Annotated in this window: 86 protein-coding genes, 3 tRNA genes, 20 pseudogenes and 2 riboswitches (2 of these 111 cut by a window edge); of the genes and pseudogenes, 40 read left to right on the top strand and 69 right to left on the bottom strand. The window is 74.0% G+C overall.

Going from position 1 to position 115343, the window contains the following annotated elements:
* The 4 genes from REH70_RS15430 to REH70_RS15445 all read left to right on the top strand — a co-directional run.
* Nucleotides 1-280 carry the 3' portion of a histidine kinase gene (locus REH70_RS15430; protein WP_310748610.1) on the top strand. Its footprint begins 1034 nt before the window's first position, so the window shows 280 of its 1314 coding nt (coding positions 1035-1314); its start codon lies beyond the left edge, outside the window; it ends in the stop codon at nucleotides 278-280.
* Nucleotides 228-860 (top strand): response regulator transcription factor, encoded by a 633-nt coding sequence (locus REH70_RS15435; protein WP_310754346.1) that lies wholly within the window; start codon nucleotides 228-230, stop codon nucleotides 858-860. The genes REH70_RS15430 and REH70_RS15435 overlap by 53 nt, the downstream gene beginning before the upstream one ends.
* A gap of 83 nt (nucleotides 861-943) precedes the next feature.
* Nucleotides 944-1426, top strand: coding sequence for a siderophore-interacting protein (locus REH70_RS15440; protein WP_310748612.1), 483 nt, complete (start codon nucleotides 944-946; stop codon nucleotides 1424-1426).
* Nucleotides 1423-1833 carry a siderophore-interacting protein gene (locus REH70_RS15445; protein ID WP_310748614.1) on the top strand — a complete coding sequence of 137 codons (411 nt, stop codon included), beginning with the start codon at nucleotides 1423-1425 and terminating at the stop codon, nucleotides 1831-1833. Before REH70_RS15440 ends, REH70_RS15445 begins: the two co-directional genes overlap by 4 nt.
* Nucleotides 1834-1934: 101 nt before the next feature.
* On the opposite strand, the gene REH70_RS15450 is transcribed toward REH70_RS15445, so the two are convergent.
* The 6 genes from REH70_RS15450 to REH70_RS15475 form a co-directional block, all read right to left on the bottom strand.
* On the bottom strand, nucleotides 1935-3017 hold the full coding sequence (locus REH70_RS15450) for a YihY/virulence factor BrkB family protein (RefSeq protein ID WP_310748616.1): 1083 nt from the start codon (nucleotides 3015-3017) through the stop codon (nucleotides 1935-1937).
* 100 nt (nucleotides 3018-3117) lie between these two features.
* The gene (locus tag REH70_RS15455; RefSeq protein ID WP_310748618.1) at nucleotides 3118-3879 is read right to left on the bottom strand and encodes a DUF3618 domain-containing protein; all 762 of its coding nucleotides are present in this window, start codon (nucleotides 3877-3879) and stop codon (nucleotides 3118-3120) included.
* Nucleotides 3876-4346, bottom strand: coding sequence for a phage holin family protein (locus REH70_RS15460; protein ID WP_310748620.1), 471 nt, complete (start codon nucleotides 4344-4346; stop codon nucleotides 3876-3878). The genes REH70_RS15455 and REH70_RS15460 overlap by 4 nt, the downstream gene beginning before the upstream one ends.
* Nucleotides 4343-4912: a hypothetical protein gene (locus REH70_RS15465; protein ID WP_310748622.1), complete on the bottom strand. Its 570-nt coding sequence runs from the start codon at nucleotides 4910-4912 to the stop codon at nucleotides 4343-4345. The genes REH70_RS15460 and REH70_RS15465 overlap by 4 nt, the downstream gene beginning before the upstream one ends.
* Nucleotides 4852-5247, bottom strand: coding sequence for a hypothetical protein (locus REH70_RS15470; protein WP_310748624.1), 396 nt, complete (start codon nucleotides 5245-5247; stop codon nucleotides 4852-4854). The genes REH70_RS15465 and REH70_RS15470 overlap by 61 nt, the downstream gene beginning before the upstream one ends.
* 96 nt (nucleotides 5248-5343) lie before the next feature.
* Nucleotides 5344-5586 carry an acyl carrier protein gene (locus tag REH70_RS15475; protein ID WP_310748626.1) on the bottom strand — a complete coding sequence of 81 codons (243 nt, stop codon included), beginning with the start codon at nucleotides 5584-5586 and terminating at the stop codon, nucleotides 5344-5346.
* Between the two features lie 506 nt (nucleotides 5587-6092).
* On the opposite strand from REH70_RS15475, the gene REH70_RS15480 reads away from it, so the two are divergent.
* The 5 genes from REH70_RS15480 (at nucleotide 6093) to REH70_RS15500 (ending at nucleotide 11052) form a co-directional block, all read left to right on the top strand.
* Nucleotides 6093-7088: an ABC transporter substrate-binding protein gene (locus tag REH70_RS15480; protein WP_310748628.1), complete on the top strand. Its 996-nt coding sequence runs from the start codon at nucleotides 6093-6095 to the stop codon at nucleotides 7086-7088.
* 101 nt (nucleotides 7089-7189) lie between these two features.
* Entirely contained in the window at nucleotides 7190-8173 is a 984-nt protein-coding gene (locus REH70_RS15485) for an iron chelate uptake ABC transporter family permease subunit (protein WP_310748630.1), read from the top strand.
* Nucleotides 8166-9209, top strand: a complete 1044-nt coding sequence (locus REH70_RS15490; RefSeq protein WP_396134550.1) for an iron chelate uptake ABC transporter family permease subunit — start codon at nucleotides 8166-8168, stop codon at nucleotides 9207-9209. The genes REH70_RS15485 and REH70_RS15490 overlap by 8 nt, the downstream gene beginning before the upstream one ends.
* A complete protein-coding gene (locus REH70_RS15495) occupies nucleotides 9206-9961 on the top strand; it encodes an ATP-binding cassette domain-containing protein (RefSeq protein ID WP_310748632.1) in 756 nt (251 codons plus the stop codon). The genes REH70_RS15490 and REH70_RS15495 overlap by 4 nt, the downstream gene beginning before the upstream one ends.
* Before the next feature lie 134 nt (nucleotides 9962-10095).
* Nucleotides 10096-11052 carry an acyltransferase family protein gene (locus REH70_RS15500; protein ID WP_310748634.1) on the top strand — a complete coding sequence of 319 codons (957 nt, stop codon included), beginning with the start codon at nucleotides 10096-10098 and terminating at the stop codon, nucleotides 11050-11052.
* A 66-nt stretch (nucleotides 11053-11118) separates the two neighbouring features.
* On the opposite strand, the gene REH70_RS15505 is transcribed toward REH70_RS15500, so the two are convergent.
* The 23 genes and pseudogenes from REH70_RS15505 to REH70_RS15610 all read right to left on the bottom strand — a co-directional run.
* Nucleotides 11119-11192, bottom strand: a tRNA-Leu gene (locus tag REH70_RS15505).
* A 175-nt stretch (nucleotides 11193-11367) separates the two neighbouring features.
* Complete coding sequence (locus REH70_RS15510; protein ID WP_310748636.1) at nucleotides 11368-12870, bottom strand: NAD(P)/FAD-dependent oxidoreductase; 1503 nt, start codon at nucleotides 12868-12870, stop codon at nucleotides 11368-11370.
* Nucleotides 12871-12954: 84 nt separating this feature from the next.
* Nucleotides 12955-13914, bottom strand: coding sequence for a Ppx/GppA phosphatase family protein (locus REH70_RS15515; protein WP_310748638.1), 960 nt, complete (start codon nucleotides 13912-13914; stop codon nucleotides 12955-12957).
* A gap of 84 nt (nucleotides 13915-13998) precedes the next feature.
* The gene (locus REH70_RS15520) at nucleotides 13999-14517 is read right to left on the bottom strand and encodes a DUF501 domain-containing protein (RefSeq protein WP_310748640.1); all 519 of its coding nucleotides are present in this window, start codon (nucleotides 14515-14517) and stop codon (nucleotides 13999-14001) included.
* Nucleotides 14518-14582: 65 nt separating this feature from the next.
* Nucleotides 14583-14804 (bottom strand): hypothetical protein, encoded by a 222-nt coding sequence (locus REH70_RS15525; protein ID WP_310748642.1) that lies wholly within the window; start codon nucleotides 14802-14804, stop codon nucleotides 14583-14585.
* Nucleotides 14805-14881: 77 nt separating this feature from the next.
* Nucleotides 14882-15331, bottom strand: a pseudogene (locus REH70_RS15530) (hypothetical protein); the annotation flags it as partial.
* Nucleotides 15332-15537: 206 nt separating this feature from the next.
* Complete coding sequence (gene eno / locus REH70_RS15535) at nucleotides 15538-16818, bottom strand: phosphopyruvate hydratase (protein ID WP_310748644.1); 1281 nt, start codon at nucleotides 16816-16818, stop codon at nucleotides 15538-15540.
* A complete protein-coding gene (locus tag REH70_RS20800; RefSeq protein WP_396134763.1) occupies nucleotides 16797-17243 on the bottom strand; it encodes a GGDEF domain-containing protein in 447 nt (148 codons plus the stop codon). Before REH70_RS20800 ends, eno begins: the two co-directional genes overlap by 22 nt.
* A 74-nt stretch (nucleotides 17244-17317) precedes the next feature.
* A pseudogene (locus REH70_RS20805) lies at nucleotides 17318-17422 on the bottom strand (diguanylate cyclase domain-containing protein); the annotation flags it as partial.
* Nucleotides 17419-18570, bottom strand: coding sequence for a histidine kinase N-terminal 7TM domain-containing protein (locus REH70_RS15545; protein WP_310748647.1), 1152 nt, complete (start codon nucleotides 18568-18570; stop codon nucleotides 17419-17421). The pseudogene REH70_RS20805 and the gene REH70_RS15545, both read right to left, overlap by 4 nt.
* Nucleotides 18571-18657: 87 nt before the next feature.
* Nucleotides 18658-19587 carry a MazG family protein gene (locus REH70_RS15550; RefSeq protein ID WP_310748649.1) on the bottom strand — a complete coding sequence of 310 codons (930 nt, stop codon included), beginning with the start codon at nucleotides 19585-19587 and terminating at the stop codon, nucleotides 18658-18660.
* Nucleotides 19584-20105: a hypothetical protein gene (locus REH70_RS15555; protein ID WP_310748651.1), complete on the bottom strand. Its 522-nt coding sequence runs from the start codon at nucleotides 20103-20105 to the stop codon at nucleotides 19584-19586. The genes REH70_RS15550 and REH70_RS15555 overlap by 4 nt, the downstream gene beginning before the upstream one ends.
* An 87-nt stretch (nucleotides 20106-20192) precedes the next feature.
* A complete protein-coding gene (mfd, locus tag REH70_RS15560; RefSeq protein ID WP_310748653.1) occupies nucleotides 20193-23909 on the bottom strand; it encodes a transcription-repair coupling factor in 3717 nt (1238 codons plus the stop codon).
* Between the two features lie 194 nt (nucleotides 23910-24103).
* Nucleotides 24104-24550 (bottom strand): adenylyltransferase/cytidyltransferase family protein, encoded by a 447-nt coding sequence (locus REH70_RS15565; protein ID WP_310748655.1) that lies wholly within the window; start codon nucleotides 24548-24550, stop codon nucleotides 24104-24106.
* 177 nt (nucleotides 24551-24727) lie between these two features.
* The gene (locus REH70_RS15570) at nucleotides 24728-26134 is read right to left on the bottom strand and encodes a polysaccharide biosynthesis tyrosine autokinase (protein ID WP_310748657.1); all 1407 of its coding nucleotides are present in this window, start codon (nucleotides 26132-26134) and stop codon (nucleotides 24728-24730) included.
* Between the two features lie 63 nt (nucleotides 26135-26197).
* Entirely contained in the window at nucleotides 26198-26557 is a 360-nt protein-coding gene (locus REH70_RS15575) for a hypothetical protein (protein ID WP_310748659.1), read from the bottom strand.
* Nucleotides 26542-27522 (bottom strand): hypothetical protein, encoded by a 981-nt coding sequence (locus tag REH70_RS15580; RefSeq protein WP_310748661.1) that lies wholly within the window; start codon nucleotides 27520-27522, stop codon nucleotides 26542-26544. The genes REH70_RS15575 and REH70_RS15580 overlap by 16 nt, the downstream gene beginning before the upstream one ends.
* A gap of 242 nt (nucleotides 27523-27764) precedes the next feature.
* Entirely contained in the window at nucleotides 27765-33014 is a 5250-nt protein-coding gene (locus REH70_RS15585; protein ID WP_310748663.1) for a PKD domain-containing protein, read from the bottom strand.
* A gap of 1225 nt (nucleotides 33015-34239) precedes the next feature.
* Nucleotides 34240-34557, bottom strand: a complete 318-nt coding sequence (locus REH70_RS15590; RefSeq protein WP_310748665.1) for a hypothetical protein — start codon at nucleotides 34555-34557, stop codon at nucleotides 34240-34242.
* Nucleotides 34527-35147: a glycosyltransferase gene (locus REH70_RS15595; protein WP_310748667.1), complete on the bottom strand. Its 621-nt coding sequence runs from the start codon at nucleotides 35145-35147 to the stop codon at nucleotides 34527-34529. Before REH70_RS15595 ends, REH70_RS15590 begins: the two co-directional genes overlap by 31 nt.
* Before the next feature lie 82 nt (nucleotides 35148-35229).
* Nucleotides 35230-36354, bottom strand: a complete 1125-nt coding sequence (locus tag REH70_RS15600) for a glycosyltransferase (RefSeq protein WP_310748669.1) — start codon at nucleotides 36352-36354, stop codon at nucleotides 35230-35232.
* A 68-nt stretch (nucleotides 36355-36422) separates the two neighbouring features.
* A complete protein-coding gene (locus REH70_RS15605) occupies nucleotides 36423-37229 on the bottom strand; it encodes a CDP-alcohol phosphatidyltransferase family protein (protein ID WP_310748671.1) in 807 nt (268 codons plus the stop codon).
* A gap of 58 nt (nucleotides 37230-37287) precedes the next feature.
* Nucleotides 37288-38435 (bottom strand): annotated as a pseudogene (locus REH70_RS15610) (DUF1972 domain-containing protein); the annotation flags it as partial.
* Nucleotides 38436-38675: 240 nt separating this feature from the next.
* Nucleotides 38676-38750: riboswitch (cyclic di-GMP riboswitch) on the top strand.
* Between the two features lie 308 nt (nucleotides 38751-39058).
* On the opposite strand from REH70_RS15610, the gene REH70_RS15615 reads away from it, so the two are divergent.
* Entirely contained in the window at nucleotides 39059-40162 is a 1104-nt protein-coding gene (locus tag REH70_RS15615) for a PKD domain-containing protein (RefSeq protein ID WP_310748673.1), read from the top strand.
* Between the two features lie 204 nt (nucleotides 40163-40366).
* On the opposite strand, the gene REH70_RS15620 is transcribed toward REH70_RS15615, so the two are convergent.
* A complete protein-coding gene (locus REH70_RS15620) occupies nucleotides 40367-40546 on the bottom strand; it encodes a hypothetical protein (RefSeq protein WP_310748675.1) in 180 nt (59 codons plus the stop codon).
* A gap of 54 nt (nucleotides 40547-40600) precedes the next feature.
* Here REH70_RS15620 and REH70_RS15625 point away from each other — a divergent pair, with 54 nt between their 5' ends.
* The 6 genes and pseudogenes from REH70_RS15625 to REH70_RS15650 all read left to right on the top strand — a co-directional run.
* Complete coding sequence (locus tag REH70_RS15625) at nucleotides 40601-40876, top strand: hypothetical protein (protein ID WP_310748677.1); 276 nt, start codon at nucleotides 40601-40603, stop codon at nucleotides 40874-40876.
* Between the two features lie 446 nt (nucleotides 40877-41322).
* Nucleotides 41323-41628 (top strand): annotated as a pseudogene (locus REH70_RS15630) (polysaccharide pyruvyl transferase family protein); the annotation flags it as partial.
* 104 nt (nucleotides 41629-41732) lie between these two features.
* Nucleotides 41733-42191 (top strand): polysaccharide pyruvyl transferase family protein, encoded by a 459-nt coding sequence (locus REH70_RS15635; RefSeq protein ID WP_310748679.1) that lies wholly within the window; start codon nucleotides 41733-41735, stop codon nucleotides 42189-42191.
* Nucleotides 42191-43411 carry a Coenzyme F420 hydrogenase/dehydrogenase, beta subunit C-terminal domain gene (locus REH70_RS15640; RefSeq protein ID WP_310748681.1) on the top strand — a complete coding sequence of 407 codons (1221 nt, stop codon included), beginning with the start codon at nucleotides 42191-42193 and terminating at the stop codon, nucleotides 43409-43411. The genes REH70_RS15635 and REH70_RS15640 overlap by 1 nt, the downstream gene beginning before the upstream one ends.
* Nucleotides 43408-44880: a lipopolysaccharide biosynthesis protein gene (locus tag REH70_RS15645; protein ID WP_310748683.1), complete on the top strand. Its 1473-nt coding sequence runs from the start codon at nucleotides 43408-43410 to the stop codon at nucleotides 44878-44880. Before REH70_RS15640 ends, REH70_RS15645 begins: the two co-directional genes overlap by 4 nt.
* Nucleotides 44881-44943: 63 nt before the next feature.
* Nucleotides 44944-45792 (top strand): annotated as a pseudogene (locus tag REH70_RS15650) (glycosyltransferase family 2 protein); the annotation flags it as partial.
* A 10-nt stretch (nucleotides 45793-45802) separates the two neighbouring features.
* On the opposite strand, the gene REH70_RS15655 reads toward REH70_RS15650, so the two are convergent.
* On the bottom strand, nucleotides 45803-46702 hold the full coding sequence (locus tag REH70_RS15655) for a glycosyltransferase (RefSeq protein ID WP_310748685.1): 900 nt from the start codon (nucleotides 46700-46702) through the stop codon (nucleotides 45803-45805).
* A 305-nt stretch (nucleotides 46703-47007) separates the two neighbouring features.
* On the opposite strand from REH70_RS15655, the gene REH70_RS15660 reads away from it, so the two are divergent.
* From REH70_RS15660 to REH70_RS15670, 3 genes are all read left to right on the top strand, one after another.
* The gene (locus tag REH70_RS15660; protein WP_310748687.1) at nucleotides 47008-48372 is read left to right on the top strand and encodes a right-handed parallel beta-helix repeat-containing protein; all 1365 of its coding nucleotides are present in this window, start codon (nucleotides 47008-47010) and stop codon (nucleotides 48370-48372) included.
* 1235 nt (nucleotides 48373-49607) lie between these two features.
* A riboswitch (cyclic di-GMP riboswitch) is annotated at nucleotides 49608-49682 on the top strand.
* A gap of 15 nt (nucleotides 49683-49697) precedes the next feature.
* Nucleotides 49698-50099, top strand: a complete 402-nt coding sequence (locus tag REH70_RS15665) for a DUF4214 domain-containing protein (protein ID WP_310748689.1) — start codon at nucleotides 49698-49700, stop codon at nucleotides 50097-50099.
* A gap of 44 nt (nucleotides 50100-50143) precedes the next feature.
* On the top strand, nucleotides 50144-51412 hold the full coding sequence (locus tag REH70_RS15670) for a DUF4214 domain-containing protein (protein WP_310748691.1): 1269 nt from the start codon (nucleotides 50144-50146) through the stop codon (nucleotides 51410-51412).
* Between the two features lie 183 nt (nucleotides 51413-51595).
* On the opposite strand, the gene REH70_RS15675 is transcribed toward REH70_RS15670, so the two are convergent.
* The 6 genes and pseudogenes from REH70_RS15675 to REH70_RS15700 all read right to left on the bottom strand — a co-directional run bounded on the left by REH70_RS15675 (nucleotide 51596) and on the right by REH70_RS15700 (nucleotide 57796).
* Nucleotides 51596-53131: a sugar transferase gene (locus tag REH70_RS15675; RefSeq protein WP_310748693.1), complete on the bottom strand. Its 1536-nt coding sequence runs from the start codon at nucleotides 53129-53131 to the stop codon at nucleotides 51596-51598.
* 136 nt (nucleotides 53132-53267) lie between these two features.
* Nucleotides 53268-53889, bottom strand: a pseudogene (gene pth / locus REH70_RS15680) (aminoacyl-tRNA hydrolase).
* Between the two features lie 214 nt (nucleotides 53890-54103).
* Complete coding sequence (locus REH70_RS15685) at nucleotides 54104-54727, bottom strand: 50S ribosomal protein L25/general stress protein Ctc (RefSeq protein WP_310748695.1); 624 nt, start codon at nucleotides 54725-54727, stop codon at nucleotides 54104-54106.
* A 227-nt stretch (nucleotides 54728-54954) separates the two neighbouring features.
* The gene (locus REH70_RS15690; RefSeq protein WP_310748697.1) at nucleotides 54955-55950 is read right to left on the bottom strand and encodes a ribose-phosphate diphosphokinase; all 996 of its coding nucleotides are present in this window, start codon (nucleotides 55948-55950) and stop codon (nucleotides 54955-54957) included.
* The gene (gene glmU / locus REH70_RS15695; RefSeq protein ID WP_310748699.1) at nucleotides 55947-57617 is read right to left on the bottom strand and encodes a bifunctional UDP-N-acetylglucosamine diphosphorylase/glucosamine-1-phosphate N-acetyltransferase GlmU; all 1671 of its coding nucleotides are present in this window, start codon (nucleotides 57615-57617) and stop codon (nucleotides 55947-55949) included. The genes REH70_RS15690 and glmU overlap by 4 nt, the downstream gene beginning before the upstream one ends.
* A gap of 107 nt (nucleotides 57618-57724) precedes the next feature.
* Nucleotides 57725-57796 (bottom strand) — tRNA-Gln (locus tag REH70_RS15700).
* Between the two features lie 107 nt (nucleotides 57797-57903).
* Here REH70_RS15700 and REH70_RS15705 point away from each other — a divergent pair.
* Nucleotides 57904-58541, top strand: a pseudogene (locus REH70_RS15705) (TetR/AcrR family transcriptional regulator).
* Between the two features lie 9 nt (nucleotides 58542-58550).
* Nucleotides 58551-59057, top strand: a pseudogene (locus REH70_RS15710) (MarR family winged helix-turn-helix transcriptional regulator).
* 6 nt (nucleotides 59058-59063) lie between these two features.
* Here the strand turns inward: REH70_RS15710 and REH70_RS15715 are convergent.
* The 9 genes and pseudogenes from REH70_RS15715 to REH70_RS15755 all read right to left on the bottom strand — a co-directional run bounded on the left by REH70_RS15715 (nucleotide 59064) and on the right by REH70_RS15755 (nucleotide 69580).
* Nucleotides 59064-60910: pseudogene (locus REH70_RS15715) on the bottom strand (ABC-F family ATP-binding cassette domain-containing protein).
* 76 nt (nucleotides 60911-60986) lie between these two features.
* Complete coding sequence (locus tag REH70_RS15720; protein ID WP_310748701.1) at nucleotides 60987-62006, bottom strand: 4-(cytidine 5'-diphospho)-2-C-methyl-D-erythritol kinase; 1020 nt, start codon at nucleotides 62004-62006, stop codon at nucleotides 60987-60989.
* A gap of 19 nt (nucleotides 62007-62025) precedes the next feature.
* Nucleotides 62026-62901, bottom strand: a complete 876-nt coding sequence (rsmA, locus tag REH70_RS15725; protein ID WP_310748703.1) for a 16S rRNA (adenine(1518)-N(6)/adenine(1519)-N(6))-dimethyltransferase RsmA — start codon at nucleotides 62899-62901, stop codon at nucleotides 62026-62028.
* Nucleotides 62902-62976: 75 nt separating this feature from the next.
* Complete coding sequence (locus tag REH70_RS15730; protein ID WP_310748705.1) at nucleotides 62977-64284, bottom strand: ubiquitin-like domain-containing protein; 1308 nt, start codon at nucleotides 64282-64284, stop codon at nucleotides 62977-62979.
* A 251-nt stretch (nucleotides 64285-64535) separates the two neighbouring features.
* On the bottom strand, nucleotides 64536-65894 hold the full coding sequence (locus REH70_RS15735; protein ID WP_310748707.1) for a ubiquitin-like domain-containing protein: 1359 nt from the start codon (nucleotides 65892-65894) through the stop codon (nucleotides 64536-64538).
* 218 nt (nucleotides 65895-66112) lie between these two features.
* On the bottom strand, nucleotides 66113-67027 hold the full coding sequence (locus REH70_RS15740) for a TatD family hydrolase (protein ID WP_310748709.1): 915 nt from the start codon (nucleotides 67025-67027) through the stop codon (nucleotides 66113-66115).
* Nucleotides 67028-67082: 55 nt separating this feature from the next.
* A pseudogene (gene metG, locus REH70_RS15745) lies at nucleotides 67083-68716 on the bottom strand (methionine--tRNA ligase).
* Nucleotides 68717-68739: 23 nt separating this feature from the next.
* Entirely contained in the window at nucleotides 68740-68970 is a 231-nt protein-coding gene (locus REH70_RS15750; protein ID WP_310748711.1) for a hypothetical protein, read from the bottom strand.
* The gene (locus tag REH70_RS15755; RefSeq protein WP_310754350.1) at nucleotides 68909-69580 is read right to left on the bottom strand and encodes a PQQ-dependent sugar dehydrogenase; all 672 of its coding nucleotides are present in this window, start codon (nucleotides 69578-69580) and stop codon (nucleotides 68909-68911) included. Before REH70_RS15755 ends, REH70_RS15750 begins: the two co-directional genes overlap by 62 nt.
* A gap of 552 nt (nucleotides 69581-70132) precedes the next feature.
* Here REH70_RS15755 and REH70_RS15760 point away from each other — a divergent pair.
* Nucleotides 70133-70738, top strand: a complete 606-nt coding sequence (locus tag REH70_RS15760) for an isochorismatase family protein (RefSeq protein WP_310748713.1) — start codon at nucleotides 70133-70135, stop codon at nucleotides 70736-70738.
* A gap of 62 nt (nucleotides 70739-70800) precedes the next feature.
* Here the strand turns inward: REH70_RS15760 and rsmI are convergent, their stop codons facing one another.
* Nucleotides 70801-71715, bottom strand: a complete 915-nt coding sequence (gene rsmI, locus REH70_RS15765; RefSeq protein WP_310748715.1) for a 16S rRNA (cytidine(1402)-2'-O)-methyltransferase — start codon at nucleotides 71713-71715, stop codon at nucleotides 70801-70803.
* A 40-nt stretch (nucleotides 71716-71755) separates the two neighbouring features.
* Here rsmI and REH70_RS15770 point away from each other — a divergent pair, with 40 nt between their 5' ends.
* Entirely contained in the window at nucleotides 71756-72982 is a 1227-nt protein-coding gene (locus REH70_RS15770) for a phospholipid carrier-dependent glycosyltransferase (protein WP_310748717.1), read from the top strand.
* Nucleotides 72979-73614: a hypothetical protein gene (locus REH70_RS15775; RefSeq protein ID WP_310748719.1), complete on the top strand. Its 636-nt coding sequence runs from the start codon at nucleotides 72979-72981 to the stop codon at nucleotides 73612-73614. The genes REH70_RS15770 and REH70_RS15775 overlap by 4 nt, the downstream gene beginning before the upstream one ends.
* A gap of 9 nt (nucleotides 73615-73623) precedes the next feature.
* On the opposite strand, the gene REH70_RS15780 is transcribed toward REH70_RS15775, so the two are convergent.
* The 5 genes and pseudogenes from REH70_RS15780 to glp all read right to left on the bottom strand — a co-directional run bounded on the left by REH70_RS15780 (nucleotide 73624) and on the right by glp (nucleotide 78753).
* On the bottom strand, nucleotides 73624-75102 hold the full coding sequence (locus REH70_RS15780) for a family 20 glycosylhydrolase (RefSeq protein ID WP_310748721.1): 1479 nt from the start codon (nucleotides 75100-75102) through the stop codon (nucleotides 73624-73626).
* Between the two features lie 212 nt (nucleotides 75103-75314).
* A tRNA-Ala gene (locus tag REH70_RS15785) sits at nucleotides 75315-75387 on the bottom strand.
* Nucleotides 75388-75467: 80 nt separating this feature from the next.
* The gene (locus REH70_RS15790; RefSeq protein ID WP_310748723.1) at nucleotides 75468-76736 is read right to left on the bottom strand and encodes a hypothetical protein; all 1269 of its coding nucleotides are present in this window, start codon (nucleotides 76734-76736) and stop codon (nucleotides 75468-75470) included.
* A gap of 155 nt (nucleotides 76737-76891) precedes the next feature.
* Nucleotides 76892-77511: pseudogene (locus tag REH70_RS15795) on the bottom strand (GNAT family N-acetyltransferase).
* Nucleotides 77512-77514: 3 nt separating this feature from the next.
* On the bottom strand, nucleotides 77515-78753 hold the full coding sequence (gene glp, locus REH70_RS15800; RefSeq protein WP_310748725.1) for a gephyrin-like molybdotransferase Glp: 1239 nt from the start codon (nucleotides 78751-78753) through the stop codon (nucleotides 77515-77517).
* Nucleotides 78754-78970: 217 nt separating this feature from the next.
* Here glp and REH70_RS15805 point away from each other — a divergent pair.
* Nucleotides 78971-79646, top strand: a pseudogene (locus tag REH70_RS15805) (5-formyltetrahydrofolate cyclo-ligase).
* Here the strand turns inward: REH70_RS15805 and REH70_RS15810 are convergent.
* On the bottom strand, nucleotides 79624-81462 hold the full coding sequence (locus REH70_RS15810) for a penicillin acylase family protein (RefSeq protein ID WP_310748727.1): 1839 nt from the start codon (nucleotides 81460-81462) through the stop codon (nucleotides 79624-79626). The pseudogene REH70_RS15805 and the gene REH70_RS15810 sit on opposite strands and share 23 nt — an antisense overlap.
* Before the next feature lie 187 nt (nucleotides 81463-81649).
* Nucleotides 81650-82261: pseudogene (locus REH70_RS15815) on the bottom strand (penicillin acylase family protein); the annotation flags it as partial.
* A gap of 81 nt (nucleotides 82262-82342) precedes the next feature.
* Between REH70_RS15815 and REH70_RS15820 the strand changes: the two are divergent.
* Nucleotides 82343-82597: pseudogene (locus tag REH70_RS15820) on the top strand (FmdB family zinc ribbon protein); the annotation flags it as partial.
* A gap of 14 nt (nucleotides 82598-82611) precedes the next feature.
* On the opposite strand, the gene REH70_RS15825 reads toward REH70_RS15820, so the two are convergent.
* A complete protein-coding gene (locus REH70_RS15825; RefSeq protein ID WP_310754472.1) occupies nucleotides 82612-82848 on the bottom strand; it encodes a hypothetical protein in 237 nt (78 codons plus the stop codon).
* A 332-nt stretch (nucleotides 82849-83180) separates the two neighbouring features.
* On the opposite strand from REH70_RS15825, the gene REH70_RS15830 reads away from it, so the two are divergent.
* Nucleotides 83181-83819 (top strand): SAF domain-containing protein, encoded by a 639-nt coding sequence (locus tag REH70_RS15830; RefSeq protein WP_310748729.1) that lies wholly within the window; start codon nucleotides 83181-83183, stop codon nucleotides 83817-83819.
* Between the two features lie 33 nt (nucleotides 83820-83852).
* Here the strand turns inward: REH70_RS15830 and REH70_RS15835 are convergent, their stop codons facing one another.
* The 4 genes from REH70_RS15835 to REH70_RS15850 are packed head-to-tail and all read right to left on the bottom strand — an operon-like array spanning nucleotide 83853 to nucleotide 88126.
* Nucleotides 83853-84071, bottom strand: coding sequence for a hypothetical protein (locus REH70_RS15835; protein WP_310748731.1), 219 nt, complete (start codon nucleotides 84069-84071; stop codon nucleotides 83853-83855).
* Entirely contained in the window at nucleotides 84068-84571 is a 504-nt protein-coding gene (locus tag REH70_RS15840) for a hypothetical protein (protein ID WP_310748733.1), read from the bottom strand. The genes REH70_RS15835 and REH70_RS15840 overlap by 4 nt, the downstream gene beginning before the upstream one ends.
* Before the next feature lie 4 nt (nucleotides 84572-84575).
* Nucleotides 84576-85367: a hypothetical protein gene (locus REH70_RS15845; RefSeq protein ID WP_310748735.1), complete on the bottom strand. Its 792-nt coding sequence runs from the start codon at nucleotides 85365-85367 to the stop codon at nucleotides 84576-84578.
* Nucleotides 85364-88126, bottom strand: a complete 2763-nt coding sequence (locus tag REH70_RS15850; protein WP_310748737.1) for a hypothetical protein — start codon at nucleotides 88124-88126, stop codon at nucleotides 85364-85366. The genes REH70_RS15845 and REH70_RS15850 overlap by 4 nt, the downstream gene beginning before the upstream one ends.
* Before the next feature lie 1322 nt (nucleotides 88127-89448).
* Between REH70_RS15850 and REH70_RS15855 the strand changes: the two genes are divergently transcribed.
* Entirely contained in the window at nucleotides 89449-90834 is a 1386-nt protein-coding gene (locus REH70_RS15855; protein WP_310748739.1) for a UTP--glucose-1-phosphate uridylyltransferase, read from the top strand.
* Nucleotides 90835-90964: 130 nt separating this feature from the next.
* Here REH70_RS15855 and REH70_RS20810 read toward each other — a convergent pair.
* Together REH70_RS20810 and REH70_RS15860 are read right to left on the bottom strand one after the other, a co-directional pair.
* Nucleotides 90965-91168, bottom strand: a pseudogene (locus REH70_RS20810) (Hpt domain-containing protein); the annotation flags it as partial.
* 182 nt (nucleotides 91169-91350) lie between these two features.
* Nucleotides 91351-93873 (bottom strand): annotated as a pseudogene (locus REH70_RS15860) (response regulator); the annotation flags it as partial.
* A 166-nt stretch (nucleotides 93874-94039) separates the two neighbouring features.
* Here REH70_RS15860 and REH70_RS15865 point away from each other — a divergent pair.
* Together REH70_RS15865 and REH70_RS15870 are read left to right on the top strand one after the other, a co-directional pair.
* Nucleotides 94040-94825 carry a Cpe/LpqF family protein gene (locus REH70_RS15865; RefSeq protein WP_310748743.1) on the top strand — a complete coding sequence of 262 codons (786 nt, stop codon included), beginning with the start codon at nucleotides 94040-94042 and terminating at the stop codon, nucleotides 94823-94825.
* A complete protein-coding gene (locus tag REH70_RS15870; protein ID WP_310748746.1) occupies nucleotides 94768-95547 on the top strand; it encodes a serine hydrolase in 780 nt (259 codons plus the stop codon). Before REH70_RS15865 ends, REH70_RS15870 begins: the two co-directional genes overlap by 58 nt.
* Nucleotides 95548-95583: 36 nt before the next feature.
* Here the strand turns inward: REH70_RS15870 and REH70_RS15875 are convergent, their stop codons facing one another.
* Nucleotides 95584-95967 (bottom strand): ATP-binding protein, encoded by a 384-nt coding sequence (locus REH70_RS15875; RefSeq protein ID WP_310748748.1) that lies wholly within the window; start codon nucleotides 95965-95967, stop codon nucleotides 95584-95586.
* 208 nt (nucleotides 95968-96175) lie between these two features.
* Here REH70_RS15875 and REH70_RS15880 point away from each other — a divergent pair, with 208 nt between their 5' ends.
* From REH70_RS15880 to rlmC, 3 genes are all read left to right on the top strand, one after another.
* Nucleotides 96176-96586: a TIGR03618 family F420-dependent PPOX class oxidoreductase gene (locus REH70_RS15880; RefSeq protein WP_310748750.1), complete on the top strand. Its 411-nt coding sequence runs from the start codon at nucleotides 96176-96178 to the stop codon at nucleotides 96584-96586.
* A 128-nt stretch (nucleotides 96587-96714) separates the two neighbouring features.
* Nucleotides 96715-97905 carry a hypothetical protein gene (locus tag REH70_RS15885; RefSeq protein ID WP_310748753.1) on the top strand — a complete coding sequence of 397 codons (1191 nt, stop codon included), beginning with the start codon at nucleotides 96715-96717 and terminating at the stop codon, nucleotides 97903-97905.
* Nucleotides 97906-97996: 91 nt separating this feature from the next.
* Nucleotides 97997-99127: a 23S rRNA (uracil(747)-C(5))-methyltransferase RlmC gene (gene rlmC / locus REH70_RS15890; protein WP_310748755.1), complete on the top strand. Its 1131-nt coding sequence runs from the start codon at nucleotides 97997-97999 to the stop codon at nucleotides 99125-99127.
* Here rlmC and REH70_RS15895 read toward each other — a convergent pair.
* The 7 genes and pseudogenes from REH70_RS15895 to REH70_RS15920 form a co-directional block, all read right to left on the bottom strand.
* A complete protein-coding gene (locus REH70_RS15895) occupies nucleotides 99115-100095 on the bottom strand; it encodes a glycosyltransferase (protein ID WP_310748757.1) in 981 nt (326 codons plus the stop codon). The two genes, rlmC and REH70_RS15895, sit on opposite strands and share 13 nt — an antisense overlap.
* An 88-nt stretch (nucleotides 100096-100183) precedes the next feature.
* A complete protein-coding gene (locus tag REH70_RS15900; RefSeq protein WP_310754352.1) occupies nucleotides 100184-100930 on the bottom strand; it encodes a PhzF family phenazine biosynthesis protein in 747 nt (248 codons plus the stop codon).
* Nucleotides 100864-101058: pseudogene (locus tag REH70_RS20815) on the bottom strand (PhzF family phenazine biosynthesis protein); the annotation flags it as partial. The gene REH70_RS15900 and the pseudogene REH70_RS20815, both read right to left, overlap by 67 nt.
* A gap of 34 nt (nucleotides 101059-101092) precedes the next feature.
* The gene (locus REH70_RS15905; RefSeq protein ID WP_310748759.1) at nucleotides 101093-102976 is read right to left on the bottom strand and encodes an ABC transporter ATP-binding protein; all 1884 of its coding nucleotides are present in this window, start codon (nucleotides 102974-102976) and stop codon (nucleotides 101093-101095) included.
* Entirely contained in the window at nucleotides 102969-103184 is a 216-nt protein-coding gene (locus tag REH70_RS15910) for an AsnC family protein (protein WP_310754353.1), read from the bottom strand. Before REH70_RS15910 ends, REH70_RS15905 begins: the two co-directional genes overlap by 8 nt.
* Before the next feature lie 107 nt (nucleotides 103185-103291).
* On the bottom strand, nucleotides 103292-104476 hold the full coding sequence (locus tag REH70_RS15915) for a hypothetical protein (protein WP_310748761.1): 1185 nt from the start codon (nucleotides 104474-104476) through the stop codon (nucleotides 103292-103294).
* Nucleotides 104477-104618: 142 nt separating this feature from the next.
* Complete coding sequence (locus tag REH70_RS15920; protein ID WP_310748763.1) at nucleotides 104619-106511, bottom strand: alkaline phosphatase; 1893 nt, start codon at nucleotides 106509-106511, stop codon at nucleotides 104619-104621.
* 211 nt (nucleotides 106512-106722) lie between these two features.
* Here REH70_RS15920 and REH70_RS15925 point away from each other — a divergent pair, with 211 nt between their 5' ends.
* The 7 genes and pseudogenes from REH70_RS15925 to REH70_RS20820 form a co-directional block, all read left to right on the top strand.
* The gene (locus tag REH70_RS15925) at nucleotides 106723-107583 is read left to right on the top strand and encodes an aldo/keto reductase (protein ID WP_310748765.1); all 861 of its coding nucleotides are present in this window, start codon (nucleotides 106723-106725) and stop codon (nucleotides 107581-107583) included.
* 1 nt (nucleotide 107584) lies between these two features.
* Nucleotides 107585-108518: pseudogene (locus REH70_RS15930) on the top strand (aldo/keto reductase family oxidoreductase).
* Nucleotides 108519-109469: 951 nt separating this feature from the next.
* A complete protein-coding gene (locus tag REH70_RS15935) occupies nucleotides 109470-110312 on the top strand; it encodes a DUF4097 family beta strand repeat-containing protein (RefSeq protein ID WP_310748767.1) in 843 nt (280 codons plus the stop codon).
* Nucleotides 110313-110339: 27 nt separating this feature from the next.
* Nucleotides 110340-111149: an ATP-binding cassette domain-containing protein gene (locus tag REH70_RS15940; protein WP_310748770.1), complete on the top strand. Its 810-nt coding sequence runs from the start codon at nucleotides 110340-110342 to the stop codon at nucleotides 111147-111149.
* Nucleotides 111150-111205: 56 nt separating this feature from the next.
* A pseudogene (locus tag REH70_RS15945) lies at nucleotides 111206-111553 on the top strand (ABC transporter permease); the annotation flags it as partial.
* Nucleotides 111554-111681: 128 nt separating this feature from the next.
* Complete coding sequence (locus REH70_RS15950; RefSeq protein ID WP_310754354.1) at nucleotides 111682-111969, top strand: ABC transporter permease; 288 nt, start codon at nucleotides 111682-111684, stop codon at nucleotides 111967-111969.
* Nucleotides 111970-112567: 598 nt separating this feature from the next.
* Nucleotides 112568-115343, top strand: a pseudogene (locus REH70_RS20820) (Pls/PosA family non-ribosomal peptide synthetase); it runs 1420 nt beyond the window's last position.

The following is a 115343-nucleotide window of genomic DNA, read 5'->3' on the forward strand; positions in this document are numbered from 1 at the left end:
ACGCACGACGGCGGGTGGCGCGTCCACGCGACCCTGCACTGGGAGGGAGGCGCACCGTGACCGATCCCACCGCCGCACCGGACGGCCGCGGACCACACGACCCCGCACCCCGCGACCCCGCACCCCGCGCCCCCGGAGCCCCCGAGCACGGCGCCCCCGACTCCGGCCCGGGCACCTCCGCACCGCCGATCCGCGTGCTGCTGGTCGACGACCAGGCGCTGCTGCGGATGGGGTTCCGGCTCGTGCTCGAGGGCGAGGAGGACCTCGTCGTCGTGGGTGAGGCGGGCGACGGCGAGGCCGCCGTCCGGCAGGCGCTCGCGCTGCGGCCGGACGTCGTGCTCATGGACGTCCGCATGCCCGGGACCAACGGCATCGTGGCGACCGAGCGCCTGGTCGCCGCGCTGCCGCAGTGCCGCGTCGTCATCCTCACCACCTTCGACCTCGACGAGTACGCCTTCGCCGCCCTGCGCGCGGGCGCGAGCGGATTCCTGCTCAAGGACGCGCGCCCGGCAGAGCTGGTGGCGGCGATCCGCACGGTGGCGAACGGGGACGCCGTCGTGTCCGCGCGCGTCACCCGGCGCATGCTCGAGATGTTCGCGGGCCACCTGCCGGCCGACGGCGCGTCGCCAGCCGAGCCGGGCGCGCTCGACGCGCGGCTGCGGTCGCTCACGCCGCGCGAGCTCGAGGTGCTCGAGGCGATCGCCGAGGGTCTGTCCAACGGCGAGATCGCCGCACGCCTCGTGCTGTCGGAGGCGACGGTCAAGACCCATGTCGGCCGCATCCTGGCCAAGCTCGGGCTACGGGACCGCGTCCAGGCGGTCGTGCTCGCATACACGACCGGTCTCGTCCGGCCCGGCTGAGTCGCCCGCGGGACGGCCGAGGGCGCGGCGCTCCGGGCGGGTTAGGGTCGCCTCACCCGCACGCCGCCCGATCGAGGAGACCCATGGCCGAGCGTTCCGCCCGCCGCCCGCGCGCCGCGATGATCGCGACCGTCCTGCGCACCGAGCGCATCGCCCCGGCCATGGTCCGGGTCGTCCTGGGTGGGCCGGGGCTGGCCGGCTACCGACCGTCCCCGTGCGCCGACTCCTACGTCAAGGCGGTGTTCCCGCCGTCGAGCGCGCCCACGGACCTGCCGCTCGACGCCGAGGGGCGCGTGGACCTCGAGGCGCTGAGCGCGGTGCTGCCGGCGGACGAGCCGGTCCGGCTGCGCACCTACACGGTCCGTGCCTGGGACGAGGCGGCCCGCGAGCTGACCCTCGACTTCGTCGTGCACGGGGACGCCGGCCTGGCCGGGCCCTGGGCCGCGGCGGCCCGCCCGGGCGACACCCTCCCGCTCCTCGGTCCCGGCGGCGACTACTCCCCGCCGACGACGCCGCCTGGCACCTGCTGGTCGCGGACGAGAGCGCGCTGCCCGCGGTCGCCGTGACGCTCGAGCGGCTGCCCGCCGGCGCGCGCGCGATCGCCCTCGTGGAGGTCGACGGACCGGCCGACGAGGTGCCGCTCGCGGCACCCGGTCGCGCCGCCGCGGACTCCGCGCCCGGCGTGGAGGTCCGGTGGGTGCACCGCGCGGGCCGACCGGTCGGTCAGGCGCTGGTCGAGGCGACGCGTGCGCTCCGGTGGCCCGACGGCGTGCCGCACGCGTTCGTCCACGGCGAGGCCGGGTTCGTCAAGGAGCTGCGCGCCCACCTGCGCACCGAGCGCGGGATGCCGCGCGAGCACCTGTCGATCTCGGGGTACTGGCGGCTGGGCACCGACGACGAGGGGTGGCGCGCCCGCAAGCGGGACTGGCTGCGGGAGATCGAGGAGCGCGAGCTGGCCGCCGGCCTGCGCTGAGGCCTGCCCTGCCCCCGCGGCGGGCCGGACGCACGGACGCCGCCGCACCCGGACGGGTGCGGCGGCGTCGGCGTGGGCAGGGGGCCTGCCAGGGCCGGGGGTCAGCGGCTCTTCGAGCCGTCGTCCTTCCCGTCCCCCTGGTGCTGCCCGGCGGACAGCCGCAGCTCGCGGCCACGCTGGACGTCCTCCTGGTGCTTCTCCTCGTTCTTCTCGATCTTGCTCGTGTCGCGCGGCGGCAGCTGGAGGGTCTCCTCCGCCTCGATGCCCGCCTGCAGCTGGCGCCCACGCTCGAGCTCGGCGTCCAGCTCCGCGCCGAACAGCAGCGCGTTGTTCATGATCCACAGCCACAGCAGAAAGATGATCACGCCGGCCAGCGCACCGTACGTCGCGCTGTAGCTGCTGAAGTTCGCGACGTAGAAGCCGAAGCCGAGCGACGCGAGGACGGCGACGATGATCGCGACGAACGCGCCCACGCTCATCCAGCGGAACTTCGGCTGCTGCACGTTCGGCGTGCCGTAGTACAGGATCGCGATGACCAGCGCGACGAGGGCAGCCAGGACCGGCCACTTGGCGATGCTCCACACGGTCAGGGCGGCGTCGCCCAGGCCGACGGCGTTCCCGATCGCCTCGGCGAGCGGACCGCTGACGACGAGCGCGAGCGCCACCACCGCGATGATCACCACGGCGATGAGCGTGATGAGGAGCATGATCGGGCGCAGCTTCCAGAACGGGCGCCCCTCCTCGACCTCGTACATGCGGTTCATGGCCCGGCTGAACGCGGTCACGAACCCCGAGGCGGACCACAGCGCACCGAGGAGGCCGGTGACGAGCCCGAGGCCCGCCGCCGGCGCGGTGGCGAGGCCCGCGATGGTCTCCTCGATCGTGTCGGTGATCTCGACGCCGAGGTCGCCGGCGACCCCGAGCAGCGCGTCGGTGGTCTCCTGCGGGTCACCGACGAGCCCGACCAGCGAGACGACGGCCAGCAGACCGGGGAACAGCGCGAGCACGCCGTAGTAGGTGAGTGCGGCGGCGAGATCGGTGCACTGGTCCTTGCCGAACTCGCGCAGCGTCTTGCGCAGGATGTACTTCCACGACGGCTTGGTCAGGTCCGAGAGCTCGTCGGGCTTGCGGGAGTCGTCGGGGTGCGGCGCATCGGCCTTGTGCTCGTCGGTCTTGCCGGCCATCGGGTCTCCTGCGTCGTGGTGGTCGGGGTGGCCGGTCGCGCCGGCACGGTGAGACGGCCGCGGACCCGGGACGTGTCCCGGGCCCGCGGCGATGCGTGGATCAGCCCTGCTGGTCGGACTTGACGCGCTGCGCGGCGTCCGTGGCGTCGCCGCGGACCTCCTGCGCCGCGTCCGTGCCCTCCTGCTTGACCGTCTGGGCAGCCTCGGTGGCCGTCTCCTTGACGGACTGCACGGCCTCCATGGCTGGCTCGCGCAGCTCCTGGGCGATGCCCTGGGCCTTGTCCTTCGCCATGTCGCCGAGCGGCTGCGCCTTCTCCTTGACGGCGTGGGCGGCGTCCCGCTCGCGCTTGCTCGACGGCAGCAGCGCGGCCCCGATGAGCCCCAGGCCGAACGCCACGAGACCGGCGGCGAGCGGGTTGCCCTCGGCCTGGCGGCGGACGGCGGCCGGCGCGCCGGCGGCAGCGTCACCGGCCGAGTGCGCCCGGTCCGTCGCCGAGTGCAGCGCACCCTGCAGCGACGAGCCCGCTGCGGACGCCTTGTCCTGCAGGGCGCCGCCGCCCGACGACGACGCATCGTGCGCGGAGCCCGCGAGGGACGACGCCCGGTCCTGCACGGCATGCCCGGCGGAGGACGCCCGGTCCTGCACGGCGTGACCGGCGGAGACCGCCGAGTCCTTGGCATCCGACACAGTGCCCATGACCTTCTCCTTCACGCTCTCGACGACACCCTTGGCCTTGTCGACCTGACGGTGGGCGATGTTGCTGGGGCTGACCTTGTCGGTCAGCGCGTCGACGTCACTGCTCAGCTCGGCGCGCGTGCGCTCGATCTCCTGGCGGATCTGCTCCGGGTCGTTGCTGCTCATCGTGCTGCCTCCTGGTTGCCGTGCAGTGCGTCGGGGATCTTCTTGACGGTGTCGGTGGTCTTGGGCATGCCCTTGACCGCCTCCATCTCCTTCTTGCCACGCAAGGCCAGGACCGCCGCGACGATGCCCCACAGGACCGCGATGACGAGGAACCCGAGCGCGGGGGCCTCCCACCAGTCCCCGAGCGCCCACGCCGCCGCGAGGGACAGGAACAGCACGGTCAGATGACCGGTGTACCCCGCGCCGGCGAACATCCCGACGCCCTTGCTCGCCTGCTTCGCGGACTGGGTGGCCTCGGCCTTGGCGAGCGCGACCTCCTGGCGCATGAGCGTCGAGAGGTCACTGGTCACCTCGGAGAAGAGCTGCCCGATCGACGGGGAGTCTCCGCTCCCCGAGCCCGTCGCCGAGCCCGCGGAGGTGCCCATGGCGGTGGCGCCGCCGGTGCCGTATGGGTCGGAGGTCGTCATGCCGTGCCCCCGAGCCCACCGGTCGTGCGCGGCACGTCCGGGGTGCCGAGGCCCGACGTCCCGGTGCCGTACGCCGACGTGGTGGGCGCCGCGTAGGTGTCCGTCGTCGGGGCGGTGTAGGTGTCCGTGGTCGGCGTCGCGTACGTACCGGTGGTGTAGCCGGCCGAGCCGGAGCCGGCGGTCACCTGGGCCGTGGAGTCGGCGTCGTCGGACGCGTCGTCCTTCAGGCTGCGCGCGAGGCGCCCGACGACGAGGCCCGCACCGGCCGCGATGGCCAGGAACGTGCCGGGATTGCGGCGCGCGTAGTGGGTGACCTCCGACAGCAGGTCCGCGGGCTCCTTGCTCTCGAACCACGTGGCCACGGAGTCGACGACGCCGGCGGCCTGGTTCGCGAGGTTGGACGCCACGCCCGGCTGCTCGGACGAGCTCGCCATCGTGGTGAGCTCACCGCTGACCGCGCGGATCGCGTCCGCGAGAGCGGACTTCTGCGTGCCGACCTGGGACGTCAGCTGGCTGCGGGTCTGGTCGAGGACGTCCTTGGCCTGGCGGCGGGCCTCGTCGGCCACGTGCGCGGCCTCCTCCTTGGCGGTGCCGGCGACCCGGCTGCCCGCCTCGGTGGCGGTCTGCTTGACGTTCTGCGCCTCACCGGCGACCTGGTCCTTGACCTCGCCGGCCTTCTCCTTGGCCTGGCCGGCCTTCTCCTTGGCAGCCCCTTGGCGCCGGAGTCCTGACCGGAGTCGTCGTCGGCGACGTGCGCACCCTGGTAGGTCGTCGTCCCGAGCGTGCCGGTGTCGTAGGCACCCGACCCGGCCGGGTACGACGGCGGCATGGTGGTGTCGTCGCCGGTCGTCGGGACGGTCCCCGGAGGGCGGGTGGACGGGTTGTCGTAGCTCTCGGTCATGTTCTTGCCTCTCGTGGAGTGCTGGTCTGCTGGCAGCTGTCGCGGGGCGCGCCGTGGCACGCGGGGAGGACGGGTGCGGCGGGCGGCCGCGGCGGCTCAGGTGAGAGCCGGCCCCGAGTCCCCCGACCCGGACAGCTCACGCAGGAACTCGTGGCACCGCTGCGCCCGCTCGGAGTCCTGTGCCATCACCTGCTCGAAGAAGGTCGCGATGTCCTCACGTCCGGCGTTGCGTGCGTCGCGGACGTACTGGCCGTAGTCGTGGCCCGCCTTGAGCGAGTGGTACTGCAGGGAGATCAGGTCGAAGCTGACGTCGTCGAATCCGGTCTCACCGGTTGCCATCGCAGACACCTTCCTGTTCGGGTGGCCTCTCCGCGCCGTGTGCGGGAGGGGTGCTGCCACGACCGGTCGGACGGACCTCGAGGACGCCCGGACGCTCGGATCGACGCCTGCCCCGTGCCCAGCGGCAGCAGACTCCCTCGCTCGTCCCGGACGCCGGACGGAGGTCCGGACCGGCAGGCCGCGGCTCGACCTGTTTTCAGCATATGGACCCGCAGAGGTCCCGCAACCGGAGAGAAACCGCAGGTCGGAGCCGGTGGACCGGTCCACCTCGCGACCCGGCTCCCACCGCGCGCAGCGGGCGCCGGTGTAGTACACGGCAGCCGGGCGGGGCGACGCGGCACCTCGGTGGTTCGACACCGGACGACAGGTGAGGCTAACCTCAGAACGCGTCGATAAGGGAAGCCTTACCTATACCGGGATGCGGTGCGGACCGGTCGGGCCCGCTCGTCGAGCACGCGATGGCCAGCACACGGTGGTGTGCACACACCCAATGAAGAGGTACGACCATGCCCCTCCCCCGCCCCCTCGCGGCGCTCGCGCTCGTCGCCGGCTCCGCACTGGTCCTGACGGGATGCGCGGCCCAGACCGCGCCCGCCGCCGCGGAGGCCCCGGCCACCCCCGAGGTCACCACGGTCGAGGTGGTGGACAACCGGGGCACGCAGACGGTGTCCCTGCCGCCGCGCTCGGTCGTCGCCACCGACAACCGCACGTTCGAGACGCTCGCCGACTGGGGCGTCGAGCTCGAGGCCGCGGCGGTCGCGCTCATGCCGGACTCGAACCCGTACACGGACGACGAGTCGATCGTCGACCTCGGGACGCACCGCGAGCCGGACCTCGAGGCCGTCGTCGCCGCGGACCCGGACCTGATCATCAATGGTCAGCGGTTCGCCGACTTCTACGACGACTTCGCGTCGCTCGCGCCCGAGGCGACGATCCTCGAGCTCGACCCGCGCGACGGCGAGCCGTTCGACGCCGAGCTGCGCCGCCAGGTCACGGTCCTCGGCGAGGTCTTCGGCAAGCAGGCGGAGGCGCAGCAGCTCGTCGCCGACTTCGACGCGGCCGTCGACCGGGCGGTCGCCGCGTACGACGCCACGGACACCGTCATGGCCGTGACCACGTCCGGCGGTGAGATCGGCTACATCGCCCCGACCGTCGGCCGTACCCTCGGCCCGGTGTTCGACATCCTCGGGCTGACCCCCGCACTCGCCGTCGACGACGCCACCGACGACCACCAGGGCGACGACATCTCGGTCGAGGCGGTCGCCGACTCGAACCCCGACTGGATACTGGTGATGGACCGCGACGCGGCGATCAGCGCGGGCGACCCCGAGTTCACCCCGGCGGCCGACATCCTGGAGAGCTCCCAGGCGCTGCAGGGGGTCACCGCGGTGCGGCAGGGGAATATCGTCTACATGCCGGCCGACACCTACACGAACGAGAGCATCCAGACGTACACCGAGTTCCTCAACACCTTCGCGGACGCGCTCGAAGGGACGAGCTGAGGCATGCCCGCACGGGCAGGGGGCGTCGGGAGGGACCGGCCGTTCGCGGCCGGTCGCTCCGGCGTGCCGTCGACGGGTCGACGACCCGCCGCGACCGGCTCATGACCACGACCGTCGACGCCGCGACCGGGCCGAAGGGCCGACTGCTCGACCCGAAGCTCGTGGTCGGCGTGCTGGTGGTCGGGGCGCTCGTGGTGGCGTCCCTGCTCACCGGCGTCTACGACGTCTTCGGGGCCGACGACGGCGCCGACATGTTCGCGATCACCCGCGTGCCGCGCACGATCGCGCTCGTCCTCGCCGGCGCCGCGATGTCCATGTCGGGGCTCGTCATGCAGCTGCTCACGCAGAACCGGTTCGTCGAGCCCACCACCACCGGCACCACCGAGTGGGCCGGGCTCGGCCTGCTGGCGGTGATGATCCTCGTCCCCGGCGCGAGCATCCTCGCGCGCATGACCGGCGCGATCGTCGCCGCCTTCGTCGGCACGATGGTCTTCTTCCTGTTCCTGCGGCGCGTCTCGCTGCGCTCGTCCCTCATCGTCCCGATCGTCGGCATCATGCTCGGCGCCGTCGTCGGGTCCGTCTCGACGTTCGTCGCGCTCCAGACCGACATGCTCCAGAGCCTCGGGGTGTGGTTCGCGGGCAGCTTCACGTCGGTCCTACGCGGCCAGTACGAGGTCCTGTGGATCGTCGCCCTCGTCGGGATCGCCGTATTCTTCGTCGCCGACCGCTTCACCGTGGCCGGGCTCGGTGAGGAGGTGTCGACGAACGTCGGCCTGAACTACGGCCGCATCGTCCTGCTGGGCAGCGCCCTCATCGCCATCGCGACCGGCGTGGTCACGGTGGTGGTCGGGAACCTCCCCTTCCTCGGGCTCATCGTCCCCAACATCGTCTCGATGGTCCGCGGCGACGACCTGCGCAGCAACCTGCCCTGGGTGTGCCTCCTCGGCATCGCCGTCGTCACCGTGTGCGACCTCGTGGGGCGGACGATCATCATGCCGTTCGAGGTCCCGGTGTCCCTGATCCTCGGCGTCGTCGGCGCCGCCGTCTTCATCACCCTCCTCCTCAGGCAGCGTCGCCGTGGCTGAGGCGACCGCCGTCCGACCGCGCACGCCGTCCCCGGAGCGCAGCTCCGCACCGCTGCCCACGACGCGCGCGCACCGCCGCTACCGGGTCGTCCTGACGGCGTTGGTCGTGCTCGCCGCGGCGTTCACGGTCGGGTTCCTGACGCTGGACAACCCGATGCCGGTCGGTTCGGCAGGCTTCTGGCGGATCGCCGAGCTCCGCGCGACCACGATCGTCGTCATGGCCGTCGTCGCCTTCTGCCAGGCGATCGCCACCGTCAGCTTCCAGACGGTCACGAACAACCGCATCATCACGCCGTCGATCATGGGCTTCGAGTCGCTCTACGTCGCGGTGCAGACGTCCGCCGTGTACTTCCTCGGGGTCGCGGGCCTGGTGTCCCTGCAGGGCGTGCCGCAGTTCGTCCTGCAGGTGGCGCTCATGGTGGGGCTCTCGGTGCTGCTGTACGGCTGGCTGCTCTCCGGGCGGTACGCGAACCTGCAGGTCATGCTGCTCATCGGCATCGTCGTCGGTGGCGGTCTGGGGTCGTTGTCGTCGTTCATGCGCCGGCTGCTCTCCCCCAGCGAGTTCGACGTCCTGACCGCGCGGATGTTCGGCTCGGTGGCGAACGCCGAGGCCGGCTACCTCCCCGTCGCGATCCCGCTGTGCCTCGTGGCCGGCGGGGTGCTGTGGGCACGCGCCGGCCGGCTCAACGTCATGGCCCTGGGACGCGACGCGACGGTGAGCCTCGGGCTGGACCACCGCGCCGAGCTCATGCGCGTCCTGCTCCTCGTCTCGGTCCTCATGGCCGTCTCGACCGCGCTCGTCGGACCGATGACGTTCCTCGGGTTCCTCGTCGCGACGCTCGCCTACCAGCTCGCCGACACCTACGACCACCGCCACGTGTTCCCCGTCGCCGTGCTCACCGGCTACGTCGTGCTCTCGGGGGCGTACTTCGTCATGAAGAACGTCTTCTACGCGCAGGGCGTCGTCTCGATCATCATCGAGCTGGTGGGCGGCACCGTCTTCCTCGTCGTCATCCTCCGGAAGGGCCGGCTGTGATCACCCTGACCGACGTCCGCAAGGACTACAGCAGCGAGGTGACGATCGGCCCGGTCGACCTCCGGATCCCGGCGGGCGGGATCACCGCGCTGGTCGGCCCGAACGGCGCAGGCAAGTCGACGCTGCTCACCATGATCGGCCGCCTGCTGGGGATCGACGCCGGCACCATCGAGGTCGCCGGGTACGACGTCGCCCGGACCGCGTCGAAGGACCTGGCGAAGGTCGTGTCCATCCTGCGGCAGGAGAACCACTTCATCACCCGGCTCACCGTGCGCCAGCTCGTGGCGTTCGGCCGGTTCCCGTACTCCAAGGGCCGCCTGACGCGCGAGGACGAGAAGCTCGTCAGCGCGGCGATCGACTTCCTCGACCTCGGCGGGCTGGAGGGGCGCTACCTCGACGAGCTCTCGGGCGGGCAGCGCCAGCGGGCGTACGTCGCCATGGTCCTCACCCAGGACACCGAGTTCGTGCTGCTCGACGAGCCCCTCAACAACCTCGACATGAAGCATTCGGTGCAGATGATGAAGCACCTGCACCGCGCTGCGGCAGAGCTGGGACGGACGATCGTCATCGTCCTGCACGACATCAACTTCGCCGGCCGCTACGCGGACCACATCTGCGCCGTCAAGGACGGGCGCGTGGTCGAGTTCGGCTCCTCCGCCGAGATCATGACCAGCGCGGTGCTCACCCGGGTGTTCGACACCCCCGTGACGGTCATCGACGGACCGGACGGGCCGCTCGCCGTTTACTACTGACGGTCCGGCGTCGGCGCACCGCATCAGCCGTGCGCCGCAGTCCCGCGAACGCGGTAAGGAGTTCACCCTCGGCCGCTACCCCGCGCCGGGAGCCGACGCGTAACGTCACCGCCGTGACGAGCCGCGAGAGATGGATGGACCTCCTTCGTGGCGGCGCCATCCTCCTGGTCCTCCTGTGGCATGCGCCCGCGATCCCGGCCCTCTATGGCTACACCGTGCCCGACTGGGTCCTCGCCGCGAACGATGCGCTCCTGCCGTTCCGCATGCCCGCTCTCATGTTCCTGTCCGGCCTGCTGCTGCCCCGCTCGCTCGCTAAGCCGTTGCGGGACTACCTGACCGGCAAGGTGTCCTTGCTCGTGTGGCCCTACCTGCTGTTCGCCGGCCTGCACATGGCTCTGTACGGGCCGACCGGCCCGGTATGGCATCCCTACACCTGGATCGCCACCGGCTACCTGTGGTTTTTGTTCAACATCGCCTGCTACTACTTCGCGGCTCCCATGCTGCGGTGGCTCCCCGCGTGGGTCGTACCGATCCTCGCCTTCGCGGCCGCGGTTCCGACGGACGGCCGGACGCAGCGGTTTTTCTACTTCGCCGGGTTCTTCTTCGCGGGTGCACTCGTCGCGCGTCACCACGGCGTGCTCGAGGCGGCCCTGCGCCGCAGGTGGCTCGTCGTCATCTGTGGTGTGGCCGCCGTCGTGCTCGGCGCCGTGTCCGCCGTCCGGGACGTCGAGCACCAGGCGGCGTGGGCACCGCTCAGCCTCGCTGGGATCGTCGTCGCCATCGCGGCCGCGCAGCGGCTGCAGGACGCCGCGTGGACACGCCCTGTGCAGTCGGTCGGTCGAGCGTCGATCGTCTACTACACGTCCCACTTCCCGGTCATGATCGTGTCCCTGGCGGTGTGCGAGGCGGTCGGCATCGACGACATCGGAGCATTCGCCTGGATCGGTCTCGCGGCGGCCGTCGCGATCGGCGCCCTCCTGGCGCACCATCGGACGAGGCGTCCGGTGGTGTGGCTGTACGAAGCGCCCTTCCTGCCGAGGCGGCGCACGCCGGGACCCGTGCGGGTCCACGCACCCGCAGCAGCCTCGTAGCGCCGCCCCGGACCCCACGTACGCCCACACCTTCTCGGTGACGGCGTCGGCGCACCGCCGGACGGGTGCCCCCGACAGGGTTCGAACCTGCACTGTGCCGGGTTTAAGCCGGCTGCCTCTGCCGATTGGGCTACGGGGGCCTGCCGCGCACGGCAGGCGACCATCCTGCCAGCGGTCAGGCCGGCGGGTGTCCCGGCGTCGCACGGCTCGGCGCACGCAGTGGGAGCCGGACGGTACAGCGAAGGCCCCGCCGGACCGGCGGGGCCTTCGTCGCAGTGTGGGTGTGTGGGTGGGTGCGCGGGTCCGCGCCCCGCCTCACTTGTCCCAGTTGCTGGCGTCCTTCGACGCCGCCTTGCCCTCCTCGACGCGGACGTCCGGGGCGGTGGACTGGTCCTTGGCCGAGTCGGGGGCGACGCCGGCCTGCTCGGGCTTCGCCTTGGGCGGCACGCTCGCGGCGCGGAACTCCGCGCGCGGGTCGTGCAGCGAGCCCAGCGCGACGACCTCGCGGCGGAACAGCAGCGACCCGGTCCACCCGGCCGCGATGCGGACCTTGCGGTTCAGCGTCGGCATGGCCATGACGTGGTAGCTGCGGTGCAGCACCCACGCGAGGAAGCCGCGGACCTTGATCCGGCCGAACATCTGCGCGACGCCCTTGTACATGCCGAGCGAGGCGACCGCACCGATGTTCTTGTGCTTGTACTCGGTGGGCGCCGAGCTGCGGAGCACCTTGGCGAGGTTGTCGCCGATGTGGTTGCCCTCGCGCAGCGCGTGCTGGGCGTTGGGCGGGCAGAACTTGCCGGGGTTGATGAGGTCCGGGACGGCGGCGCAGTCACCGGCGGCCCAGGCGTCGGGGACGATGGTGCCGTCCTCGTTCGCGATCTGCAGCGTCGGCAGGCAGATGACGCGCCCCATCTTGTCCAGCGGCAGGTCGGAGTTCTTCAGCACCGGGTTCGCCTTGACGCCCGCGGTCCAGACGATCGTGTCCGAGTCGAACTCGGTCTTGTCGGAGAGCACGACGTGCCCGCCCTCGCACGAGTTGAGGAACGTCGACAGGTGCACCTCGATGTTGCGCTTGCGCAGCTGCTCGAGCGTGTAGCCACCGAGCTCCTCGCTCACCTCGGGGAGGATGCGCGGCGAGCCCTCGACGAGGACGAAGCGCAGGTCCTGGGGGGCGATCGAGTCGTAGTAGCCGACGGCGGCGCGGGCCATGTCCTCCAGCTCGCCGAGCGCCTCGACGCCGGCGAAGCCGCCCCCGACGAAGGTGAACGTGAGCAGCCGCTTGCGCACCTCGGGGTCCCACGTCGACGCGGCCACGTCGATGCGGTTGAGCACGTGGTTGCGGACGGCGACGGCCTCCTCCACGTTCTTGAAGCCGATGGCCTCCTCGGCGAGCCCCGGGATGGGCAGCGTCCGCGCGACCGAGCCGAGCCCGACGATGAGGTGGTCGTAGGTGATCCAGTACGGGTCGCCCTCCTCGGGCGTGATCTGCACCGTCCGGTCGGAGTGCTTGATCTCCGCCACGTGGCCCTGGAGCACGTCGATGCCCTTGAGCGCACGACGGTGCGGGGCGACGACGTTGCGGGGGTCGATCGACCCGGCCGCCGTCTCGGGGAGGAACGGCGCGTACGTCATGTACGGGCGCGGGTCCACGACGACGATCGCCGCCTCCTGCTTGCCCAGGCGCTTGCGCAGCCGACGCGCGGAGTACAGCCCGACCGTGCCACCACCGAGGATGACGATGCGCGGGACCTTGCGGGGGCGGGGGCCCGTCACGCTCTTCGAGGCAGCGTCACCCTGGGTCGAGACAGTCGTGGTCATGGTGCAAAAGTAGCGCGATCGCCAGGGACCTTCGACTCGGTGCCGACGCGTGGCCGGTGATGCCTGACACACCTCCGACCGCGGTCAGCGGCGCGCCGGCTCCGCCGCGCTCAGCGCGATGCCGTCGAGGATGTCGTGCTCGGACGCGACGACGTCCACCAGGCGCCCGCCGGCGGCCGCGACGTCGTCCCGCACCCGCGCGACGACGTCGGCCCACACCAGGGCACCGGCGCCGATCACGTCCACGCGGCCCGGGTGCATGAAGGGCAGCGCGGCACGCTCCGCGCGGCTCCGCCCGAGCAGATCGGCGCACGCGGCGAGCACCGCGTCGACCCCGAGGACGGCCCCGTGGATGCGTGCGGGGTCGTAGCCGGGCAGCCCGAGCCCGTGCGCGGTGACCGTGGTGACCGAGCCCGCGACACCCACCAGGGTCGCGGTGCGCCCGAGCGGCACGACCTGGGCCGCGGCGTCGAGCGCCGCGGCGACGTCGGCGCGCGCGGCGGCGACCTGGTCGGCGGACGGCGGGTCGTCGTGCAGGTGCCGCTCGGTGAGGCGCACGCAGCCGACGTCCATCGAGAGCATCGCGTCCGGCGTCGTCGTGCCCAGGACGAGCTCGGTGGAGCCGCCGCCGATGTCGACCACCAGGAAGGGACCCGGGTGACGGCCGGCGAGGACGCTCGTGGCGCCGCGGAAGGACAGCGACGCCTCCTCGTCCCCCGCGACCACCTCCGGCTCGACCCCGAGGATGCCGCGCACGCCGTCGACGAAGTCGGCCCGGTTCTCGGCGTCGCGCGACGCCGACGTCGCCACGAAGCGGACCGCCTCGACGCCGAGCCGCTCGCACGTCTGGGCGTACGCCCGGGTGGCGGCCAGCGTGCGCTCGAGGGCCTCCGGGGCGAGACGCCCGGTCCGGTCGACCCCCTGGCCGAGCCGGACGACCTCCATGCGGCGCTCGAGGTCCGTCAGGGTGCCGTCGGGGCCGACGTCCGCGACGAGGAGGCGGATGGAGTTGGTCCCGCAGTCGATGGCAGCCACGCGTGTCATGGGCGCAAGCCTGCCATCAGAGCGCGCACGACGACGCGGCGGGCACCGGCCGGTCAGCCGCCGTCGGCAGCCGTCAGCGGCCGGTCAGCAGCTGCAGCGGTCGGGGCGCCAGGTGTCGCGGATGAGCGCGAGCGCCTCGTCGCCGAGCGGGTTGACGCCGGGCCCCGCGGCGAGCGCATGACCGACGAGCACGTGCAGGCACTTGACCCGGGTCGGCATGCCGCCGGCGGAGATGCCGGCGATCTCCTCCACGTGCCCCAGCTCCTCACGGCGGGCGAGGTAGTGCTCGTGGGCCCGGGCGTAGGCGGCGGCCAGCTCGGGCTCCTCGGCGAGGCGTGCCGTCCACTCCTTCATGAGGCCGCCGGCCTCGAGCGTGCTGACCGCCGCGACGGCGCCGGGGGCGGTGAGGTAGTAGGTCGTCGGGAACGGGGTGCCGTCGTCCAGGCGCGGCGCGGTGCGCCCCACCAGCGGGCGCCCGCACACGCAGCGCGCGGCGATGCCGACGACCCCGCGCGGCACCCGGCCGAGCTGCTCGGTGAGCGTGTCGAGGTCGCGCTGCACGACGGTCTCGCCGGTCGCGTACGGCTGGGGGAGGTCGGTCACGGGCGTCCGTCCGTCTCGGTCCGCCGGCGACGGCGGGTGCGGGGCATGCGGGGATGACTGCGCCGCTAGGGCGCGACGGGAGCCGGGTCCACCGGTGCGGGGTCGACCGGTGCCGGATCGACCGGTGCCGCGTCCGGGTCGACCACGTCGGCGTCGCCGGCCATGCGGACCGACTCCCAGATGGTCGTGTACCAGGGGGTCGTCGTGCCCTCCGGCACGAGCGCCGGCCCCGACCCCGCTTCGGGGACGGCGGGGGCGGTCGGGTCCGGCACGATCTCGGGGTCCACGACCCGGTAGGACGTCTCCCCGGCGCCACGAACGCGAGTCGCTCCCGCGCCTGCGCGGCGACGTAGGCGGGGTCGTCCCAGCGTTCCAGATCGGCGCTCAGGTCCTCGGTGCGCTGCTGCGCGGCGGCGACCTCGGCGGCGAGCTGCCGGTTCTCCGCCTGCTGCGCGAGGTACGCCCGCACGGTGGGGAACAGCAGGACGAAGGCGAGCAGGAGGACCGAGAACAGCACCATCGCCCGCACCGTGAACATGCGCGGCAGCCGGGTCACCGGCTGCGGCACGCCCTGGGCGACACCGCGGACGGGCGCACCGGCCGAGGCACGCGAGGCGGGCCCGGTCGAGGCGACCCGGCCGCCGGACCGTGCCGTCGACCCGCGAGCCGACCGGCCCGGCCGGGCGCCGGACGCACCGCGTCCGGCCGTCGGTCGGGCCGTACGCCGCGGGGTCGGGACGCTGCGGGACGGGGTCGAGGCCGTCGACGTCTGCCGGGCACCAGGGTGCGGCGAGGTCGGACGGCGGGGGGACATGGGGTCGATTCTGCCCTCCCGCCGGCCGATCGTCCCGCAGCGCCACCCCGTCGACGTGTCCCAGCCTGTGCCGTTGGGCCGACCCGTGCAGTCCGGCCGACCCGGGCAGTCCGGCCGGCCCGGGCAGTCCGGCCGACCCGGGCGCACCGGAGCCCGGCGACCCGTCGTGGGGTCACCGGGCTCCGGAGCGCGGCGCGAGCGGTCGCTCAGGCGCCGTGGCGCGGGAACGCGCTGCGGCCGGCGTAGCGGCCGGCGTCGTCCAGCTCCTCCTCGATGCGCAGGAGCTGGTTGTACTTGTTGATGCGCTCGCCGCGCGCCGGGGCACCGGTCTTGATCTGACCGGCGTTCGTGGCGACGGACAGGTCCGCGATCGTGACGTCCTCGGTCTCGCCGGAGCGGTGCGACACCATCGCGGTGAAGCCGTTGCGCTGGGCGAGGGTGACGGCGTCGAGCGTCTCGGTGAGCGTGCCGATCTGGTTGAGCTTGACCAGCAGCGAGTTCGCCGACTTGAGCTCGATGCCCTTGGCGAGGCGGGTCGGGTTGGTGACGAACAGGTCGTCGCCGACGATCTGCACGCGGCCGCCGATGGTGCCCACGAGCTGGCTCCAGCTGTCCCACTCGTCCTCGGACAGCGGGTCCTCGATGGAGATCAGCGGGTAGTCGGCCACGAGCTGCTGGTAGTACGCGATCATCTCGTCCGGCGTGGTCGCCTTGCCCTCGAACTGGTAGGCGCCGTCGGAGAAGAACTCCGTCGCGGCGACGTCGAGCGCGAGGCCGACGTCCTGGCCGGGCGTGAAGCCGGCCTTCTCGATCGCGACGAGGATGAGGTCGAGCGCGGCGCGGTTGCTCGCCAGGTTCGGCGCGAAGCCGCCCTCGTCGCCGAGGCCGGTGGCCAGGCCCTCGGACTTGAGCACCGACTTCAGGGAGTGGTAGATCTCCGCGCCGGTGCGCAGCGCCTCGCGGAACGTCGTCGCCCCGATCGGCGCGACCATGAACTCCTGGATGTCGACGTTGGAGTCGGCGTGCGACCCACCGTTGAGGATGTTCATCATCGGCACCGGCAGCACGTGCGCGTTCGGTCCGCCGACGTAGCGGAACAGCGGGAGGTCGGCGGAGTCGGCGGCGGCCTTGGCGACCGCGAGCGAGACGCCGAGGATCGCGTTGGCGCCGAGCTTGCCCTTGTTGGGGGTGCCGTCGAGGTCGATGAGCGCGGCGTCGATGAGCCGCTGCTCGGTCGCCTCGAAGCCGATGAGCTCGGGCGCGATGTCGTCGATGACGGCGTTGACCGCGTCCTCGACGCCCTTGCCCAGGTACCGGGCCTTGTCGCCGTCGCGACGCTCGACGGCCTCGAACGCGCCCGTGGACGCTCCGGACGGAACCGCTGCTCGTGCGATGGTGCCGTCGTCGAGGGCGACCTCGACCTCCACGGTGGGGTTGCCGCGCGAGTCAAGGATCTCGCGGGCGCCTACGGCCTCGATGCTGGCCATGAAAGCTCCTTCGGGCGTCTGGGGGTATGCCACCTCAGACTAGTGCCGATCCCCGACCGGGCCCCGGGGACCTTCCGCCCCGCGGGACGCGGTGACGAGCGCCTCCGGCCGTGGCCGCCCCCGGACGTCGCGGCGGCGTCGCTCCCGCTGCGGGTCGCCACACCGGTCAGCACCTGGTTGCGGCCCGACGCCTTCGCCCGGTACAGCGACACGTCGGCGGCGTGGAAGAGCGCGGCCGTCGTGGCGCCGGACGCCGGGAACGTCGCCACCCCACCGCTGACCGTGCACGGCACGGTCGCCCCGTCGACGGCGATCCCCTCCTCCTCGAACCGGCCACGCACCCGCTCGGCGAACGCGAGGCCGGCCGCGCCGTCGGCCCCGGGGAGCGCGACGAAGAACTCCTCGCCGCCCCAGCGCGCGACCAGCGCACCGGGGGCGCGACGCGCGCGATCCGCCGGGCCGCCTCGACCAGGACGGCGTCTCCGGCGAGGTGGCCGTAGCGGTCGTTGACCAGCTTGAAGCGGTCGATGTCGAGCAGGACGACGCTCAGCGGCCGGCCCTCGTCGCGGGCGGCGGCGAGCAGGTGATCGAAGCGCTCGGTCATGTGCCGCCGGTTGTGCAGGCCGGTGAGGATGTCGCGGCTGGCCTGGTCCGCGAGGTCGGCGCGCAGCCGCTCGATGGTGGCGAGCTGGTGGGTGAGCTGGGCGTTCGCCGCCTCGAGCCGACGGCTCTGCGCCTTGACCTCGGTGACGTCACGCGCGACGAGCACGCTGCCCAGCACGCGCCCCTGCCGGTCCACGAGCGCGGAGCAGCGCACGTGCAGCTCCGCGGGCGCGCCGTCGAGGGTGACCCGGATCTCCGTGGGTTCCTCCCCGGTCGCGGCGATCTCGTCGCCGAGCAGTTCGCTCGCGAGCGCCCCGACGATCTCGACCCCGCGGGGCGCAGCCGCCGCACCAGCCGGACGGCCGCCGGGTTGACGTCGATGACCCGCCCCACGGGGCTGACCGCGATGATGGCGTCGCTGATCTGCTCGAGGATGAGTGCGCGGGTGACCGGGGTGAAGGTGAACAGGTCCTGGCGGAAGATCGCGTAGGACACGATCACCCCGGTGACCGCGAGGCCCACCGGGGTCGGGTCGACCTCGACGGGGATCGCGCCGACCAGGTTGGCGACGTTCACGGCAGCCGGGACGAGCACCGCGACGAGCATGCTCAGCCGCTGGGACCGGAACGCCGGCGGGGCGGTCCACCAGGCGTGCGCGACCAGGACCATCCCGGCGAGCAGCGCGGTGTAGCTGTAGGTCGAGTGGACCCAGAACACCGGCCCGTACTCCCAGTCCGCGGCGCCGGTGAGCTCGGCGGCTCCCCGTCCCCGGTAGACCAACCCGTGCAGCGGGTTGGTGGCTGCCAGCACCGACACGAGGGCCGGCTCGACGAGCAGGGCGACCACGAGCCGGCGCGACGGCCGCCACGGTGGTCGCGCGATCGCACCGGCCAGACACGCGAAGGCGACGACGGTCGCCGTCAGACCGGGGAAGACGGCCAGGTAGGCCACGGCGGAGAGCGTCTCGTCGACGGCGGACGCCGCGACGGCGTCCGTCAGGGACCACCAGCCCGCGCCGAGCATGACGGCGACCAGCGAGGCGGCGACGGCCGGGTTCGCCACGCGCCGGCGCCACGTCACCGCGGCGACGGTCGCGAACACGACGGCGGCGCACGCGTACGCGATCCCTGCGGGGTCGGCGCGGAGCACTGGCGGTGACCTCCTGCGTCTCGCCGGCGACCGCGGGGCGTTCTCGCAGCCGTCAGCCCCATCGGCACGGCGGTGCCGCGGATGAGGTCAGCCGGCCTCCGCCGCTCGGACGGCCGTGTCCAGCGACCGGAGCGCCGAGCGCAGCGCGGCCTCCGCGTCGACACCCGCGGACGCCGCCTCCGCGACGAGGCGCAGCAGCCGGGCCCCGACCTCCGCCTCCGCGACCCCCGCCTCCGCGACCCCTGCCGCCGTGGCCTCCGCCGCCGTGCCCCCCGCCTCCGTGACCTCCGCGTCGCCGCAGGACGCGTTCTCGGTCCGGCTCCCGCTGCCCGGGGCGGACGCCGCCGCCACGTGGTCAGCGGCCACCCGGTCGGTGTCGACGCGGACGCCGGCCCGGTGCGCGCGGGACAGCACCTTCGCGCCGCGCGCGAGGGCGCCCTGGCCGACCGGGATGCCGTCCAGCACCGACGTCCGATTCTTCTCGTCCTTCTTGATCCGGTCCCACTGGGCGTGCAGGTCCACCGACCCGCCGTCGTGCGGCTGCCCGTCGGTGGGAGCCGGGTCCACCGGCGCGAACACGTGCGGGTGGCGGCGCACGAGCTTCGCGGTCAGGCCGTCCGCGACGTCGTCCAGGTCGAAGGGGTCGGTCGGGTGCTCCTGCGCCAGCCGGGCGTGGAAGAGCACCTGCAGCAGGACGTCGCCGAGCTCCTCCCGCATCTCCACGCGGTCACCGGACTCGATGGCCTCGGCGAGCTCGTGCGCCTCCTCGAGCACGTACGGCACGAGCGACCGGTGCGTCTGCTGCGCGTCCCACGGACACCCACCGGGCGACCGCAGCGTGTCCATGACCTCGACGAGCCGCCGCACCCCGCGGCCGGGCGCGTCCCCCGTCACCGGCGGCCGGCCGGCCGGCGGCACCGCGTCGGGCGGCATCCCGTCGGGCGGCATCCCGTCGAACGACCGCGCGTCGAACGGCCGCGCGCCGGACGGCCGCGCGCCGGTCCCCTCGGCGGTCACGCCTCGTCGGCGACGAGCCAGGGGCGGTCGTCCGGCATGAGCCCACCGGCGGCGAAGTCGACGTCGCCGTAGCGCGGGTTGACGTCGACGTCGAGCTCGGCGAGCCGTTCGGTGACGCCCGCGAGAACGCTCTCGGCATCGGGCAGGGCCTGCAGGCTCTGCTGCAGCAGCGTGAACCGGGCGACGGCGAGCGACGCGTCGCTGAACTCGGTGGTCGCCCCCGCAGGTCCGGCGCCGTCGCCGCCCGCCGCGAGCCCGTCGAGGAGGCTCTGCGCCTGCTGCGTCGAGACGGCGACACCGTTCTCGGTGGCGATGCGGTCGAACGTCGGCTCGGCGATGAGGATGACGAGGATCGCGGCCGGGCTCGCGTCCTGCAGGTACGGCGCGAGCTCCTCGGTCGCCGCGTGCAGCTCCGACACCTCGATGGTCTCGCCCTCGACGACGGCCGCGGCCCCGGGCTGCTGCGCCGAGCACCCGCCCGCCGCGAGCGCGGTCAGGGCCAGTGCACCGGCCGCCACCCGCCGTCCCACCGCAGATCGCACCGTCACTGCTGCGCGTCCCGTCACCGCTGACCTCCACGTCGTCGTCGTCGACCGCTGCACATGCTAGGCCCGCGCCGCGGTCCCGACGGCCGCCGCGGCCGAGACGTCGCCGACGATGACCGCGTCGATGAGCTGGCTCGCCCAGGCCAGCACGTCCGCCCCGTGCAGCGGCTTGCCGCCGATGCGCGCCGTCGTCGGGAACGGCACGAGGATCGTGCGCAGCGCCGGCTTGAGGACGGTCCCCGGGTAGAGGCGCTTGAGCCGCATCTGGGCCGACTCGGGGAGCTCGACCGGCGCGAGCCGGACGAACTTGCCCTGCGCGGTGACGTCGGCCAGGCCCGCGGCGCGCGCGGTGTTGCGGAACCCCGCGACCGCGAAGAGGTTCTCGACGACGTCCGGCACGGGGCCGTACCGGTCCACGAGCTCGGCCCGCACCCCGGCGATCGCGTCGACGGAGTCCGCCACCGCGATCTTGCGGTACGCCTCGAGCCGCAGCCGCTCGTGGGCGATGTAGTCGTGCGGGATGTGCGCGTCGACCGGCAGCTCGATGGTGACCTCGGGGACGTCCGGTTCGGCGTCGCCACGGAAGGACGCGACCGCCTCCCCCACCATCCGGATGTAGAGGTCGAACCCGACGCCCGCGATGTGCCCGGACTGCTCACCGCCGAGCAGGTTACCCGCGCCGCGGATCTCGAGGTCCTTCATGGCGATCTGGATGCCCGAGCCCAGGTCGGTGTGCGCGGCCATCGTCGCGAGCCGGTCGTGCGCCGTCTCGGTCAGCGGCCGCTCCGGCGGGTACAGGAAGTAGGCGTACGCGCGCTCACGCCCGCGCCCGACCCGCCCGCGCAGCTGGTGCAGCTGGGACAGGCCCAGCACGTCGGCGCGCTCGAGGATCAGGGTGTTGGCGTTGGAGATGTCCAGCCCGGTCTCGACGATCGTCGTGCAGACGAGGACGTCGAACTTCTTCTCCCAGAAGTCCGCGATGACCTGCTCGAGCGTGTGCTCGTTCATCTTCCCGTGCGCGACGGCGATCCGGGCCTCGGGCACCAGCTCGTGCAGCCGGGCCGCGGTGCGCTCGATCGACTCGACCTTGTTGTGGACGTAGAAGACCTGGCCCTCGCGCAGCAGCTCGCGCCGGACCGCGGCGGTGATCTGCTTCTCGTCGTACGCGCCGACGAACGTCAGCACCGGGTGGCGCTCCTCCGGCGGGGTGGCCAGCGTCGACATCTCCCGGATGCCGGTGACCGCCATCTCCAGGGTGCGCGGGATCGGCGTCGCGCTCATCGCGAGCACGTCGACGTTGGTGCGCAGCTGCTTGAGCGTCTCCTTGTGCTCGACGCCGAACCGCTGCTCCTCGTCGACGATGACCAGGCCGAGGTCCTTGAACCGGACCTCCCCGGTGATGAGGCGGTGCGTGCCGATGACGACGTCGACCGAGCCGTCGGCGAGACCGGCGACGACCTCCTTGGCCTCGGCGTCGGTCTGGAAGCGGGACAGCGACCGCACGGTGACCGGGAACGGCGCGTACCGCTCGGTGAACGTGTCGAGGTGCTGCTGGACGAGGAGCGTCGTGGGGACCAGGACGGCGACCTGCTTGCCGTCCTGCACCGCCTTGAACGCGGCCCGGATCGCGATCTCGGTCTTGCCGTAGCCGACGTCGCCGCACACGAGCCGGTCCATCGGGACCGACTTCTCCATGTCCGCCTTGACCTCCTCGATCGTGGCGAGCTGGTCCGGCGTCTCGACGTAGGCGAAGGCGTCCTCGAGCTCGCGCTGCCACGGGGTGTCCGGCCCGAAGGCGTGGCCCGGGGTGGCCATGCGGGCGGAGTACAGGCGGATGAGCTCGGCGGCGATCTCCTTGATCGCCTTGCGGGCGCGGCCCTTGGTCTTGGCCCAGTCCCCGCCGCCCATCTTGTTCAGGGACGGCGACTCGCCACCGGAGTACTTCGTGACCTGGTCGAGCTGGTCGGTGGGCACGTACAGCCGGTCGCCGGGCTGCCCGCGCTTGGAGGACGCGTACTCGATGACCATGTACTCGCGGGTGGCGGCGTTGGCTCCGGCGCCGAGCGTGCGCTGCACGAGCTCGACGAACTTCCCGACGCCGTGCTGCTCGTGGACGACGAAGTCGCCGGTGCGCAGCTGCAGCGGGTCGACGACGTTGCGACGGCGCGACGGCATCTTCCGCATGTCCCGCGTGGACGACCCCGCGCGACCGGTCAGGTCGGACTCGGAGAACACCGCGAGGTGCAGGTCGGGGGCGACGAAGCCGGGGCCGACGGGCGCCGGGGTCACCAGGACGACGCCGCCCTCGGGGTCGGCGGTGATCTCGCCGACGAGGCGCGCGGGCACGTCGGCGGCGCCGAGCTGCTCGACCATGCGACGCGCCGGCCCGTGGCCCTCCGTGGTGAGCACGAGCCGCCAGCCGTCGCGCTGGAGGGAACGCACATCCGTGATCGCGCGCTCCAGGTCGCCGCGGTACCCCTCGACGTCCCGCGCGGCGACGGTCAGCGTGGTGGGCTCGTCGTCGTCGGTGTGCCGGACGGCGCCGACCGTCGCCGCGGCGTCGTCGTCGGCGGCGTCGGTGGGGGCCATGCCGAAGGCGCTGAGCGTCCACCACCCCAGCCCGCGTCGGGCGGCGATGCGCCGGACGTCCGCGAAGCTGGCGAACGACGCCGCCCGCAGGTCCAGCGGGGTCTGCCCGCCGGCGGCGGCGGACGTCCACGCGGCGGCGAGGAACTCCTCGGTGGTCGCGACGAGGTCGTGCGCGCGGCGGCGCACGCGCTCGGGGTCGGCCACGACCAGGAGCGCCTCCTCGGCGACGAGGTCCAGGACCGGCACCATCGACTCGACCAGCACGGGCGCGAGGGACTCCATGCCCTCGACGGCGATGCCCTGCGCGAGGCGGTCGAGCATCTCCGCCGCACCCGGCAGCTGCTCGGCGAGGTCTGCTGCCCGCTTCCGCACGTCGTCGGTGAGGAGGATCTCCCGGCACGGCGGCGCCCACACGCCGTGGTCGGCGACCTCGAGCGACCGCTGGTCGGCGACGGCGAACCAGCGCACCTCCTCGACCTGGTCGCCCCAGAACTCCACCCGCAGCGGGTGGTCCTCGGTGGGCGGGAACACGTCGAGGATGCCGCCGCGCACGGCGAACTCCCCGCGCCGCTCGACCATGTCCACGCGTGCGTAGGCGGCGCCGGACAACCGCTCGGCGATGGCCTCGAGGTCCGCGGTGTCGCCGACGTTGAGCTCGACCGGCTCGAGCTCGCCGAGCCCCGCGACGACGGGCTGCAGCAGCGCACGCACCGGCATGACGAGGACGCGGATCGGCCCGGTGTGCCCGGCCGCGTCGGCGGGGTGCGCGAGGCGGCGGAAGACGGCGAGCCGCCGGGCGACGGTGTCGCTGCGCGGGGACAGCCGCTCGTGCGGCAGCGTCTCCCAGGCCGGCAGGACCGCGACGTCGTCGGCGGGCAGGTAGCAGCGCAGCGAGCCGGCGAGGTCGTCCGCGTCCCGGCCGGTCGCGGTCACCACGACGAGCGGGCGCGTGGACATGGCCGACGACGGCGCGGCGGGCGCGTCGCCGGCGTGCGCGCCGCCGTCGTGCGCGTCGCCGGCGTGCGCGTCGCCGTCGTGCGCCCGGGCGCCGGCCATCGCGGCGAGCAGCGGCGGACGGGCGCCGGCCGAGGCGACGACGTCGACCGCGCCGCGGCCGCGGACGAGCGAGACCGCCTCGGCCGCGGCGGCGTCGGCGAGGAGGGCGGGGAGCAGACCGGAGAGGTTCATGCGGCGGTGACCACTGTTCTGTGACGGGACGGGCGGCCGGACGGGTCCGGTGCAGCGCGAACGCCCCGGATCCTCACGGAGCCGGGGTGCGGTCACATCCTACGGCGGGGCACCCACACCGCCCGGGGGCGTCTGGGGTGAGGGTGGGCACACGCGCCGGGCGGTCACACGCGGGCGGTCACACGCGGGGGCGGTCAGGCGCGGGCGGCGTCGGCCCGCTCGGCGACCATGCCGTCCAGCGCCCGGCGCAGCAGCGTGCTCGAGGTGTGGATGGTGTACGGGAAGTAGACGATCTCGACGCCGAGCTCCGCGAAGTCGCGCTCGAGCTTGATGCCCTTGGGGGTGCCCCGCCAGTCGTCGCCCTTGAACAGGACGTCGAACCGGACGGACCTCCAGGTCTCGACCTTGTCCGGCACGACCTCGGCGACGACCTCGTCGACGAACGAGATGTGGCTGACGATCTCCATGCGCTCGGCGAGCGGGACGACCGGGGACTTGCCCTTGGTGAGCAGGCACATCTCGTCCGAGACGACGCCGGCGATGAGGTGGTCGCAGTGCTGCTTGGCCTGACGCAGGATGTTGAGGTGCCCGACATGGAACATGTCGTACGCGCCGGGCGCGTAGCCGACGATCTTCGTCATGGGTTCTCCTCGTGTGCGTCAGGGCGATCGACGAACCTCAGCCCACAGCACCGGGGGTACGGGTCCGCCCCTTCGGCCCGCGGGTCCATGGTAGGCGGCGCACAAGGTTGAGCGGCGAGCCGCGGGCGGGTGAAGCCGCCGATTTCACCTGTCCGGCCGGTCACCTCGCCGGGTGCCTCAGGACGAGCGTCGGCGCGAGCGCCTGCCCCGCCAGGCTGCGGGACGCGAGCCGTCGGCAGCGGGCTGCGGGAGCGCGTAGTCCGAGTACGCACTGCTCACCTTGTCGGCGACCCGGTTCAGCACGATGCCCACGATGCGTCCGCCGGCCTGCGAGAGCGCACCCAGGCTGTCCGCCAACGGCTGCTGGCGCACCTGTGAGGTGTCGGCGACGACCACGGTGCCGGCGACGAGGGGCGCCAGGATCGACGCGTCGGCCACGAGAGACACGGGCGCCGAGTCGAGAATGACGACGTCGTACCGGGAGGTCGCGTCCGTCAGGACCTGCTCCATGGCACGCGAGGCGAGGAGCTCGCCTGGATTGGGCGGCAGCTCACCGGCCGCCAGCACGTCGAGCGTGCCGCCTCCCACCGGCTGCACGACGTCGTCCAGCGTCGCCCTGCCGATGAGCACGGTGGTCAGGCCCGCGGCCTCCTCGAGCTCGAGGTACCGCCCGACCGACGGCCTGCGCAGGTCCGCATCGATCAGCAGCACCTTGAGGTCGGACTCCGCCAGCGCGAGGGCAAGGTTGCAGGCCGTGGTCGACTTCCTCCCCGGCATGGTCGACGTCACGACGAGGCTTAGCGCCTTCGAGTCGACGGCGAGGAACCGCAGGTTGGTCCGCACCTGGCGGTAGTGCTCACCGAGCGGGCTCGTCGGCTCGGTCTGCATCACGACACCGGACGACGCACCGCGCGGGTGACGTCCGATCGTCCCGATCACCGGCACGTCCGTGAAGGATCGGACGTCCTCGGCCTCCCGGACCCGGGTGTCGAGGAGAGAGCGCACGATCGCCAGCACGGAACCCAGCAGAAGGCCCCCCAGCAGACCGGCTGCGACGTTGCGCTCCGTCCGCGGCGAGAAGGGGCTGGCGGCGGGATCCGCCGGAGCGATGACCGTGGCGCGCACAGCGGCCTGTCCGTCCTCGCCGCGGGGGCTGAGCTCCTCCACCGCGCGCCCGAGTTCGAGGACCACGGCGTTCGCGACGTCCGCGCTGCGTTGCGCCGACTCGCTCGTCGCCGACAGCTCGAGGAGCACCGTGCCCTGCGGCGTGACGGCCGACAGGGACCCGGCGAGGCCGCGCGGGCTCGTGGCCAGCCCGAGGTCCTCGATGACGGGCTCGAGGACGACCGCCCGGGTCGCGAGCTCCGCGAACGACTGCATCTGGTTCTGCGTGTAGGCGGACCCCTGGTTCAGGTCGTTGGCCGAGTCACCGAACTGCAGCGAGAAGTACAGCGTCGCGGTCGATCGGTACATCGGGGTCGCCGACAGCGAGAGCGCCGCGGTGGCAGCCACCCCGAGCAGGCCGCACACGACGACGAGCGCCCATCGCTTCCGGATGATGGCTAGATACTCCCGCGCGCCCATCGTCGCCCCTCTGTTGTCGCCTGTTCCTGCGCGACCGCCTCGAGCTGGCGACCGACGGAATTCTCACACAGCGGCCCGAGCGACCTCTGCGCCCGTCGCCCGTTCGCCACGCACGGCACGCACGGGACTCGCGGTACGCGAGTCGGATGCCGGCGCCGAGACCCCCACGGCGGTCGCGGGGTGCGCCGACGGGGCGAGCGCCGCGCGCCGCTGGATCTGACTGACCACGGCCAGGCCTGCGACGAACCACAGGAACATGCCGTACTGGGTGATGAGGGCGACCGTCATCACCGCCGGGACCTGCGCGGCGAGCGCGATCGTGGGAGCCGTGGCCCGACGCGTGACGGTCAGCACGATCGCGCCCACGAGGAGTGCGCAGACGATGGCGAGCGGCAACCAGCCGTAGTTCAGTGCGAACAGCACCAGGGCGCTGTCGATGGAGCGGAACCCCCGTAGTACACCTCTCCCGCGGGCGTGCGGTAGAAGGCGTCCGTGAGGCCGATCACCTTCACGTCGCCCGCGAGCGACAGCAGGTCGCTCCGGTAGGCGGCGCTGCCGGACGCCTCCTCGCCCGCCGCCGTGAACGTCTCGTCGACGAGGGGGATCAGGGCCGCCCCGGCCGCGAGGATGCCGATCGAGACGAGCGCACGGAGCCGGGCGGACATGCCGTCGCGGGCGAAGACGACGGTGAGGACGACGCCGAGCGCCGCGGTCACCATGCCGATCCTGCTGAACGTCACGGCGGTGGCACCCAGCATGGTGACGACCATGACGAGCCGGAGAGGCAGGGAGAACGACGACGCCAGCACCAGCGGGATCACCAGGGCGATGCACGCACCGAGGGCGATGGAGTGGCCGAACGCGCCCTCGGCGCGGATCATCCCGCCACGTTCCTGCAGCCCCGTCCACTCGGACGACCCGAGGGTGACGAACACGTTGGCGCCGGCGACGAACTCGACGACCGCGAGGACGGCGACCACCGTGAACGTCAGACCGAGGCACCGGTACATCCAGTCCAGGCTCACCCGGGACGGCAGCAACCGGCCGAGCACGTACCCGACCGCCCACTGGGAGAGGAGCACGAACACGGTCGCGAGGGTCGACGCACCGGTCGCGTACAGCAGGAGCGCGACCACGACGAGCAGCACGGCGGCGGCGTCCGCGGCCGAGATGCGGCCGAAGCCGAGCGGCGCGAGCGCCGCGAGCACCAGGACGCCGACGACGGCTGCCGGCGGCACGAAGGGGCCGACCGAGAGCCCGAGCCAGAACGGGACGAAGCAGATGCTCGACACCCAGACGACCACGGCGGCGCGGGGAGCCGCCCGCAGCACGAGCAGCGCACCGACCACTACCAGGAGCCCCAGGCCGAGCGTGACCAGTTGGTCCACGGCGGGACCAGCTCTGTTCAGCATCAGGATTCCGCTCCACGGTCCGGCGCCCGGCGGCTCTCACGGGCGGTGCGCAGCCTACCGGGCCGCCCTCCGGCCGACCCCGAACGGAGCAGTCCGGCGGCCGACCGCCGGGGCGCACCCACCGCAGCGGCACCCGGGCAGACCGAAGGCCGGGAGCCACCTGGACACCAGGGGCTCCCGGCCTTCAGCCGGCCGGTCTGTCCGTACGGACGGGGCGGCTACCCTGCCGGGCGCGCCACGAAGTCGTCGTAGCCGACGGTCATCGGGGCGTTCGTCGAAGAGCCCGAGAGGTAGGTCCGCAGGCCCACACCGCCGGGCACCTGCAGGCTCGCCGTCGAGTCGGTCCGCGAGACCTGCCAGTCAGCCGGCTCCACCGCACCGACCTCCCACACCTTCGCCCGGACCGTGGTCGGCGACGTGCCCACCACCTGCACCCGCACCCGCAGCTGCTCGCCCGCGGCCAACGACAGCCCCGGCACGTTGAGCGCACCGATGCTCGTCCCGCCGCGCATCGCCGCCAGGTTCACCACGCCACCCGCCAGCAACCGCACACGCGCCGCGTACTCCGACGACCCCACCTGACGCCCCAACACCGTGACATACGTCCCGCCACCGGTCTGCACCTGGTCGGCCGACACCGTCACCTGAACCTCGGTGTCCGACGACGACACGCCCGACAGCGCAGCGGTCAACGTGGACCCGGCACGCGGCACCCGGTGCATGCCAACCCCGTCAGCCACCCCGTAGTTCGAGGCCGCACCCGTGACCGCCCACGCACCACCCACGTCCGACGTGCCCCACCCCGAGGCGAGCGTCCGACCGAACGCGTCACGAGCCCACTCACCGCCCGTCTCCACAGCAGCAACCGTCACCACGTCCGACACCGACCCGGTCGCACCGTCGTCGTCCGTGACCGTCAAGGTCACCGTGTACGTCCCAGCCGCGGCATACGCATGCGACGCCGTCACACCCGTCCCCGTCGCACCATCACCGAACTGCCACGCGTAGGACGCAACCGAACCGTCGGAGTCGGTCGACCCCGACCCGTCCACCGCCACCGACAACCCGTCCACCCGCGACGTGAACACCGCAGTCGGCGCCACATTGACCACCGGGGCAGCAGCGACCGTCACCTGCTGCTCGACGACACCGACCGCACCGTCGTCATCGGTGACCGTCAACCGGACCGCGTACTCGCCGGCCTCGGCATACGTGTGCTCAGCTGTCGCACCACTCCCCGTCCCACCATCACCGAACACCCACGCATACGCCGCTACCGAACCGTCGGAGTCTCGAGACCCCATCCCGTTCACCGCCACCGTCGCCCCGTTCACCTGCGAGGTGAACGCCGCGACCGGCGCCTGGTTCGCCGGTGCCGGTGTCGGTGCCGGTGGCACCGTCGAGGTGGAGAACGCCGCGAAGTCGTCGTAGCTGATGGTCATCGGCGCGTTGGTCGACGAGCCCGAGAGGTAGGTCCGCAGACCCACGCCGCCAGGCACCTGCAGGCTCGCCGTCGAGTCGGTCCGCGAGACCTGCCAGTCAGCCGGCTCCACCGCACCGACCTCCCACACCTTCGCCCGGACCGTGGTCGGCGACGTGCCCACCACCTGCACCCGCACCCGCAGCTGCTCGCCCGCGGCCAACGACAGCCCCGGCACGTTGAGCGCACCGATGCTCGTCCCGCCGCGCATCGCCGCCAGGTTCACCACGCCACCCGCCAGCAACCGCACACGCGCCGCGTACTCCGACGACCCCACCTGACGCCCCAACACCGTGACATACGTCCCGCCACCGGTCTGCACCTGGTCGGCCGACACCGTCACCTGAACCTCGGTGTCCGACGACGACACGCCCGACAGCGCAGCGGTCAACGTGGACCCGGCACGCGGCACCCGGTGCATGCCAACCCCGTCAGCCACCCCGTAGTTCGAGGCCGCACCCGTGACCGCCCACGCACCACCCACGTCCGACGTGCCCCACCCCGAGGCGAGCGTCCGACCGAACGCGTCACGAGCCCACTCACCGCCCGTCTCCACAGCAGCAACCGTCACCACGTCCGACACCGACCCGGTCGCACCGTCGTCGTCCGTGACCGTCAAGGTCACCGTGTACGTCCCAGCCGCGGCATACGCATGCGACGCCGTCACACCCGTCCCCGTCGCACCATCACCGAACTGCCACGCGTAGGACGCAACCGAACCGTCGGAGTCGGTCGACCCCGACCCGTCCACCGCCACCGACAACCCGTCCACCCGCGAGGTGAACGCCGCCGTCGGCGCCACATTCGCCAGCACCGGCGCCGTGACCGTCACCCGCTGCTCCACGACGCCCACCGCGCCGTCGTCGTCGGTCACCGTCAGCCGGACCGTGTAGTCGCCCGCCGCGGCGTAGGTGTGCTCCGCCGTCGCACCGGTCGCCGTCGCGCCGTCGCCGAACTCCCACGCGTACGACGCGACGAGACCGTCGGCGTCCGTCGAGCTCCTCCCGTCGACCACCACGGTGAGCTCGTTGACGGCGGACGTGTACGCCGCCGTCGGCACCTGGTTGGGGATCACCGTGGCCGCGCCGAGGGCGTGGTGCTGAGCCACCTCCGTCGGCGTGAGGGCGCGCCCATACACGGCGACCTCGTCGATCCGGCCGTCGAACCAGACCCCGGGGCCCCAGTTGCGGTCACCGCCGACGCGCCAGTACCCCGACCCCGACTGCGCCGAGGTCTGCGACCCCTCCGCGACCTGCACTCCATCGACATACAGGCGCATGCCGGCCGACGACTGGGTCGCCACCACGTGGTGCCATGCACCGTCGTTGTAAGTAGCGGTCGACGAGAGGATGTTGTGCTGGCCGGTCCAGGTACCGAAGGACAGACGGCCGTCGCTCTCCAGGTAGACGTGGCGGTCGTAGCTCGTTGACAGACTGTCCCGGCTGTTGCCGAAGCCGATGAGCCGGCCGCCGCTGGTGCTGGTGGTGCTGAACCACAGCTCCTCGGAGTAGATGCTGGGCGCTGTGACCTGTACGTCGCTCGTGAGGAAGTCATCTCGACCGTCCAAGCGGGCCGCCGTGTCAGTCACACCGCTCAGCGCGCCTCCCGCACCGAGTGCCACACCGTTGCGGTAGGTGCCCGTCACCCCGCCCAGGCCGGTGTCGTTCGCCCGCGTCCCCGTGCTCTCACCCAGACGCCAGTACAGCTCGGGACTCGCCGACCGCACCGCTGCGCCGTAGGCGTCGCTCGGGAGCGGCGGCAGGGTCGACGTGCGACCTGACGCCGTGTAGTGGCCGAGCAACTGCTCGTGACTCAGCACGGTCGGGTAGACCGCGACGTCATCGATCGCGCCGGCGAGGTAGTCGCTCGCGTGAGTCCCGGGCCAGTTGCCGATGGTGTCTCCGCCGATCCTCCAGTAGCCAGAAAGGCTCTGCCCGGATGTCGTGTCGGTCCGCTGAGCGACACGCTGGCCGTCGACGTACAGCCGCATCCCGTTGGCCCCGAGGGAAGCGACGACGTGGTGCCATTGACCGTCGTTGTACGGCGCGGAGCTGTTCACCGTACGCGTGCTACCCGGGTAGGCCCCGAAGTAGATCCGGCCGGAGTCGTCCATGTAGATGTGCCGGTCGTAGCTGCCAGAGTTGCCCGTGGCCGAGCTGCCGAAGCCGACGATCTTGCCGCCCCGCGTCGACGTCGTCTTGACCCATGCCTCGACGGTGAACGTGTTCGGTCCCGGAACCGGGTCCGTCGTGGCCGCGAAACCGCTGGCCGAGCCGTCAAAGGTCGACGCGGCGTCAGCATCTCCACCGATGGCGCCACCTGCGCCGCGGGAGACGCCGCTCGACGCGGTGGCGTCCGACAGGCCCGCCCAGTCGCGCACCGCCGACCCCGACGCCTCTCCGAGGCGCCAGTAGGAGGACGCGCCGTCGTCGAGGACGTCGGTCACGTACTCGCTGACGCTGCCGGCTGCCGCGACGGTGGACGCGACGAACTGGGACTGGGCCACGTTCCCGAAGGGGTCAGTCGCGGTGACCCGGTACTCCTGCGTCGTCCCCGGTGTGAGCCCGGTGTCCGTGAACGACATGGTGGGCAGGTCCCAGAACGGCGCCGTGGCGATCTCGGTGTGGATCGGCGCCGTCGTGCCACGACGGTAGACGCGGTAGGTGAGCGTCTCGTTGTCCTGGTCGTAGTTCGCGCGCCACGTCACTCGGACCGCGCCCTCGGCCACGGACAGCACGCGGGGGTTGAAGGCCGCCCCGGTCACCTGGGGCCCGCGCTTGTTCGGCGCTGCGTCGGCCCGGGCGAACCGGACGAGGCCCTGCTGGGCGCTGCCGTTGATCCGAGGGAACTCGCCGCCGAAGACGACGTAGTCGTCGTTGCCGGCAACGCTCCACCCGGCCTGGCTCTGACCGGTGTACGACCCGATGTTGAAGGTGGGGAACCAGTTGAGAAGGTTCGGCGCGGGCTTGCCCCGGTGATCCGGGTAGCCGTAGATGTCAGCGGTGTTCGTACCGGTCGGGGCGATGCTGAACGCGTTGCCGTGGTAGAAGGTCCACGGCTCAGTCTGGGGGAACCCGCCCATGTTGCCGCAGTAGTGGTGGTGGCTTGCGGTGTACACGACGCCGTCGACGGGGTAGGCCGAGTAGGCGTCACCATGGCAGTCCGCGACCCAGATCAGCTCACCGGTCGTCGGGTGCGCACGGAACGTGCCCTCGAGGTTCCCCCCGCCGCCGAAGTGATACCCCGTGCCGTAGATGCCCGACTCGTCGGCGTACAGGCTGGTGATCGACGACTTCGTGCCGGCGTTGCGGATGCTCTGGTTCGCCGGGAACGGCTGGAGCGCCCCGCTCGTGGGCGACACCGCGCCGAGCCCGTACACGTTCGTGTCGTTCACGCGGGTGAACCGACCGCCGACCACGACCTTGGAGCCGTCAGCGGCCAAGGCCAGGGCCGTCACCGGAGCGTCGGCGTCAGCAACGAACGGCGTCACCTCGCCGTTGGCGGCCGAGAAGGCTGCGAGGTAGGCACGCGGCTGCAGGGCGGCACCGGTCACGCTCGCCGCGCCGACGAAGTTTCCTCCGACGTAGACCGTGCTGTTCGACGCCGCGACCGTCAGCGCTCGCGCCGAGAGGGTGGGTCGGAACGAGCTCACCAGCGCACCCGTCGCGGTGTCGAAGGCCGCAGCCCGCACCCGCCACTGTCCGTCGACCTTGTTGAAGTCGCCGACCACGTATACGCGTGTCCCGTCGGGCGACGCCGTGATCGACAGTGCCTGCCCGTCCAGCACCGGTGCGAAGCTCTGCACGAGCTCTCCGGTCTCGATGTCGTACGCCAGGACGTTGTGGCGCGGGACCGTGTTGACCCCGGGCGGCGAGCCGGCGGGCCGGGCCGTCGTGAAACTCCCCGCGACGTAGACCGTCCGCCCCACGACGACCTGGGACCACACCACGCCGTCGATCTGCACCGTCGGCAGCGCGTCGGCCGCCATGGTCGTCGGGGTCGCTGGGTCGGACGGATCGACCGGTGCCGAGTCGGCCACCGCTGGCTGCGCCGTCAGAGCACCGACCAGCACCACACCCAGGGCAGCGACCCCGGCTGCCCATCGTCGAGCCAACGAACCGTGCGCCATGGATGCCCCAGAGAATTCAGGCCGTGCGACACGGCCGACCGACGAAGAACTGATACGGCCACGGTACGGGTACAAAACGGACGGGCGAAGGACGGTCCCGTGACTTCACCCTGAGCGTGGGACGAATCACCCTGGTGGACCACTCAACCCGGCGGCCCGGTGGACGAGGCCTCGCGCCGGCGGTGCCACACCGGCGGTACCGCGCCTCCGGCGACGCGCTGATCTCAGCTGGTCGGGGTCGCGACGTCGCCCTGGAACACGAGCACTTCACCGGCGGGCCCGGCGAGCACCGCGAGGGACAGGACCCCCGCACCGCTCGCCGGCACCCGGAAGACGTACGCCCCCGTGCGCTCTCCCCCGGGCTCAGGACGCCGGCCAGCGGCGACTCGCGGTCGTCCGTCGTCACCGGGCTCGCCGGCACCGCGTCAGAGCCCAGGTAGGCCGACACGTTGAACGATGCGAGGTCGAGGTCCTCACCACCGGTGTTCGTGACCTCCAGGGTCACCAGGAGCGCCGGCCCTGCGATCTCACCGATCCCGGTGCCCGATGCCGTCACCTCCTCGACACCCAGCACGCGTGCGGTGGCCGACGAACCGAGCGCCGCTTCCGCGTCGAGCGCGACGACTTCCGGTGGGGTGTCCGTGAGCGGGGGCAGCGTGATGACGCCCTCCGCGGGTGGGGCCGACGGTGCTGCCCCGCTGCCGTCGGGGGCGGCGGTCGGCGCGGGCGACTCGGCCGGCTCCGACCCGGGCTCGTCCGCGGGGTCGGACGTCGACGCGGAGGGGGTCGGCCGGGCGCTGGCCTGCGGCGAGGCCCCCGCTCCAGGGAGCCGGTCGCCACCTTCGCCACCGACACGACCACCGAGGAGGAGGATCGCCACGACGACGACCACGACGGCCACCGCGGCGGCAACGACCCGTCCACGTGTGCCGAGCTTCTTCCGACCTGCTGCCTGCGACATGGTGCTCCCTGACTCGCTCGTGAAACCGGCACCCACGTGAACCGGGTGACGTGCCATCGTGGACGGCGTCGGCGTGCGCCGGCCCGGCCGGACCGACGCCGGTGACGCGGAGCCCCCGAGCGCCTACGCCGGGGACGGGCGGCGGTACTCCGAGTAGACCGAGCCCCAGGCCCCGCTCAGGAGCCCGGCCCCACGCACCAGTGTGCGCAGACCGCGGGCCCGCTGCGGCTGCGACCGGGACGCCACCCCGACGCCCCATCGCGCGGCCCCACCGCAGAGGCGGAGCACGCCCTGCCCGCTGCAGCGCACCCGCTCGCGCGCGGCGGCACGGCGCGTGCCGGCCAGCTCGAGGGAGGTCCGGCTCCACGCGTTGCCGCTGCGGTAGGCACGCTGCAGCACCCAACGACGCGTCAGCCGGGCCGCCGGGACGACGTCCACCACGACCGCCTCGTCGCACCAGACCATGCGCCCGCCGGCCTGCGCGATGCGACGCGTGAAGAGGGTGTCCGACCCCCGCTGAGGCCGAACCGCTCGTCGAACCGCAGATCGATCGCACGCAGCTGTCGGAGGTCGATGAGGAGGTTGTTGGTGGCCGCCACCTGCAGCTCAGTACCCGTCGGCAGCCGACGTCGGTCGAAGAACCTGCCGTCGACGATCCACGGCTCGGGATCGCGCTCGTAGCGCGAGACCACCGGTCCCACCACGCAGAGCGATCCCTCACGGGCGTGGGTCGAGACCAAGGCGTCGAGCCATCCGGGCTCCGGCCGCTCGTCGTCGTCCACGAAGACCAGCAGGTCCGCGTCTCCGGCCTCGTCGAGCGCGCGGTTGCGGGCCGCGGCGATCCCCGGCACAGGTTCGTGCGTGTAGGCGACCCGCTGGTCGCCGAGGCCGCGGACCGATCCCGCAGCGCCCGCGGCGGGATCGTTGTCCACCACGAGAACAGTCGCATCCGCGTATGGCCCGACGTGCTCGACCAGCATTGGAAGGATCGCCGTCAGGTCGTCAGGGCGCTGGTACGTCAGGACGGCCACGACGATGCGGGGCTCTCCCGACCCGCTCGCGCGGCCACGCGCGTCCGAGGTCCCCGTAGCCACCCTCGGCGCTGTTCGTCGTTCAGGCACCGGTCAGCATCTCCGCGACCACAGCGGCCACTCTCCTCCGATAGACCTCGGGGGCATGTCGAGCCTCTGCCTGCCCGGCGTCGGCCCAGGCGTCGACCCGCTTGCTCGCCCAGTCCGTCGCGACTCGGTCGAGTGCGGCAGCCAGCTCACGCGCGTCGCCCGCCGGCACGGTCTGCGCGCTCCCGTACCCGGCGGTCGCCTCGAGCAGCCCGCTGGTCGCGCTGGCCACGACAGGTCGCGCGCACAGGACAGCCTCGACCGCGGTGTTGCCGAAGGGCTCGTCCACGCGTGACGGCACGACGACGACGTCGGCGTCATGGATGACGTCCCAGACGACGTCCTTGAAACCGTGGAAGCGCACCCGGTCGCTGATGCCCAGTCCGCGGACCTGGTCCTCCAGCTCGGCCTGGTACCACTCGTAGCCGGGGAAGGGAGCACCGAGAAGGTCGAGGGACGCCGTGACGCCCTGCTCGTCCAGGTGTCCCAGCGCTGAGACGGCGACGTCGACGCCCTTGCGCGGCGAGAGCCGGCCCACGTAGAGGACACGGAGGCCGTCGTCCACGGTCTCGCGCGCCATCGTCCGGTCGGCCGGGCCGGGCACGCCGTTGAGGATCAACTGCGCGCGACGCCCCAGCCGGGGGAAGGAGCGCGCGAGGACTCCGATGCTGAAGTCGCTGTTCGCGATCACGACGTCCGCCAGCAGCGCGGGGAGCGCGAGGACCGTCCTCAACCACCCGGGTGCCGATGCCTCGGCCTCGTGCACGTGCGACAGCAGAGGCACGCGCCGCAACCGCGCGATCACCGGCCACAGCGGGATCGTCACGGTGTTGACGTAGACGACGCGCGGCCGCAGACGGGTGATCAAGCGGTTGCCCTCACGGAGCCCGCGTGCCGTCTGCCGCACCAGCGAGCCCAGACCTCGCGGGCTGAGCAGGGACTTGCGCAGTACCGGGCTCGCACAGAGCACCACGCGAGCGCCTCGCGCCTCGAGCTGCTCGACCAGGGGCCCGGCGGTCGGGATCGCGACGACCACGTCCCAGCCGGCTGCCACGAGTCCGCTGGCGCTCTCGAGGAGAACGCGATCCGACCCGTAGAGGTCCGCGCTCGGGTGCGCCATGAGGACCGTCCGCCCGGCTGCGCGGGTCGGCGCCGTGGCGCTCGCCTGCCGGAGCCGCCGCCGCGGCCTCATCGTCGACGCCCCGCGTCGCCCCCGGAGGGCACGGAGGCCGCGGGGGCCGCCCTGACGGTGAACGACCGCATCTCGCGGAACCACTTGACGCTCGCCAGCACCGTGAAGGCGGTGGTCGCGGCGAACAGGACCGTGTAGACGACCATGAAGACGTCGGTCGCGCCGAGGAGCACAAACGACAGGCACAGCAATCCGTAGTCCATCGGGGCGACGAGGAGCGCACGCAGCCACGACGGCCGGCCGGGCGCGTCCACGGCGAGTGACTGCTGTCCGTGCTGTCGCCGCAACTGCTCGGTGAGGATCATCCCGAAGAACAGCACGGCGGAGACGACGGAGAAGGAGAGCGGCACCAGCAGCCAGCCCTCGGGAGCGGCGTCGAACCGGGCGAACCCGACGAGCACCGCGAGCGGCATCGCTGACACCTTCGCCGCATCCACCATGTGGTCGAGCCATTCACCTGCCGGCGTGCCGCCACCGCGCAGGCGCGACACCTGACCGTCGGCGGAGTCGAACGCGTATCCCACCAGCAGCAGGAGCGCGATGGTCACCCCGCTCCACGACGACGGCGGTACCGCCATGAGGAGAGCCACCCCGGTGAACGTGAACAGCGCGCTGATCCCCGTCACTGCGTTCGGCGACAGTCCCGCGCGGAATGCCCACGCCGCGAGATAGCGCCCGATGCGACGGTTCACGTACCGCGAGTACGCAGGAGCACTCCTCGCGGCCGGCTTCTGCGCCGCCGCCAGGCGACGAACGGTGCAGAGGTAGGTCTCCGGGGTGTCCGGACCGGCTGTACTCGTCACAGCTGCACCCCGATCTCCGCCGCGAACCGCTGGGTGGGGACGTGGTCGCCACCCGGCCCCGGACGGTCGGTGCCGCCCCTCCGCGCCGACGGCGATGACTGCCGGGGTGCGAAGCAGTGCCGTCGACCAGCGCTCGGCACAGCCGCTCGTACCCGTCCGCCACGTCGTCCCAGTCGTACTCCAGGGCCCGCTCCCGGAGCACCTCTCCGCGAGCACCTGCACCGCCCGGGTCGGACTCCGCGTCCTGGAGATGGGCGGGCAGGTCAGACGCCTGACCGAAGTAGCGCCCGTGCTCGCCCAGCACCTCGCGGTTGAACCCGACGTCAAAGGCGACGACTGCGGCACCGGCCCCAATGGCCCTCAGCAGAGACGGGTTGGTCCCCCCACCGAGTGCCCGTGCAGGTAGGTCCGCGACCCCGCGTAGAGCTGGTCGAGCAGCTCCTGGTCCCACACCCCGCCCAGGAACCGAACTCGGCCGTCGGCGAGCTCGTGCACCGTCCGCGTGTACTCGTCCGAGTAAGGCGCCGATCCGACGACGACGAGCGGGAGCTCAGCGCGGCTCCGGACGTACCCGTCCACGATCTCCCGGACGTGGTTCTCCGGCTCGAATCGGGCGACCGCGAGGTGGTAGCCGTTCGGCTCGAGCCCCAGCTCGTCCAGCCGCTCCGACCGACCGTGGTCGACGACGGGCGCCCCGTAGCGCAGCAGCACGGTCGAGGCGTCGAACTCCGTGCGGTAGTAGTCCTGGATTCCGACGGCGTCCGCGATCAGCGCGTCAGACCACCGCACCGACAACGACTCCGCGAGGCGGTAGTAGCGCTGACCCGCTCCGCTCCATTTCGCCCGCTTCCACTCCAGACCGTCCACGTGCGTCGCCACCGGGATCCGGGCAGCGAGGAGCACCGGGAGCCACGGGGCGTTGGCGGAGTTGAACACGAGCGCCGCGTCGGTGCGATGACGCGCCAGATGAGCCACAGAGAGGCCCGTGTGGCTCAACGTCTCGAGTGAGCGTCGGCGCATCGCAGGCAGGTGGACCAGCGACATGCCGCGGTACTCCTGCTCGCTCAGCTCGCCGGCCCCGCCGCGGCAGTAGACGACGACGTGGTGTCCACGCTCGGCCAAGCGAGATCCGACCTCCTCGACGCAGGTCTCGAAGCCTCCGTAGCGGGCGGGCACGCCGCGGGTACCGACCATCGCGATGCGCATGGCCGATCCGGCGCTCCTGCTCTCGTCCACGCTGTCCCCCGTCACATCGACATGGGCGGCAGGCGCCCGTGATCGGTCAACCCTATGGTCCGAGGGATGGCCGGCGGCTCGTTGGTCCGCCATGTCACCCAGATCGCCCCTCGACCCAGCTGACTGAGGGTTTCGCTCGATCGGTCGCGTGTGACACGGAGCACAGCGCAGATTTCTTGAACCGCGAGCACACCGCCGATGAGGTGGCGTCCACGAAAAAGGCAAACCTGTCGCGAGGCAGGGACGCAAAGCCATGGAACCCACGCGGTTCGCCAGGCCACCGAATGACGGAGATCGACATGCGCTCATCGCTGCCCATCGACAGGTTCGACAGCCCAACCGCCCCGCACAGCGCCGGACGACGCCGGCGCCGCGGCATGCTCGTGACTGCGGTCCTCGCCGGCGCTGTGGTGTGTGCCGGCATGGTTCCGGCCTCGGCATCCGCTGCCTTCGCGGCGAGCACCACGACGGCCACCACTACCGCGGCGACCACGCCGGTGGCCGACGGCTTCGCGCGGTCGGTCACCCGTGGTTGGGGGTCAGCCGAGCGAGGCGGCACGTGGACGACCACCGCTGGTTCCGTGGTCCACTCCGTGTCGACCGGCGTCGGACGCCAGCGGATCGGGAAGGCCGGCCAGACGGGGTGGGCACACCTCAACGGCTACAGCTCGACCGACACCGACCTGACCCTGGATGTCGCACTGGACAAGAAGGCCACCGGCGGTGGCACCTACGTGTCCGTGCTGGGACGCCGGGTGGGATCGGCCGGGGACTACCGCGCACGGTTGAAGGTGCAGCCCTCGGGGTCGGTCACCCTGATCGCCGGGCGCGGCGAAACCGCACTCAAGGCCGTGACGCTCCCCGGGGTCACCTACGCCGCGGGCACCGAGCTGTCCATCCGCCTCCAGGTCACGGGCACCTCCCCGACCACCGTGCGGGCGAAGGCATGGAAGCGCGGGACGACCGAGCCGTCCGCGTGGCAGGTGTCGGCCACCGACTCCACCCCGAACCTCCAGAAGCCCGGCGGCATCGCGACCTCGACGTACGTCTCGGGGTCCGCATCGAACGCTCCCGTGACCGCCAGCTTCGCTCGTGTCGCCGCGCGTCCGGCCGTCCAGAACGCTGCCCCCGCGCCTTCGGTCGCCATCACAGTCGCCGATCTCACCGCCGCCGTCGACGGTTCAGCCTCCGTGGACGTCGACGGCTCCATCGCCTCCCACGCGTGGAGCTTCGGCGATGGCGCGACGGCGTCCGGGCCGACGGCGACACACACGTACACCTCCGCGGGCACCTACACCGTCACCCTCGCCGTGACCGACAACGCGGGTGCACGCAGCACCAAGACCTCGAGCGTGACGGTCACCAAGCCGAACGAGGCCCCGGTCGCACGCCTGAGCTCGAAGACGGACGGCCTGGTCGCCGTGCTCGACGGGAGCACCTCGACCGACGCCGACGGCCGCGTGGTCTCCCACGCGTGGAGCTTCGGCGACGGCACCACGGGCAGCGGCCCGACGGCCAACCACACCTACTCCACCGCGGGGTCGTACACCGTGAAGCTCACGGTGTACGACGACAAGGGTGCTCAGAAGAGCACCTCGTCGACCGTGACCGTCCGGGCTCCTGAGCCGGTCGTCTCGCTCCCCGGCGCGGTCAAGCCCGGCCCGGCGAACACCGGTGTCCCCGCCGGCACCCCCTGACCATCCACAACGGCGACCTCGTCATCACCACCCCCGGCGCCGTCATCGACGCCATGGACATCCGTGGCCTGGTCACCATCAAGGCCCCCGACGTCACCATCAAGCGCTCCATCATCCGCGGCCGACCCGTCACCGCGAACACCGCCCTCGTCATGAACAACCACGGCGCCTACCGCTTCACCCTCCAGGACAGCGAGCTCCTCGCTACGCACCCTCCCCCACATCAACGGCATCATCGGCGCGAACTTCACCGTCAAGCGCTCCAACATCCACAACGTCATCGACCAGATCCACATCACCGGAGACAACGTCACCGTCGAGTCCTCCTGGCTCCACGACAACCTCCACTTCACCAACGACCCCCAGCACCCCAACGGCAGCCACGACGACAACGTCCAGGTCCAGGGCGGCCGCAACATCACCCTCACCGGCAACACCATGACCGACGCCACCAACGCCGCCCTGCAGATCACCCAGGACCGCGCCCCCGTCGCCAACCTCGCCTACACCAAGAACTGGGCAGACAACGGCGGCTGCACCCTCAACATCGCCGAGAAGACCCGCGGCCCCCTCCAGGGCATCGCCATCACCGACAACACCTTCGGCACCACCACCAAGTTCAACTGCGCCATCCTCTACCCGGCCACCTCACCCATCGCCTTCGCCCGCAACCTCTACACCGACGCCCGCCCGATCAAGATGATCAAGCGCTGACCCACCCGTGACATCGGCCGCGCCCTCGGTGGGCGCGGCCGATGTCGTGCCACCGCACGACTTTTCCGCGTCCGAGCGAGAGGAGAATGCAGCGGGCAGACGCCTGGCGAGCGAACGGGTGACGGCGGGTCGAAAAGCTGCCGCGCCCCCGGCTGCGTCTGGGTCACGCCTTACACTGACTCGATCCCTCTGACTGCGACGCGTCGCCGACCGCCGGCGCGCCCTACCCCTTGGAGCCCCGCGTGCGAGTACTGATCCTGTGGGCGGACGATCACTCGTCCAACCTCGGAGTGCGGGCTCTCGCCCAGGGGACCTCCGCACTCGTCGAACGCGCACACCCCGGCAGCGAGATCGTCCACCTGCACTACGGGAGCAAGACGAGCCCCACGCCGGTCGGTGACTGGCGCCGGCTGGTCCGATCCCGGATCGACCCGCGCGAGCCGCTGATGGGGTGGCTCGCGGACTTCGACCTGGCGATCGACACGCGGGCCGGTGACAGCTTCACCGACATCTACGGCCAGCGACGACTGACGAACCTGAGCCTGCTGGCCGAGCTCGTCGTCGAGGCGGGCACGCCGCTGGTCCTCGGCCCGCAGACGATCGGGCCCTTCTCGACGCGTCGCGGACGGGCATGGGCCCGCTGGTCGATGCGGCGCGCGACGCACGTCATGGCTCGCGACTCGATCAGCGCCGCTTACGCGGACGGTCTCGGGCACCCCGTCGACGTGCTGACGACGGACGTCGCCTTCGCGCTCCCCGGCCGTCGCTCACCCGTCACCGCGACGTGGTCCTCAACGTCTCCGGCCTGCTGTGGTCGCCCAACCCGCACGTCGACCACACGCGGTACCGCCGCACGGTGCTCGACCTCGCTGCCGGACTGCTCGAGTCCGGCCGGCACCTCACGCTTCTGGCCCACGTCCTGGACTCGCCGGTGGCCGACAACGACGTGCCTGCCGTCCGCGAGGCCGCGCAGGTGCTCGACTCGCCGTCGGTGGACGTCGTGATACCGACGTCCCTCGACGACGTCCGTGACGTCACCGGCTCAGCCGCACTGGTCATCGGATCGCGCATGCACGCCTGCCTGAACGCCCTGTCGACAGGGACGCCGGCGATCCCGCTCGCGTACTCGCGCAAGTTCGACCCGCTGCTGCGGGACCTGGGGTGGCGCCACACCATCGACCTGCGGCACGCCGACGACCCGGTGGGTGCGGCCCTCCGGCTCGCCTCGGCCGACCTCGGCCAGGACGTCGCCGACGTCGTCGGCCGCGCGGACGAGCTGCTCGAGCCGGCTGTTGCGGCGCTCGGCGCGCTGTGATGGCCGAGCAGTCGCTCGACACCCTCGTCGCGCGGGTGGTGGACACCGGCAACTGCAGCGGCTGCGGGACCTGCGCGCTGATCGACCGCGGTCTGGAGATGCGCCTCTCCGCGGACGGCTTCATGCGCCCGGTGCGCGAGCGGCCGGGCACCGCACCCGCCGGTGCGGCACGCCGCTTCGCGACCGCCTGCCCCGGGATGACGGTGCGGGGACAGCACCACGACGGCATCCCGTACCACCCCGTGCTCGGACCTGTGGCGGGCGCCTGGGAGGCATCGGCGACCGACCCCGAGATCCGCAGGCGAGGCAGTAGCGGCGGCGTGCTAACGGCGCTGAGCGCGTGGCTGGTGGAGAGCGGCGAGGTCGCGCAGGTCGTGGGCGCAGCCCGCGCCCAGGACGAGCCCCGACGCACCGTGCCGGTGCGCATCGTCAGCCGCGCCGAGGCTCTCGGCTCCGCGGGATCGCGCTACGCCCCCGTGGCGGTCTGCGCGCAGGAGGGCTCCTCTGACCCGGCGGGCGCCACGGTGGGCAAGCCGTGCGAGATCTCGGCGCTGCGTGCCCTGGCGGACCACGACGGCACGACCGCCCCGCTGCTCATGTCGTTCTTCTGCGCAGGCACACCGTCGCAGCACGCGACGCAGGACCTGCTGACCGAGCTCGGCGTCCCGGCGGCGGAGCCCCTCAGCGACCTCTGGTACCGCGGACGGGGGTGGCCCGGGCGGTTCACCGCCCGCACCGAGCAGGGGCGCCAGGCCGACACGTCGTACGACGAGTCCTGGGGCGCGGCGCTCGGACCGACCGTCCAGTGGCGCTGCAAGATCTGCCCGGACGGGTTGGGCGAGAGCAGCGACCTGACCGCGGGCGACTTCTGGCGCAGCGACGAGCGCGGGTACCCCCTGTTCACCGAGTCGGACGGCTTCAGCGCTCTCGTCGCGCGGACCGAGCGGGGACTCGACGTGGTTCAGCGGGCCGTCGCCGCAGGCGTCCTGACGGTACGTCCCATCACCGCCGACGACGTGGTCGCCGTGCAGCCGTCGCAGCGCAGACGGCGTCGGACCCTCCTCGGTCGGCTGACGGGCGCCCGAGCGGCGGGTGCGCGCATCCCGCGCTACTCGCGGTTCGGGCTGCTCCCGCTCGGTGCCCACCATGCCCGCGAGTCCCTCCGCACGGCCCGCGGCACGTTCCGGCGGGTCCGCGCTCGCCGGACACCTCGCCCGTGAGCGACCCGGCGGTGAGCGAGCTCGGAGGCCGGGCCGCCCGCGGGGCACTGTCCACGGGCACCGGGCTGCTCGTACGCATGTCCCTGCAGATGGGGAGCGTCATCGTGCTCTCCCGCCTGCTGAGCCCGCGTGAGTACGGCCTCATCGCGATGGTCCTGGCCGTGATCGGCATCGGTGAGACGCTGCGCGACTCGGGACTCAGCTCGGCAGCCATCCAGAGCAAGGACCTGTCCCGCTCGCAGCGGTCGAACCTCTTCTGGACCAATACCGCGATCGGGACGGCACTGGCTGTCGTGGGGTTCGCGCTCTCCGGTGTGATCGCCGCCTTCTACGACGAGCCCGAGCTCGTCAGGATCACCCAGCTGCTGTCCCTCACCTTCGTGCTCAACGGCATGATGACGCAGTTCCGGGCCGACCTCATCCGTTCCATGCGGTTCCGGGTCGTCGCGCGCATCGACGTCCTGGCCACCGCCTTCGCCCTCGCCACGGCGGTCGTCCTCGCATCCCTGGGGGCGGGCTACTGGGCTCTCGTGACCCAACAGCTCGTGCAGGCCGCCTGCGCTCTGGTCGCCGTCGTCATCGCCGGCCGCTGGATGCCGCTGCGGTACGCGCGCGACGTCCCGATGCGGCACCTGTACACCTTCGGCGGCAACCTCCTGGGGTCCCAGCTCGTCGGGTACGTGGCCAACAACGTCGACGCACTCGTCATCGGCAGCCGCTTCGGCGCGGCTCCGCTCGGCCTGTACAACCGGGCCTTCCAACTCCTGATGAACCCGCTGAACCAGGTCCGGGCGCCTAGCACGACCGTGGCCCTGCCGGTGCTGTCACGAGCCGGTGAGACGCCGTCGTTCAACGGGATCGTGCGCACCGGCCAGCTGGTGCTGGCGTACCCGGTGACCGTGGGGCTCGCGATCGTCATCGGGGTGTCGTACCCGCTGGTCGACGTCCTCCTAGGTAGGGAGTGGTCGGCGGTCGCACCGATCCTGCGATTCCTCGCCCTTGCGGGCATCTTCCAGACACTGGCCTACGTGGGGTACTGGGTGTACCTCTCCCGGGGGCTCACGCGGCCGCTGCTCCACTACTCGTTCCTCTCGGCCGCCATCCGGATCACCTGCGTGCTCATCGGGAGCAACTGGGGCGTGCTCGGGGTCGCCGCCGGATACGCGCTCGCCCCGATGCTCGCCTGGCCTCTTTCGCTGTGGTGGCTGGGTCGGGTCACCACCCTGCCGATTGCCGACCTGTACCGCGGCGCGGGGCGATGCCTCGCCGTGGGCGCCGTGACCGGTGCGACCACCGCCGCAGCGACCTATGCGCTGGCCGACCACGGCAGCTGGCTCCAGCTCGCCGTCGGCGTCTGCGCCGGGATGGCCGCGACGTCGCTGCTGCTCCTCCTGCCCCCGGTGCGCCGCGACCTGGGCACGCTGCTCCACGCCGGTCGCGCAGCTCTCCGACGGCCGCGTCGTGCCTGAGCCGGGACGGGTTTCCCCGCCGCGTCGCACAGCGCCACGACCGACCGCGGCGCTGTCGTCGTCGTCAACTACGCTTCGTCGCAGCTGCTCCGCACGAACCTGCCGGGTATGGCAGACGCGGGTGGCGACGTCCGGGTGGTGGTCGTGGACAATTTCAGCACCCACGCCGAACGCCGGTCGATCACCGCCCTTGCTGCGCAGCACGGTTGGGACCTGGTGACGCAGGCAAATCTCGGCTTCGCCGCCGGGATGAACGCTGGCGCCCGACACGCGATCGACCACGGCTGCGAGAGCCTGCTGCTCCTCAACCCGGACGTGACGATCGCTCCGACCACGGTCCGCGCCCTGCTGAGCCACGTCGAAGTGGTCCGCGATGCGCTGGTGACACCGCGTATCCGGCATGCCGACGGCACCGAGGGCTTCGCTCGGGGGACCCTCGACCTTGCGCGCGGGACCACTCGCACCCGTGGCCCGCTGGACCCCACCCACCAGCCGTGGCTGAGCGGGGCGTGTCTGGCGCTGTCCGTCGACCTGTGGCAGGTCCTCGGCGGCTTGGCGGAGGAGTACTTCATGTACTGGGAGGACATCGAGCTGAGCCACCGGTGCCAGCTGCTGGGTGGAGGCCTCGTGGTCCGCGCCGACCTCGACGCCGTGCACCAGGTCGGCGGCACGCAGGGGCAGGTCAAGTCGCCCTTGTACCTCTACTACAACTGCCGCAACCGTCTGCTCTTCGCTCGCCGCAACGTGGATCGTCGAGACGCGCGAGGGTGGTTGCGGTCCACCCCGTCCTACGCCCGCCGCGTCCTCCTGCGCGACGGGAGGCGTGCTGTGCTGCGTCGTCCGCTCACCACGGTCGTCCCGGTCGTCCGCGGCACGATGGCGGGGATACGGATCCTGCTCGTCGGCCGATGACCGCAGCGACCTACCGTCGCGTGGTCGTGTCGCGCGCCCACGGTGTCGAACGGCCGCGTTTGCGGCGCCAGGCAGTGAGGAGTCGCGCCGGGACCTCGACGGCGTACCAAGCCGCGGTGTCACCGGCACCGTCCTCCCTCAGCCGCTCCCCGAACGTGCGCTGGGGACCGACCCCGGTGCTGACCCGCGGCGCCGGGCGCTCGGACAGAGGCAGGACCTCACGGAGCTCCCGATTGCCGGCCAGCACACGCGCTCTCCGCGCGACCTGGGCCCGGAGCGTCTGCGCTGGACGAACGGTAGACGTGCCGGCACTCACGACCCGTTCGTGCGGCGCGAAGCGAGCTCGAGCCCAGCCGTCGTCGGCGATCACGTCCGGCATGCTCGCGACCCGCTCCAGGCCTGCGCGGTTGACCGCGTATATGCCGCGGGCGCCGATGTCGTCCGTGCGCACGTGCGGCTCGCGCCCCCACGCCCGGTAGTAGCGACGTACCAGCGGGGAACAGCCGTCGAGCTCCAGCGCGAGCGACGGTGCCGCGATCCGCGGCTCGTCACCCGCCAGGGCGTGCACGAGCCCCGGCAGCACACGGTCGTCAAGCACCACGTCTGCATCGACGACGGCGACAACCTGGGCCGTCCCGCTCCGGCTGAGACCCGCCCGCACCGCGCGTGCCTTGCCACCCTCCGCCAGCTCGAGCACGCTGACCCGAGGATCGCGCAGCTCGCGGACCCGTTCTGCCGTGGCATCCGTGCAGCCGTTCGCCACGACCAGCACGTGCGCATCGGACGACGGGTCCGCCAGGAGCGCACGGACGCCGCGCTGCACCACCCGCTCCTCGTCGTGCGCAGGCACGACCACGAACACCGTGGAGACCCCCGGGAAGCGATCCGACTCGGACAGTGCTCCAGGCATAGCCCTGACCCTACAGGCGCCGCCGCGGAGCGCCGCCGAGCGCCACCGGCGGCCCCAGCCCCTCGGCGCGTCGGGAGAACCGTCGCCTGTCACCGGGCGACGGTGACGTGATATGTCTCACAACGACGGCCAGCGACGCTCCTCCCGGCACCGCCTCCTGATTCAGCACCGCGGCCGCGCCGGAGCTGCGGCGGGCCACACCGCCAACCCGCCTTCACCTGCGAAGCGACGCCGTCCCACCGTGCAGCCACCCCGGATGCCACACCGCCAACCGGCCGAGCGGGTGAACCCCGCTCGATCAGCGGGTGAAAACCACCCTGCCCCCGGGCGGCTTGGCTTCACGTGCGGTAGTGGGCTACGGTCCCGCGGCCGGCGTAACCAAAACGTTATCGATCACCACGTCGATGCGGCTGGCGCCCACCTGGACCGGACTCGGAGCTCTCTTGCGTACTCGAACGATCGCCCACGCCCTGCCGCGCAGCCTCGCCCTCGGCCTCGCCACCGTCGCCCTCGTGCTCACCTCTGCCGTCACGGCGCAGGCGGCCTCGGGCACACCGATCGGCAACGTCGACAAGGTGGTCGCCACCGACGGGGGTATCCGGATCACCGGCTGGGCATGGGACCCGGACACCACCGCGGCGGTCACGGTCAGCATCGCAGCCGGCGGGAAGACGACCCAGGTCAAGGCGAACACTCAGCGAGCCGACGTCGCGCGCGTCTACTCCGCAGCCGGCACCGCTCGTGGCTTCTCCACCGTGGTCCCCGCGACAGCCGGCACGCACGACGTCTGCGTCACCGCAGGGAACGTCGGGGCCGGCAGCAAGAAGGCCTTCGCGTGCCGGACGGTCTCCGTGGGATCGCGGCCGGCGACGGCAAAGACAACGGTGGCCGCGCCCTCGACCAGCACGAGGCCGAACGGCAGCAACACCGGCGTCCCCGCAGGGGTGAGCCTGAAGCGGCACGACGGTGACCTCGTGATCACGAAGGCGGGCACCGTCATCTCGGGCTTGGACATCCGTGGGTTCGTCGATGTGCGAGCACCGAAGGTGACGATCAAGAACTCGATCATCCGTGGCCGGACACCGGATGGTTCCATCGCCTTGGTCGCGGTCAGGTCGAACGCGTACAGCCTGACGATCGAGGACAGCGAGTTGGCTCCGGTGAAGGCCTCGCCTTACATCGACGGGCTGCACGGCATGAACATCACCGCCCGCCGGCTCGACATCTCGAACGTCATCGACTCGGTCCACATCTACGGGAACAACGTCCTCGTCGAGGACTCCTGGCTGCACGACAACGCACATTTCACGAAGGACCCGAGGTGGGGCGGGAAGCCCAGTCACGATGACAGCGTGCAGATCCAACGAGGCTCGAACGTGACGCTGCGCGGCAACAGCATCAGCGGCGCGTACAACGCCGCCCTCATGGTGACGCAGGACAGCGGAGCTGTCGCCAACCTCACCGTGGCGGGCAACTGGCTCGACGGCGGTGCCTGCGTGGCGAACATCAAGAAGATGAAGTCCGCACCGACGAAGGTTCTGCTCACCGACAACGTCTTCGGTCGAAACGCCCGCTACCCGAACTGCGGCGTCAAGGTGCCGGCTACGTATCCGCTGACCATGCAGCGGAACGTGTTCGACAACGGCAAGTCGGTGCCACGCACGGCCTGAGCCGCCGTAGCCGCGTGCGACGACACCTCGCACTTCGTGTGGCTGAGGCTCGCGGCCGCTGGTGGGGAGCCGGGTCTTCCGGCTTCCCCACCAGTGATGCGTCTATGCCGCGCCGGTGGGTCATCTTCAACTTCCGGTCGCGCTCCTCTGGGGCGCGGCCTTGTCCTATTGTCAGAATGTCGCCCCGAGGTCCGGTGCGTGCCGGTGAAGTCACGCCTTCGGTGAACAGGTCCGAGACGGACGCGCGGATGGAGCGTGATGTCCTGGCCCTTGGCCGTCACCTGGACCGCACATTCATTGCCGACCCGCTGCGTGTGTGCGCCGACGTCCACGGGTTCATGGTGAGCGACGCGGCCGAGCCGCGGCTCACTGTCCTGCCCGGTGCTCCCTGTACGGGCTGTCTCCCACGTCTCCCTCTTGAGCCAACTTGTGGCAATCGTCGTACTGCCGCGTGCGCCTGTCGGTGCGACCGCTGCAACCGCCCCATGACGTCGTCGAGCGCGGATTCCGCATTCACGTGTTCGCGTGCCCGGCGGACCAGTCGCTCGCCGCATGCGCCGCACCTTCGCGCCGCACTCGCTCCCGGACCCAGCCGCCTGGTGACGGCCGTCGTCAAGTTGAGTTTCGGCGCGTTGGGCTCTTCCCAACAACGCCGGGACCGGCACGGTGAGTGGTCGAGGTCAACGGTCACTACGTCGCTGCCGCGCCTGCCGACGACGGTTGCGGGTACCAGGCGCTCCTCCGGTCGACCTTGCCCTCGACGAGGGTCGCCGCTGCATGCCGCTCGACGGCCACACTGACAGCGTCTTCGGACGTGTGCGCTCGCAACACTGCGATCGTCAAGCTGGGTTAGACGCCCGGGCACCATCAGCGTCGCGCACACCGACGCAAGCGTGGGGGGCGCCACCGACGTGCTCGGGTTCGTGGTGCGGGACGCTACGGCGCAGCCCGCACCAGTGGTCAACATCCACCGGCACCGACGCCCGACAACGAGCCGACTGAGACACCGCGGAGTCGCGCCGGCCACCGAGCCGGCACCTGGTCCCGCTCTCGCCCCAACTGGATCCGGGCCGCTGAAAGAAGCCGGGTGCGCACACCCCGGACGCCCGGCCGGGCGCTCTGCGCCGCCACGATCCCTCGTCGTACGCGGGGGACCCGGCGAGTGCCGCATGACTCGCCGTACACCCCGTCGTGCACCCCTCAGAGCCGGGCCTCCACCGCCGATGGGATCGGCGTCCACGAAAAGGCAAACCTGTCGCGAGGCAGGGACGCAAAGCCATGGGACCCACGCGGTCCGCCAGGCCACCGAACGATGGAGATCTCCCGTGCTGCACCCCACGGCCAGCCCCACGAACCCTGCGCGGCGAAAGCTGCCCCCGCGACGAGAGCGGCGCATTGCGCGATCCATCGCCTGCGCCTGCCTGGCCTGGGTCACGCTTGCCGGGCCGCTGACGACCTCCGCCACCGCACTGGCGACAGGTGCCGTGACGACCACCGCGGTCCCGTCGGCCGCCGTGACGAGCAGCTACGTCCGCAACGTCTACCAGCATCTCTTCGAGCGTGCTCCCGACGACGGCGGGCTGGCGACATGGACGACGGCGCTCCGCCAGGGGGTGCCTCGTGTGGCCGTCGCGAACGCCATAACCTCGAGCACCGAGTACCGCACGGGCCTCGTGACGGACGCATACCGTTCGTATCTCGGCCGCACCCTGACCGCGTCGGCCTGACACACTGGCTCGCACAGATGCACGCCGGCACGACCATCCAGGCGATGGAAGCCGGCTTCGTCGCCTCCGAGGAGTACTACCACCGGGCCGGCGGGACCGACAGCGCCTGGGTCCTCCGGCTCTACCGCGACGTGCTCGGCCGCACCCCCGGTGACGCCGAGGTCCGCGGCTGGACGGATGCGCTGCGCCGTGGAGCATCGCCCGGCGCGGTCGCGACGGGCTTCCTGCTCTCCACGGAGCACCTCGGGACGGCCATCGATGTGCACTACCAGGCTCTCCTCGGCCGGCCCAGCGATCCCGTTGGGCGCGCTCACTGGGTGGGCGCCATCCAGCAGGGCACGCGACTCGAAGTGGTCATCGGCGGGATCGTCTCCAGCGCCGAGTACTACGGAGCAGCGACTCGGTCTGCTCCGAGCACGTCGGTGGAGGCATCGGCCTCAACGTCGCCCGTCACTGCCCCACCCGCTGCGAAAACCGCACCAGCCTCTGCAGTGGTTACACCGCCCCTCCACGTCCCCGCGCCGCCACCACGGACCGCTGGGCCGCCAGCTCGGCCCGGCGCGAACAACACGGGTGTGCCTGCGGGGACCACGCTCAAGGTCCACCACGGGGACCTGCACGTCACCACGCCCGGCGCCGTCATCGACGCGATGGACGTCCGGGGGCTGGTCTACATCAAGGCGCAGGACGTCACCATCAGCCGCTCCATCATCCGCGGTCGCCCCGTGACCTCGAGCACCTCGCTCATCAACAACAACCTCGGCGCCTACCGCTTCACCGTTCAGGACAGCGAGCTCTACGCCGCCGACCCCACTCCCTGGATCAACGGCATCACCGGCGCGAACTTCACCGTCAAGCGCTCCAACATCCACAACGTCATCGACCAGATCCACATCACCGGAGACAACGTCACCGTCGAGTCCTCCTGGCTCCACGACAACCTCCACTTCACCAACGACCCCCAGCACCCCAACGGCAGCCACGACGACAACGTCCAGGTCCAGGGCGGCCGCAACATCACCCTCACCGGCAACACCATGACCGACGCCACCAACGCCGCCCTGCAGATCACCCAGGACCGCGCCCCCGTCGCCAACCTCGCCTACACCAAGAACTGGGCAGACAACGGCGGCTGCACCCTCAACATCGCCGAGAAGACCCGCGGCCCCCTCCAGGGCATCGCCATCACCGACAACACCTTCGGCACCACCACCAAGTTCAACTGCGCCATCCTCTACCCGGCCACCTCACCCATCGCCTTCGCCCGCAACCTCTACACCGACGCCCGCCCGATCAAGATGATCAAGCGCTGACGTCGCAGCCCGGGGGCGTCCGGCGTCCTCGCCGCGCACGACCATCAGTTCTGCGTCGTCCAACCCGCTCGCGACCGGGGATTGGCGAAGCGGAAGTCCCGACCACAGCTCGACACCGCAGAAGGGCCGGGCACGCTCAGCGAGCGTGCCCGGCCCTTCCGCCGTACCAGGGTGCGTCTGTGCTCAGTACGCCCCGGACCCCGCGAACACCGCGCGACCCGTCTTCCACAGGATCATGAGGTCCATCGTGACCGACCAGTTGTCGACGTACCGCAGGTCGAGGCGCACCGCCTCGTCCCAGCTCAGGTCGGAGCGGCCGCTGACCTGCCACAGGCCGGTGAGGCCCGGCTTCACGTGCAGCCGACGCTGGACCATGTCGGGGTACGCCTCCACCTCGGCGACCAGCGGCGGGCGCGGACCGACGAGGGACATGTCGCCGCGCACGACGTTGAACAGCTGCGGCAGCTCGTCGATGGAGTACCGGCGCAGGAGGCGGCCGACCGGCGTGACGCGCGGGTCCTGACGCATCTTGAACAGCAGGCCCTGGCCCTCGTTGTCCTTGAGCAGCTGGTCCCGGCGCGCGTCGGCGTCGAGGTACATGCTGCGCAGCTTCCAGATGGTGAACGTCGAGCCGTCGACGCCGACCCGGGTCTGCTTGTAGAACGCGGGCCCCTCGGACGTCAGCTTCACCGCGAGGGCGGCCGCGCCGATCAGCGGGGACAGCACCAGCAGGCCCAGGGACGCGGCGGTCCGGTCGAGGACCGTCTTGGCGACGAGGCGGCGGCGCGGCGCGCCGATCTCGACCTCGAGCAGCGACAGGCCGGCGGTGGGCCGCACCGACAGGCGCGGGCCGGTGACCTCGACGAGGTCCGGGGCCACGACGAGCTGCGCCGGGGTGCGACCCAGCGCCCAGGACAGCCGGCGCAGGGCGCTGCCGCTGAGGTAGTGGCCGGCGACGATGACGACGTCGATCGCGTTGTCCACCACGACCTGGGGGAGGTCGGAGATGGCGCCCATGACGGGGTGCCCGCCCATCGGCACCGCGTTGTCGAGCGACGGCAGGCACACGCCGGTGACCTGGTAGCCGTGGTGGGGTGCGATCGAGAGCTCGCCGACGACCTGCTCGACGGCGCTCGGCTCGCCCACCACGAGGGTGCGCATCATGGCCTCGCCGGCGCTGCGCCGGTGGTGCAGGTGGTGGCGGTGCCCGTAGCGGGCGAGGCTCGCGGTGGCCACGAGCGCGGGGACCCCGGCGAACACGACGGTCCGCGGGATATCGACCTCGAAGCTGAAGGCGGCTGCCATGAGGGCGATCCCGACCAGGGCACCGCCGCGCAGCACGGCTTGGAACTCGGCCGGACCGTCACCCATGTTGTCCGCGTCGTAGCCGCGGAACACGGCGACCATGAGCACGAAGAAGAGCGCACCGACGAGCGCCCACGCGGTCGCGGCCGCAGGAGCACCGGTCAGCGGGACGAGGAGGGCGGCGCCCACCAGGGCCGCGACGAGACCGTCGAGCAGGACCGTGCTGCGGACGTAGCCGCGCGCCACGATCTTCCACCGACGCTCGTTGACCTCGGGCGGGAGCTGGTTCCCCTCGGTGGGACGAGGGTCGAACGGCTGGGCCGACGCCCAGGATCGGCGGACGCCTGCGGCACGACCTCTGCGGTCGCCCGAAGAGTCGATCCACTCGACATCCCGGCCTACGGTCAACGTCACGACGGTTCCCTACCCTCAATCGTCTTCGTTGGATTCGTGCGAGCGTATCGGGGGCTTCCCGACCGTGGGTGTCACAGGAGCGAGTTTTCACCCACACCCACGGGTGTGACAGGTGAACTTCACCCGTACGAACCCCTCACGCCCTCGGCGCGACCCGCGTGTGCAACACCAGCTGCGCCTGCTGAAGTCCCTGTGTGACCAGCATCTCCACGGCGTCCGCGGCGGCGTCGACCAGCCACGGCAGTTCCTTGCGCTCCGCGGCGCCGAAGTCCTTCAGCACGTAGTCCGCGGCGTCCATCCGCCCGGGCGGGCGCCCGACGCCCACCCGGACCCGGACGTAGTCCTTCGTGCCGAGCGCCTTGGAGATGTCGCGCAGCCCGTTGTGGCCACCCTCGCCACCGCCCTTCTTGAGCCGGACGTCCGCGAACGGGATGTCGAGCTCGTCGTGCACGACGACGACCTGCTCGGGTGCCAGCCCGAAGTACTGGACGAGGCCGGCGACCGGGCCGCCGGACACGTTCATGTACGTCGACGGCTTCGCCAGGACCACGCGGGGACCGGGCGCACCACCGGGCAGCACACCGAGCCGCGCCTCGGCGGTCGCGGCCCGCGCCCCGCCGATCGACCGGCTCGAGAACCCGGCACTCGAAGCGCGCCGCGAGCTCGTCGAGCACCATCTGACCGACGTTGTGCCGGTTGCCCGCGTACGCCGGCCCGGGATTGCCCAGCCCGACGACGAGCCACAGTCCGTCGGTCATCTCACTCCTCGTACTGGTCGGTCGGGGCGCTGGTCGGTCGGGGGCGCTGATCGGCCGGGGGCGCTGATCGGTCGGCGGCGCTGGCCGGCCGGAGAGCGCTGGTCGGCCGGAGAGCCCGAGGCGCCGGGCCCATCACGCGGCAGCGCCCGGTACCGGGTGCCGGTCCGGGCGCTGCGCGCTCAGGCGGTCCGAGCCGCCGGGATGCCGTGCGCGATCAGGACGCGCTGTCCGCCGCGGCGGCGGAGGCAGCGGCCTGCTCGGCGGCGACCTCGGCGTCGGCGGCGTCGTCCTCGGCCGAGCCACGCGGCTCGGACACGGTGACGATGACGGTCTCCGGCGCGAGCGCGAGCGTGGCGTCGCCCGGGAGCGTGAGCTCGCCGGCGGTGACCTGGGCGCCGTCGGTCAGGCCCTCGACCGAGACCTCCACGTACTCCGGCAGGTTGGTCGCGTCGGCCTCGAGGCTGACCTGCTGCGTCTCGACGACGTGGATCGTGCCCGGGGCGGACTCGCCGGTGATGTGCACGGGCACCTCGACGGAGACCTTCTCGCCGCGGTTCACGACGAGCAGGTCGACGTGCTCGATGCCCTCGTTTCGCATGGGGTCACGCTGCACGTCCTTGGCGAGCGCGAGCTGCGTGGTGCCGTTCACCTCGATCTCGAACAGCGCGTTGGAGTGCTTCAGCGCGAGGAAGGTCTGGTGACCCGGGAGGGAGACGTGCACCGGGTCGGTGCCGTGCCCGTAGAGGACGGCGGGGATGAGGCCGGCGCGGCGGGTGCGACGGGCCGCGCCCTTGCCGAAGTCGGTGCGGACGGTGGCGACCAGCTTGGTCTCGGACACGGGGATCTCCTCGAGGGCGACGTGGTAATGACGGATGCGACGGCGGTGGCCTCGACGCGGGGCGCAGGACGGGCACGCGTGAGGGCGACCGCCAGGTCGATCACGGAGTCGTGGCCGGACGGGCGCGGTGCGCCGTGTGTCCAGCCCCGGCGGGCCACATCACCGCGATCGCGGTGCAGGGCCCGTCCGACGTCCCTCGCCGAGGCAACCGGGCGAGTCTAGTCCAGTCAGGCGTTGCCGTCGAACAGCGAGGTGACCGAGCCGTCGTCGAACACCTGGCGGATGGCGCGCGCGACCAGCGGCGCGATCGACAGGACGGTGAGCTGCGGGAACTGGCGGTCGTCCGGGATGGGCAGCGTGTCGGAGACCACGACCTCGGAGATCCGGGAGTTCTTCAGCCGGTCCACCGCGGGCCCGGACATGATCGCGTGCGTCGACGCGACGATGACGTCGGCTGCGCCGTGCTCGAACAGCGCCTCGGCGGCCTGCACGATCGTCCCGCCGGTGTCGATCATGTCGTCGACCAGCACGCAGGTGCGGCCGGTGACGTCACCGACGAGCTCGTGCACCTTGACCTGGTTCGGCACGCTGGGGTCGCGGCGCTTGTGGATGATCGCCAGCGGCGCACCGAGACGGTCCGACCACTGGTCGGCCAGGCGCACGCGGCCCGCGTCCGGGGAGACCACCGTCAGCTTGCTGACGTCGACGCGGCTGCGCACGTACGACGCGAGCAGCGGCAGGGCCATGAGGTGGTCGACCGGGCCGTTGAAGAACCCCTGGATCTGCGAGGTGTGCAGGTCGACGCTCATGAGCCGGTCCGCGCCGGCGGTCTTGAACAGATCGGCCATGAGGCGCGCCGAGATCGGCTCGCGGCCGCGGTGCTTCTTGTCCTGCCGGGAGTAGCCGTAGAACGGCACGATGACGGTGATCGTCTTGGCGGAGGCCCGCTTCAGAGCGTCGACCATGAGCAGCTGCTCCATGATCCACTCGTTGATCGGGGCGGTGTGGCTCTGCAGGACGAAGGCGTCCGAGCCGCGCACCGACTCCCCGAAGCGGACGTAGATCTCCCCGTTGGCGAAGTCGTACGCCGTGGTCGGCACCAGCTCGACGCCGAGCTCGCGCGACACCGCGGACGCCAGGGCGGGGTGGGCCCGTCCGGAGACGAGCACCAGCCGCTTCTCGCTGTCCGGGCTGGATCCGGTGCTGGTCGCGGTGGCGGTCATCGTGCGCTGTCCTTGCTGTCGGCGGGAGTCTGCGGTGCGGCGTTCGGGCGCGAGGCGTCGGCCGCGGCGGGCAGCGTGGGGGCGGGACCCGGAACGGTGGCCTGGGCGGCGGTCTCGGCCCGGGCGCGCTCGGCGCGGGCCTGCGGGGACAGGTCGTCGGTGTCGCGGCCGGCGAGCGCGCGGGTGGCGGCGTCGGCCGCGGGCGTGCCGGACCGGCTGCGCACGACCCAGCCCTCGATGTTGCGCTGCGACCCGGCGCTCACCGCGAGCGCACCCGGCGGGACGTCGCGCCGGATGACCGAGCCCGCGCCGGTGTAGGCGCCGTCGCCGACCGTCACCGGGGCGACGAACATGTTGTCCGAGCCGGTGCGGGCGAAGGAGCCGATCGTCGTGTGGTGCTTGTGGACGCCGTCGTAGTTGACGAAGACGCTCGCCGCACCGATGTTCGTCTGCTCGCCGATGGTCGCGTCACCCACGTAGGACAGGTGCGGGACCTTCGAGCCGTTGCCGATGCGCGCGTTCTTCGTCTCGACGAAGGTGCCGATCTTGCCCTCGTCGCCCAGGACGGTGCCCGGGCGCAGGTAGGCGAACGGGCCCACGGAGGCGTCGGCGCCGACCACGGCGTCCGACCCGTGCGTGCGCACCACCGTGGCGCGCGCCCCCACCGTGACGTCGGTGAGCGTGGTGTCCGGGCCGACCGTGGCGCCGGAGCCGACGACGGTGCGCCCGTGCAGCTGGGTGCCGGGAAGCAGCGTGACGTCCTGCTCGAGCACGACGTCGACGTCGACCCAGGTCGTCGCGGGGTCGACGACGGTCACGCCCGCGCGCATCCACCGGTCCAGCACCCGGCGGTTGAGCTCGGCGCGCAGGACGGCGAGCTGGGCGCGGTCGTTGACACCCTCGACGAGCTGCGGGTCGTCCGTCTGCACCGCGCGGACCGCGCCGCCGTCGGCGTGCGCGAGCGACAGCACGTCGGTCAGGTAGACCTCGCCCTGCGCGTTGTCGCGGCCGAGCCGGCCGAGCGCGCCGCGGAGCACCTCGGAGTCGAAGACGTACACCGAGGAGTTGATCTCGGTGATGGCGAGCTGGTCGGCGTCGGCGTCCTTCTGCTCCACGATCGCGACCACGCGGCCGGTGTCCGGGTCGCGCACGACGCGTCCGTAGCCCGTCGGGTCGGCGACCTGGGTGGTGAGCACGGTGACGGCGTTGCCGTCGGCCGCGTGCGCCTCGAGCAGCTGGCCGAGCGTCGCGCCGTCCAGCAGCGGGACGTCGCCCGCGACGACGACGACGGGCCCGTCCACGGGCGGCGCCGACACCGGCTCGGCGAGGCGCTGCTCGCGGTCCGCCTCGACGGCCAGCCCGGCGTGGGCGGCGGCGTCGAACGTGGACAGGGCGCACTGCACGGCGCGGCCGGTGCCGGGGACGTCGTCCTGGTCGGCGATGAGGACGCCGGGGTCCACCTCGCGGGCGTGCTCGACCACCTGGTCGCGGGCGTGCCGGACGACGACGACGACGCGTCCGGGCTCGAGCTCCGCCGCAGCGGTCATCGCGTGACCGAGCATCGACCTGCCACCGAGCGTGTGCAGGACCTTGGGGGTGGCGGAGCGCATGCGGGTTCCCTCGCCGGCGGCGAGGACGATGACGGCTGCGGGCCGGGGGTGGGTCACGGGATGGGACTCCGGTCGTCAGTTGCCCGAGGGGGCCCGGGTGCGGCGGGCGGCTGCCCGGTCACTCTACCGGTGCCCCGGCCGCCGCCCGGTCGGGCGGGGCGCCGCTCCGCCCCCAGGATTCGAACCCGGACTGCAAGGCACCAAAGGCCTGCGTGCTGCCGTTACACCAGGGCGGACCGGCCGCCGGCGGTGCGAGGACCGGGCGACCGGGCCCCAGTCTGCCAGCCGGGCACGGCATGATGGCCGGGTGGCCTCGGACAGCAAGCGCGCGCCGCGCGCCCGGATGACCGGTTCCGAGCGTCGTGAGCAGCTGCTCGACGTGTCCCGCTCGCTGTTCGCCCACAAGGGCTTCGAGGGGACGAGCGTCGAGGAGGTCGCGTCCCGGGCGAAGGTCTCCAAGCCGGTCGTGTACGAGCACTTCGGCGGCAAGGAGGGCATCTACGCCGTCGTCGTCGACCGCGAGATCCGCGCCCTGACCGGCGCGCTGACCGACGCGCTGACCGCCGGGGTCACCCGAAGGCGTTGCTCGAGCGGACCACCCTGGCCCTGCTGACGTACATCGAGCAGAACACCGACGGCTTCCGGATCCTCGTGCGCGACTCTCCCGTCGCCCAGGCGACCGGCACGTTCTCGAGCCTCATCGGGGACGTCGCGACGCAGGTGGAGCACCTGCTCGCCGAGCAGTTCACCAAGCAGGGGCTCGACCCGCGCACCGCCCCGATCTACGCCCGCATGCTCGTCGGCATGGTCGCCCTCACCGGTCAGCACTGGCTGGACTCGCGCAGCCCGGCGAAGGCCGACGTCGCCGCGCACCTGGTGAACCTGGCGTGGAACGGGCTGAGCAACCTCGAGCGGCGCCCGACGCTGACCCCGGTCACCGCCGCGGTGGCGGCTCCCGGCGATATCTCGACGTCGAGGTAATCTCGCGGCATGGCACCGCCGAACGACCGCGAGGACGAGGTCGACCGCATCGTGGCCGCCTGGCGACGCGAGCGTCCGGACCTCGACGTCGAGCCGCTCACGGTCCTGTCCCGGGTGACCCGCCTCGCGCGGCACCTGGACCTCGCCCGGCGGGCGTCCTTCGCGCGGCACGACCTCGAGCCGTGGGAGTTCGACGTCCTGTCGGCGCTGCGCCGCGACGGCGCGCCCTACCAGCTCTCCCCGGTGCGCTGCTGACCCAGACGCTCGTGACGTCCGGGACGATGACGAACCGCATCGACCGGCTCGCGCAGCGGGGCTCGTGCGCCGCGAGCCGTCCCCGCGGACCGCCGCGGGGTGCTCGTGCGGCTCACCGAGGAGGGCCGGACGCGCGTCGACGCCGCGATGTCCGACCTGCTCGACGTCGAGAGCTCCCTGCTCGCGGGCCTGGGTCCGCCCGGGCGCGCGCAGCTCGCGGACCTGCTGCGCGACGTCGTCGCGCCGTTCGACGCCGAGTAGGCCCGCTCAGCCCGCGGTCTCCGCCGCCTCGAGCCACGCCTCCTCCAGCTCGGCACGCTCGGCGGCGAGCGCGCGCAGCTCGGCGTCCAGGGCGGTCACCGCGGCGTGGTCGGTCGCCTGCTCGGCCATCCGGGTGTGCAGGCGCGCCTCGAGGTCGGCGATCTTGCCGAGCCGGCGCTCGATGCGGGCGACCTCCTTGCGGGCCGCCCGGGCGTCCGCCGCGCTCGGGGCGGCGTCGGCCCCGGCGTCCTGCGGCACGCTGTCGCCGTCGCCCGCCGCGGGCGGTCCACTGCGCCCTGCGCGACCGCCCCCGGCGATCGCCGCGCGGCGCAGCTCGAGGTACTGCTCGACGCCGCCCGGCAGGTCCCGGACGCGTGCGTCCCCCAGCAGCGCGACCTGCCGGTCGCACACGCGCTCGAGCAGGTAGCGGTCGTGCGAGACGACGATGAGCGTGCCGGGCCAGCCGTCGAGCAGGTCCTCGAGCGCGGCGAGGGTGTCGGTGTCCAAGTCGTTGGTCGGCTCGTCGAGCAGCAGCACGTTGGGCTCGCCGACCAGCAGCCGCAGCAGCTGCAGGCGCCGCCGCTCACCGCCGGACAGGTCGCGCACCAGAGTGCGGGCGCGCTCGTTCGTGAACCCGAGCCGCTCGACGAGCTGGGACGCGGTGAGCTCCTTGCCACCGACGCTGACCGTCCGCTTCTCGGACTCGATCAGCTCGACCACGCGCAGCCCGCCGACCTCGTCGAGGTCCTCGACGTCCTGGGTGAGCTCGGCGACCTGGACGGTCTTGCCGCGCTTGACCCGGCCCGCGGTGGGCTCGAGGCGACCGGCGAGCAGCCGCAGCACCGACGTCTTGCCGGCGCCGTTGACGCCGACGACGCCGTACCGGTCCCCCGGCCCGAGCCGCCACGTCACGTCGTCGAGCAGGACCGTGCGGTCCGGCCCGTCGCCGAACGACAGCGAGACGTCCTCGAGGTCCAGCACGTCCTTGCCCAGACGGGTCGTGGCCATCCGGGTCAGCTCGAGCGGGTCGCGCGGCGGCGGCTCGTCGGCGATGAGCGCGGCCGCGGCGTCAAGTCGGAACTTGGGCTTGGACGTGCGCGCCGGCGCGCCGCGACGCAGCCACGCCAGCTCCTTGCGCAGCAGGTTGTTGCGCTTGTCGGCGGTGACCGCCGCGGTGCGGGCCCGCTCCGCACGCGCCAGCACGTAGGCGGCGTACCCGCCCTCGTAGCCGTCGACGACGCCGTCGTGCACCTCCCACATGCGGGTGCAGACCGCGTCGAGGAACCAGCGGTCGTGGGTGACGACGACGAGGGCGCCGCGGGAGGAGCCACCGGACCGACCCCGCCGAACCGCTCGGCGAGGTGCTCGGCGAGCCACGCGACGCCCTCGACGTCGAGGTGGTTGGTGGGCTCATCGAGCGCGATGACGTCGTGGTCGCCGACGAGCAGCGCGGCCAGGGCGGTCCGACGGCGCTGCCCGCCGGACAGCGTCGCGACGTCGGCCTCGAGGTCCAGGTCACCCAGCAGGCCCTCGTGGACCGAGCGGGACCGGGCGTCGGACGCCCAGGTGTGGTCGGCCGCCGTCCCGTGCACCAGCTCGCGCACCGTCGTGCCGGCCGGCAGCTCGTCGCGCTGGTCGAGCAGCGCGACCCGGAAGCCTCCGGCGCTGGTGACCCGGCCCGCGTCGGGCAGCGCCCGGCCCGCGAGCACCCGCAGGAGGGTCGACTTCCCGGCGCCGTTGGGCCCGACGACGCCGATCCGGTCGCCGTCGTCGACGCCGAGGCTCACCCCGTCGAGCAGGGTGCGGGTCCCCAGGGTGAGCGAGACGGAGTCGGCTCCGAGCAGGTGGGCCATCGATGGGTTCCTCGTGGGTCGGTCCGGCAGGTCGGTGCGGGGTGCCGGGCCAGGGTAGGCGCCCGCGCCGGGGACCTCAGACCGTGCGGTCGAGCCCGTCGAGGGTCAGGCCACCGGACCCGCCGGAACCACCCGGGCCGCCGGAGCCGCCGGGGCCCCCGGGCGCACCGGCCGGGACGATGCGGGCCCCCGGCACCGGGCCGACCGCGGTCGCGACGTCGTCGGCCACACCGGCGGCGGTGAGCGCGGCCGCGATGACGACGGCGTGCTGGCGGCTGCGGGCGAGCGCGGCCACGGTCGGGCCCGAGCCGGAGACCAGGACGCCCAGCGCACCGGCGTCCTCCGCGACCGCGAGCGGCTCCGCGAGGGACGGCGCGAGCTCGAGCGCGGCGTGCTGGAGGTCGTTGTGCAGCGCGCGGCCCAGCGCGGGGGCGTCGCCGGCGCGCAGCGCTTGCATGAGGGCACGGTCGGCGTCCGGGTCCAGGCGGGTCGCGCCCGCGATGAGCTCGTCGAACGCCGCGAAGACGAGCGCGGTCGACAGGCCCTCGTCGCGCACCGCGAACGCCCAGTGGTACTCGCCGCGGACCATCGCGGGGGTCAGCAGGTGCCCGCGGCCGGTGCCGACCGCGGTGTGCCCGGCGAGCCCGAACGGCACGTCCGAGCCGAGCTCGGCGGCGAGCTCGGTGAGGTCCTCACGGGACAGCCCGGTGCGCCACAGCGCGTCGCAGGCCAGGAGCGCGGCGGCGGCGTCGGCCGACCCGCCGGCCATGCCACCGGCGACCGGCACGCCCTTGTGCAGGTGCAGGTGGACGCCGGCCTCGACCCCGGTACGCGCGGCGAGCAGCCGCGCGGCGAGGAGCGCGAGGTTGGTGTCGTCGGTGGGGACGCGGTCGGCCTGGGCGCCGGAGACCGTGAGGGTCAGCTCGTCAGCGGGGCGCGCGACCACGTCCTCGTAGAGGGAGACGGCCTGGAACACGGTCGCGAGCGGGTGGTACCCGTCGGGCTCGCGGGCGCCGACCCGCAGGGACAGGTTCACCTTGCCGGGTGCGCGCACGCGGATCTCGCGGTCGGTGCGGAGGGATCCAGGCGCGGTCACCCCCTCACCATGCCAGGTCTCAGCCGTCGGTGAGCGCCTGGGCCACCCGGGCGAAGTCCGCGATGTCCAGCCGCTCGCCACGCGACTGCGGGTCGACCCCGGCAGCCTGCAGCGCGCGTACCGCGGCGTCGGACGACCCGGCGAGGCCGGCCAGCGCGGACCGCAGCATCTTGCGCCGCTGGGCGAACGCGGCGTCGACGACCGCGAAGACGTCGGTCCGCGACGCCGTCGTCGACGGCGGGTCGCGACGCTCCAGGGCGACCAGCGCGGAGTCCACGTTGGGGACCGGCCAGAACACCGACCGCGCGACGGTCGAGGTGCGGCGCGCCGAGGCGTACCAGGCGACCTTGGCCGACGGCACCCCGTAGGTGCGGCTCCCGGGAGGAGCGGCGAGCCGGTCCGCGACCTCCGCCTGGACCATGACGAGCACCCGCTCGAGGCTGGGGAACCGCTCGAGGAACGTCAGCAGCACCGGCACCGACACGTTGTACGGCAGGTTCGCGACGAGCGCCGTGGGCGGCGGGCCGGGGAGCTCGGTCACCTCGAGCGCGTCCGCGCCCACCACGGTGAGACGCGCCGCACCGTCGGCCGGGTAGGTGCCGGGCAGGTGCGCGGCGACCGTCTCGGGCAGCAGCCGGGCGAGCACGGGGTCGATCTCGACCGCGACGACGGACGCGCCGGCGTCGAGCAGGCCGAGGGTGAGCGACCCGAGCCCGGGCCCGACCTCGACCACGCGCTCACCGGCGTGCACCCCGGCGGACCGGACGATCTTGCGGACGGTGCCGCCGTCGATGACGAAGTTCTGCCCGAGCGTCTTGGTGGGGCGGATGCCCAGCCGGCCCGCCAGCTCCCGGATCTCGGCCGGGCCCAGCAGGGCGCCTGAGGTCTCGGTCATGGGGGCGAGCCTAGGAGACGCCACCGCCCCGCCGTGCACGGGGCACGACGGGGCGGTGAGGTGTGGCGGGACCGCTCAGCGGAACAGGCGCGGCCCGCAGTGCGGCCACTGGCCGGCACCGGCGCGGTCGAAGAGCATCTGCGCGCGCTGGGTCTGCTCGGCGGCGGAGGCCTGCGACGGCAGACCGGAGCCGCCGACGGCGTTCCAGGTGGCCACGGAGAACTGGTACAACCCGTGGTACTTGCCGGTCGAGGAGACGGCGTCCACGCGGCCGCCGGACTCGCACGCCGCCAGGGCGGCCCAGTTGAGGCCACCCGCGGACGCGCTGGTCGCGGCCGGCGCGGAGCCGCCGGAGCGCTTCGCCGCCGGCTTGGGGGCGGGCTTCGGGGCGACCGGTCGCGCCTTGGTGCCCACGGCGACGACCCGGGTCACGGGCTCGGCGGTGACGGTGTCGGAGACGAGCTCACGAGCGGTCTCCACGCCGTCGACCGTGGTGACGCGGTGCACGAGCGTGCGCTGACCCTCCGCGCCCTCGGTGACCACGGCGGTGGTCCCGACGAAGCGCTCGGCGTCGTCCTGCTGGACGCTCTCGAACGGGATGGGCTGGACCTCGGGGACCTCCTGGACCAGGACCCGCGTGACCACGACGGTCACCGCACCGGTCTCCGAGTGGCGCACCGACACGGTGTCGAGCTCGCCCAGCGTGATGCCGAGGCCCTCGAGCACGGCGGCGACGCCACCGGAGGTGTCGGTGACCGCGTGCACGTCGCCGTCCACGGCGACCTCGACCGGGCCGTCGAGGTCCAGGTCGATCTCGGCGCGGCCCGCGGCGGAGCGGGAGGCGACGAGTCGCACGTCCCCGCCACGGGTCGACAGCGCGCCCAGGGCCTCGTCGGCGCTCAGCGCGGTGGTCCACACGTCGGCCTCGGCGCCGTCGACGGTCACGGTGACCTGTCGGGCGTGCCGGACGACGATCTCGGCGCCGTCGGTGAGCGCGGCCGTCCCGGCCGGCGCGACGGTGTCCCGCTGGCCGAGGTCCACGCCCTCGTCGGTCAGCACGCCGTCGACGGACCCGGCGAAGGTCGAGATCTCGGAGATCTCGCCGTCCACGTCGAGCGTCACGGTCTTGTGGGCGGCGCCGACGGCGACGGACCCGCCGGCGAGCACGGCCACGGCGACACCGGCGGCGATGCCCGCGGTGCGACGGCGGCGCGGGGCCGGGGAGGCGGCGCGCTCGTCGGGGGCGGAGGCGTCGTCGGGCAGCGCGGCGGCCGGGCCGGTGCCACCGGTCCGGCGACGCAGAGCGGTCAGGGGGCGGTGAGGCGGGCAGCGAAGGTCACGGAGTTCCAGACGTCGGGCGACCCGGGCACGGGGAAGGATCACGCCCGGAGGCGCTCGCAGCATCCGCGTGCCGCCCCGGTCGCACCGGGACGCCCCCGTGAGGGATGGACGCTGCGGGTTCCGGATCCCCGATCCGGCCGTCGTGGTCCGCGGCCCCGATGGCCACCGACCAGCCGCACTGCGCTCCGGCGAGGATCAGATCCAGGCCGGGAGCGGCTCGAGCGACACGCGACCGTAACCGATCCGTGATGTCACCCGGAAGGACCAGTGAGGCGACTCACAGCCCGTCCCGCTCAGTACCAGTTCCGCGCCTGCGAGTGGCCCCACGCGGCGCACGGGGTGCCGTAGCGGCCGTCGATGTACCCCAGGCCCCAGCGGATCTGGGTGGCGGGGTTCGTGCGCCAGTCGGCGCCCGCGCTGGCCATCTTCGAGCCCGGCAGCGCCTGCGGGATGCCGTACGCGCTGCTCGACGGGTTGTCCGCGGTGACCCGCCAGCCGCTCTCCTTGTGCCACAGCTTCACCAGGCACGAGAACTGGTCCTCGCCCCAGCCGCGGGCGAGCACCATCTCGCGGGCGATACCCTGCGCGCTGCCCGGGTCGACCGAGACGGGGGCGGACGGGGCGGACGACTGCGCCGCCGCCGAGCCCGACGGGGCCGACGCGCGCGGGCGCGCGGCCACCGGCGGCGGCGGAGGCGGCGGGGGCATCGTGCCGAGCTGGACGACCTGCTGGACGGGCTCGCTGACCACGACCTCGGCGACGACGGACCGGCTCACCTCGGTGCCGCCCACGGTGGTGACGGCGTAGGTGGTCTGCCGCCGACCGGCCTGCCCGGGGGTCTGCACGCGACGCTCGCCCTCGAGGAGGGTCGGGTCCTCGACGACGGTCTCGGTGAACGGCAGCTCCTCGACCACGGTCGCGGTGCCGTGCACGGCCCGGGTCACCACGACCTCCAGCCCGTCCTCGACGGCGGCGTCCAGCGGCACCGAGACGTGGTCGCCCTCGGCGAGGACGAGCCCCGTCTCCCGCAGCGCCTCCCGCACGGTCGGGGCGGTGGTGCTGGCGTCGACGACCTCGCCGTCGACGGCGACCTGGACGGCCTTGCGGGTCGACACCTGCAGGACGTCGCGGCCCAGCGCGGAGGAGCGGGAGGCCGAGACGCGGGCACCGTCGCCGCGCAGGCCGAGGTCCGCGACGGCCTCGCCGACGGTGAGGGCCGTGGTCCAGACGGTGCGCGGCTCGCCGTCGACCTCGACCGTCACCTCACGCCCGTGCCGGACGACGATCTCGCCGCCGTCGCGGACCGGGGCGTCGAGTGCGGGGGCGACGAGGTCACGCGGCCCCGCCTCGATCCCGGCGTCGTCGAGCACGTCGCCGACGGTGCGCGCGAAGGCGGTCACCTCGACCGGCGTGCCGTCGACGTCGACGGTCACGGACGTGTGCAGGACGGCGAAGGCGGTCGTGCCGCCGGCCACGAGCGCGAGCACCGCGCCCTGGGCACCGAGCCGCGCGACCCGCGCGCGGGCACCGGGTCCCCGGAACCAGCGCCCTCCACCGGCCGGCGCGGGCGTGGCCCGGGTCGGCACGGCCGGGCCGGGTGTGGTCGAGCCGGGTGCGCTGGGCTGGGTGTTCGGACCGTTCGGACGCGGCACGGGCACGCCTCCTCGCATCATCGTCGGGTACGCCACTGGTGGTCGTCGGGCCTGGCGAGACCGGTGCGCGGTACCCGCGCTCCCCCAGCCGGCGCTCGACCGTAACCGATCCGTGACCGGAGCGTCACCCTCGCGTGGCCTCGGATGGGTCCGCCGGCCGCCTTTCACCCGGCCTCTCACCCGTCTCTCACCCGCCTCCCACCCGGCGGTGCGGGCGCTCACCAGGGGCCGTAGACCGCCTCGGAGGTCGCGGCGACGGTCCAGCAGGCGTCGGCGAGCGGGACGCCGTGCACATCGGCGATCGTCCGCATCGTCAGCGGGACGAGGTACGGCGCGTTCGGTCGACCGCGGTACGGGTGCGGCGTGAGGTACGGCGCATCGGTCTCCACGAGCACCTGGGTGAGCGGGACGGCGGCGAGCGCGTCGCGCAGCCCGACGTTCGCCGCGAACGTCACCGGTCCGGCAAAGGACAGGTACCAGCCACGGTCGGCGCACAGCCGCGCCATCTCGACGTCGCCGGAGAAGCAGTGGAAGACCGTGCGCTCCGGGGCGCCGTCGCGCTCGAGCACCGCGAGGACGTCGGCGTGCGCATCCCGGTCGTGGATCTGCAGGGCGAGCCCGAGCTCCTTGGCCAGCGCGATGTGCGCACGGAACGAGTCGACCTGGGCGGCGCGGCCGTCCTCGCCGGACCGGAAGTGGTCCAGCCCGGTCTCCCCGATGACCCGGATGCGGTCGTTCCCGCGGGCGAGGTCGGCGATCTCGGTGATCGCGGCGTCCAGCCCGACGGCGTGCTCGGGGCGCGGTCGCGGGACCAGACCGTCCGGCCCGGGGTCGACAGCGCCCGCGAACAGCGTGGCCTCGTTGGGATGCACCGCGACCCCGCCCAGCAGGGCCGGGTGCTCGCGGACGACGCGGTCGGTCCACCGGGCCGCGGGCAGGTCGCAGCCGATCTGGACCATGCGCGGGACGCCGACCGCGGACGCGCGCGCGATCTGCTCGGCGACCGACGGCGGGGCCTGGCCGTCGTCGAGCTCGGCGTCGGTGTCCAGGTGCGTGTGGTTGTCGACGACGGCGACCGGCAGCGGCTCGGGCGCGGGCGGCCAGCTCCGGTCGCGCGGCCGGCGCGGGCTCATCGGCCGCCCACCGTGGGGCGCGCCGTCCGGCCCACCGTCCGGCTCGACCGCCGGCTCACGCGGCCGGGTCCGCCGGGTCCTCCAGGCGCGGGAACAGCGACGCGCCCTTGGTGACCCGGGTGCCGGCCGGGAGCCCGGCGAGCACGGCCGCCGTCGAGACCGGCTGCGCGGCGAGCTGGCCGAGCGGCACCTCGGCGCCGAGCGAGTCCCACAGCGCCTGGGCGGCGCGCGGGGTCACCGGGTGCAGCAGGACCGCGAGCGCGCGCAGCGCCTCGGCGGCCGTGACGAGGATCGTGGCGAGGCGACCGCCCTGGCGGTACCCCGCCCCGTCGTCGGCCCGCTCGGAGGGGTCCTTGGCGACCTGCCACGGGGCCTGCTCGGTGAGGTAGCCGTTGGTCGCCTCGACGAGCGTCCACACCGCGCCGATCGCCTCGTGCAGCGCGAGCCGGTCGATCGCCGCCTCGGCGTCGGCCACCGCCTGCGCGGCGACGTCGGCCAGGGCGACCTCCGCCGGACCGGGCTGCCCGGCCTCCGGCAGCGCGCCGTCGAAGTACTTGCCGATCATCGCCGCGACGCGCGAGGCCAGGTTGCCGAACCCGTTGGCGAGCTCGGCGTTGTACCGCGCGGAGAGGTCCTCCCAGGAGAAGGAGCCGTCCTGCCCGAACGGGATGGCGCGCAGGAAGTAGTAGCGGAACGCGTCGGAGCCGAAGTGGTCGATGATCTGGCTCGGCGCGATGCCGGTGAGCTTGGACTTGCTCATCTTCTCGCCGCCCACGAGCAGCCAGCCGTGCGCGAAGACCTGCTTGGGCAGCTCGAGCCCGGCGGCCATGAGCATCGCCGGCCAGATGACGGCGTGGAACCGCAGGATGTCCTTGCCGACGAGGTGGACGTCGGCCGGCCAGGTGCGCGCGAACCGCGCCTGCTCCTCCGGGTCGTCCGAGCCGTAGCCGATCGCGGTGGCGTAGTTGAGCAGCGCGTCGATCCACACGTACAGCACGTGCTGGGAGTTCCACGGGATCGGGATGCCCCAGTCGAAGGTGCTGCGCGAGATCGACAGGTCCTGCAGGCCCTGCCGGACGAACGCCATCACCTCGTTGCGGGCGCTCTCGGGCTGCACGAACGTCGGGTTGGCCTCGTAGTGCTCGAGCAGCCGCTCGGCGTAGGCGCTCATCCGGAAGAAGTAGTTCTGCTCCGTGAGCATCTCGACCGGCCGGCCGTGGATGGGGCACAGCTTCTGGCCGGCGTACTCGCCGGTGCCGTCCACGAGCTCCCCGGGGACCTTGTACTCCTCGCAGCCCACGCAGTACGGACCCTCGTAGCCCCCTCGTAGACCTCGCCGCGGTCGTGCAGGTCCTGCCAGAAGCGCTGGACACGCGTGGTGTGGCGCTGCTCCGTGGTGCGGATGAAGTCGTCGTTGGCGGCGTCGATCGTGCCGAGCACCGGCTTCCAGGACTCCTCGACGAGCCGGTCCGCCCACGCCTGCGGGCCCACACCGTTCGCCTCGGCGGTGCGCAGCACCTTCTGACCGTGCTCGTCGGTACCGGTGAGGAACCAGACCGGCTCCTGCCGCTGCCGGTGCCACCGGGTCACCATGTCCCCCGCGACCGTCGTGTACGCGTGCCCGATGTGCGGGGCGTCGTTCACGTAGTAGATCGGCGTGGTCAGGTAGAAGGCACGGGGCTCGGGCATGCGGACATCGTAGGACCGCCCGATCAGCCCACCGTGACGTGCACGATCCGGTCGTCACCCGGCTGCGGGTCGCCGCGGCCGTCGGTGTTGTTCGTCAGGACCCACAGGCCGTCGTCGGGGCCGGGGAGCACCGCGCGCAGCCGTCCGAGCTCGTCGGTGAGCAGCGCCTGCGGCTCCCCGACGACGGCCGGGTCACCCGGGCCGCCGAGCGCGACCCGCCACAGCCGCGCGCCGCGCAGACCGGCGAGGTACACGCCCTCGTCGGTGACCGTGAGCCCGCTGGGTGAGGCTTCCGACGTCGCCCACGTCGCGACCGGGGGACGAGGTCGACGTCGTCGGCCACCGAGCCGCCCGAGCCGCCCGTGCTGCCGGTGCCCGCTCCCCGCCGCCGCCCTCGACCACCGGCCAGCCGTAGTTGCCGCCCGGTTCGATGACGTTGAGCTCGTCCCACGTGTTCTGGCCGAACTCGCTCGCGAACATGGTGCCGTCCGGCGCCCAGCCCAGTCCCTGGACGTTGCGGTGCCCGAGGCTCCAGACCGGCGAGCCGGGGTCCGGGTTGTCCGGGGCGGGGTCGCCGTCGACGGTGATCCGCAGGATCTTGCCGCCCAGGTCGTCCGGGTCCTGCGCGCGCGACGGGAGCCCGGCGTCGCCCGTGGCGACGTAGAGCAGGCCGTCGGGACCGAAGGCGATCCGTCCGCCGTTGTGGTTGCCGGACGCCGGGATGCCGTCGAGGACCGTCTCGAGGTCGGAGAGCCCCTCGGGCACGAGCCGGCCGCGCACCACCTCGTTGCCGCGCGGCGTCGTCCGGTAGAGGAAGACGACGGGCGCCCCGGCGGCGTCGGGCTGGACGGCGACCCCGAGCAGGCCACCCTCCCCTGCGTCCGGGTGCCGGTCGCGAGGTCCTGCGCCCCGGGGCCGTCGAGTTGGGTCGCGACGCCGTCGGACACGCGGACGACCTGCGCGCGGTCGCGGAGGGTGACCAGGGCGTCACCGTTCGGCAGCAGGGCGACGCCCCACGGCGCCTCGAGGCCGGTGACGACGTCCTGCGTCCCGGTCACGGTGACCTCGGTGACCGGGCCGGGCGGCACGTCGGCGCGGGTTCCGGCGCCGGGCGCGGACGTCGGCCCGGGGCTGGGCGGCACGATCGCCCCCTCCGGCGACGTGGACCCGGACCCCGAGCACCCGCCGACCAGGGGCAGCACGAGCAGGGCGGCGGCGAGCGTGGCGGTCCGTGCGGTGCGGGTCCGGGGGTCATGGGCGTCGTCCGTCCTGGGTGCCGGACGTCCAGCATGCGGCCTCACCGCGGCCCGGGCCACCGCGGGTCGGACGCCGGCTGCGCACGGGCGGGCCGGTGCTGCCAGGCTGGTGCGGTCGGGCGAGCCGTCGCCCACGCACGCGCACCACCGGAGGGACGCCATGAGCACCAGCACCGCACCGATCAGCGAGCCGACCCACCGGGCGCTGCTGATCGTCGACGTCCAGCCCACCTTCTGCGAGGGCGGATCCCTGCCGGTCGACGGCGGCGACGACGTCGCGCACGCGGTCGCCGCGTTCGCGAGCCTGCGCCGGGACCGGTACGACACGCTCGTCACCACGCAGGACTGGCACGTGGACCCGGGCGACCACTTCTCCGACGAGCCCGACTTCGTCGACTCGTGGCCGCCGCACGCGGTCGCGGGCACCCAGGAGGCGGAGCTGCACCCGGCCCTGTCCGAGCTCTACCCCGAGGTCATGGTGAAGAAGGGCGAGAACCAGGCCGCGTACTCGGGCTTCGAGGGGCTCGACGGCGAGGGGCGCCCGCTCGCGTCGATCCTCGCCGACCTCGAGATCACCGAGGTCGACGTCGTCGGGCTCGCCGAGTCGCACTGCGTCAAGGCGACCGCGCTCGACGCCGTCCGCGCCGGCCTGCGCACCCGGGTCCTCACCGACCTCACCGCACCGGTCACGCCGGAGCAGGGGGCGGCGGCCCGCGCCGAGCTCGCCGACGCCGGCGTGGAGCTCGTGGCCTCGACCGACCTGTAGTCGCGGCCCGCCCGGGGCCGGTCCTGACGCACTCCTCCGCCGAGTGCGACGTATTCCACCTCTCACGCGTCGCGAACGGTCGAAAACGTCGCACTCGACGGGAAGCGGGTCGGGTCAGGGGGTCGCGGGTGCCCCGGGGCGCGGCGCCGCGCGACGGCGGCGTCGTACAGCGCGCGCTTGGGCGCACCACCCGCCGCGGCGACGTCGGCCACCGCGTCCTTGAGGCGCTCACCCGCGTCGACGCGGGCCAGCACCTCGCCGACGAGGTCGTCGACCGCGACCGCTGCGCGCGGCGGCGCCCCGGCGACCACGACCGAGATCTCCCCGCGCACCTCGACCTCGTCGGCCCAGCGCGCGAGCTCACCGAGCGGGCGCCGGACGACCTCCTCGTAGGTCTTAGTGAGCTCACGGCACACCGCCGCGGGACGGTCGCCGCCGAAGGCCGTCGCCATGTCGGCCAGTGTCGCGGCGAGCCGGTGCGGGGACTCGAAGAACACCATCGTGCGGCGCTCGTCGGCGAGCTCGGCGAACCCGCGCAGTCGCTCACCGCCCTTGCGCGGCGGGAAGCCCTCGAAGCAGAAGCGGTCGGTCGGCAGCCCGGACAGCGCGAGCGCGGTGAGCACCGCGCTCGGTCCGGGGGCGGCGGTGACCGGCAGGCCGGCCTCCACCGCGGCCGCGACCACCCGGAACCCGGGGTCGGACACGACCGGCATGCCGGCGTCGGTCACCACGAGCACCGTCCCGCCGCCGCGGACGACGTCGAGGAGCTCCTCGGCACGCGCGGACTCGTTGTGCTCGTGATAGCTGACCACCCGGCCGCCGACGGTGACCTCGAGCCGGGCGACGAGCGAGCGCAGCCGCCGGGTGTCCTCGGCGGCGACCACGTCCGCCTCCGCGAGGAGGCGGCGCAGCCGCGGGGACGCGTCCTCCACGTCGCCGATCGGGGTGGCGGCGAGGACGAGGCGACCGGCAGTCATCCCCCGAGCCTGCCACGGCCCCGCCCCTACGATGACGCCCGTGACGTCCTCCCCCACGGCCGGCGACCCGCACGGGCCCGCCGACCCGGGGACCCCGCACGGGTCACCGCTCGGCACCCCTGACGCGCCGCACGCCGCCATCGGCACTGCCACGAGCACCGCGACGCCGGGCACGACGACGTCCGACTCCACTCGCGCCACCGGCGCCACCCGTGCGACGACGTCCGGCACCACCGGCGCCACCGGCACCACCCGCGCCACCGGCGCGACGACGTCGGGCACGACGCCGGGATCCCACCCGGACCTCCTGCACCGCCTGCTGGGCTCGGCGACGCTGCGGCTCGGTGCGACCCGGCGGGACCGGGTGCTCGGGTGGCTCGGCCCGCTGCTGGTGACGGCGCTGGCCGCCGTCGTGCGCTTCGTCCACCTCGACCGCCCGCCCACGCTCGTGTTCGACGAGACCTACTACGTCAAGCAGGCGTACACCCTGCTGCGGGTCGGGTACGAGGCGCGGTGGCCGGACGACCCGAACCCGGCGTTCGAGGCCGGCGACGTCGACACGTTCCTGCCCACGGCGGACTACGCGGTGCACCCGCAGGTCGGCAAGTGGCTCATCGCGCTCGGTCTGCACGTCGGCGGGACGGAGCCGTGGGGCTGGCGGCTGGGCGCCGCCGTCGCCGGGACGCTCAGCGTGCTGCTGCTCGCCCGGATCGCGCGCCGCCTGTTCGCGTCCACGGCACTCGGCACGCTCGCCGGCGGGCTGCTGGCGATCGACGGGCAGGCGATCGTGCACTCGCGCACCGCCCTGCTCGACGGCTTCCTCACGCTCTTCGTGATCGCGGCGTTCGGTGCGCTGCTCCTCGACCGCGAGGCGGCCCGGCGCCGTCTCGCGCGCCGGGCAGCCCGGGACCCGGGTCCGGACGGGTCACCCGGTCCACGCGTGCGCGGGCTCGGCCCACGGCTCGGCGCCCGGCCGTGGCGGCTCGCCGCCGGGGTGCTGCTCGGGCTGGCGATCGGCACGAAGTGGTCGGGCCTGTACTTCCTGGCCGTGTTCGGCCTCATGACCGTGGCGTGGGACGTCGCGGCCCGCCGGGCCGCCGGCGTCCCCCGCTGGCTGACCGGTGGCGTGCTGCGCGACGGCGTCCCGGCGTTCCTCGCGACCGTGCCGGTCGCCGCCGCGGTCTACGTCGCCTCCTGGGCCAGCTGGTTCCGCACCCCGGGGCGTACCTGCGGGACTGGGCCGCCGGTCACCCCGGCGACGGCGTGACCTGGCTGCCCGAGGCGCTGCGCTCGTGGTGGCACTACCACCGGCAGATGTGGGACTTCCACCGGGGGCTGACCTCCGAGCACGGCTACGCCGCGCACCCGCTGGGGTGGCCGGTGCAGTGGCGCCCGACCGCCTTCCACTACGAGACACCGGTGCCGGCCCGCGCGATGTGCGGGGCGGACAGCTGCTCGGCGGCGGTCACGGCCCTGGGCAACCCCGTGCTGTGGTGGGCGGCGTCGGTCGCGGTGCTCGTGGCGCTGTGGTGGCTCGTGGCGCACCGCGACTGGCGGGCCGGTGCGGCGGTGTCCGGCATCGCGGCGGGGTGGCTGCCGTGGCTCGGCTACGCCCACCGCACGATCTTCACGTTCTACTCGATCGCCTTCGCCCCGTGGATGGTGCTCACGCTCACCTGGGCGGTCGGTCGGCTGCTCGGCCTGCCCGACGACGCCGCGCCCACCGACGACCGCGCGCCGCGTCCCGGCGCCGTCCGGTCACGCACCCGGCTCGCGCTCGTGGTCGCGCTCCTCACGGTCGTCGTCGTGGTCAGCGCGTTCTTCTGGCCGGTCTGGACGGCGCAGACGGTCCCGTTCTGGTTCTGGCGGCTGCACGTGTGGCTGCCGACCTGGGTCTGACCGCCCTACCTACCAGTCCACCTGCGGGCTGGGGTACCACGGGTAGCCGGCGCGGTCCCATCCCGCGGCGAGCCCGGCCACCCGGGTGCGGAAGCCGGCCCACCCGCGGCGGTCCTGCGCCGACCACGCGACCTCGGCGACGGCCGCGAGCCGCGGGAGCAGCATGACGAACAGATCCTCGAGGGTGGGCACGGTCTCCGTCCACACCGCGGCCTCCACGCCGACGACGGCGTCGGCCGGCACCCCCGGGATCGCCGCGTCCGGGTCCCAGTCGTAGGAGTCGCGCACCTCGACGAACCCGGCCCAGTCCAGCCCGAGCGGGGAGTCGGCGTCGTACTTCATGTCCAGGTAGACCCGCGAGCCGGGCGACATCAGCAGCCGCGCTCCCGCGGCGGCGGCCGCGGCGAACGGCTCGGGGTCGGCGCGCGGGTCCCAGAACTGCACGACCGTTCCCGGCTCGACGTCGGCGAGGGCGATCTCCTGCCAGCCGACGACGGTCTTGCCCGCGGCGCGCGCGACGTCCTGCGCGGTCCGCACGAACCACCGGTACTCCTCGGGCGCCATCGTCAGCACCTCGTCACCACCGATGTGCAGGTAGGGACCGGGCGTCATCGCAGCGACGTCCCCGAGGACGTCCTGGAGGAAGGCGCGGGTCGCCGGCACGTCGCGGTGGAGGCGGCTGAAGCCGACCTCGGTCCCGGTGTAGGGCGGCGGCGCGACGCCGTCGGGCGTGAGCTCGGGCAGGGCGTGCAGCGCGGCGTTGACGTGCCCGGGGACGTCGATCTCCGGGACGACCGTGATGTGCCGGGCCGCGGCGTGGGCGACGATCTGCGCGAAGTCGTCGGCGGAGTAGCAGCCGCCCGGTCCCCCGCCCACCTCGGTGCCGGACGACCGCGCCGCGAGCTCCGGCCGGGACGGCACGTCGAGGCGCCAGCCCTGGTCGTCGCTCAGGTGCAGGTGCAGCACGTTGAGCTTGAGCTCGCTCATCAGCCCGAGCACCGCGGTCACCTGGTCGACCGTGAAGAAGTGCCGGACGACGTCCAGGCTCAGCCCGCGCCATTCGTACCGGGGCGCGTCGTGCACGACGACGGCGGGCACCGTGACCTCCCCGTCCGGGCCGGGTCGCAGGAGCTGGCGCAGGGTCGCGACGCCGTGCAGCAGCCCGGCGGCTCGCGGCGCGAGCACCTCGACGCCGTCGGCGGTCACCGTGAGCGAGTACCGCTCCGTGGGGTCGGCGTCGAGCGGCCCGGCGTCGTCGGCGAGGCGCAGGTGGACGGCGCCGGGCGCGGGGTCGTCACCGGTCTGCAACCCGAGCGGGGTGTCGACCAGGGCACCGATCACCTCGGCCGCCAGCACCCCCGCACCGATCTCCTCCGGGGTGTCACCGACGACGACGCGCAGGTCCGGCCCGAGCACGAACGGCGAGCCCTCGAGAGGACGCACGCTCAGGGGTGCGGGCACCAGGAGCAGGGGATCCGTCGCACTCATGACCGCCTCGCCCGTCCACGTCGACTCATCCCGGTCACGCTAGACCGTGGCCTGAGGGGTCCGGCGCGGCTTTCACCCGGTCGGCGCAGGGGCACGGGCGGTGCGGACGGCCGCGCGGAGGCGCGCCGCGCGACGGTCCGTCGCGGCGGTCCGGGCCGGGGACGACGAAGGCCCCGTCACCTGCCGGAGCGGGTGACGGGGCCTGTCGAGGGTGGAGCTGAGGGGATTCGAACCCCTGACCTTCTCATTGCGAACGAGACGCGCTACCAACTGCGCCACAGCCCCTCGAGCGGGCTCAAGATTAGCCCAGGGTGAGGCGATCCGAGAAATCGGCGCGCGACCGCGGCGGTGACGGGCGGTGCGCGTCACTCACCGGCGGCGCGGCGGCGGGCCAGGATCGCGTCGAGGTCGAGCGTCGGCGCGGCAGGGGCACCGTCGGTGGCCTGGCCGTCGGCGACCTGGGCGTCGGACCGCACGGCGACCGTCGCCGCGGGGGCGGCGGCCTCCTCGACGACGAGCGGCAGCGGCTCGCGACGCGGGGCGGTGGCCTTGGTCGTGTAGGTGGGGCGCGGCACGGGGACGGGCGACCAGTCGGCGCCGACGGTGGCGGCGCTGACGGTGGCGGCGCGCTCGCCGGCGGGCACCTCGGACGGCCCCTCGGCCACGGTGGGCGCCCCGGCCTCGGCCGGCGCGTCGGACCCGATCGTCGACGGGCGCTCGGCACCGTCGTCGGCGCCGGCCCGGGCGCCGTGCGTGGTCGCGTCCGTGGCGATGCTGCCGTCCGTGGTGGCGGCGTCGTCGGCGTCCGCCCCCGGGGCGTCGTCGGCGGCGGCCGGCATGGTCGCGGTGTCGGCGGAGAGAGCGGTGTCGGTGGAGGGGGCGGCGTCGGGCGCGGTGGTCGCGGTGGTCGCGGTGGTCGCGCGGCTCGAGCCGGCCGGGACCTGCGCGATGGACTCGGTGTGGCTGTCGGACGGGCGGTGCGCGCGTCCGGTGACCCGCGGCGCCACCGCCTGCGGCGAGCGGTGCCGGACCGCGGCGCGCTGCTGCCGCTCCCAGGCGGCGTCGGCGGCCCGCCCCTGCACGACGGCGCGACGGCCCAGGAGGAGCACGCCGGCGAGGAGCACGGTGGGCACGACTGCCGCGACGACGGCGACCGAGGTCACGCCGACCACGACCCACGCGACGACGCTCGCCACTCCCAGCACCGCGGTGAGCAGCGCGCGGCGCCGGGCCGCGGCGGCACGGCGTGCGACGGAGGCGGCGCGCTGCGAGCGCACCTGCGCTGCCCGCCGGGCGTCGTCCGCGCTGATCCTGCCCTGGGTCCCGATCGGTCGCTCCACGACGCCGCCTCTCCCTTCGTTCACTGCCGGCCGTCCCGTCACCGGGACACCCCGGGCCGGGCTGAGCAGGCCGGACCGCTTGGGGCTGCCCGGACCGCACTCCGCCCGAGCGTCCACGGTGCCGGCGCCGCGACGACGAGCGTCGGAGACGACCAGCACCCGCAGCCCGTTGGAGAACCTGTCCTCCGTGCGGGACTCGAGCAGCTGCTGCCGGTACCGCAACCGGTGCGGCACCAGGTACGCGATCCACAGGCCCAGGATCGCGAGTGCGACCAAGCCTGCGATGTCGTGCACTCCCCGACCGTAGGCGAAAACGGGGGCCTCCCGGGTACCGCGCGCGGCGTGTCGGCGCCACGAACTACACAGGTGTCATTCCACCGGCCGAACAGTCGCGCCGGGCAGGCCGGACGGAGCCGCGGTCGCCGGGCACTCCAGGCACGACCCCGGCGTCACTCGGGACCGCGGGGCGGGGCGCTCGCGCGCGTCGCGTGCCACCGCGCGAGCAGGCCGTCCGGGACCTCCTCCGTGGTGAGCGCGAAGGTGCGGTGGTCGCGCCAGTGCCCCCCGATGTGCAGGTACCGCTCGCGCAGGCCCTCGTCGCGGAACCCGAGCTTCTCCACGACCCGCAGGCTCGGGCCGTTCTCGGGGCGGATGTTGATCTCGATGCGGTGCAGTCCCAGCACGCCGAAGCAGTGGTCGGTCGCGAGGGCGACGGCGGTCGGGATGACGCCGCGACCGGCGACGTGCTGCGACACCCAGTAGCCGATGGACGCCGACCGCAGCGACCCGAGCGTGATCCCGGAGACGGTGAGCTGCCCGACGAGCTGGCCCTCGTGGTCGACGGCGAACGGCAGCGTGCTCCCCGGCGCGCCTGCGCCGACAGCATCCGGACGAACTCCCCGAATGTCGGCGGGGGCCCTTCGACCGGGACCGGCGACGACGCCTCCCACGGGTCGAGCCAGCGGGCGTTGACGGCCCGCAGGCCGAGCCACGTCTTGGCGTCGCGTCGACGCAGCGGACGCAGCCGGACGTCGCCGTCGGCCAGCTCGGCCGGCCATCCCGTCGCCACGGCTCAGCCCTCCAGCACGATGCAGTGGACGTGGTCACCGGCGCGCACCGACGCGACGTCCTCGGGGACGACGGCGAGGGCGTTCGCCCGCGCGAGCGCCGCGAGGGAGACGACGGCGGGGTCCCCCACCGGGCTGATGGTGTAGCCGTCGTCGGCGCTGCCCTCCAGGTGGGCGGGCACGAACTGCCGGACGCCGGCCGCGGACCCCCAGCCCGTGCTCGCCGACGCGGCCACGGACGGCCGGAACAGCTCGGCGCGACCGGCCATCGCCCGCAGAGCCGGACGGACGAACACCTCGAACGAGACGTGGGCGGCGACCGGGTGACCGGGCAGCGCGAAGATCGGGACCGCGTCGGCGCCGTCGTCCCCGCCGACCGTGCCGAAGCCCTGCCGCCGGCCGGGGCTCATCGCGACGTGGTCGAATCGCACGGTCCCGAGCGGGCCGAGGACGTCCTTGACGGTGTCCCGGTCCGTCTCGCTCAGGCCGCCCGTGGTGAGCAGCAGGTCCGCCCGCACGAGCTGGTCGCGAAGGGTCTCCCGCAGCCGGGCGCGGTCGTCACCGACGACGCCGACGCGGATGGCCGACGCGCCGACGTCCCGCACCGCGGTCGCCAGGGCGTGGCTGTTCGCATCGTGGACGGCGCCGGGCTGGGCGGGAGACCCCGGCTCGACCAGCTCGTCCCCGACGGACAGGATCACCACGCGCGGCGTGGGGTGGACCCGGACCCGCGCGCGGTCGACCGCCGCGGCCATCGACAGCTGCCGGGCGCCGAGGCGGGTGCCGGCCGCGATCAGGACGTCGCCGGCGCCGGCGTCGACACCGGCCCGGCGCACGTGCTCGCCGGCCCGCACGGGTCGCGGCACGAGCACCCGGGCCGTCCCGCGGTCGGTGTCCTCGAGCGCGAGCACCGCGTCCGCCCCGACCGGCAGCGGCGCCCCGGACCCGACCCGCACCGCCTGCCCGGGCGCCAGGCGCAGCGGTGCGGCCGCCCCGGGGTGCACGTCGTGCGCGACCGGGAGGTGCAGCGGCGAGACGCCGTCGCGGCCACCGGCCGCCTCGGTGTCGACCGACGCGAGGGCGTACCCGTCCCGGGCCGCGAGGGGATGCAGTGGAAGGTCGTCGGTCGCCACGACGTCGGCGGCGAGGATGCAGCCAACGGCGTCGTGCAGGGCGACGTCGAGCGGCGCGACCGGCCCCACACCGGCCAGCACGGCAGCGAGTTGCTCCTGAACCGACCTCACCGCTGCGGACCTGCGGCGGGCGCCCCGGCGGCGACGCCGGGGACGCCGCGGGGTTCGCCCGTGCGGGTGACCGCCGTGTGGTTCGACATGGGACGGAAGGCTAGCCCGCACCGCACGGGCGCACCTGCGCGGATGGGGTGCACCCGACCTGGCCCCGACCGACCAGGTCCCGACCGACCTGCGCCGCCCGGCGGGTCCCATGGAGGAGAATGGGCGCATGAGCACCGCTGCCCAGCCCTATCCGTTCCCTGCCGGAGCGGGGCACCCCGCGCACGGGGACGACACGGAGCTCGCCGAGCACGCGAAGGATGCACTGCGCAGCGCGATTCGGGCCGCGCGGTCGGGTCGGTCGGAGCGGCGGCGGCAGGAGGCGGCGGTGGCCTTCGCCGACGTGCTCGACACCTTCCCCGCGCTGGGAAGCGCGTCGTGCGTCGCGGTGTACGCCTCGCGCCCGACCGAGCCCGACACCGGTCCGCTGCTCGAGCGGCTCGCCGCGCGGGGTGCGCGTCCTGCTGCCCGTGCTCGGGTCGGGTCTGCAGCGCGACTGGGCCGAGTACGCCGGCGCGGACGACCTGCTGCAGCGCGCTCCCGGGAGGCCGCCCGAGCCGAGCACCGACCACCTCGGGCCGGAGGCGCTGGCCGAAGCGGACGTCGTCGTCGCCCCGGCGCTCGCGGTCGACACCGGCGGTGCGCGCCTGGGTCAGGGCGGCGGCTGGTACGACCGCGCCCTGGAGCACGCCCGGGAGGCGGCGCCCGTCATCGCCCTGGTGTTCCCCGAGGAGGTCTACGACGCCGCGGCCCGACCCCTGCCGCGGGAGCCGCACGACCGGCTCGTGGACGCCGTGGCCACGCCGGAGACCTGGGTCTGGCTCAGGGAGCCGGCCGGAGCGTGAGCGTGTCGGCGGCGGCCTCCTCGACCGCGCCGGCGCTGAACCGCCACGGGAACGTGCGGCCGGCCGCCCAGTCGTCGAACTGGTCGTCGTAGTGCGGGCTCACCGGGTGCCCTGACGTCCCGGTGAGGTTGACCCAGGTCGACGCGTCGAGGTCGGCGAGGTCGACCACCATGCGCATCGACGGCGCCGCGGTGACCTCGTAGGACCCGCTGCCGGCGTCCCAGCTCGTCGCGTTGACGATCGACGAGCCGCCGCCCACACCGATGGGCGCCGGGTTGACCAGCCGGCGCACGAACCCGGGCACGCCGTCACCGCCGATGACGGCGTGGCGTGGCGCCGCGACGTGCACCTTGCCCCACTCCCAGCCCCTGGCGTCCTTGCCCATCTCGACGGCGAGCTCGAGCCGGGCGGAGGTCAGCGCACGGGAGAGGATCTCGTCGCGCCCCTCGACCAGACCGACGGTCGTGCGGTCGTCCCACCAGACGTCGTCCGGACGCTCGAGCAGCGCGGCGACGACCGGCAACCATCGCGACCCGCCGCTCGGCCGGGCGTTCTCCGGCAGCTCGTCCCAGAACATGAGCTCGAGCAGCGTCGACCACACCGCGGAGAAGTACGCGGCCCCGGCGGAGTCCGCACGGGAGACGCCGTCCCAGTCCCGCAGCAGCCGCTGGCCGGCGGCGTCGAAGTCGGAGTCGAGGCTCACCCCGAGCAGGGTGTCGACGACCATGTCCGCGTACGGGTTGTGCTCGTCGAGCTGCAACGCGTTCATCGCCGCGACGTCGATCGGATCGCCGGCCGCGATCATCCCCTCGAGGGAGTCACGGATCCGCTGCGCGCGGTACCCGTAGTCGAAGTCCCGGGTCAGGAAGGGGCCGACGCCGGCCGCCGTGACCGCCTGGTTCGCCGTGACGATGAAGCCTTCGGCCGGGTCCTGGACCGCGGGCATCTGCGCCGGGTCGACGTAGCCCTGCCAGTCGTAGCGGCTGTCCCAGCCCGGCCGGGGCCAGGAGCCGTCGGCGGGCACCGGCGTGCCCGGCACGGCCTGGCGGACCGGGATGCGGCCGGGCGCCTGGTACCCGATGTGGCCGTCGGTGGTGGCGTAGACGATGTTCTGGGACGGCACGTCGAACAGCCGCGCGGCCTCCGCGACGTCCTGGGCGCCGGTCGCGGTGTTGAGGGCGAAGACGGCGTCCGCCGTGCGGCCCGGAGTCAGGGCGGTCCAGCCCAGGGCGACCTCGTAGGTTCCGATGCCGCGGTCGTCCGCCAGCGGGCCGACGCGTGCGGCGTACACGTCCGGCAGGACCCCGGAGATGATCGGCCCGTGGGCGGTGGTCCGGACCACGAGCTCGACGTCGTCGCCGCCGTTGACCTCGATGATCTCGGTCCGCTGGGTCATCGGCTCGCGGACGCCGTCGCGCAGGTAGACCTCCACGCCGGTGCGCTCGACGAAGAAGTCGGTGACGTCGGCGCCGAGATTGGTGAACCCCCACGCGAGCTGGGCGTTGTGCCCGATCATCACGCCGGGGAACCCGGCGAACGAGAAGCCGGCGACGTCGAACGGGCACTCGGCCGAGACGTCGGCGCAGCGCAGACCGACCTGGGTCCAGATGCCCGGTGCGGAGATGCCCAGGTGCGGGTCGTTGGCGAGCACGGGCTGCCCGGTCGTGGTGTGCGCGCCCGCGACGACCCACGAGTTCGAGCCGATGCCCTCCCTCGCCGACGAGGTGCGGGACGGCGGCGAGCGCCGCTGACGCGGACTCCAGCGCGGCCTGCAGGTCGGGGGACGAGAGGTCCGCGGTGGCCGGCGCGTCCTCACCGCCGGGCCCGGGACCGGGCTCGACCTGCGCAGCGGTCTGCTCGACCTCCGCCGCGGTCTGCTCGACCTCGGCTGCGGTCGGCTCGGCCGGCGCGGGCGGGGGATGATCGGCGCGTTGACGTCGTACGGGTAGGGGGAACAGCTCCGCGACCCGGGCGACGTCCTGCACGGACGCGTACGTCGTGGCGCGTGCGAGCTCGTCGTCGTAGTTGCCGCGCAGGTCCCACGCCATCGCCTTGAGCCAGGTGACCGAGTCGATCGGGTCCCACGGCTCGGGCTCGTCGACGTCGACCTGCAGGCCGAGCACGGTGTACTCGACGCCCATGGACTCCGGGCGACGGTCGGCGAGGTACGCGTTCACGCCCTCGGCGTAGGCCTCGAGGTAGGCCCGGGTCGTGTCGGCGAGCAGCTCCCACTCCTGCTCCGCGACGTCCCGCCACCCGAAGGTCCGGATGACGCGGTCCGCGGCGAGCGCCTCGCGGCTGTCCCCCACGAGCTCGGAGAGCCGCCCGGCCGTCACGTGCCGGCGGTAGTCCATCTCGAAGAACCGGTCCTGCGCGTGCACGAACCCCTGGGCCCGGAACAGGTCCGCGGCGGACCGCGCGGTGATGGTGGGGACACCCTGCTCGTCACGCTCGACGGTCACCTCCGCGCTCAGCCCCGGGAGGTCCAGCTCACCGGAGGTCTGCGGCAGGGGGCGACGCACCACGAGCACCGCGGCGATCGACGCGGCCACCAAGGCCAGCACGACGACCAAGGCGACGACGACGGCGAGGCGGGCGGCACGGCGGCGGGTCACGCTCGGAGACTAACCCGGACCACCCGCAGGCCGTGGACCGCCGTCCGGGTCGTGGCCTGCCGGGACAGGCGCCGGCGCGTCATGGCATGCCAGGTCGTGGAGGTCACAGTGCGTGCGCCCGCGCGCCCGGTATCGTTGGCACTCGAATGCCATGAGTGCCAGCGTCCGGCTGGCCTGGTCGAGGAGACGCAGAGCGTGCCTACCTATCCCTACGCGTGCACGGAGTGCGGTCATGCGTTCGAGGTCCACCAGTCGTTCAGCGACCCGTCGCTGACGCAGTGCCCCGAGTGCTCCGGCCGTCTCCGCAAGGTGTTCTCGAGCGTCGGCGTCGTGTTCAAGGGCTCGGGCTTCTACCGCACCGACTCGCGCTCGAAGTCGAGCGCGACCGTGTCGTCCAACGGCTCCGAGGGTGGCTCCGGCACGTCCTCGGACGGCGCGTCGTCGTCGAAGTCGTCGTCGAAGTCACAGGGTGACGGCGGGTCGTCGACGACGGCGTCGTCCGGCTCCGCAGGCTCCTCGTCGGCCGGCTCGTCGTCCTCGGGGTCGTCCTCCGGCACCTCGAACAGCTCCGCCCCGGCCGCGTCCACCAGCTGACGCCCCCGACGGCTGACGCTCGCGCGTCGGCCCCGTCGCTCGTCCGCCGGATGCCGCCGCGTCCCCCGGCACCGCCCGCGCGCCGTCGTCCACCGCGGGACGTGCGCAACGACGGGACCCGCGGCGGCCGCGCCTAGCGTCCGGCCCCATGACCGACGTCGCCGCACCTCGCTCCCGACTGCTCGCGCGCGCCGGGGCGGTGCCGGGTGAGCGTCCGCCCGGAGGGCGCGGGGCCTCCGGTCCGTCCACCCGACCCGGACCCGCTGGTCCGCCCCGGGTGGGACGTCCGGCGCGGCGTCCACGCGCCGTGCCGGGACGGTGGCGGGTGGCGCTGTGGCGGGTGCGGTTCGGCGTCGCCGCGCTGCTCCTGGGGTGTGCCGCGGCGCTCGTCGTGGCCGAGCTGCGCCCCGCCGCGCCGCCGCAGGTCGCCATCGTCGTCGCGGCGCGCGCGCTCGAACCGGGTGTCCCGCTGGCCGCGGCCGACCTGCGGGTCGCCCACGTGCCGCCCGGGTCCGCCCCGGACGGCGCCCATCCGGCGGCGGACGCCGTGCTCGGTCAGTCGGTCGTGCTGCCGCTGCCCCGCGGGGTCCCCGTCGTCGACGCGCTGCTGCACGACGACCGGCTCACCACCGCCGGACCGCCGGGCACGGTCGTCGTGCCGGTGCGGCTGGCCGACCCGGGGGTCGCGGCGCTGCTGCGACCGGGCGACCACGTCGACCTGTTCGCGGCCACCACGACCGGCACCGGCGCGCCGGTGGCCGAACGGCTCGCCGTGCGCGCTCTCGTGCTGCCGCACCCGGCCCCGGCGGCCGGTCACGACGACACGCCCGGTGGCCTCCTGGGCGCACCGGTCACCGGGTCGAGCGACGGTCCGCTGACGCTCGTGGCCGTGCCCGCCGCGGAGGCCGCCGGGCTGGCCGGCGCCTCGGCGTGGGCCGGGATCAGCGCGGTGCTGGTGGAGTGACGGTGGGACCGCCCGTCCCCGGTGGCCTGCTGGTCACCAGTGCGGCGGGACGTCCCGGCGCAGGCGCTCGTCGTTGGTGTCTGACGCGGGCGGCGTCTGCCAGCCCACGTCGGAGTCGTCCGCCGCACGCAGGTCGACCAGCGGGTCCGCCTCGCCGGCCCCCGAGCGGACCGCGCGGCGCGGTCCGCGTCGGCCGACCGGCGCAGCCGCGCGGAGCGGCTCCGCCGGGTCGGCGCGACCGTCGCCGGTCACGACAGCGCCCGGTGGGCCGCCCCGCCGACCGCCGCGTCGACGCGCGCGCTGCGGCGGGTGAGGCCGAGGTCCGCGCGGATGGCCGCGGCGAGCTCGTCGGCGTCGCGCGGGACGCCGTCCGAAAGGATCCACGTCGCGAGCTCGTCGAGCTCGTTGTCGCCGTAGGCGGTGATCGGCAGGCCGCGCTCGACCGCCGGCCGCGGCCGGGCGTGCACCGGCAGCGTGGGCTGGACCGACGGGCGCAGCGTCCCCATCGCGGGCACGGGCTTGCGCCGGGTGGACCGGCGCACGGGCACCGGTCCCGCGCCGGTCGGCTCGGGCGCCGGCTGCGGCTCGGACGCCGGCTCCGACTCCCGCTGCGGCTCCGACTCGCGCTGCGGCTCGGACGCCGGCTCCGGCTCGGACGCCGACTGCGGCTCCGGCTCCGGCTCCGGCTTCGGCGCGGGCCCCCGCTCCGGCTGCGCCTGCACCGACTCGGGCGCGACCGGTCGACGCTCCACAGCCTCAGGGGGACGGCCACGCCGACGGTGCCGGGCGACTCGTGCAGCCCGGATCCCGCAGCGGGCACGCCGGGAGCAGCAGGTGTCGTCGGGGCGGCGTCCGCGGGGTCCGTGGACTCGGCGGGCGGCTCGACGGCCGACGACGCGGCGGGCTCCCCGACGTCGTCCCCGTCGGCCTCGCTGCCGAGCTGGGCCGGCTGCGCCTCGTCGCCGCGGACGGCGCCGGCGTCAGGCTCGGGCCCGTCGGCCGGTGCCGCGGCGGCGACCGGCACCGGCACCGGCAGCGGTTCCGGCTCCGGCTCCGGCACCGGCGCGGAAGCCGGCTGAGGCACCGGCGCGGGAGCCGCCACCGGCTCCGGCGAACGGGCCGGCACCGGCGCAGGCCGGGCCTCCTGGACCGTCGCGGGGCGGACCGTCGGGCTCGCACCGGAGTCCGCACCCACCGCGGGACCGACCCGCAGCGCCGGACGCCGCACCGGGGGCGGGCGACCATCCGGGCCCGGACCGCACGCTCGATCGCGTCGGCCTCGGCCTGCGGGTCGAGGAACGCCGCGGCGGACCACACCTGCACGACCGTCCACCCGAGCCGCTCGAGCCGCTGCGGCACCTGCCGGTCCCGGACGCGCACGCTGGGCTCGGCCACGTAGGACTCGTCGTCGGTCAGGACGGCGACGAGCATCTCGTCGGGCAGGTCCGGGTGCCCGACCGCGAGGGGGATCCGCGCGCTGCCCGCCACGCCGTACCCGACCTGCACCGTCAGCCCCGCGCGCCACAGCCGCTCGGCGAGGTCGGTCACGAGGCGGTCACCGGTCCCGGGCTGGGTCGGCGCGGGCCGCCCGGCGACGTCGGGGCTGGCTGCGGCCCCCGCTCGGCCGCGAAGGCGAGCAGGTCACCCAGCAGCCGGGAGCCGGAGCCGCGCAGCCGCTCCGGGTCGAGGTCGTCGACCGCGAAGCAGCTGACCACGGCGAGCCGGTGGCGGGTCGCGCCGAGCGCGTCGAGCAGCATCGCCTCGCCGCCGGGGCCGCTGAGCGGGCCGAACCGGTGCAGCACCCGCCCGTGCGGCGTGCGGCCGTAGCCGAGGGACAGGATGACCGCCTCGCGGCGCAGCCCGGCGACGCCCGCGAGCTCGGTCACGACGAACGGCTCGGGCCGGTGCGCGTCGAAGAACGGCGCGAGCGCCGGGTTGGCCCGGACCTCGGCGAGGACGGCCTCACGGATGCGTGCGGCGTGCACCGCCGACGGGCTGACCACCGCGAGGGACTCCTCGGGCCGGGTCAGCGCGTGGGTGATGACGAGCTCGACGACGTGCTCGACCTCGGCCCGCGTCGACTCGACGGCGCCGGTGACCGGGTCCGGCATGCCGGACCCGGCGACGACGTCCAGGTGCACGAGCGGGGTGGCGTGCGGCAGTGGTGTCGCCTCGAGCACGCCCGCGTAGCCGTGGTCGACGAGGAAGGCGGTGAGGTACGGGTCGCGGCGGGTGGCCGCGGCACGCAGGCCCACCCGCGGCAGCACGTCGGCGAGCTCACGCACCGCCGTCCCCGACGCGCACCGCGGGTCGCCGACGACGACGACCTGCCGGGCGCGGGCGATGGCCGCGAGCGCGACCTCGAGCGGCAGGTGCTGCACCGCGTCGAGGACCACGACGTCGACCGTGCGGGTCGGTGGCAGCAGCTGCGGGACGAGCATGGGCGATGCGGCGAGCACCGGGCGCAGCCGGGGCACGAGGTCGGGGTAGCGCTCGGTGGTCTCCCGCAGGCTGGTCAGACGCTCCTCGGCGAGCTCGACGAACAGCGCGTGCGCCTGCTCACGGTCGGCACCGAGCGTCTCGGTCATGAGCCGGATCACCCGGCTGCGCACCGGTGCGGACAGGGTCGCGACGTGCGCGCCGTCGAGCCGGCGGAACTCGGACGCGAGTTCGGTGAGCGCCGCGCCGTCGTACCCGGCGAGTGCGCGGTCGCTGCGCAGCAGCTCGTCGAAGACGGTGCTCCACCAGGCGAGCTCGAGCTCGGGACCGACCAGGCCGGGCTGCACGCGACGGTGCGCCAGGTCCTGCAGCAGCGCGTCCAGCCCCGCCTCGCGCAGGTGCCGGACGACCGCCGTGCGCTCGGGCAGCGTCTCCAGCGCGCGCCGGTCGACCAGCAGCCGGCGCAGCCGGTCGGCGAGGTCGACGAACGGCATGGTCAGGAGCGCGCCACCGGTCGGGGTCGTGGCCAGCACCCGGGCGACGTGCTCGAGGTCGTCACGCACGACGGCGTACTCGTCCTCGATGTCCGCGAGCCCGTCCGGCAGCCGGGGCCAGCCGCCCGCAGGGCAGTGCGCCTGCCAGATCTCGCGCTGCTCCTGCACCTGCACCAGCGCGCCGTGCAGGTCGGCCACGGGCCGCCCGGGTCGCACCATGTCCTTGGCCTGCCGGCGCAACCGCCGCCGGTGCAACCGGCTCATCGTGATGCCACGCTCGGCGCGCCACGCCCGGGACGCCGTCGCGGCCACGAGGTCCGCCGCGGTGCGCTCGAAGATCACGGGCTGGAACACGTCGAGGGCGCCGCGGATGCCGCTCAGCATCCGCAGCTGCAGTCCCCACTCCGCGACGGACGCCGCCGGGGTCAGGCCGGTCGACGCGGCGACCTCACGCACCCGCTCCACGACCGAGGCGAGCCCGCCGCCCAGGAGCCGCTCGATCCGGGCCAGCGTGTCCTGCGCCGCACCGGACGTCACGAGGTCGGCGTCGAACCAGGGCGTCTCGCTCGGGCGCAGCGTGAAGGCGCCGAGCCGGGCGGCCCGGACGAGGTCGGCGGCGAGCTCGGTGCGCCGGTGCGCCGGCGCGAGGTCGCGCGCGGTCCCCGGGGCCAGCCGGACGGTCGTGCGCGGCGCCGGTCGGGCGGACGCGAGCCGGGCGAGCGACTGCAGTGCGTCGTAGGGCGAGGCGTTCCACGGCTCCCGGATCTCGTGCAGCGCGGAGACGTACCCGCGCAGCCGGTCGCGGTGCACCAGGAGGTCCCGGCGGACGGCGGCGACCGCCTCCGCGTCGACGGGCTCCGGCTTGAGGTTCATCCCGCTGAGCAGGCGCCGCGTGGTCGCGGTCCGCCACCCCGGCTCGGGTGCGACGTCCAGCAGGAGGTCGTCGACGCCGAGGTCCCGCATCCGCGCGGCGAGCGCCGTCGCCGCCCGCCGGTGACCGGGGACGTACAGGACGCTGCGCCCGGCCACGGCGGCGTCGGCCACCACGGCCGCGACCGTGCCGCGCACGTCGCAGCCCGCCGGCGCGTCGATGAACAGGTGGGTGCCGGTGGCGAGCACGTCGAGCACGTGCTGCTGCGCCGGGTCGAGGTCGCCGACGCCGCGCTCCGCGTCCGGGTGCCGGTCGCCGACGACGGGCGCCTGGACCGGCCGGTCCACGGCCGACCGGGCCGCGGCGTCACCGGCCAGCGCGGCGACGACCTCGTGCTGGTCGAGGCTCGCCGCGTACTGGTCGAGGTCCTCGACCAGTACCTGCCCGGGGTGCACGAACGTCCCGACCAGCAGCCGCTCCCGCAGCTGGAAGCCCTCGAGCACGGCCGCGCCGAGCGCCGCGAGGCGGTCCAGCGCGGCGCGCGGGTCGAACCCGGTGCTCGTGAAGGCCCCCGAGCGAGCGCGGCCGGGTCGAGCAGCGCACCGCGGGCCCGCAGCGCCCGCGCGAGCACCGGATTGACCTCGAGCGATGGCTCGAGGGTGAGGTCGTAGTCGCTCTCGCCGCTCCCCGGGCGCGCAGCGCGACCGGCCGCAGCAGGACCGGGGCGCGCACGGTCCGGGGCTCGGTGCCCGACGACGCCGCGTCGTCGGCCCGGTCGTCGCCGGCGCCGACCAGGTCCTCGTCGTCGCCGACGTACGGCTCGTCCACCGACCGGCCGCGGACGGCCGAGGCGAGCGCGGCCATGTCGTCGGCGGGGACGTCGCGGTCCGCGGTCTCGGGCGCCAGGCGCTCCGTCCACGTGGCGACGCCGATCGACAGGTAGGTCGGCGCGATGCCGTACCGCTGGGCGTACTCGTCGGCGCGCGACCCCACCGCCCGCGCGCGGCGCTTCGCGGCCGACAGCGCCCCGCCCTCCCGGACGAGGTTCGACAGGCGGGTGTCGCGCCCCGCGAAGAGCTGCGCGATGCCCGACGGGTGCGCCGCGGACAGGTCGAGCGGACCGTCCCCGAGGAGGTCGACATCCGCGAGGCTCGAGCCGCCGGCCGCCTCGACCAGGGCCGCGCGCCAGCCGGCGACGGCGGACGCGACGAGCTCGCCGGTGGACGGTGCCTCGACGACGACGGCCTCGCCGGCCGACGCCGACGTGGTGGGGGCCGGCGTGGCAGGGGACGTGCCGGGCACGGTCGCGGACGACGCAGCGGAGTGGGGATCGCTCGGGGCCACGTCGGGTCCCGTGCCGTGGGCGCGCGCGGGAGGGGTCACCCGGCAACGCTACCCGCCCCGCCGGAGCGCTCAGGACGATCCACGCCGCCGGCGAGGGCGTCCCGGCGGCGCTCGCGGGGACCGGCGCCCGGCGCGCTCACGGGGGCCGGTCGGTCCGGCTGGGTCGACGGGCTCTCGCGGCGGAGCGCGACGGACAGAGGCCCGGACATAGGAACAGTGCGCACCGCGCAGGGGGCAGGCGGTGCGCACTGTCAGGGATGAGTCTGGGCCGCGCGGGCCACCGGGTCAATCCACGAGGCCTACACGATCGGGTGATGGGGCGCACGGCACCCGGATGGCGCAGAGATGAACAGCGGATGTCGGGACCGCGCGGCCATCGCCCCGGACCGGGACCGGTGAACCTCGGCGGGCACGGGGTCGTCGCCCGACCAGGTCCGGCCCACCCGGCCGCGGCCCCGCACGCGCCCTACGATCGGTCCCCATGAGCGCAGACGGACTGGCCCGGGCCCGGCAGAAGATGGACAGCGCGGGGGTGGCCCCGACCGCGATCGACGTGTTCGCCCGCTTCTACGGGCTGCTGGAGTCCGGCGAGACCGGGACCATCGCCGAACGGGACGTCACCCCGCTCACCGAGGCGCCGCTGCTGGACGACCTCGCCGTGGACGCCGACGCCGGGCGCGACGCGCTGGCGCAGACCGCGGTGATCAAGCTCAACGGCGGGCTGGGCACCTCGATGGGCATGGACCGCGCCAAGTCCCTGCTGCGGGTGCGGGGCGACGCCACCTTCCTCGACGTCATCGCCCGTCAGGTGCTCGCCGCGCGGGCCGCGACCGGCGCCCGCCTCCCGCTCGTGCTCATGAACAGCTTCCGCACCCAGGACGACACGCTGTCCGCGCTCGCGGCCTACCCCGAGCTCGCCACGGACGGGCTGCCGCTGGACTTCCTCCAGAACCGGGAGCCCAAGCTGCGGGCCGACGACCTGACCCCGGTCGAGTGGCCGGCGGACCCGGGCCTGGAGTGGTGCCCGCCGGGCCACGGCGACCTGTACACCGCGCTGTACGCGTCCGGCACGCTCGACCGGCTGCTCGACGCGGGCTTCCGGTACGCGACCGTGTCGAACTCCGACAACCTGGGCGCCACCCCGGACGCACGGATCGCCGGCTGGTTCGCCGCCACGGGCGCGCCGTTCGCCGCCGAGGTCGCGCGCCGCACCCCCGCGGACCGCAAGGGCGGGCACCTCGTGCGCCGCGCCGCCGACGGCCGCATCGTGCTGCGGGAGACCGCGCAGACGCTCCCCGAGGACGCCGACGCGGCGGCGGACATCGGCAAGCACCCGTACTTCAACACCAACAACCTCTGGCTGGACCTGCGCGCACTCGCCGCCGAGCTCGCGCGCACCGGCGGGGTGCTCGACCTGCCGCTCATCCGCAACGACAAGACGGTCGACCCGACCGACGCGGCCTCGACCCCGGTGGTGCAGATCGAGTCCGCGATGGGCGCCGCGATCGAGGTGTTCGACGGCGCCGCCGTGCTCGAGGTCGACCGGTCACGCTTCCTGCCGGTCAAGACCACCAACGACCTGCTGGTGCTGCGCTCGGACGTGTACCGCACGACGGACGACCACCGGCTGGTCGCCGAGGTGCCCGCGCCTCTCGTCACCCTGCCGGGGGCGTACAAGACGGTCGCGGCGTTCGACGCGCGGGTGCCGCACACCCCGTCGCTGCGCGAGGCCACGTCGTTGACGGTCGACGGGGACTGGACGTGGGGACGCGACGTCGTCGTCGTCGGGGACGCGCGGCTCGCCGATCCCGGCGAGCCCGCACGCGTGCCCGACGGCGCCCGGGTCGGCCCGGACGGCGTCGCCTGACCTCAGGCGACGTCGACCGGACGGCGCCCTCGAGCTCGGCGGCCAGCGCGCCGAGCACCGGGCCGATCGCGGTCACCTCCGCCGCCGCGCGGTCGACCAGGGCGTCGACCCCGGTCAGGTCCTCCGCCCGGCCGGCGGACTCCAGCGCCTCGCACACGGCCGCCAGCTCGGTGACGCCCAGGTTGAGCGCCCCGCCCCGGAACCCGTGCGCGACGCGCTCGAGGGCGCCGGCGTCCCCGGCGTCGACCGCGGCCCGCAGCTCGGCCAGGTGGCCGGGGCGCGCCGCCGGAAGGACCGCAGGAGCGAGGCGAGCAGCGCGTCGTCGTCGGCGCAGCCGGGCTCGCCGATCTGCGCGAGCCGCTCCCGCACGGCTGCTGCGGACGCCGCGGACGCCTGGTGCCGCGCGTGGTCGTCGGCCGCGGGGTGCGCGGTCGGGATGCCGGGGCGACCGGGGGCCCCGGACGCGGCCCGGCGGGCCGCGACGCGACGCTCGACGTCGGCGAGCAGCGTGCGCAGGTCCTGGCCGCGCACCGGCTTGGCGAGGAACCCGTCCATGCCCGCCGCGCGGGTCGCCGCGCGGTCCTCGGCCATCGCGTTCGCGGTCATCGCGGCGACGTACGGACGCCGGTCCACCGGGACCTCGGCGACGATGCGCCGGGTGGCCTCGAGGCCGTCCATGACGGGCATCTGCATGTCCATGAGCACGAGGTCGTACGCGCCGTCGTGCACCGCGCGCACCGCCGCGGCCCCGTCGCCGACGATGTCGACGTCGTGCCCGAGCCGGCCGAGCATGAGCTGGGCGACCCGCTGGTTCGTCGGGTTGTCCTCGGCGAGCAGGATCCTCAGACCCACGTCGGCACGGTCGGACGACGACGCCGCCGCCGGACCGGGACCGGGACCGGGACCGGGACCGGGACCGGGGCCGGGACCGGGACCGGCCGAGGGTGCGGCGGCGCGGGCCGCCCCGACCCCGGTGTCGATCGCGGGGTCGAGCGGGGTGGACGGGCTCGCAGCAGCTGCGTCCGCGAGCGCGAGGGCGATGCGGTGCCGCAGGGCTTCGCTGCGGACCGGCTTGAGCAGCGCACCGGCGAACAGGCCGGCCTGACCCGGGGCCGGACGCCACGCGAGGCTGGTCAGCAGCAGCAGCGCGGTGCTGCGTCCCGCGGGCAGCACCCGCAGGGCACCGGCGAGCTGCTCGCCGTCCATGACGGGCATGTGCAGGTCCAGGACCGCGACGTCGAAGACGCGCCCCGACGCGACGACGGCGAGCGCCCGCTGCGGGGAGTCGACCGCGGTGCACTCCATCCCCCACCCCTCCAGCTGCGCCCGCAGGACGCGCCGGTTGTGCGGGTTGTCGTCCACGACGAGCACCGAGCGTCCGGCGAGCACGACGTCGGCCGTCGACGCATCGGGGTCGTGGACGCCGTCGGGCAGCGCCGCCACGGGTGCGGCCCGCAGGGTCGCCGTCAGGACGAACGTCGAGCCGGTGCCCGGCGTGCTGACCACCGTGAGGTCACCACCCATGGCGCGGGCGAGCCGGCGGCTGATCGCCAGGCCCAGCCCGGTGCCGCCGTAGCGGCGCGTCGTGGAGGTGTCCGCCTGGCTGAACGGCTGGAACAACCGCTCCATCGCGTCGGGCGCGATGCCGATGCCGGTGTCCTGCACCGCGACGCGCAGGTGGACCTCGGCGGCGCCGGTGGGGGCGGCGTCGGCGGCGTCGGAGGCGTCGTCGGAGGACGCGGCGGCGGAGGACGCGGAGGACGGGGCGGCGGGCTGCACGGTCACGGCGACGACGACCTCGCCGTCCGGTGTGAACTTCACGGCGTTGTTGAGCAGGTTGAGCAGCACCTGGCGCAGGCGGGTCGGGTCCCCGAGCAGGGCACGGGGCACGTCCGGGGCGACGTCGAGCACGAGCTCGAGGCCCTTCTCCCCTGCCGGCATGCTGACCAGCGCGAGCGCGCTCTCGAGGGTTCCACGCAGGTCGAACGGCTCGTCCTCGAGCTCGAGCGCGCCGGACTCGATCTTCGAGAAGTCGAGGATGTCGTTGATGATCGACAGCAGGCCGTCCCCGCTGTCGTGGACGATGCGCGTGAGGTCGCGCTGCTCCGGGGTGAGGTCGGTGTCGAGCAGCAGCTCGGTCATGCCGATCACGGCGTTCATCGGGGTGCGGATCTCGTGGCTCATCGCGGCGAGGAACGCGGACTTGGCGGCCGTCGCGGAGACCGCCTGGTCGCGCGCGTGCGCGATCGTCGCGACCGAGCGGTTGACCGCGGCGGCCATCTGCGCGAGCTCGCGGGGGCCGGACACGCGGGCCGGCTCGCTGAGGTCGCCGGCGTCGATGCGCAGCGCCGCGGCCGTCACCCGGCGCACCGGCACGATGACCGCGCGGGACGTCACCAGGGCCACGACCACGACGACGAGGGCGCCCCCGAGCACGAGAGCGACGATGACCGTGCGGGTGCGTGCACCCGCCGCAGCGCTCTGCTCGAGCCGGCGGTCGAGCAGCCGCTGCTCCTCCGCCCGCATGAGCTCCAGGTGCTGGGCGGCGTGCGCGGTGTCGCGGGCGCCGCGTCCGGTCTGCACGAGGGCCTGGGCTGCCCCGAAGCCCTGCGCGTCGCGGATGTCGATGGTGGCGTCCAGCAAACGCAGCCGGTTCTCGAGCGGCACGCGCAGCTCCGCGATCTGGGCCTGCTGGTACGCGTTGTCCAGCGTGAGCCCGCGCAGCCGCGCCAGTGCGGCGGGCAGGGCCTCGACGGCGTCGTCGTACGGCTCGAGGTAGGTGCGGTCCCCGGTGAGCAGGTAGCCGCGCTGGCTGGTCTCCGCCTCGAAGACCAGCTCGAGCACCACACCGATCTCGTCGATCACCTCATGGGTGTGCAGCACGGGGGTGTACTCGTCGGTGAGGTCGCCGATCTGCACGAACGCGATGCCGCCGACCGCGAGCAGCCCCGCGAGCGCGATCGAGAAGCCGGCGGCGAGCACGTGCCGGACGGTCCACCGCGTCGACCCGGCTGCGGCTCGCCGTGCCCGGCGGGTCACGGGGGTGCGGTCATGCGCTCACGTGGGGCAGGTGGGCCATGGCGGTCCTCCGGTGTCAGGGCGCCGCGATCGGCGGGTGCGGGCGTTTCCCCTATCGACAGCTCACCCGGAAGACTGAGCGCCCGCGGGCGTCGGACGACGCCGCACCACCACGGCGGGAGACCCCATGAGCGACGACGCGGCCCGGCGCACCGAGCAGGTCCGCCCCGGGCAGGTCAGCCAGCAGGTCCGCACCGGGCAGGTCTGCAGCCAGCAGGTCCGCAGCCGGCAGCCCGGTGTCCGGCGCACCCGCGCGCTCGCGCTCGCCCTGGCGACCCTGACGGTCGCCGGGTGCACCGGGTCGCCGTCACCGTCCGGGTCCCCGACGCCGGCGGCCCCCGCGGCGTCCGACGCTGCCACGGCCGACCCGGTCGCCGTGCCCCTGCCCGACGACGCCGCGGGCCGGCAGGCCCGGTGGGTCCTGGACCAGCTCGACCCGGGCGCCGACCCGTCCGCGAGCGCGGTGGCGGAGCGCTTCAGCGCGGAGTTCACGGCGAGCGTCCCCGCGGATCAGGTCGTCGAGATCCTCACCGGGCTGCGCGCGTCGGCGCCGTGGACGCCGGTCGGGGTCGAGTCGGGTCCGTCCGCGGTCTCGGTGCGGCTCGCGAGCGCGCCGGGTGACCTGCAGATGGACCTCGTGGTCGACCCCGCCGGCCTGATCAGCGGCCTGCTGTTCTCCGAGCCCGCGCCGCCACGCGACGCCGCGGCGTCCTGGGAGGACCTCGTCGACGAGGTCGAGGGCCTGCCCGCGCGCACCTCGTTCCTCGTGGCATCCGTCGCCCCCGACGGCGCGTGCGTGCCGCAGGGGGCACGCCGGCCGGCTCCGACCCCGACCGCCCGCTGCCGATCGGCTCCATGGTCAAGCTCTACGTGCTGGGCGCCGTCGTCGACGCCGTGGGCCGCGGTGACCTGACGTGGGACACCGAGCTGACCGTGACGCACGAGGTCCGGTCGTTGCCGTCCGGTGAGCTGCAGGACGCCCCGACCGGCACGGTGGTCACCGTCCGCGAGGCGGCCCAGGGGATGATCGCGATCAGCGACAACACCGCGACCGACCTGCTCGTGGCCGCCGTCGGGCGTGACCGCGTGGAGGCCGCCGTCGCCGACATGGGGCACAGCGACCCGTCCGCGCTGCAGCCGCTGGCGACCACGCGGGAGCTGTTCTGGCTCGGCTGGGGCGGTGGTGCCGAGCTGCGGGAGCGCTGGCGTGACGCGGGCACGGCCGAGCGACGGGCGATCCTCGAGGAGATGCCCGAGGGACCGCTGCGGGTCGACACCGCGGCGCTGCCGTCGACGGTCGTGTGGACGGACGGCGTCGACTGGACCGCGACGGCGACCGACCTGTGCGCCGCCCACGTTGCGCTCGCCGAGCGCGCGGGGACCCCGCACGGCGAGCCGGTGACCGACATCCTGACCACCAACCCGGGGCTCGAGGTGGACCGGGCCCGTTGGGAGTCCGTCGCGTTCAAGGGCGGCAGCTCGACCGGGACGATGGGTGGCTCCTGGGCGGCACGGGGCGCCGACGGCGAGCTGACGGTCGTGGTGCTGCAGACGGCCGCCGAGGAGGTCCAGGACGTGGTCGCGGCGGCGACCATGGTGGGCATCGCCGGGGATGCGCTGCGCCTCGTGGAGTGAGCCGCGGAGCGAGCGGCCGGTCGACCCCGGGTGCCGTCAACCGGCGCAGACCTCGTCCCCCACGGCGAGTGCGAACCACACGGTCTTGCCGTGCGCACGACGGTCCACACCCCACGCGGCGGAGAGCTTCGCGACGAGGTGCATGCCGCGGCCGCCGGCCGCGTCCGCCGGCGGGTCGACGACGACGACGGGCATCGCGCTGCCGCCGTCGGTGACCGCGACCCGGAACAGACCGGCGTCGCACCCCGCATCGATGTCGATCGCCTCGCGGGGCCCGTACTTGACGGCGTTGGTGAGGAGCTCGCTGGTCAGCAGCGCGACGAGCTGCTGCTCGTGGGGCGTCGCGCCGTGACCGGCCGCGGCCTCCGCCGCCCAGCGGCGGCAGGGCCGGACGCACGTGAGGTCGGCCGGGAGCTGCACAGTGGATCCCGTCCTCAGGCCTGGGGTGAACCCTCGCGGGTGGTCGGTCCAGGATCACCCCGACGGGGCCGGGGCGCATCCCGGCAGCCGTGCACCGGCCAGCGCGCGCCGGGGGCGCCGAACCGCCACTGTGGAGCCGTCGTCCCGCCCGCAGCCGAGCGCTCACCGGGGCGACGCACCCCGCCCACCGGCCGACCTCGGAGGTCCTGTGCCCGTCCAACCCCTGCCCGCCGACGTCCTCGCGCTGCTCGCCCGGCCCCACCCGGCGGTGATGGCCACCGTCGCGGCCGACGGTCGGCCGGTCACCGTCGCGACGTGGTACCTCGTCGAGGAGGACGGGACGGTGCTGCTCAGCCTCGACGCGGCGCGCGCCCGCCTGTCCCACCTGCGGTCCGAACCCCGGGTCTCGCTCACGGCGCTCGCGACGGACGACTGGTACACCCACGTGAGCCTCCAGGGCACCGTCGTGTCCCTCGCGGACGACGTCGGGCTGTCGGACATCGACCGGCTCTCGACGCACTACCTCGGCCGGCCGTACCCGAACCGCGAGCGGCCGCGGGTCAGCGCGCGCGTGCGCATCGACCGCTGGCACGGCTGGGGTGCTGCCGGGCAGGGCTGAGCCGGGCAGGGCTGCGCTGGGCAGGGTGCGCCGGGCAGAGCCGAGCCCGAGAGGGACGACGGGCGGTGATGGTGCCGCACGGTCGCCCGCAGGTTGCCGCTGCTGCACCGGGCGGGTCCACTGGACGGATGCCCGCCCGCCCGTCGCGTCCCGACCCCCACGCCCTCGCGGCACGGGCCCGCACCCTCGGCACGCTCGCACCCCGGCCGGCGACGTGGCGCCGACGGCTGCGGCACCCGCGCGTGGCGATGGCGGTCCGGGCCGCGGTGGCCGCGACGCTCGCCTGGCTCATCGCGCTGCGGCTGCCCGGTGGGCAGGAGTACGCGTTCTACGCGCCGTTCGGCGCGACCGTGACGACCTACACGGCCGTCGTGCGGTCCACCCGCGAGACCTTCCAGGCGGTCGGGGCGATCGGGCTCGGTGCGCTCGTCGGGTTGGCCGCGGACGGCCTGGTCCCGTGGCCCGCGGTGGCGGTGACGAGCGCCGTCGCCGTCGGTGTCCTGCTCGGCGGGTTGCCGTGGCTGGGTGACAGCCGCACGTACGTGCCGGTCGCGGCGACCTTCGTGCTGCTCATCGGCCAGGGGCAGGAGGTCGGGTACGCCGTGTCGTACGCGGGGATGTTCCTGATGGGGGCGCTCGTGACGATCGGGCTCAACGTCGCCTTCCCGACCCTGCCGCTGGCCCAGGCCCGCAGCAGCATGGAGGCCCTGCGCGAGGAGGCGGCGCACCACCTGCGGCACATGGCGGGTGTGCTCCGCGAGGACGACGTCGGCGCCGAGCCTCCGCGGACGAGCCTCGGCGCGCGGCTCGCCCGCGCCCGCGACGCCGTCGACGACCTCACCGAGGCAGCTCGCGGCAACCGGCGGGCACGCCACCAGCACGGCACCGTCGAGGCGATCCGCACGGACTTCGCCGCGTTGGAACGCGTCGCACAGCTGGTCGACGACCTGCACGAGCTGTCCGAGGACGCCCCGTGGAGCACCCGGGTCCGCGGCGTGACCGACGAGCTGCGGCAGCCCATGGCCACCGCCGTCGCGACCCTCGCCGACGTCGTCACGTCCTCCGGCCTGACCGACACCGAGCCCGGCGGGCGGCTCGCGGCCGACGCCGCCGTCGGGGAGCTCGCGGCCGCCCTGCTGCGGTACGAGCGGAGCGCCGGCCCCGGACCGCAGGGCCTCGTGGTGGCGACCGTGGTCACGACGCTGCGCCGCTCGCTGTCGGCCCTGACCCCGTCCGACCGCATCGACCTGTCCCCGTCACCGTGGCCGGAGGCCGCCGAAGCCCCACCGGAGCGGGCGCCCGAACGGGGGCCGGAGTGAGCGCCGGAGTGAGCCGTGGAGTGAGCGGCGGGGCGATCCGTGGGGTGAGCGGCGGAGTCGGCGGTGGGCACGGGACGTAGGCTCGACGCTCGTGCAGTGCTCGTACTTCCTCCGTGGCGTGTGCCCGTCCTGCACCCTCATGGGGCAGCCGTACGGCGGACAGCTCGCGGCCAAGGACCGGCACTGCCGCGACCTGCTCGCCGCGCACGACGGCCTGACCTGGCTCCCGCCGGTCGCGAGCCCCGAGGCCGGGTACCGCACGAAGGTCAAGATGGTCGTCGGCGGCACGGTCGACGCCCCCACCGTCGGGATCCTCGACGCCGACGGTCACGGCGTCGACCTGCGCGGCTGCGGTGTCTCGAGCGTCGGCATCCAGGCGGTCCTGCCGGTGCTCGCCGACTTCGTCACCCGTGCCCGCCTCGTGCCGTACGACGTCCCCACGCGCCGCGGGGAGCTGAAGTACCTGCTGATCACCGAGTCGCCGGACGGCGCGCTCATGGTGCGGTTCGTCTGCCGCTCGCAGGAGCCGGTCGCCCGGCTGCGCAAGCACCTGGCCGCGCTGCTCACCGCCCTGCCGCAGCTCGCCGTGGTCACGGTCAACCTCCTGCCGGAGCACAAGGCCGTCCTCGAGGGCGACCGGGAGATCGTCCTGACCGACGCGGCGACGCTGCGCATGCGGGTGGGCGAGCACGACCTGCACCTGCGCCCGCAGAGCTTCTTCCAGACCAACCCGCACGTCGCGGCTGCCCTGTACCGCCAGGCCCAGGCGTGGGTCGACGACGTCGCCCCCGCGTCGGTCTGGGACCTGTACTGCGGGGTGGGCGGGTTCGCGCTGCACTGCGCCGCGCCGGGGCGCACCGTCATCGGGATCGAGACGAGCGAGGCCGCCGTCGCGAGCGCGACCCTGAGCGCGGCGGAGGCGGGCCTGCCGGACGTCCGCTTCGCGGCCGGTGACGCGACCGCCTTCGCGCTCGCCGCGGGCGCCGCGCCCGACCTCGTGATCGTCAACCCACCCCGCCGCGGGATCGGCGCGGACCTCGCCGGGTGGCTCGAGGCGTCGTCGGTGCGGCACGTCGTCTACTCCAGCTGCAACGCCGTCTCGCTCGCGCGGGACCTCGCCGCCATGCCGTCCCTGCGCCCCACGACGGCGCGCGTGCTCGACATGTTCCCGCAGACCACCCACTACGAGGCGATCGTGCTCCTCGAGCGTCAGCGCGTGTAGTTGCGGGCGGTCGAGGCGCGCTGCGCCTCGGCGAGCGCCCGGAAGCGGCTCTCCGCGTGCTCGGGCAGCGGGCGACGCTCACGCAGCACCCACGGCAGCCCCCGCAGCGCGAGCGCGACCCCGGCGAGCGACACCCGGTCCCGCGGGAGCGACCGCAGCACCTCGACGGTCCGGCGCAGCATCGGCCGGACCGGTCGGCGCAGCCAGGTGAACCACAGCGTGTTGCGGATGCCGTCGCGCCGACGACGCACGCTGTCGCGCGCGCGGGACGCCTGGTGGTGCACGGTCAGATCCTCGAGGTAGCACAGCTCCCAGCCCGCCGCGGCGAGGTCGGCCGCGAGGAGCTCCTCCTCCCCGCCGAGCCACAGCCGCGGGTGGAACCCTCCGACCCCCTCGAAGGCGTCCCGCCGCAGCACGGACGCGCCGGCCAGGAAGCTCCCCAGCGCAGGTCCGGGCAGGCCCGGTGCGCCCTGCACCGGTGAGTCGCGCAGCTCGGCGACGATCGGGTCCTCGGTGCCGCGGGGCTCGACGACGATCCGCGCCGTGAGCACCGCAACCCGCGGGTCGGCGTCGAGCACGTCCGCCGCGCGGCGCAGGGACCCCGGCTCCCACCAGGTGTCGTCGTCGCAGAACGCGACGTACGGCGTGGTGAGCGTCCGGACCGCGACGTTGCGGCCGATCGCGCCGAGGTTGTCCGGGCTCGCGATGAGCCGCGCCCACGGGTGGTCGCGGCGGATCGCGTCCGCGGTCCCGTCCGTGGACCCGTTGTCGACGACGACGACCTCGGGCGCCTCCGGCAGGTCCCGCAGCCGCGCCAGCGCGAGGAGCGCCTCGTCGCGGCGGTTGTGGGTGATGACGACGACGGCGACGCGGGGGTCGGCGGCGGGGCGGGCCCCGGGGGCGGGGGCGGCGTGGGGAGCGGGGGCGGCGTCGGTCAGGTCGTCGGGCGGCGTGCGGTTGTCGGACACCGTGCAGTTGTACCGGACCACGACCGGCCGGGCGTCCGCAGGCGCCGGTCAGCGCTGAGGGCCTCGGCTGCGGGCCCCGACGCGACTGTCAGTCGGGCAGCGTGATCGTGCCCTCGAGGTAGCGGTGGCAGCGGCCGGTCAGGAACGTCCGGTCGCCGTCGACCCGGCAGCAGACCGTGCCGCCGCGCGCGGACAGCTGTCGTGCGACGAGCTCGGTGCGGCCGAGCCGCTGCGCCCACATCGGCGCGATCTGCGAGTGCGCCGACCCGGTGACCGGGTCCTCGACGATGCCCGCGTCGGCCCCGAACCAGCGCGAGACGACGTCGTAGCCCGAGTCGCCACCGGCCGCGGTCACGACGACGCCGCGCGTGCGCAGCCGGTCGAGCGCGGCGGCGTCGGGCACGACCGACCGGACGACATCGGCGTCCGCGACCACGCAGACGACGTCGGTGCCGCGCAGCATCTCGAGCACCGGCACGCCGCCCAGGGCGGCGACGACGTCCGGGTCGATGTCCACGGGCGTCGGCGGCTCGGACGGGAAGTCGAGCGTGTACCCGCCGTCGCCGGCGCGCTCGACGCCGAGCCAGCCGCTGCGGGTCCAGAACCGCAGACCCGCGGCGTCGGGGTGGACGTCCTCGAACAGGTACGACGCGCCGGCCAGGGTGGCGTGGCCGCACAGGTCGACCTCGACCGCGGGGGTGAACCACCGCAGGTGGTACGCGGGGAGGTCGGCGTCCGGGGCGGCGCGTCGTCGGGGATGGTCGGGACGAGGAACGCGGTCTCGGACAGGTTGTTCTCGGCCGCGATCGCCTGCAGCAGCGAGTCGGCGGGCCAGGCGGGCAACGGCACGACGGCGGCGGGGTTGCCCTCGAGGAGCGCGTCGGCGAACGCGTCGATCTGGATGAGCGGGGCCTGCACGGTGCGGGTGCCTCCTCGGCTTCGGGGACGGTGGGGCGCCGGCACGGTAGCCGACGCCGTGCGTTCCCGGAGCGTGCGCTCAGCCCACCAGCAGCTGGTGGCGCGCGAGCTCGCGGTACAGCTCGCTCGAGTCGAGCAGCTCGGTGTGGGTTCCGGTCGCCACGACGCGCCCCGCGTCCAGGACGACGATCTGGTCGGCGTCGGCGACCGTCGCCAGCCGGTGCGCGACGATCAGCACGGTCCGGCCCACCGCGGCGGTGCGGATCGCCTCGCGCATGGCCTGCTCGTTGCGACCGTCGAGGCTCGCGGTCGGCTCGTCGAGCAGGAGCAGCGGGGCGTCGCCGACCAGCGCGCGGGCGATCGCCAGCCGCTGTCGTTCGCCGCCGGAGAGCCCGACGCCGTCGTCGCCCACCACGGTGTCCAGCCCGGCGGCGTGCTCGTCGATCCGCTCCAGCAGGTTCACCGAGGCGAGGGCCGCGCGGCAGCGGGCGTCGTCGACGTCCGGCGCGGCGAGCTGGAGGTTCTCCCGAATCGTCCCGGCGAGCACGGGCGCGTCCTGCTCGACGTACCCGATCCGGGTTCGCAGCACCGCGCGAGGCAGGTCACGCACGTCGACGCCGTCGACGCGCACGGTCCCCGAGTCCGGCTCGTAGAACCGCTCGAGCAGCGCGAGCAACGTCGTCTTGCCGGCCCCGGACGGCCCCACGATCGCCGTCGTCGAGCCCCGCGGGACGGCGAGGGACACGTCGCGCAGCACGGGCCGCTCGTCCGCCTCGCCGACGCGGTAGCCGAACCGGACGCCGTCGAGCTCGACCATCGCACCGCCGGTGCCGAGGCGGTCCGCCGGCCGGGCGGGCGCGGTGGCTGCGGCGGTGACGGACTGCGCAGCGATGTCGGCGCGCTGGTCGGTGGCGTCGTCGTCCTCCGCCGGCAGGGCGAGGATCTCCTGGATCCGGGCGAGCGCACCCAGCGCGCTGCGCACCGTGATCACCGCGCTGAACGCGGTGCCCAGCGGCATGAGCATCATGAACAGGAAGAGGATGAAGGTGACGAGCTCGGCGACGGTGAGCGTGCCCGCGGCGACGCGGTACCCGCCGACGCCGAGCACCGCGAGGAACGCCCCCTGGACGGCGAGCCCGCTGACCGGCCACAGCACCGCGCCGATCCGCGCGACCTGCACGCCGAGCCCGTAGGCGGCCTCAGCGTCGACCTCGAGCCGGCGGCCCTCGCGCTCCGTCGCGCCGGCGGCTCGGATGGTCCGCACGCCGGACAGCGCCCGCTCGACGCCCGCGGCCACCCGGCCGACCGCCTCCTGCGACGCGCGCGTCAGGGTCTGGATCCGCGAGCTCGCGACGACGACGCTGACCACCGCCACGACGATCACCGCGAGCGTGATGCCGAGCAGGGTCACGTCGATGAGCGCCATCGCGACCAGCGCCCCGGCGAACACCAGGACGCCGCCGAGCGCGTCGACGAGTCCGCCGGTCAGCGCCGCCCGCACCATCGTGGTGTCGGACCCGACCCGCGAGACGAGGTCTCCGGTGCGCCGGACGTCGTACTCGCGCACCGGCAGCCGCAGCAGGCGGTGCAGCAGCCGGCGCCGCGCGGTGAGCACGACGCCCTCGGCGGTCCGCTCCAGCAGGTACTGCTGGACGGCGCCCACGACGCCCGCCGCCACGACCAGCGCGACCAGCGTCGCGACCGGTGCCCCGAACGTCTCCCCCGCGGTGACCGAGGTGATCACCGCGTTCACCATGAGCGGCTGCGCGAGGTTGAGCGCGGCGCCGACGAGCGAGATGACGACGACGACACCCAGCACCCGCCGGTGCTCGCCGAGGTAGGACAGCAGGTCGCGCAGGCGCGCCGGTGGTGGCGAGTCGGCGACGTCGCCCGCGGCGGCGGCGTCCGGGGCGGAGGCGGCGTCCGCGGCGGCGGTGTCGTCCGCCACGGCCCGGTCAGCCACGGCCGAACCTCGTGCCGCCGTACTTCTTGTGCACGGCCTGGCGGCTCACGCCCAGCACCCGGGCGATCTGCTCCCAGGACGCGCCCCGCACGCGCGCCCGGCGCACGAGCGTCGCCTCCGTGCGGCTCACCTCGCGCTGGAGCTCGGCCACCGCGGTCAGCGCCCGCAGGGGGTCCTCGTCCCCGGCCCGGCTCACCAGTGCGCTCATCGTGTCCTCACCCACCTCGACCACCTCCGCTCACCACCGACGTATGTCAACGTAGATTGACGACCACGCGGCGTCAACCGTGGATGACAGATCGGTGGCGGGCGGACTCAGCCCGCGACCGGCACCGCCCGGGCAGCCGCCTCGCGCGCCCCCTGCGCCCGGGCCGCCGCGAGCGCGTCGTCGAGGCGCCGGCGGCGGGTGCGACGGGCCCGCGCGACCACCCACCCGAGCCCGCCGAGTGCCACGAGGAGCGCGAGCTGCGCCCACGGCACGGCCCACACCGTCGCGACCGCCGACGACGGCGCGATGCCCACCGCCACGACGTCGTCGCCCACGGCCGCGTGCCGGGACACCAGCTGCGCGTCGAGGCGGGCGAGCGGCCACACGGGGACCGACGCGGCCGCCCGCGCGCGCTGGCCCGGCAGCACCTCGCGCTGGGTCGCGACCGTCGTCGCGTCGACGGCGGCCAGTCCCGCGACGGCGTCGACCGCGAGCGTCTGCTGCGCACCCACCCGCACGTTGCCGGTGTTGGCGACCGACCACTCGAGCTCCAGGGTCCCGGGCGCGAACGGGTTCCACGACGGCGTGTAGCGCGCGCTCACGTCGGTGACCTCCGCGACGGGCCGGACCTCGCCGGTGACCCGCAGGTGCAGCCGAGCGCCGACCCGGGAGTCCACCAGGACGGCGCCGCTCTCGCCCGACGAGGGCCGGGACAGCGTCGCGACCACACCGGCCGGGTGGTCGCCCGGCGTCGCGTCGGCCGGCACCCGGACGGTGAACGGCACGACGGCGGTGGCCCCGCCGGCGACCTCGACGGCTGGAGCGAGGGCGACCCAGGCGCCGCCATCGACCGGCTGCTCACCGGTGGGGAGCAGGTCGAACGTGCCCTCGGAGGTCACCACGCCGTCGGAGGCGAGCAGGGCGAAGGTCGCGGGCCGCTCGGAGAAGTTGGTCACCGCGACGTGGTCGGTGTGCTCGCCGCCGGGCGCGATCTCGAGGCGGTACGACACCCGCCCGTCGGGGCCGTCCGCCGTCGCCGGGGCGACGCCCCAGGTCGTCGTCGCCGCGTCGGCGGCGGGGCCGGGGTCGACGGGGGCTGGGTCGACGGGGGCTGGGTCGACGGGCGCGGGGTCGACCGGGGCGGGGTTGCGGGCGTTCGGGTCGGCGGGCGCGTGCGGGTCAGCGGGGGCGTGCGGGTCAGCGGCAGCCGGGAGCGCGGGCCCTGCGAGCAGCGCGAGTCCGAGCAGACCAGGCGCGAGCAGGGCGGTGACGAGCTGGCGGAGCGAAGGCATGGCAGTCCATCCAGAGAGCGTGACGAGGGGAACGAGCACGTCGAGTGCGACGTTCCGCACCTCTTCCGCGACGGGAAGGGTGCGGGACGTCGCACTCGGCGGCTGGGGTGTGTGGCTCAGTCCACCGGGAAGAGCGAGACGCTCACGGTCCCGGTGTAGGTGCCCGCCTCCGTGGTGACGGGGACCTCGAGCTCGAGGTCCGCGTCGACCGCGGTGGTGCCGAAGCGCCCCGCGCCCTGCGCGCGGGCGAGCGTCGCCGGGACGGCGAGGCCGGCGCCGTCGGACAGCGCGGAGCGCACGCGCTCCCCGCCGTGACGCCGTCGGCGGGCGCCACCAGGCCCGGGGTCCAGCCCAGGTGCGCGGCGCGGATGACGGCGTCGTCCTGCACGAGGTCGGTCGCCTGACCGGAGACGGACCAGCCGGACGCGTCGGTCCGGGTGTCGGTGACCGACACGGTCGGCAGGTCGCCGGTCAGGCGGAGGCGGTCACCGGCGTTGCGGGCGTCGCCCAGGACGACGGCGCCGTCGGCGACGGACAGGGTCAGCGCACCGGGCACCTCGGTGCCGGGCTCACCGGGCTCGCTGGGCTCACCGGGCTCGCCGGGCTGGCCGGGCTGGGGAGCACCGAAGGTCGGGACGACCGCCTCGACGGGCACGCCGCCCTCGGCCTCGGCCGGGACGGACCACAGGTCCGCGAGCAGCACGTTCGCGAGGTCGGTGTTGTCGATGTAGTCGCCGCGCACGGGGTCCGTGCCGCGGACCCGCGAGAAGAGCGCGTCCACGCCGTGGCCCTGGGCGAACACCGGGACGACCTGGTTGGTGTGGCTGCCGGAGTACCACTCGACCGTCGGGGTCTGCCCGGCCTGGCCGTACAGCGCGGTGAACGACGGGTCGGAGTTCACGCCGCCGAGGTAGCCGGTCTCGTGGTCCGCCGTCACGACGACGAGGGTCTCGTCCCACGACGAGTGGGTCTGGACCCACTCGACCGCCGCCTCGACCGAGGCGTTGAAGTCCTGGGTCTCCTCGATGTTGCGGACCGTGTCGTTCGCGTGACCGGTCCAGTCGATCGCGCCACCCTCGACCATGAGGAAGAAGCCGTCCTCGTCGGCGTCCAGCACGTTGAGCGCGCCGCGCGTCATCGTCTCGAGCGTGGGCACGTCGTTGAGCGGGGCGGTGTAGGGCGCCGGCTCGTCACCCTCCGAGGCGCGGGCCTGCTGCAGCGTGGACCCGACCTGCGCGAGGCCGAAGACGCGCTCCGGGGTGTCGTCCGCCGTCGCGAGCGCCTCGAAGTCGGTGCGCTCCTCGACGAAGGTGAACGGCGTCTGACCGTCCGCGAGCGCCGAGAAGGCGCGCTCGTCGATGTAGTCGAACGCCGGGGTGGCCAGCGCCTGGTGCGAGTCGTCGAAGGACGGGTGGCCCGCGCCCATGACGACGGTCATGTCGGACCCGACCATCTCCGCGGCGACGCCGTGGTAGTCGTTGCGGTCCGGGTTGTGCGCGACGTAGCCGGCCGGCGTGGCGTGGCTGAACGGCACCGACGAGACGACGCCGGCGGCCTTGCCCAGGTCGATCGCGCGCTCGGAGACGTTCTCCAGCGCCCGACCGTCGGAGTCGACGCCGATGGCGCCGTTGTTCGTCTTGCTCCCCGTGGCCATCGCCGTCCCGGCCGCGCCGGAGTCGGTCGCGCCGCTCGCGACCCAGGTGAAGTCGGCCCACGCGGCCTCGGGGTCGTACTCGCCACCCTCGGAGAACGTCGTCATCGCGCGGCGCTCCCAGGTCTCGAAGACCTGGACCGGCTCGCCGGGCATGCGGTGGACGGTGCCGTCCGCCGGGTCGATCTCGACCAGGTGATCGCTCTGCCCGGTCTCGTAGAGGTTCGTGCTCGCGATGTGGTGGAAGCCCATGCCGTCCCCGATGAGGACGATGACGTTCTTCGGGCCGAGGGCTCCGTCGGTCGCGGCGGACGCCGGGGCGACCGTGGCGCCCACGACGAGGGTCGCGACGGCCGCCGTGCCCGCGAGGACTCGGCGGTACATGCAGGTGCGGTCGAGCACTGGGTGTTCCCTTCTGCGGCGAGATGCCCGGATCGGGCACGGGCGACGCTAGGGAGGGGTTCGACGGGAAGGTGGACGGTCGGCGACGTCGGGGCGACGACTCGAGTGGCGGTGCGGGGCGTCGTCGTCGGCCTCACCGCGCGCCGCCGTCGGGCGCTGCCTACTGTCGATCCACCACAACATGAGGAACCACATGCAGCAGCGCACGCTGGGCAACCGCACCGTCTCCGCCATCGGTCTCGGCGGGATGCCCATGTCGATCGAAGGCCGCCCGGACGCCGAGCGGTCGATCGCCACGATCCACGCCGCCCTCGACGCCGGGGTCACGCTCATCGACACCGCGGACTCCTACCACCGCGACGCCGGCGAGGTCGGTCACAACGAGTCGCTCATCGCGCAGGCGCTCGCGACGTACGGCGGGGACACGTCCGAGGTCCTCGTCGCGACGAAGGGCGGGCACCTGCGCCCCGGCGACGGCTCGTGGACCAAGGACGGCCGCCCCGAGTACCTCAAGCAGGCGGCGAAGGCGTCGGCCCAGCGGCTCGGCGTCGACGCGATCGGCCTCTACCAGTTCCACCGCCCCGACCCCGAGGTTCCCTACGCCGAGTCCGTCGGCGCGATCGCCGAGCTCCTCGACGAGGGTGTGATCCAGATGGCCGGGATCTCCAACGCGTCGGTCTCGCAGATCGACGAGGCGCAGCAGGTCCTCGGCGGTCGGCTCGTGTCGGTGCAGAACCAGTTCTCGCCCGCGTTCCGGTCCAGCCTCGGCGAGCTCGAGCACTGCGCCGAGCTGGGGATCGCCTTCCTGCCGTGGTCACCGCTGGGCGGCATCTCGAACGCCGGGGAGCTGGCCACTCGTCATGGGGCGTTCGGGCGCGTCGCCGACGCGCACGGCGTGAGCGTCTACCAGGTGACCATCGCGTGGGAACTCGCGCTCGCCCCCGTCGTCATCCCGATCCCCGGGGCGTCGCGGCCGACCAGCATCCAGGACTCCGCCCGCGCGGCGGACCTCGAGCTGACGGCCGACGAGGTCGCCTCCCTGTCGGAGGCCTGAGATGCGCCACGTCACCCTCGCGGACGACCTCACCGTCTCGAACGTCGTGCTCGGCCTCATGCGGATCGACGGCAAGTCCGACGACGAGGTCCGCACCCTGGTGAGCACCGCCCGCGACGCCGGCATCGACATGGTCGATCACGCCGACGTCTACGGCGACACCCTGCACGGCTGCGAGCGCCGCTGGGCCGAGGCGATGCGTCTGACACCGGCCGAGCGCGACACGTGGACCATCCAGACCAAGTGCGGGATCGTCGGCGACGGCCCGTACTTCGACTTCTCCTACGAGCACATCGTCGAGTCGGCGAACGCCTCGCTGGAGGCGCTCGGGACCGACCGCATCGACGTGCTGCTGCTGCACCGCCCGGACGCACTGGTCGAGCCCGACGAGGTCGCCCGGGCCTTCGACGAGCTTCGAGGCCGCCGGCAAGGTGCGCGCATTCGGCGTCTCCAACCACACGCCGGCGCAGATCGAGCTGCTCAAGCGGTCGGTCCGTCAGCCACTGGTCGCCAACCAGCTCCAGCTGTCGATCACCCACGCGCCGCTCGTCGCGCAGGGCGTCGCGGCGAACATGGCCACCCTCGACCAGTCGCTCGTCCTCGACGGCGGCGGACTGCTCGACTACTGCCGCCTGCACGACATCACCGTCCAGGCGTGGTCGCCGTTCCAGGCCGGGTTCTTCACCGGCCCGTTCCTCGGCAACCCCGACTACGCGGAGCTCAACGCGGTGATCGACCGGCTGGCCGGCCAGTACGACGTGCCGGCGATCGCGATCGCGACGGCGTGGATCACCCGGCACCCGGCCGACATGCAGGTCGTCCTGGGCACGACGACGCCCGAGCGCGTCGCCGGGGCGGCACAGGGCTCGGACCTGCCGCTGACGCGGGCGGAGTGGTACGAGCTGTTCCGCGCGGCGGGGTACAAGGTGCCCTGACGCCGTCGCCGCGAAGCACCCGTGCCGTGCCTTGCGACGCCACAGCCTGAAGGGGGCGCACTCACCGGAGTGCGCCCCTTCGGCGTACCGGGGGCGACGATGCAGCACCCGGCACCGACACCGCGACACCACAGCTCAAAGGTTGGCATTGCGTTGACACCACAAGTGGTGTCATTGTGGCGTCATGGACCTCTCCCGCTACGTCGACGACCTCCAGCACCGCCTGGTCACCGCCGCCGACGCGGGCGGGGAGGACGCCCGGCAGCTCGCCGAGCGACTGACAGCGCCGCTCGACGCCGCCGTGCGCCTCGTCCTGCTCGAGGCGCTCTCCGCCGCGGCCGGCGAGATCTCCGCCGAGCTCGCGCCCGGGTCCGTCGACGTGCGCCTGCGGGGCGGCGACCCGGAGTTCGTCGTCGCGCCGTCCGCCGCGCCGATCGCTCCCGTCGCGACCACCTCGGCATCCGCTCCACCGAGCGGTGACCCGATCTCCCCGCCGACACCGAGGGGAGCACCACCCGCACGACCCTGCGCCTGCCCGACCACCTCAAGGCGCAGGTCGAGGTCGCCGCCGCCCGCGGCGGCGTCTCGGTCAACACCTGGCTCGTCCGCGCGGTCGCCGCCGCGGTCGAGCAGTCCGCCTCCCCGCACCGCCGCCGACCCGCGGCGCACAGCGGGGCACGCGCGTCACCGGCTGGGTGCGCTGACCGCGCCACCCGTCGCCGTCCTCACCCGACCCCATCCACGCCGTCAGGTCCCCAGCGCCGGACCACCACCCGCACACCGTCACCGACGCACCGTCACCGCGGGACCGTCACTGACGCACCGCTACCGGCGGCCCCCCGACCGCCGGACCGCCACCGCCGGCCCGCACACGCCGCCCGTCATCGGCGCACCGCACGCACCGTCCGGCGCCCACCAGCCGTCGTCTCCCCCTCCCGCCCTGGAGTCCCCATGCCCTCGTTCTCCGCCCCCAGCCCCGTCCCGGTCCTCGTGGACGTGCCGTTCGGCAACCTGCACGTCGTCGCCGGGCAGCGCGATGACGTCGTCGTCACCGTTCTGCCCGCCGACCCGGCCAGGTCGGGGTCCGTGCGCGCCGCGGAGGAGACCCGCGTCGCCCGGGACGGCGACGCCGTCAGCATCGTCTACCCGTCGGCCTGGAAGCAGTACGTCCTGCCCTTCGCCTCGGGCGGCGCGATCGTCACCATCGAGCTGCCCGCCGGTTCGGACCTCAGCGGCAAGGCCGGGTCGCTGTACGCGGAGGGCAGGCTCGGCGCCGTCGCGCTCTCCCTCAACGCTGGCGAGGCACGGATCGAGGAGGCCACCCGCGTCGACCTCAAGGTGTCGGCCGGGTCCATCACCCTGGGTCGGGTCACCGGGCCCGTGACCCTCAAGGCGGGCGCCGGCGCGGTGCGGATCACCGAGCTCGCGGGCGACGGCACGATCCGGGCCAGCAACGGCACCACCACCGTCGGAGCTCTCACCGGGTCGCTCGAGGTCGTCGGGGTGCACGCCGACATCGCGGTGGGACGCGTGCACGGCACCCTGACCGCCCGGTCGGCCCACGCCGGCATCCGCGTGGACCGGATCGAGTCCGGCAGCGTCGTGCTCAGCACGGGCTCCGGCTCCATCGAGGTGGGCGTGCCCACGGGAACCGCGGCCTTCCTCGACGTCGTGTCGGAGCACGGCACCGTGCGCAACCAGCTCACCCCCACCGAGGGGCCCGTCGACGACGAGGCCACCGCCGAGATCCACGCCAGCACCGGCTACGGCGACGTCATCGTCCGCCGCCCCTGAGCGCTACCACCAGAAGGAGGAAGCACCATGTCCAGTGACCTCGCCGTCGACGTGCGCGGCTTGCGCAAGTCCTACGGCGACCGCACCGTGCTCGACGGCGTCGACCTCGCCGTCCGGGCCGGCACCGTGACCGCCCTGCTCGGGCCCAACGGCGCCGGCAAGACCACCACCGTGGGCATCCTGTCGACCCTGCTCCGGCCGGACGGCGGCACCGCCCGCGTCGCCGGGTACGACGTCGTCGGCCAGCCGGCGGCGGTCCGCACCGCCATCGGCGTCACCGGCCAGGTGTCCGCCGGGGACGACCTGCTCACCGGCGTCGAGAACCTGCGCCTGATGGCGTCGCTGCACCACCTCGGCCGCCGCCAGGGGCGCCAGCGCGTCGACGCGCTGCTGGCACAGTTCGGCCTCACCGACGCGGCCCGCAAGCCGGTGTCCACGTGCTCGGGCGGCATGCGCCGCAAGCTCGACCTGGCGATGACGCTCGTCGGGGACCCCGCCGTCGTCTTCCTCGACGAGCCCACCACCGGCCTGGACCCGCGCAGCCGCCGCACCCTGTGGGACGAGGTGCGCGCCCTCGTCGCGGCCGGCACCACGATCCTCCTCACCACGCAGTACCTCGAGGAGGCCGACCGGCTCGCCGACCGCGTCGCGGTGCTCGACGGCGGTCGCATCGTCGCCGAGGGCACCCCGGCCGAGCTCAAGGCCACGCACGACGCCAGCTCGCTCGACGACGTCTTCCTGCGGCTCACCGAGCCCTCCACGGCTCCGACCACCGCCACGGCCACCGCCACGGCGTCACCCGTCACCACGACCGACACCGAGGAGGTGGCCTCGTGACCACCGTGACCGTCTCCCGCACCGCCGGACCGCGACCGGTCGCCGACACCCTGACCATGCTGCGCCGGAACCTGCTGCGCGCCGCGCGCTACCCGGGTCTGACCAGCTTCACGATCGCCATCCCGATCGTCCTGCTGCTGCTCTTCGTCTTCGTCTTCGGTGGGGCAATCGGCGCGGGCGTGGCCCCCGGCGCGGAACCCGGCGTCGCCGGCCGTGCGGCGTACCTGGACTACATCACCCCCGCCATCCTGCTCTTCGGCGTCATCGGCGCGGCTCAGAGCGTCGCGATCACCGCCGCGATGGACGCGACCGGCGGGATCATGGCCCGGTTCAAGACGATGTCCGTCTCCGCCGGCTCGGTGCTGGGCGGGCCGGTGCTCGGCACGGTCGTCCAGGGGCTGGTCGCCGTGGTGGTGGTGCTCGCCGTGGCGGTGGCGCTCGGCTACCGGCCGACCCCGGGGCACTGGGCTGGTCGGCGCTGGGTGGCCTGTTCGCGCTGGCCACCTTCGCGTTCGGGTGGCTGTGCGTGGCGATGGGGCTGGCCGCGAAGTCGGTCGAGACGGCGTCGAACACGCCGATGCTGCTCACCGCGCTGCCGTTCCTCGGCAGCGGGTTCGTGCCGGTGGAGACCATGCCGGCCGCCGTGCGCTGGTTCGCCGAGTACCAGCCGCTCACGCCGATCATCGAGACGACGCGCGCACTGCTCACCGGCACCCCGGCCACCGGCACGACGACGCTCCTGGCACTGGCCTGGTGCGTGCTGGTCGGCGTACTCGGCTACGCCTGGTCCCGGTCCCTGTACCGCCGCGAGCGTCGCTGAGCTCCGAGCCCTCCACCGCGGGTGGTGTCGCGGTGTGGCCCCGGCCGCGGGGGCTGCGCCTCAGCCGTGCGCGGTGACGTCGCCGGCGTCGGGCACGTCGACGGTCGCCGCGGCGGCGTCGACCACGAACAGCCGGGCGGTGCCGGCGTGGAAGGCGACGATCTCGGCCGCCGACTCGTCAACACGCCGGACCTGTACGAGCCGAGCGGCGTGAGCCGGAACGGTGCGTCGTCGGCCGAGTGCCGCGGGAGGTCCGCGACGACGGCGGCCCGCGCCGTGTCCGCGCCGCCCTCACGAGGGCGAGGCCGAGGGCCAGGCCCGCGGACAGCGGGCGGGTGGCGGTGTGCGGGCGCGCGGCGACGCCGGTCTGGGGGTGGGGCGCACGTCCTTCCTTCGTCGCGGCGGTGTCGTCGTCCCGGACGGCAGGAGCGCCGGATGTCGACCGGCGGAACCCCGGATGAACGGTCGGCGGCGTGGCGCAGGCACCGGCGCCGCCTCGCCGGTCGTCCTCTCGCGGGCGGCTACGGTCACCGGGAGGCCGCGGGACCCGGACACCGAGGAGTGACATGACGCACGCCGACAGCACGCCACCGTCGCCGTGACCCTGCCCGGCACCCCCGCGGACCGGCCGTTGCGCGCCGGCGAGCTCGCCGCCCCACCGCGGACGCTCGTCGACGTCTTCGCGGCGACCGTCGCCCGGCACCCGGACGTCCCGGCCGTCGACGACGGCGACGAGGTCCTCAGCTACGCCGCGCTCGCCGAGGCCGTGCACCTGCGCGCGCAGCACCTGACCGACGTGGGCGTCGGCCCGGGTGACCGCGTCGGGGTGCGGGCCGCCTCCGGGACGGTCGGGCTGTACGTGTCGGTGCTGGCCGTGCTGCACGCCGGTGCGGCCTACGTCCCGGTCGACGCGGACGACCCGGACGAGCGCGCCCACCGGGTGTTCGCCGACGCCGGCGTGACGGTGGCGCTGGGCGACGGCCCGGAGCCCGTGCGGCCCGACGGCACCCCGATCGCCCGGGCCTCGGGGACGGCGTCGTCGCACGCGGCACCGGCCCGCCCGCCGCACCCGCCCCGCCCACCCCATCCGGACGACGACGCGTGGGTCATCTTCACGTCGGGCTCGACCGGGCGACCGAAGGGCGTCGCGGTCACCCACCGCAGCGCCGCCGCGTTCGTCGACGCCGAGGCGGCGCTGTTCCTGCGCGACGCACCCCTCGGACCTGGTGACCGGGTGCTCGCGGGCCTGTCGGTCGCGTTCGACGCCTCGTGCGAGGAGATGTGGCTGGCGTGGCGCCACGGCGCGACGCTCGTGCCGGCACCCCGGGCCCTCGTGCGGACGGGCAGCGAGCTCGGCCCGTGGCTGGTGGACCGCGAGATCACCGTGGTGTCCACCGTCCCCACGCTGGCCGGGCTCTGGCCGGTGGACGCGCTCGTCGCCGTCCGGCTGCTCATCTTCGGCGGGGAGGCGGTCCCGCCCGAGCTCGCGACCCGGCTGTGGGCGCCGGGCCGGGAGCTGTGGAACACCTACGGCCCCACCGAGGCGACCGTCGTGGCCTGCGCGGCACTGCTCGCGCCGGACGAGCCGGTGCGGATCGGGCTGCCGCTGGCCGGGTGGGACCTCGCCGTCGTGGGGCCGGACGGCCACGAGGTGCCCGACGGCGCCGTCGGCGAGCTCGTCATCGGGGGCGTGGGCGTGGCGCGCTACCTCGACCCGGCGCTCGACGCCGCGCGGTTCGGCCCGTCGCCCGCGCTCGGTTGGGACCGCGCGTACCGGACCGGCGACCTCGTCGTCCGTGGTCCCGAGGGCCTGATGTTCGTCGGCCGCGCGGACGACCAGGTCAAGGTCAACGGCCACCGCATCGAGCTCGCCGAGGTCGACACGGCGCTGCAGGCGCTGCCCGGCGTCGCCGGGGCGGCGTCCGCGGTTCGCCGCACGGCGGCGGGCGGCACGGTGCTCGTCGGCTACCTCGTCGCGGCGCCGGGGCACACGCTGGACACCCACCGGCTGCTGGACTCGCTGCGCGAGACGCTGCCCGGCTCGATGGTCCCGCTGCTCGCCGTCGTCGACGACCTCCCGACCCGGACGTCCGGGAAGGTCGACCGCGACGCGCTGCCGTGGCCGCTGCCGGACATCGGCGGGCAGGGCTCGACGGCGCTCGTGGGCCTGGCCGCGTGGGTCGGCGCGCAGTGGGCCGCCGTCATCGGCACCCACCCGCAGCGCGAGGACGACGACTTCTTCTCGCACGGCGGGAGCTCGCTGACCGCGGCGCAGCTCGTCTCCGCGCTGCGGACGCGCTACCCCGAGGTCACCGTCGCCGAGGTGTACGACCACCCCGAGGTCGGCGACCTCGCGGCGTACCTCGCCGATCGGTGGCCCGGCGTCGAGGACCTGGACGCCGACGCGGCGGGCTCGTCGGGGAGCACAGGGACCACCCGCGGCTCCGCCGCACCGGTGCCCGTCGGGAGCCAGGTCGCCCAGCTGCTGGCCCTGCTGCCCCTGCGGGGCCTGGTCGCGCTGCGGTGGCTGACCGTCCTCGCCGCGGTGAACGCCGTGCTCGCGGCGGTGTGGGACGTCGCCTGGGCGGCGCCGGTCGCGTGGTGGTGGCTCGCCGCGGGCTGGGTACTCACCGTGAGCCCGCTCGGTCGGCTCGGGGTGTGCGCACTGGGTGCCCGGGCGTTGCTGGCCGGGGTGCGTCCGGGCACGTACCCGCGCGGCGGGTCGGTCCACCTGCGGCTGTGGGCGGCCGAGCGCCTCGTGGACGGGTTCGGCGCCGTCACGCCGACGAGCGCTCCGTGGGTGACGCTGTACGCCCGCGCGCTCGGCGCCGACGTGGGCCGCGACGTCGACCTCCACTCGGTGCCGCCCGTGACCGGCTTCCTCACGCTCGGCGACGGCTGCGCCGTCGAGCCCGAGGTCGACCTGACCGGTCACTGGGTCGACGGCGACGTCGTCCACATCGGCTGGGTCAGCGTGGGGGCGGGCGCCACGGTGGGGGCGCGCAGCATCCTGCTGCCCGGTGCGCGGGTGCGGTCCGGGACGGACGTCGCCGCCGGGTCCGCCGTGCACGGCGTCACGGGTCGCGACGAGTACTGGTCCGGCTCCCCGCGACCCGGCTGCACGAGGCCCGGCACCCGTGGCCGGCGCACCGCCCGGGGGCCGCGTCGTCGTCGGGCGCGGCGTCGTCGTCGGGCGCGGCGTCGTCGACGGACGCTGCGCCGGACGCGACGCGGGGCGCGGCGTCGTCGTCGGACGGGCCGGCGTCCGGGACGCGCGCTCCGGCGCCCGGCTGGACGTGGTCCGTGCGCTACGGGCTCGCCGGGGTCGCCGTCGGCTCCGTGCCGGTCCTGGCGGCGCTGCCGGCCCTCGCCGT

The organism is Cellulomonas sp. ATA003 (assembly GCF_031582905.1).
Classification (GTDB): domain Bacteria; phylum Actinomycetota; class Actinomycetes; order Actinomycetales; family Cellulomonadaceae; genus Pengzhenrongella.

Coding starts and splice junctions, on each gene's coding strand:
- REH70_RS15920 (WP_310748763.1), bottom strand. CDS start 106,511: ATGTACCGCCGAGTCCTCGCGGGCACGGCGGCCGTCGCGACCCTCGTC.
- REH70_RS15655 (WP_310748685.1), bottom strand. CDS start 46,702: ATGCCTGGAGCACTGTCCGAGTCGGATCGCTTCCCGGGGGTCTCCACG.
- REH70_RS15585 (WP_310748663.1), bottom strand. CDS start 33,014: ATGGCGGCCGACGCGCTGCCGACGGTGCAGATCGACGGCGTGGTGTGG.
- REH70_RS15600 (WP_310748669.1), bottom strand. CDS start 36,354: ATGGCGCACCCGAGCGCGGACCTCTACGGGTCGGATCGCGTTCTCCTC.
- REH70_RS15500 (WP_310748634.1), top strand. CDS start 10,096: ATGGACCTCCTTCGTGGCGGCGCCATCCTCCTGGTCCTCCTGTGGCAT.
- REH70_RS15440 (WP_310748612.1), top strand. CDS start 944: ATGGCCGAGCGTTCCGCCCGCCGCCCGCGCGCCGCGATGATCGCGACC.
- REH70_RS15515 (WP_310748638.1), bottom strand. CDS start 13,914: ATGACACGCGTGGCTGCCATCGACTGCGGGACCAACTCCATCCGCCTC.
- REH70_RS15925 (WP_310748765.1), top strand. CDS start 106,723: ATGCAGCAGCGCACGCTGGGCAACCGCACCGTCTCCGCCATCGGTCTC.
- REH70_RS15455 (WP_310748618.1), bottom strand. CDS start 3,879: ATGAGCAGCAACGACCCGGAGCAGATCCGCCAGGAGATCGAGCGCACG.
- REH70_RS15460 (WP_310748620.1), bottom strand. CDS start 4,346: ATGACGACCTCCGACCCATACGGCACCGGCGGCGCCACCGCCATGGGC.
- REH70_RS15690 (WP_310748697.1), bottom strand. CDS start 55,950: ATGACCGCCACCGCGACCAGCACCGGATCCAGCCCGGACAGCGAGAAG.
- REH70_RS15910 (WP_310754353.1), bottom strand. CDS start 103,184: ATGAGCGCACTGGTGAGCCGGGCCGGGGACGAGGACCCCCTGCGGGCG.
- REH70_RS15510 (WP_310748636.1), bottom strand. CDS start 12,870: ATGACCACGACTGTCTCGACCCAGGGTGACGCTGCCTCGAAGAGCGTG.
- eno (WP_310748644.1), bottom strand. CDS start 16,818: ATGGCCAGCATCGAGGCCGTAGGCGCCCGCGAGATCCTTGACTCGCGC.
- REH70_RS15940 (WP_310748770.1), top strand. CDS start 110,340: ATGTCCAGTGACCTCGCCGTCGACGTGCGCGGCTTGCGCAAGTCCTAC.
- REH70_RS15470 (WP_310748624.1), bottom strand. CDS start 5,247: ATGACCGAGAGCTACGACAACCCGTCCACCCGCCCTCCGGGGACCGTC.
- REH70_RS15450 (WP_310748616.1), bottom strand. CDS start 3,017: ATGGCCGGCAAGACCGACGAGCACAAGGCCGATGCGCCGCACCCCGAC.
- REH70_RS15565 (WP_310748655.1), bottom strand. CDS start 24,550: ATGACGAAGATCGTCGGCTACGCGCCCGGCGCGTACGACATGTTCCAT.
- REH70_RS15625 (WP_310748677.1), top strand. CDS start 40,601: ATGACCGACGCCACCAACGCCGCCCTGCAGATCACCCAGGACCGCGCC.
- REH70_RS15870 (WP_310748746.1), top strand. CDS start 94,768: ATGGTCAAGCTCTACGTGCTGGGCGCCGTCGTCGACGCCGTGGGCCGC.
- mfd (WP_310748653.1), bottom strand. CDS start 23,909: ATGAACCTCTCCGGTCTGCTCCCCGCCCTCCTCGCCGACGCCGCCGCG.
- REH70_RS15640 (WP_310748681.1), top strand. CDS start 42,191: ATGGCCGAGCAGTCGCTCGACACCCTCGTCGCGCGGGTGGTGGACACC.
- REH70_RS15935 (WP_310748767.1), top strand. CDS start 109,470: ATGCCCTCGTTCTCCGCCCCCAGCCCCGTCCCGGTCCTCGTGGACGTG.
- rsmA (WP_310748703.1), bottom strand. CDS start 62,901: ATGACCGAGACCTCAGGCGCCCTGCTGGGCCCGGCCGAGATCCGGGAG.
- rsmI (WP_310748715.1), bottom strand. CDS start 71,715: ATGACTGCCGGTCGCCTCGTCCTCGCCGCCACCCCGATCGGCGACGTG.
- REH70_RS15950 (WP_310754354.1), top strand. CDS start 111,682: ATGGGGCTGGCCGCGAAGTCGGTCGAGACGGCGTCGAACACGCCGATG.
- REH70_RS15855 (WP_310748739.1), top strand. CDS start 89,449: ATGAGCGCAGACGGACTGGCCCGGGCCCGGCAGAAGATGGACAGCGCG.
- REH70_RS15780 (WP_310748721.1), bottom strand. CDS start 75,102: ATGAGTGCGACGGATCCCCTGCTCCTGGTGCCCGCACCCCTGAGCGTG.
- REH70_RS15435 (WP_310754346.1), top strand. CDS start 228: ATGGGGTTCCGGCTCGTGCTCGAGGGCGAGGAGGACCTCGTCGTCGTG.
- REH70_RS15485 (WP_310748630.1), top strand. CDS start 7,190: ATGACCACGACCGTCGACGCCGCGACCGGGCCGAAGGGCCGACTGCTC.
- REH70_RS15760 (WP_310748713.1), top strand. CDS start 70,133: ATGAGCACCAGCACCGCACCGATCAGCGAGCCGACCCACCGGGCGCTG.
- REH70_RS15740 (WP_310748709.1), bottom strand. CDS start 67,027: ATGAGCCCGCGCCGGCCGCGCGACCGGAGCTGGCCGCCCGCGCCCGAG.
- REH70_RS15570 (WP_310748657.1), bottom strand. CDS start 26,134: ATGGGCGCGCGGGAGTATCTAGCCATCATCCGGAAGCGATGGGCGCTC.
- REH70_RS15475 (WP_310748626.1), bottom strand. CDS start 5,586: ATGGCAACCGGTGAGACCGGATTCGACGACGTCAGCTTCGACCTGATC.
- REH70_RS15885 (WP_310748753.1), top strand. CDS start 96,715: ATGCCCGCCCGCCCGTCGCGTCCCGACCCCCACGCCCTCGCGGCACGG.
- REH70_RS15480 (WP_310748628.1), top strand. CDS start 6,093: ATGCCCCTCCCCCGCCCCCTCGCGGCGCTCGCGCTCGTCGCCGGCTCC.
- REH70_RS15915 (WP_310748761.1), bottom strand. CDS start 104,476: ATGCCTTCGCTCCGCCAGCTCGTCACCGCCCTGCTCGCGCCTGGTCTG.
- REH70_RS15670 (WP_310748691.1), top strand. CDS start 50,144: ATGGAAGCCGGCTTCGTCGCCTCCGAGGAGTACTACCACCGGGCCGGC.
- REH70_RS15865 (WP_310748743.1), top strand. CDS start 94,040: ATGAGCGACGACGCGGCCCGGCGCACCGAGCAGGTCCGCCCCGGGCAG.